We start from the raw sequence: 115,343 nt of genomic DNA, 5'->3' as shown, positions 1-115,343 counted from the left end.
CGGTACCTTTGCTACGGCTCAAACCAAAACTGCCACTGCCGTAAATAATACCAAAGTTAACAAAGCCACTACCTACCAGGTAGATGCCGCTAAAAGCCAGTTAACCTGGAATGGTAAAAAAGTAACCGGCGAACACTCCGGTACTATTAATGTAGCCAACGGTCAGTTAGCTGTAAACGGCAACAAACTAACCGGCGGTGCTTTCGATATCGACATGACCAGCATTAAGAACACCGACCTAACCGATCCGGAGTACAACGGCAAATTAGTAGGGCACTTAAAGTCGGATGATTTCTTTTCGGTAGAAAAACACCCGAAAGCAACTTTTAAGATCACGAGTGTAACTCCTATTAAAGGCGCCAAATCTGGTCAGGCCAACTACACCGTTAAAGGTAACTTAACCATTAAAGGTATTACCAACGCTGTTTCTTTTCCGGCTACTGTGGCGGTTAACAACGGCACAGCTACTGCCAAAGGCGTAGCTACCCTAGACCGTACCAAGTGGGATGTTCGTTACGGCTCTAAATCTTTCTTCGCTAACATCGGCGACAAAGCCATTAACGATGATTTTACTTTGGATTTCAACATTGTAGCTAAACAAAACGATTTAGCTCGTTTATAATCTAAAATATTAAAGTAATAAAAAGCCCCGGTTCTGCTAGAGCCGGGGCTTTTTGTTGAGTAAAGAGCCAAGCATGGTTCTTGCTTTTATACTGGCAGCCCGCTAGTCCCGGTTCATCCAAGTTGTTTCAGTGTACATCCACCGGTATATTTTGCGTCTTTATTTAGGTTTAGCACCTAATTTTAATTTTGTCCCGGACACTTCAAGTGCGTATTCTATCTGAACAAACCGGCGAATATTGCCGGCCTATATTTTAAAGTACAAGCTCAAAGTATTCTGTAGTTAACTTTTAGTTAGCGATTTAAGTATTTTGTAGATCTGCACCAGCCACCTGCATAAATCATTCAAAAGCTATTATGGTGTAAGACCTTAAACTTTCCGGTGCAAAATATTGTGGGCCAGTTTTAAGTGGTTAGGCGCTGGCTTATATGAAAACCTTCACCTAAACTTCCAAATTGGGTCGTGAAAATTAATTTCTCAAGTGCAAAACGTATTCTGGTTTCTAGGAATGCACTTTAATTAAATTAAACAAATAAAATATTAGACTTTTCCGTAATTATTGTTACCTTCATTCTGCTTACTACTCTCTCTTTCACTATTTAAATTAAAAGGAAAGAATGGAAAAGGAACAATCAAACAATTCTGATGCATTTGAAACCCTGGCGCAACTTACCAGTGGCTACTGTGTAGCGCGTTGCCTGCATGTAATTACAGAGTTAGGCGTGGCCGATGTACTGGAGAGTTCGCCGCGCACGGCCCCGGATTTAGCAAATGCGGTAGGTGTAAGTCCGGATGCGTTGGGCCGCATGATGCGCCTGCTGGCAACCTTCGGGGTGTTTCAGCAGGAGGGTGAAGCGTTTAAACATTCACCGGTTTCCGAATTATTGCGCAGCAGCCACCCGCAGTCGATGCAGCCCTTTGTCCGGCTGTTCGGATTGCCGGTATACTGGAATATTTACGAAAAGCTGACATATAGTCTACAAACCGGTCGCCCCGCCGCCGAAAAAGTTGTTCCGGAGGGTTTATGGGATTATTTTGGTGCGCACCCGGAAGATAATAAAATTTTTAACGCTGCCATGGCTACCAAAGCAGTTGGTCAGGTAGCCGGGGTGATGGCAGCTTATGATTTTTCTGGTTTTAAAACAATTGCAGACATAGGCGGCGGCAGAGGTCATTTGCTAAAAGCCGTATTAGCGGCAACCCCTACAGCTAAAGGCCTATTATTCGATTTACCCCATGTAGTGGCAGAAGCGGCCGGTCTGGCTTCGGAGCGGCTGAGCCTGCAGGCAGGCGATTTCTTTAAAGATCCGCTTCCGGTTGCTGATGCCTACCTGGTAATGGAAATAATTCATGACTGGGCAGACGAAGAGGCCCTGATGATTTTACAGGCCATCCGGCAGGCGGCTCCGGCGCATGCAAAGTTGTTGCTGGTTGAGCAATTAATCCCCGACGCACCAGGGCCGCACTGGTCTAAAATGCTGGATATTCACATGTTAACCTTGTTGGGTGGCCGCCAGCGCAACCTCCAGGAATACCAAAATTTATTAGCCCAAGCGGGTTTTCAGCTGGAACGCGAAATTCAGACTTTTGCGGGGGTGTCAATATTAGAAGCTGTTTGTGTGTAAAATATGGAAACGACAACCCCTCCATTCGACCCGGTAAAATATAAAAATACTACCCGCGACCAATGGCAGGTGGCCGCAGCAGCCTGGTACCGCTGGAGCCCTACGTTAAACTAATGGTTGGGTAAAGCCACCGGCAAAATGTTAGCAATGGCCAATATTGCGGAGGGGCAGCGGGTGCTCGATGTAGCAGCCGCTGCCAGGGAGCAATCTGAAGTAATATTCAGGTAAATTCTCTTCGCTTATATTTCCTCCTATTTTAATCAGGCGTTCTTATGTAGGTTTTACTTTTCTGTACCCCAAACAACCGCTTCCATGCCAGATACCAGAACAAGTTTACCGCACCAATCCAATAACTTATTTTTAACCGATGGCGGGCTGGAAACTACTTTGGTTTTTCTGCAAGGTTTTGAGCTGCCTTATTTTGCGGCTTGCCATTTATTAAACGACGAAGCTGGCTACCGAGCCATGCAGGATTATTACCGGCGGTATTTAAATATTGCCCAGCAGCAGAACACCGGATTTATACTGGAAAGCCCGACGTGGCGCGCCAACCCCGATTGGCTTAAACTAATGAATTTACCCGAATCGGCTTTAATGGATATTAATACCAAAGCCGTTCAATTATTAACCGACCTGAAAGCAGAATTTGCCGGTAGAATAAATAATTTGCTTATCAGCGGCTGCATAGGACCACGGGGCGATGGCTACAAACCCGGAAAACTGATGTCCGCCGAAGAAGCCCAGCACTACCACTCGGCCCAAATAGAAGTCTTCAGCCAATTACCGGTAGACCTGATTTCGGCCATGACCATAAATTATGCTGCAGAAGCGATTGGCATTGTGCGGGCGGCCAATACGGTAAACCTACCGGTAGCTATTTCTTTTACCCTGGAAACCGACGGAAAACTGCCAACGGGCATGACCTTACAAGAAGCAATTACTTTGGTAGATAGCAGGGTAGCCGAACGGCCTGTTTATTACATGATTAATTGTGCCCACCCTTCGCATTTTATACCGGAACTGCAGAAGAGTGCCGGGGAACCCTGGCTTAACCGGATTAAAGGGATACGGGCCAATGCCTCCTGTAAAAGCCACGCCGAACTGGACGAAGCAACCGAACTGGATAGCGGTAACCCCGAAGAACTAGCGCGGGAAAACAAGCGATTAAAGGACTTGTTGCCGGCCTTAACAGTTTTTGGCGGCTGTTGCGGTACCGATGAACGGCATGTACAGGCCATTGCCGAACAGGTAGCAACAGCAGCAAATTGTTGAAAAACAAGATTCCTTATTTGGTATTTCACGCATAACCCAACTATTATGGAAACCTTACAAATATCAACCGACACCATTCTGGACCATCATTTAAAGGCTTTTAGAAACAATGATTTAGCGGAATTAATGAAAGATTATTCCGCAGAATCGGAAGTATGGACACCTGATGGTGCCGTAGTTGGCTTGGAAGCCATAGCTGCTTTCTATACGTATATTTTTTCTCTTCTACCCAAAGAACAGTTTAACCTGGATATAAAGCAACGAATTGTAAAAGAGCATAAAGCCTACTTGGTTTGGTCTACTGAAAGTCCATTTATTAATATTCCGGTTGGGACAGATAGTTTCCAAATCAGCGGCGATAAAATTATATGGCAAAGTTTGGCTGCTCATATCATTCCAAAATAATCCACTATAACCCACTATAACCAATACAGCTTATCTGCTACTGTTGGTGATTTCGGTTACCGCCCCCATGTAAGCCACTGGAATAGTTGCCGTATTATTTGGTTACTGCTGTCCTTTTACCACCTTAAATAAATTTATTATAAATCTTTAACTTCCTTAGCCATGAAAGTATTAAAATGCCGCGAGGTCGGTTTCGATTGCAATGCCGTTATCCGGGCCGAAAATGAAAATGAAATATTACAGCAGGCTGCTCAACATGCCCGTAACGTACACGGCGTAGAGGTAACACCAGAAATGGCCCAGCAAGTGAAAACACTTATCCGGGAAGAGAAGGGATGATCTGAAGGTTATTTGATTAAAGGTTTGCTGTTTTAAACCCGCCGGATAAGGCTGGTGATTACTGCCGGTTTTGGCCGCTATAATAAGCTTAAATAATATTCACTGACAATAGCCGCCGGCGGCCGGTAAAAGAGGCAGTGCTTACTTAACATGCAATAGCAGAAAATGGGGCTTGTTGCTTTTTGGTAAAGATTAAGCTATTGGCAGTGATGGTGTTTTAAGCGTGTAAGGCTGAACAGAATAGTAATAGGAATAACCTTTTAGCCTGTTATTGGTTTATGATAGAACTAATAATTCTACGAACATGGACAGCATTAATCAGCAGCAACCCGAGAAAAACCACGAAGACTTGCAAGGGCAATCGGCCGGTCAGAAAATAAAAGCGTTGGCCGAAAAGGCTGATACCTGCTTTTTCTGTACCAGAATAACCACCGGATTGCCCCTGAAAGTGCGACCCATGGCCGTACGGGAAGTAGATGAGCAGGGTAATTTTTGGTTTTTAAGTGCCGCCGACAGCCACAAAAATGCCGATATCGCCACCGACCGGCTGGTACATCTTTTATTTCAGGGCTCTACCCACAGCGATTTTCTCAGCGTAGCCGGTATTGCTACCATTAGCAAAGACCCGGAAAAAATAAAAGCGCTCTGGAACCCGATCTTAAAAACCTGGTTTACCGAAGGCATCGATGATCCGCGCATAACCGTCATTCAGGTAGCCACCAAAGAAGGCTATTACTGGGACAACAAGCACGGCAATGCCATTGCGTTTGTCAAAACCCTGGCCGGAGCTGCAACCGGCATTACCCTCGACGACTCCATTGAAGGTAAACTGCGGGTATAAACGCGGGTTAAATAGTACCATTAATATGCCCAAAACTAGTTGCAGTACTAAGAGCAGGGTGAGTCTAAAATATTAACAATTCTAAACAGTTATTGGCTGCGAAATCAGGAAGGAACTGCAAGCAAGTATATATTAGTTTGAGTATTAATAATGTTCAGGTCATAAATATAAGGCGGCAAGAAGAACCAATTTCGCTTAAAACCGGCTACAGTTTATTTTTTAGTAACTTACACCGGAAGCATTTTAATGTAGAATGAGAAATTACCTCCTGGTTTTTTTACTGCTTTGTACTTTTCGGGTTTACAGCCAAACCACCACCGGGCTGACCGGCAAAAGGGATACTTCTTACACCAGTTACTCCGATTACCAGAAAACCAGGAAACAGCACCCCGACATTAAATTAGTCCGGGAATTTAAACGGCCCGATGTCCGGGAAAAGCGTAACCTGGTATATTGCCAACGCAGCGACCGGAAATTAATGCTGGATGCTTTCTATCCGCAGCCCAAAAACAACCAAAAAACACCGGCTGTATTAATTATTCATGGCGGCGGCTGGCGCAGCGGCGACCGGTCGCAGCATTACCCGCTGGCGCAACGGTTGGCCGCGCTGGGTTACGCTTGCTTTACTGCCGAATACCGCCTTTCTACCGAAGCCCTTTACCCGGCTGCCGTTTACGACCTGAAAGCGGCTCTGCGCTGGCTGCGCGCCAACGCCAAAATATTTAATATTGATACTACCAAAATAGCGGCCTTGGGCTTTTCGGCAGGCGGCGAACTGGCGGCCTTTATGGGCACTACCAACAACAACCCCAAGTACGAAGGCGAAAACTGTTCTCTTAAGTATTCGAGCCAGGTACAAGCCATTGTGGATATGGATGGTACCCTTTCTTTTGTGCACCCGGAATCCGGCGAAGGCGACGACAGCCGCTCCACCTCGGCCGCAACGCATTGGTTTGGTTACCCGAAAAAAGATAATCCGGCACTGTGGGCCGAAGCCTCGCCGCTGGCGCACGTGGGCAAAAATACCCCGCCTACACTGTTCCTGAACAGCTCGGTAGCCAGAATGCACGCCGGCCGCGACGATTTTCGGAAAGAATTAGCTAAATATAATATTTATTCGGAAGTGCATGATTTCCCGAATGCACCGCATTCCTTCTGCCTGTACGAACCTTGGTTTGAGCCAACCGTTAATTATATCGCTTCTTTTTTAGAAAAAGTATTCCGGTAATAAAACCTGGTATTCATTTAATTGTTTGGTAGGTAAGCGGCTTAAAACTAATTACCAATTGATTACCGGGACCGATAACCCGGATCGTTACGTGGTTTTTACTTAACTTCATGCCCCGGAAACAGACAGCAGCTTTATACTATTTCCAGTTCTTTTATTTTTTTGCAGATTTATCCGGATTTACCGAAGCTCTTAAATTTTAGACCAGATGACGCCTTACGAAGAAATATTCCAAAACAACCGCCAGTGGATTGAACAAAAAACAGGGACGGATAAAGACTTTTTCGCCCGGTTAGCCAAAGAGCAAAACCCCGATTATTTATACATTGGTTGCAGCGATAGCCGGGTAACGGCCGAAGAAATAATGGGCGTAGGGCCGGGCGAAGTGTTTGTGCACCGCAACGTAGCTAACCTGGTAAATAATGTAGACCTGAACGTAATGGCTGTTATTAACTACGCCATCCGGTACCTGAAAGTAAAACATATAATTGTGTGCGGGCATTATAACTGCGGCGGGGTAAAGGCGGCTATGATTCCGGAAGATATGGGCCTGCTGAACCCCTGGCTGCGGAATATCCGGGATGTGTATCGTCTGCATAAAGCCGAACTGAACGCCATCACCGACGAACCCAAGCGCTATGACCGCCTGGTAGAGCTGAATGTGCAGGAACAATGCGTAAATATTATTAAAACGGCCGCGCTGCAGCTAAGTTATTTAAAAGAAGGCTTCCCCGAAGTACACGGCTGGGTTTTTGATATTCATACCGGCCGGATTATAGACCTGCACATTGATTTCGATCATATCCTGGCCGACATAAAAGCTATCTACGACCTAACCAACCAATAATAATTTAAAGCTGATCAAGCGGGGCTGGAGCAGGTGCCGGTAAGTTATTTTTACCGGTTTGTAACAGGATTGCCACTATTAAAGTAAGCAATATTCAGTTTTACGCCAATATTTTAATGCCGCAGGATAAAAATGCAGTTGTGCCGGAAAATGCTTTAAACCTATTTCGAGGTGGGGGTGAAATGGGAGCTTTAATGGCTGCTTATAACTGGGAGAATCATCCGCTGGGCCACCCCGATACCTGGCCGCAAAGCTTACAGCAAAATATCCGGCTAATGCTTAATTCCGGATTTCCCATGTTTATCTGGTGGTCCCAGGATTTATATATGTTTCATAACGATGCTTATTTGCCGGCTCTGGGCAATAAGCATCCGGCAGCTTTGGGCGCGCGGGCGCGGGTTATGTGGTCCGAAATCTGGGATGATTTAGGGGTAGTAGTAGATAATATTATGCAGGGCGGCGCGCCGTTTTTTGCCGATGCTTTGCTGCTCTTGCTCGAACGTAAGGGCTTTGCCGAAGAAACGTACTGGACTTTTTCTTACAGCCCGGCTTTCAACGACCAGGGCGAGGTGAATGGTATATTTTGCGCCTGTCAGGAGGTTACCAATACCGTGCTGAGCCAGCGGCGCCTGAAGTCTCTAAAAGATGTTTCTGAGCGGATGACGCAAATTCAGACCTTGGAACAAGCCAGTCAGCTTACCTGCGATATTCTTTACCAGAATAAAGAAGATATTCCGTTTTGTATGACTTACCTGCTGGACGACACGGGCACCGCTACTACCCTGATTGGCCATACCGGTAATATACCCAATAAAGCCCTATTGCCCACGATAGACTTAACAGAAAACAACTCGGAGTGGGGGTTTGCCGCGGTAATGGCTTCTCAGCAAATGATACTGTGCGACTGCTCGGGCCTTGACCTGGAGAGTAGTCAGGAAAAAGGATCGCCGGATACAGTAAAGCAAGCGGCAGTGCTGCCCATCATGCGGCCCGGGCAAAATCAGATAATTGGGTTTTTTATAGCCGGTATTAGTCCGCGGTTGGTTTACAATGCCGATTACAGTGGGTACCATACTTTGCTGGCCGCCCAGATTGCTACATCTATTACCAGTGTGCAGGCCCGGGAAGAGCTGGCCCGGCAACAACTATATTTGCAGGAAATTTTTCAGCAGGCACCCGTTGGTATTACTATTTTAAGAAGTCCTCATCACATCATAGACCTGGCTAACCCGGGAGTATGCGAAATATGGGGCCGAAAACCGGAAGAAGTGCTGGGCAAGCCGGTAATAGAAGCTTTGCCCGAAGTAGCCGACCAAGGTATTATTCAGTTGCTGGATAACGTAGTAAATACCGGCGAGTCTTTTATTGCCAACGAATTACCGTTGCAACTGGAGCGTAACGGCCAACTAGAAGAGGTTTTTCTTAACTTTATTTATCAACCGTTGCGCGATTCATTGGGCTTTATCCGGGGCGTTATTGCCATTGCCATTGACATTAGCGAGCAGGTAAAATTCAGACGGTCGGTAGAAGCCCTGAACGAAGAGTTGCTGGCTACTAATGCCGATTTAGATAATTTTGTTTACGCCGCCTCGCACGACCTGAAAACCCCTATTCTGAATATTGATGGTCTGATTCAAGCCCTGGTAGAAGACTTGCCTCCGGAAGTTCTAAAAGTAGAGGACATTAGCCGGGTAATTAGCTTAATTAAAGCTTCGGTAAGCCGGTTTAAGAACACCGTAACCGATTTATCGGAAGTAGCCAAAACCCAACGGCAAGCCGGCGAAGATGTAAGCCCGATTAATGTAGCAGAGGTGTTAGAAGAAGTGCGCCTGGATTTTGAAGCCCAGATTACGGAATCGGGCGCGCAGATTGAAACGGATTTGTCAACGGCGGCGGTCATTCAATTCTCGGCCAAAAATATCCGTAGTATTATCTACAATTTGTTGAGCAACGCTTTAAAGTACCGTTCGCCGGACCGGCAGCCCTATATCCGAATTACCACCGAAAATACCCCGGAACACGTACTGCTAACCGTGCAGGATAACGGTTTGGGAATCGATATGACTCAGGAAAGTAAAATATTCTCGATGTTTACCCGCCTGCACGACCATGTAGAGGGCTCCGGTATTGGGTTGTACATTGTAAAAAGGATTGTAGAAAATGCCGGTGGTTTAATTCAGGTAGAAAGTGAAGTAGGTACCGGTTCCACTTTCCGGATATTTTTTAAGCGTTAATTTCTAAACGGCTAAGAGCAAATTTTTAACCGAAGCAACCTCCTAATTCTTTATTATACCAAATCTCATGAACGCTCTTTCTTCCCTAACAGAACAATGGTTATACCGGTTGTACAACATGAATCATCCCGAACTTTAAAAAGCTGCAATTGGGAGCTGGAGGGGGCATTTTTGTTGTAAAAAGGTGCTTCTTTGCTCTATTTTCTTAGGCTTTATAAGCCTACTGTGTGGGAAATAACGATTCAGATGATTCATTTACTGGGAAGAATAAGCCCAATAGCCTCCATTTAGAAGACCTTACGGGTAAGTGTTAGCATGAGAAAAGCGCTCTGGAAGTAACTCAGGGCGCTTTTCTGTTTTTTCTTCCCTTTACAAAAATTCGGGATGATTCAGGTTTAATCTATCGCAGCTGGTTTATACGATTTGGTGTTAAACGCCAGATGCAACCCTTCTGAATTTCCGCGCGGAAAAACTTCACCTTGTTATCGGTTGCCGTTTTTTTCAAGCCACCCATACGGTAAGCCAGGTAGCCCGGGTTTATTCAGAATCAGCGAAATTAACTTCTGATTTGAACCATAATAAACATCTTATCAAATCACAAAGTCCTGCTATTGTTTGGTAACGTTACCGGTAACGTTATCGATAAAAATATTCTTATTTCTTATTGTTATTTACTTAGTTTTCAGTTAAGTTAGTAGGTAATACTTGGAAATATTCTAATTCAGAAGATATCATTCACCAATGTTTTATGGAATCACTCAAGGTTAAGTTTTAGACTGGCTGTCTGCACCTAAACCGACTTGTTTCGAACGAGTACCGCAATCATAATAAATATCCACCACAAATAATTTTAATCAACCTGTATGAAAAATTCTACCCGAACAAGGCCAGGCAAGGTTTATATCTTGCTATTGGCATGTTGTTTTTCCGGAGGAGCCTTTGCCGGCTCAGTCGGTAAAAGCAATTTAATTACTGTTAAAACTTCTGCTACCAAGCATCTCCTCAGTAAGCCGGTTAACTGGCCGATTACTGGTAAAGTGAGTTCAGCCAAAGGCGAGGCCTTGCCAGGCGTTACGGTTTTACTAAAAGGCACTACTATTGGCGCTACCACCGGAGTGGATGGCACTTACGCCATTAGTGTACCCGAGCAGGGCGGCACGCTGGTATTTTCCTTTATTGGTTTTGCCACCACCGAGAAAACCTTCTCTGGCCCCGGGGCAGTTAATATAACCATGTCCGAAGATGCCAAAGCCCTGCAGGAAGTGGTGGTAGTAGGTTACGGTACCCAGAAAAAAGCGGATTTAACCGGGGCAGTAGCTACCGTGTCGGCCGAAAAATTCAAGAACAAGGCGGCCGTATCTTACGGCGAGGCTTTGGTGGGGCAAATGGCCGGGGTGCAGGTGCAGCAAACCAGCGGTGCGCCGGGCGGCGAAGGCTTAAGCATCCGGGTACGGGGTACGGGCTCTATTACCGCGGGTATGTCGCCGCTGTATGTAATCGACGGTTACCCCATGGAAAGCAGCGCCTTTTCCCTGATTAACCCCTCGGATATTGAAAGCATTCAGGTATTAAAAGATGCCTCTTCTACGGCTATTTACGGTTCGCGGGGCTCTAACGGGGTAGTAATTATTACCACCAAGAAAGGCCAGAAAGGTGCGCCTACCATTGCTTTCAATACCTATTTTGGCATGCAGCAGGCAGCTAAAAAAATCGACATGATGAACCGGGAGGAATATCTCCAGTTCTTCAAAGACGGCCACAACCAGGCTTGGCTCGACCGTGCGCCGATGGCCGGCGACCCTGCCCATACCATCAACGATCCCAACTCGATGCGGCAGAAATATTCTAACTCCAGCTTCTATGTTATTCCGGAAAGTTTTAACGACCCCAATAACTTTGTAGACACCGACTGGCAGGATGTAATGTTGCGCAACGCCATGATGCAGCGGCACGAATTATCGATTATGGGCGGTAGCGAAAACACCCGCTATTCGGTTTCGGGCGGTTACACCGACCAGGACGGTATTGAGATTCACAGCGATTACAAACGCTATAACTTAAGAACCAGCGTAACTTCTAATATTGGCAAAAAGCTGGAAATAGGGTTAAATATTGCCGGCTACTTCTCTGAGAGCAATAACCTGGACAACGGTAAAGACAGCCCACTTTCTTATGCCATTTACCTGCCGCCGATTTACCCGGTGCGGAATGCCGATGGCACCTACGGCTCGCAGGTGCGTAACCCCGAAATCTGGGCCGGCGACGTAGCTAACCCGCTGGGCATCGCCGAAAATGTGACCAACTTCACCAACAAGAACGGCATTATTGCTTCTACTTACGCGCAGTACCAAATTATAGAAGGACTGAACTATAAAATCAGCCTGAACGGTACGCTGGATAACCGCCGTTTAAAATATTACCGGCCTTCTTTTGTGGATACCGACGGCTCCCGCGCGCCCAAAACGGCTGATGCCCGTAACGAAACCTGGCTCGACCGTGACTGGCTAATTGAGCAAACCCTGACGTACAACAAGAACTTCGGCGAGAAACACAGTTTTAATGCCTTGGTTGGTTACACCACCCAAAAAGTTTACGGCGAGTACGCCCGCGTAAATGCGCAAAATTTCCCGAACGATGTGGTGCGCACCATCAACGCCGGGCAGATTGTAGGCGGTAGCAATACCGAGTACCAGAATTCCATGATTTCTTACCTCGGACGGATTAATTATGCTTACGACAGCAAATATTTATTAACGGCTAATTTCCGGACGGATGGTTCTTCTAGGTTTGGCGCCAATAACAAATGGGGTACTTTTCCTTCCGTGTCGGTAGGCTGGCGCGTTAACAGCGAAAGCTTCCTGAGCGACGTTAGCCAAATCAGCGACCTGAAACTGCGGGCCAGCTGGGGTTTGGTAGGTAACAACCGCATTGGTAATTACGATGCCATTGCCCGTACCGGCACCGGTTATTATGTTTTAAATAATGCGCTCGTTAATACGGTTAACCCGATTAATTACCCGAACCCCGATTTAGGTTGGGAAAAAACCCGGCAGTGGAACTTAGGCTTTGACTTTGGCCTCCTGAACGACCGCATCCGATTAGAAGCCGATTTTTATAACAGTACTTCGGTAGATTTATTACTGAATGTGCCGGTGCCAACGCTTACCGGTTATGCTTCGCAGCTGCAAAATATTGGTCAGGTGGAGAACAAGGGCATGGAATATTTGCTGCGTACCCGCAACTTAACCGGCGACTTTAAATGGTCTACCGATTTCAATATTTCCTTCAACCGCAACAAAGTATTGGCTTTAGGTCCGGATGCACGGCCCATCTACGCCGGTGCCGCTAACGCTGCCAATACTTTCATAACCACCATTGGCCAACCGGTAGCTACCTTTTACGGCTACAAATATGATGGCGTATTTAAAAACCAGGCTGAGTTAGATGCCGCACCGCATTTGCCCAACGATCGCCCGGGTGACCCCAGATATATAGATGTAAACGGAGACGGCTCCATTACGGCTGCCGATAAAACCTTCCTCGGCAATAATCAGCCTAAATTTATCTATGGCTTTAACAACGATTTTTCCTTTAAGAACTTCGATTTTAATGTACAGTTAACCGGTTCGCAGGGCGCTAAAATATTCAGCTTCTTTAACCGGATGGTGGGCATTTACCACGGCGACCGTAACGGCCGGGATAAATTAAACGACCGCTGGCGTTCCGAAACCGAAGTGGGCAGTGGCGATATTTTGCGGGCCAACCGCGACCCCAAAGGTTTACAAAAAGAGCCTTCGAGCTACTGGGTGGAGAATGGTTCTTACCTGCGTATCCGCAACGTTACCTTGGGTTATAACTTCGATAATGCTTTGCTGCAGCGCATCCGCATGAAAGGTTTACGCCTGTACGTAACCGGCCAGAACCTGTACACCTTCACCAAATATCCCGGCTACGATCCCGAAACCAGCAGCGAAGGCTCCGGCTTATCGCGGGGCGGCGATTACCTGGGATACCCGGCTGCCCGCTCCTTCATCGCGGGTCTTAATGTAAGTTTTTAATTTTTTAGCATCAGGTTTAAGAAAATGAAGAAAATATATTTATTAGGTTTAATAAGTCTTTTTACTTTTTCTTGTAAAGAAGATTTTATTGATCTGCAGCCCATTTCGGATATGAATGCGGGCATTTTTTACAAGACCGAAAAAGACATGAACCAGGCGGTTTTGTCGCCTTACGCCTCCTTACGTTCGCTGTACAACCAGAATTTTATCTATGTCAGCGAGATTCGGTCCGATAATACCACTTTTTCGTGGGTGCCCGGCAACTCCAAAGACATGACCTCCATCGATAATTTCGGTGACCCGCTGCTGTCGGATAATACCTTCATCACCAACGTCTGGAACGATAGCTACAATACCATTCTGCGGAGCAATATTGTGCTGGATAAGATAGATGCTGTTACGTTTACCGATAATAAACTGAAGGAGCAATACAAAGCCGAAGCCAGGTTTATCCGGGCACTGGTATATTTCTGGCTGGTGCGGGTGTACGGCGATGTGCCCAAAGTAGACCACCAACTGAGTGTGCAGGAAGCTTATACCATTGGGCGGTCCTCAACCGAAGAAATCTATAATTTTATTGTAGAAGACCTGAAGTTTGCCGAAGCCAATTTGCCGACCAGTTATGCCGCCGTAGATAAAGGCCGCGTTACCGTGGGTGGAGCCAAAGGTTTACTGGCCAAAGTTTACATGACCATGGCTGGTTACCCGCTTAAAAAAGGTGCACCCTATTACGCCCTGGCCGAAGCAAAAGCTTTGGAAGTAATTAACATGCCGCAATATTCGCTGGTACCCGATTATAAAGCCTTGTTTGATGTTACAAAGAAAAACAGTTCCGAATCGCTGTTCGAAATTCAATACAAAAAAGGTGGCACCAGTACCGGCAGCCCCTGGAACAACGATTTTGCCCCGCGTTTTTCGAACAAAGAAGTAGTGCAGGTAGGTGATAAGAGCGGCTTTAATGCCCCAACGCCCGATATGTCGAAGGCTTACGAGCCCGGTGACCCGCGTAAATCGATCTCGATGAGCGATGGTTACGTGGCAGTACCCGGCGGCCAAACCGTAAACGAGAAATATGTGAAAAAATATTACGACGTATCTTTTAGTGGTTCGGATAACGACAATAACTGGATAGAACTGCGTTTGGCCGATATTTACTTAATATACGCCGAGGCTTTGGTACGTCAGGGTAAACAACAAGCCGTAGCACTTACTTACCTGAACAAAATCCGGCAGCGGGCCCGCAACAGCACCGGCGGCAGTGCCAATATTTTGCCGGATTATGCCCCCTTTAGTTCTGATGCGGAATTTTTACTGGCCATTGAAAAAGAGCGCCGCGTAGAACTGGCCTTCGAGAACCACCGCTGGTTTGATTTAGTCCGGACCGAAAGGGCCAAAGCCGTGATGACGGCCGAGCAAAAAGAACAGAATGGTTTTAACCCGACGGCCTGGAAAGACAACATGCTGTTGTTCCCGATTCCTTTGCAGGTAATTCAGTCTAACCCCGAAAAAATAAATCAGAATCCTGGTTATTAATCAGCAGGGTGGCCTTCCGGTCACGGCTAAAATATCCGCAGGAAGGCCACCAGCTTTTTTAGTTACAAAACAACATATATGAACAATAGAAAAATAATTTTTAACCAGCCCGGTTCGGGATATTCTTTAGGGGTATTATTGCTGCTTTTAGCGGTAATGTTGAGCAGTTCCGTTACCGCATTTGGCCAGAAAACCAGCGCGGCAAAAGGAGCCAGTGGAACCAACAACTTAACGGCAAAAGAAAAAAGTGACGGCTGGAAATTACTCTTCGATGGCAAATCGACCGAAGCCTGGACGGGTACCAAGGGCAACGGTTTCCCGGCGCAAGGCTGGCAAGTAGAAAACGGTATTTTGACGGTGTTAGGCGCTACCGGCGATAGCCATGCCAGCGGCGGCGATATTATCACGAAAGAACAATACGGCAATTTTGAATTAGCCCTGGAATTCAAAATCCCGAAGGGCGCCAACAGCGGCATTAAATATTTTGTGGTTAATAATTTTCCGAACCAGAAAGGTAATTACCTGGGCCTGGAGTACCAGATAATAGACGACGCCAACCACGCCGATGCCAAATTAGGCGTGAACGGCAATCGTACTTTAGCGTCGTTATACGACTTAATTCCGGCTAAAAACAAAAAAGCGAACCCCGTGGGCCAATGGAACCAGGTTAAGATTGTGGTTAAGGGTAACCACGTGGAACACTGGTTAAACGGCAGCAAAGTTTTGGCGTTTGAGCGGAGTAGCGACGAATTCCGCAAATTGGTAGCCGCCAGTAAATACAAAGATTTGCAAGGCTTCGGCGAAATGCCTAAAGGCCATATTTTATTGCAGGGCCACGGCGATACCGTACATTACCGCAATATCAAAATCCGGAACCTGGAGAATATTTAGCACCAGGTACAAAAATATTCCACCATCAAAAAATTAGAGCATCCGAAATTTAATTAACAGTAGCATGAATAACGAACAGAATAATTCTCGCCGGGAGTTTATGAAAAAAGCCGGTTTAGGAACGGTTGGCTTAGCCCTGAGTAGCACCTTTGGCTTTAGTGCCAAGAGTTATAACCGCATTATTGGCGCCAATGAATTGGTGCGCATTGCCACTATTGGGGTGAATAGCCGGGGCAATAGTATGGGGCGCACCATTGCGCAGCAGAAAAATGCGGAGGTTGCCACCGTATGCGATGTGGATGAAAGAGCCATTCCCAAGGCCATTAAAAGCATTATGGATGCGAAGGCGAAGAGCACCCCTAAATCTGAAAAAGATTGCCGCAAAGTATTGGCCGATAAATCTATTGATGCTATTTATATTGCTACGCCCGATCACTGGCATTCGCCTTTAACTATTATGGGTTGCCAGGCTGGCAAACACGTGTACGTGGAGAAACCACTGAGCCACAACCCCCGGGAAGGTGAATTGGCCATTGCTGCTGCCCGCAAGTATAATAAGGTGGTGCAGATGGGAGCCCAGCGCCGCTCAGCCCCTATCCTGACGCAAGGAATTAAGAAATTGCACGAAGGTATTATTGGCCGGGTGTATATGGCTAAAACCTGGTACACCAATAATCGCAAAGCTACTAATCTGAAGCCGGGCACAGTACCTTCCTGGCTGGATTATGAGTTATGGCAAGGACCCGCCCCCCGAAGAGCTTATAAAGAAGGGTTAATTCATTACGACTGGCATTGGTTTTGGCATTATGGTACCGGCGAAGCGCTCAACAATGGAACGCATGAGGTAGACGTGGCCCGCTGGGGCTTAGGGGTAGATTATCCCATTCGGGTGAGCTCCGTGGGAGGGCGCTACCAGTTCCAGGATGATTGGGAGACGCCTGACACGCAAGTAGTGATAATGGATTATCCGGGTCGCATATCGCTGATGTGGGAAAGCCGCAGTTCCAACGGCAGGAAGATAGAAGGCCAGGACCGGGGCATTATTTTTTATGGCGATAAAGGCAGCCTGGATACCGGTCATGACGGTTACCGGATTTACGATCAGGAAGGAAAACTTTTACAGGATGTTAAAGCGAATGAAACAGCCAGTCTGGAAGGCCGTAATACCGCCAGCCCGAGCCTGGGCATGGACAGCCTGCACGTAGCCGATTTCCTCGATGCCATTAAAAATAACCGGCGGCCGAACTGCGATGTGGAACTGGGCCATAAGAGTACCGTGGCCATGCAGCTCGGGAATATCTCCTGGCGGGTAGGTCGCGACTTGAAAATCGATCCTAAGAATGGCCACATCATCGGCGATAAAGAAGCCGAGAAATTATGGAGCCGGGAGTATGAAAAAGGCTGGGAGCCCAAGATTGCTTAATTTCTGATATTGTAAGGCTTGTCCCGTTTTAGTTTGCCAAACTGGTAAGCTAATTTGGGGCAAGCCAATATTTATACCTGCATATTTCAAAAACTCTAAATATTTAGTGATGATAACCCGGAGAGATATTGGCATAGCTTTATTTACCATGAGCGCTACTTTAGCAACCGTGGCGGTTACGTATTCGCAGGGCAATGTCATGCAATCCTCTATCTTCGACTGGCAACAAATAGAAGCAAAAGAAACACCCACTGGTTTTTCGCGGCGGTTTTTCCGGGGAGCAACCGCTACCCTGGATGAGCTCGAATGCCATGTAACCACCCTCAAACCTGGCGAGGCATCTCATCCACCACATAAACATCCGGAAGAAGAAATATTGATTATAAAAGAAGGAATGGTGGAATCGCTGGTTAATGGACAAATGAAACGGGTAGGGCCGGGCTCGGTTATTTTTCAAGCCTCCAATCAAATGCACAATATTAAAAATGTAGGCAATGTGCCGGCTACCTATCATGTTTTTAGCTGGCATTCGCCGGGGATGTTAAAAAATAAAGCCAAGAATTAAATAGTCTAATTATCTAAAGTTTGCTTAATTACCATTTTGCTAAACTAAGAAGCTGGTTAGCATTTTAATATTTAGCTAGTCAGTAGCCCTTACCGTAGAGGCACCGGCAAGTAGCCGGGTAAAAGCTTTAAAATTGGCGGTGATAACACCACCAATGGCGACCATTATTTGGTTTTAGTTTTAAATACCAAACAGCTTCTAAATATTACGAGTCTTCGCTCAAGTCGGAGTTGTTTTTATAATCTTCAAAATAATTATGTCTAAAATTTATCACCTACTAAGTTTTGTTACCCTGCTGTTTTTGGGCCTGGATAATAGTTTCGCCCAATCGGGCAAACCCCTGTTTCCGCAAAAGCCTGGTTTGGTATCGTATACCCACCGTCAGAGTTTTGCCAAAGATGTGGCAGCTACCCTGGATACCATTAAGGCACTTGGCATTACCGATATGGAGTTTTCCAACTTGTTTGGCAAAACACCGGAAGAGATGCGGAAATTACTGGACGAGCGCAATATTAAATGTTCTTCTTTTGGCGTGGGCTACGAAGAACTGGTGAATAAAACCGAGGAAGTAGCCCGTAAAGCCAAAGTATTGGGTGCCTCTTTCGTACGGGTTGCCTGGATTCCGCACAAAGCACCTTTTAAACTCGAAGATGCCCAGAAAGCCGTAGCCGATTTTAATAAGGCCGGCAAAATATTGAAAGAACAACACGGCTTAACCTTTTGCTACCATAACCACGGCTATGAATTTCAGCCTTACCAAAAAGGTACTTTCTTCGATTACATTGTGCAGAATACCGACCCCAAATACGTATCGTTTGAACTGGATATATTGTGGGCCTTTCATCCGGGCCAGAACCCGGCCAAATTGCTGAATAAATACCCCAAGCGCTTTAAATTAATGCACCTGAAAGATTTACGCAAAGGCGTGAAAGGCGACTTTACGGGCCAGACTTCTACCGAAAATGATGTGGCCTTGGGTACCGGCCAGCTAAATATTCCGGCAATATTAAAAGCCGCTAAAAAAGCCGGTGTGCAGCATTATTATATTGAGGATGAGAGTAAAGCAAAAAGTGTGCAGGTGCCCCAGACCATGGCTTACCTGAAATCGCTGAAAGAATAAATTTTTGCCGGATAGCTTACTCTTTGCCAGAGAAGTTATCCGGCTGATTTCTTTTGTGCGCTCATCTGGATTATTTCTTTTTAATTTTCGAAGCGGCTCTTCTGGTTAAAATGATAAAAAAACGGTGCTGGTTGTTTTTTGGAATTTTTGCCTTGTGGCTGGGGTCTAGTATGGGAGCATGGGTTTGGGCACAACCTACCCCAAGGCCGGCTATTCTGGGGATTAGCCATGTTGCCTTTCAGGTAAAAGATTTATCTAAGGCCATTAACTTCTACCACGGCTTGCTGGGCTACAAACCTACCCGGATGCGCCAAAAAAATACTGCTCCGGAGCAGGTTACTTTTAAAGTAAACGGCCGTCAGCACCTTAAAATATTTTCGGGTTTGCCAGATGGGCAGGATGAACGAATGCTGGAAATTGCACTGGAGGTAACCAATGCCGAGGCAATGCGGCAATATCTGCTTAGTAAAGGATTGAAAGTTCCCCCTAAATTAGATCAGGAGCCGACTGGTATCTTATCGTTTACAGTAGAAGACCCGGAAAAGCATCTGATAAAATTTATTCAATTAAAGCAAAAAAATACTTCTAAAAGCTTCCGGGAAGAGCAGTTATCAGATGCTGTTTCGGATAGAATTTTGCACGTGGGCATAACCGTAGCGGATGTAAAAAAGATGGATGCTTTTTACCTGAATTTACTGGACTTCTCGGAAATTTGGCGCGGGGGCCGGCCCGATACCGTTATTAATTGGATTAACATGCGGGTGCCGGATGGTACTGATTATTTTGAATATATGTTGGTTTCGGGCCCGGTAAGCCGGCAGCAATTAGGCGTTTTGCACCATGTAGCGCTACAGGTACCCAGTATGCAAAAAGCGTTGGATGTACTTCGCACCCGTTTAAATGACCCTCAACCGTATAAATTAGAATCTCCCCGGATTGGCCGCAATAACCGTTGGCAACTTAACTTATACGACCCGGACGGAACCCGGATTGAACTGATGGAGCCTTTTCCTATGCGCTGAGTACAGGCAGGTTCACACTGGTTTTATCTAATAATGTAACTCTTTTCTTCTGTCCGCAAGAATTTTAATAAGTTACCTTCTATAGTACTCTATAAAGGTTTATTCGTGGGTAGCCTGCCCGTCACAGAGCCATTTGGCAAGCGTTTTAATATAGGTAAAGTCTGTTACCTATGTCTGGTATTTTTAGATAAAAGCGGAAGAGCACTGTTCCTATTACGGCAGTACGCCATTTTAATTATTGGTTTATCATCTGTAAAGAATAATTTCGGAAATGCTCGTAAGCTCAAAAAGTAAAGAGCCCGCCAATTACTTTTAAATAATTAGCGGGCTCTTACCAAAATAAAGTGGCAAGAAATGCCTTAACTTACAGGCAAAAAATACTGACCAGGGTTAAAGCTTAATATTTAAACTTGAGGCCGGTAGTGTTTACCGTTTATCCCACCAAACTTTAGAAGTATACGAATCGCCGTTAGGCATTCTGGCAACGGCGGCTTTGTAGTTTTCTTCGTTCAGCAGGGCTTCCTGCGATGAATAAATGGTTCGGCGCGGAATGGTGCCATTGGTGGAGCCGGCATTAGGGCCTGGTTGCAGTTTGGGGTAACCCATGCGGCGCCATTCAATATAGGCTTCGTAAGACCGGCCAAATAACTGTATCCATTTCTGAGTTCCTATTCTTTCCAGCTTTTGTTCTTTGGTTAAGCCGGTAAAGGAAAGCTGACTGGCAAAATTGGTGGGCACGGTAGTAATATTATACGGTTCCTGCGCCAGGGCTGCTCTTACACCCGCCTGGTAAAAACCTTCGGCCTGTTCCGGCGTAGCGCCCCAGCCTTCCAGGGCGGCTTCGGCTTTATAAAACGACACATCCGAAAACGAATAAACGATACACGGAATGGCTGGGCTATAAGATCGGTTAAAGAATGTTTGCGTAGAAGCCGTTGAATAATCGTCCCGGACAATTGTTTTTAACAGTGCATCGGTAAGGGCTACGCCAATACCGCGGTATGCCGGGGTACCAGCCTTAACCGAATTAACCGTAGGCTGGGCAATGCGGGGCAAACGCGGATCGTTGGTGGTAACCAGCTGCGCCACAAAAGGTGCGGCCAAATATTTCAGGTCGGGGCTGCCGGCCAAAAAATGGTTTAAAATGGGGTGCACGTTGGCATTGGTGGCGTTGTTGTACGTCGGAATAGCGGCATTGTCGCTGTTGCTTTCGAGTAAAGGCTGCCCCATGGCCTCGGTTACAGTTTTTTGCGCCAAAGCCGGGTCGGCGTAACGAATACGCATACCCAACCTTAGTTTAAGCGAATTGGCGTATTTTTTCCACTTGTTTACATCGCCTTTGTAATAAAAATCGGCGTTGCCGTAGCTGGCATCGGTTGGGGTGAGTTGGGCCATGGCCGCATCAATATCCGCAATTAATGATTTGTAAATTGATTCCTGGGTATCGAAAGCCGGTTTGGTTTTTATATCGGCAATGCCCAAAGCTGATTCGGAATAAGGAACATCGCCGAACAAATCGGTAAGGCGTTGCCAAAGTGAAATTTCCACAATTCTGGCAATGGCCAGTTTGGTCCGGCCGGTTGGGCTATCTTCCTGGCCTTTCAATATCTCGTTCCGGATTTGGGCCAGGTTACGAATTAAAGTATAGTGGCTACTCCAGGCGGCGTTATCGCTTTGTTCGATGTAACGCGAACTGGATATTAAAACCCCGCCGCCCCAGTGCTGAATCCAGGAGCCGTATTGATTATTCGGGTATTCTACGCCTTCGGCAAAGGCCGCGTCTTTCTGTACTTTACTTAAAACCAAACCCGGATCGATGGTGGTTACAGAAGTGGGTGGGGTGTTTATTTTCTCAAAGTCTTTGGTACAGGCCTGCGTAAAAAGAACCACGCCGGTTAATAATATTGATTTAAATATATTTTTCATGGAGGTAAATAAAAGCGGATGATAAAATTATAATTCTACATTCAGGCTCACCCCAAAATAACGTAACAAAGGCAGGGCCGTAGATTCTAAGCCCAGAGAAGAGTTATTTACGTTAAATGAAGAAGCCTCCGGGGCAAAACCTTCGGTTTTGCGTTGTAAGTAAAACAAGTTACGGCCATAAATACCGGCCCGTATACCTTTAAACGGCGTGCGGTTTACCAGTACCGAAGGCAAAGCGTAATTGAGGGTTAACTCCCGGAACATCACGTAGCTGGCATCGTTCAGCATTTCTTCGGGTACCACATTGTCTTTATCCGGTGCTACCACGTTCCAGTAATCCTGCGCCCGCACTTGCTTGGTATTAACCTGCCCGGTACTGGTCCAGGTGCCATCGGCCGATTTGTTGGCTACTACCCCCTCGGCTACATACGTTCCATCGCGGCCGGGTAAGGTTTTTTTAATGGTACCGTAAACCAGCTCTTCGCGCAAACTTTGGGAATAAATTTTACCGCCCTGGCTAATATCAATTAATGCCGACAGCGCTATGCCTTTGTACCGGAAACTGTTGTTAAAACCGCCTAACCAATTAGGCAACGCATTGCCAATTTCGTATAATATTTTGCCGTTGGTTTTTAAAGGCAAGCCGGTATCCGGATCAATCAGGCGGTTGCCGTTCTCGTCGCGCAGCCACTGAAAACCGTTGCCGATAATGGTGCCGAAAGGTTTACCGGGTTCGGCTACTACGTTAACGCCGCGGTCCGAGCCTAAAATATAGGTATCTACGCCTTCTGCCAGCGAAACAACCTGGTTGCGGTTACGGGAAAAATTAAAGGTAGCGTCCCAGGTAAAGCCTGACGCGGTTTTTACCGGTGTTCCGTTTAAAGTTAATTCAATACCGCGGTTACGAATTTCGCCGGCATTAATGCGGCGCGAACCAAAAGTGCTGGAAGGCGGCAAAGGCACATCTAATATTTGGTTTTCGGTACGGGCATTGTAATAGGCAAACGCCAAACCAGCCCGGTTCTGGAAAACACGTGTTTCCAAACCTACTTCAACGGAGGTAGTAAGCTCGTTCTTTAGATTAGGATCTGGTATGGTAGACGAAAAAGAAGCCAAAGGCACACCGCCGTGGGCATTCTGATCCAAAGAGTAAGTGCCGGTTAACTGGTACGGCGAACCGGAACTACCCGCCTGCGCAACGGAGCCTCTTAATTTGAGAAAGCTTAACGTATTGCTCTGGATATTTAAAGCATCGGACAGGACCAAACTGGTGCTGATAGCCGGGTAGAAAAAGGAATTGTTTTCCGGCGAAAGGGTAGAAGACCAGTCGTTGCGGGCCGAAAAATCGAGGAATAAATATTCTCTAAAACCTACCTGGCCGGATAAATAAACCGAATTGATAGAGCTCTCGGTTAGCCGGTAAATATAGGAGTTGATGAGCGTGTTGTTAATGGCATATAATCTAGGCACAATAAATTCGGTACCGGTATTGCCGGTGGTGCGGGAATAAAATTTCTGGTGGCTGGCCCCCAGGTTTAAGCCCACCGAAAAATTATCGGAAAATTCGGGCGTTAACGATAAAAGCACATCGCTGTTGTCTTCGCGGTTACGGGTTACTTGCTCCGAAATATCGCCGTTGCGGTTAGTACTCTGGTAAGTGCCTATTTCGCGGTGCCGGTAACGCTGGTCGGTATAAAGGTCAGTACCGGTTTTGGCCGTTAGTCTGGTCCAGTCGTTAAACTGGTAGCTCAGCCGGATTAAACCAATCAAACGTTGCCGGTCATCAGAGTTGAAAGTATGGTCGCGGGTCCAGTAAGGATTGGCCGTAGAAGAGTTGGTGGCGTAGGTTTTTTCCATACCCACAAACGGCACGGTACCATAACCCAATTGCCTGCTCACATCTTCGGCGGTCCAGGCCGAGTTAGCCAGAATATCCATGCCCATGCTGCGCGGCTGACTGATGAAAATATAGGCTGGATTATCGCTGGCATCAGAAACAGTGGGCCGGTTGGCACCTCTTTGGTCGATGTAGTTGGCTTTGGCGTCTAGCTCCAGTTTAGAAGTTATTTTGGCTATTGTTCGCAGGTTAATATTGTGGCGGTCTAACGTATTGCCGGGGGTATAGCCGTTAATATGGGTATTGCCATATGACAGCCGGTAATTTATTTTATCGGTACCGCCCTCTAAGCTTACATTATTTACCATTTGCGTTTCGGTGTTAAAAAATTTCTGAAACGTATTGGGCTGCGGCGTAAAGTTTAACACGTTACCCCACTGGTCTTCGTATTGTTGTCCTTCCATTCTGGGGCCCCAGCTGCTGCGGGTAAACCGGTCGCGGCCGCCGCTGGTCTTGGGCATGCCTGGTATATTGCCGGCTTGCGCCGTGGCCCAGGTGTAAATTTTGCCATCGTTGCCTCTAAAATGGGTAAAATTGCCGTCCAGTCCCTGGCCGTACTCGTCCTGGAAATCCGGCAAAACCAAGGCATCGCCTACTGAATAATCGATACCATATTTTACGCCAATACCTTTTTGCGCTTTACCCGATTTGGTGGTAATTAAAACCACCCCGTTACTGCCACGCTGCCCGTAAAGGGCGGCCGCATTGGGTCCTTTTAAAACCGAAATAGATTCAACGTCTTCGGGGTTGATGTTGGAAATACCATCGCCGTAATCGATACCGCCGCTGCTGCCCGGTGAATTAGGGTTGCTGTTATCCATAGGTATACCGTCGATTACATACAGGGGCTGGCTGTTACCTACCAATGAATTATTACCCCGGATTACTACTTTTGACGAGCCGCCTGCCCCATTGGCCGAGCGGGTTACCTGCACCCCGGCCATTTTACCAGCCAGGGTAGTGGCCAGGTTTGCTTCTTTGGCGGTAGAAATGGCTTCGCCACCAATTTCCTGCACCGAGTAGCCCAAAGCTTTTTTCTCCCGCTTAATACCCAGGGCCGTAACCACTACTTCCGATAAAACCTGGGTATCGTTTTCTAAGGTTACCGTTATATCGGTTTGATTACCCACTTCTATTTCTTTGCGCACATAGCCCACGTACGAAAATATCAGGGTAGCACCCACATCTTCTACCGCAATTTCAAATCGGCCGGATACATCGGTAGCAGTACCGCGGGAGGTACCCTTTACCAGTACGCTCACGCCAATCAGGGATTCGCCTTTTTGGTCTACCACTCTGCCTTTCACCATTTTATCAATGTTAGTCGGCAAAGCCCGGGAACTGGCCATTAAGGTTTGCACAACTGGCTTCCTGACTAATGGATTATTGAGACTAATAACAGGTAATGCCTGCGCAAATGCCAGGCTGGGCAAAGCAGTGAGCATTAAATTAATGCCAATTGCCCTTACAGAAGGTAATTTTAAATTCATAGATTATTCTGATAAAAAATATTATGGGTAAAATGGTGAAATTTGCAGGTAAACGTAATCTGCCGGTAACTTCAATTTCTTTGATTCTTGTTTAATACCCTTAGGAATCATTTACTAAAAATTATTCCGTATGAACTGGTTTTTACTATAGCAGTATGTTTTGTGCTTTGTATTCTAAACCAAAATTCAGCAGAGGTGAAATGGCCTTTTAACCACAATTTTAATGGCTTGCCATATTAGGTATATATAAAGTCTGAATATACATTATGGTTAATAAATAAACTAATCTTCAAAATTTTAAAGCTTCTTTAACTTGGTGCTCATTAAAATATTAAAGTGTAAAGAGATAATTACTAAAGTGGTAAGCCGCTGGGGTTATTTAGCAGGTGTACAGTAAGTGGTTTAGGGCTGTAACGTTGGATGTATCAGGTCTTTAATGGCAGGGTTTAGTTATATAGAATCATCTAAAAGTTAGTATTTTTTTAGTGATTTTCAAATAGGAAAATCAGATTTCTACATTACCTTCGGTGAGTTTTGGTTGTTTCTTGTGACAAAGCATTTAGTTATTTATTACCGCTTAACCCAATTTACACTCAAAGCTCGAAACTCCTGTTTGTTTGGCAAAATAGTAGTGGTTTATCTGCCAAAATCCTTTTTATATATTCGACGCACATTTTAGAGCTTTCATGGCGTAGGATGCATTTTGTCTATTATAGACTGTTAAGAATAAAGATGTTTAGCTCCTAATCCTGGCATATCCTTCCTGCCAGTTAATGGCGTATCCTTCTTGTTTGCAATTATAGCCTTTCTGATAAAGAAATTAAGAGTAATATTTCGATCTTCAAGGTTCGTGTATTTAAGCTGTAATAAAGCATTAAACGACTGGATTTTTTCGCAAACGTTCCCGGCATCGATTGCGGGAATTAATTTGTATTTATGGGTATAAATACCTATGCTTGTTAAATTTAAATAACAAATATTTCAAAAATTTGTATTTTGTTTTTCCGTAAATTAGAACTTATATAATGAAAAATTTAAAAGTTGATTATATTGCTTTATTGTTGAACAAAATAAGTAAACACTATCGACCACAGCTAAGAAGAATTTGCTTTAAATAAAGCGCCCCTGATACTAGTACCTCCGCTCTTCTAATCTTACTCCGGGTTTTTCCGGACCACCAGACCCAATTTAATATCCACTCAAATAATTTTAATTAACCTGTATGAGAAACTTTACCCGTTTAAAGCCTGGCAAGGTTTGTGTCTTGCTATTGGCATGTTGTTTATCCGATGGGGCTTTTGCCAGCCCTTCTGCCCGCAGCAGTTTAACTACTGCAAATTTTACTTCGGCTAAGCTTTATCTCAGCAAACCCGTTAACTGGCCCATTACCGGTAAAGTAAGTTCGGCCAAAGGCGAGCCACTGCCGGGCGTTACGGTGCTTTTGAAAGGCACCACTATTGGCGCTACCACCGGATTAGATGGGACTTATGCAATTAGTGTACCCGAACAAGGCGGTACGCTGGTGTTTTCCTTTATTGGTTTTACTACCACCGAAAAAACCTTCTCTGGTCCTGGGGCGGTTAATATTACCATGTCCGAAGATGCCAAAGCGCTGCAGGAAGTTGTAGTGGTGGGTTATGGTACCCAAAAGAAAAGTCAGGTAACAGGTGCCATTTCCTCGGTATCTTCCAAAGAAATCTCTGAACTACCGGTTACCAATGCCCAACAGGCCTTACAGGGTAGAGCAGCCGGGGTTGAAGTTTTAAGCCAGGGCAACAGCCCGGGTGGCGGGGTAAATGTTCGGATACGGGGCCGGCGGTCCTTTAACGCCGGGAATGATCCACTTTTCGTAGTAGACGGCATTCCGCTTTCGGGTGATATCAGTGATATCAACCCACAGGACATTGAATCTATGGAAGTGCTGAAAGATGCCTCTTCTACCGCTATCTACGGATCCAGGGGTGCCAATGGGGTAGTTATTATTACCACCAAACGGGGTACCCCTGGTAAGGTAAGTGTTACTTACGACGGGTATTACGGAGTTAATAAAATAATTAATCAGTACGATGTAATGAACGGGCCCGAGTTTGCCGAATACAAACGCGAGTCGCGCCGGGCCATTGGTAAATACAATGATGCCGACCCGGTTGCGGCGGATAAAGCCATCTTTGATGCCGTTGAATTAGAGGGCATAGCCTCCGGCCGGTCGACTAATTACCAGGATTATATAACCCGGACGGGTTCCCAGCAAAGCCACCAGCTAGGTATTTCGGGAGGTGGTGAGAAAACCCGCTATTCGGTTTCTTTTAATCATTTCTACGAAAAAGGGGTAACTATTGGGCAGGACTTTACCCGCGACAATATTCGTATATCGCTGGACCAGCAGATAACCGATCGCTTAAAATTTGGGGTAACCATGCTGGGTAGTTTAGGAAAGCTGAATATTGGTCCCAACCCTTATGGCGTTACGTTGCGTGAAAATCCTTTGGGCTCGCCGTACGATAAAGATGGTAAGCTTCTTTTCCGGAATACAACGGATGGGGCGCAGACTAACCCCTTATTAGAGGTAGTGCCCAATGCGGTTGTAAATGAAAACCGCCGGGCCCGGATTTTTACCAGTTTATTTGCCGAATACCAGATTGCACAAGGGTTAACTTACCGCTTAAATTTTGGTCCGGATTATTCTGCCCGTCGTAGTGGTCAGTTTCAGGCCAGCCTGACCAATGCCCGGTCGGGTGGTACCCCTTTTGCCCGGAACGATAACAATTATTTGTTCTCCTACACCGTGGAAAACATCCTGAACTATAGTAAAACGTTCAAGGAAATGCATGATATTAATATAACCGGCCTCTTTTCAATCCAAAAGGAACAGCGGGAATTCTATAGTATACGGGCCAGCGGTTTAACTTCTGAAAGACAATTATTTTATAAATTATCACATGCGCCAAATATTGAAGGCATAGACAGTGATTTGAACGAAAGTGGCCTACTTTCTTACATGGGCCGGATAAACTATGGCTTTAAAGATAAATATTTATTGACGCTGACCACCCGGATAGATGGATCTTCTAAATTTGCCGGTGAAACAGGTTTATTCGGGGATACTAAAAAATATGGTTTCTTCCCTTCTGCGGCCATTGGCTGGCGCCTGAGTGAAGAATCTTTCATAAAAGATATTGCCTTTATTGATAATCTGAAACTCCGGGCCAGTTACGGCTTAACCGGTAATCAGGGTATTAATGCCTATGCTACGCAAGGTTCTTTAAACCGCACTACCTATGCATTTGGCAATTCAGGTGCTTTTGGTTATTCACCTAATACCTTGGTTAATCCGAATTTACGCTGGGAAACCACAGCCACTACCAACGTAGGGTTAGATTATGGATTCCTGGATAACCGTATTTCAGGATCCTTAGAAGTGTACCAGCAAGATACCTACGACTTGCTAATGCCCAGAAACCTGCCTTTCACCAGCGGCTACGGCAGTGTCTTGCAAAACGTAGGTAAAAGCAAGAACACCGGTGTCGAATTTGCTATTTCAACAGTTAACGTAGACATGGGCGGCGATGGCTTTAAATGGACCACCGATTTAAACTTTAACTCGAACAAAGAACAAATTGTAGAAATTTATAACGGTAAAAACAACGATGTCGGTAGTCTGTACTTTATAGGCCAGCCCCTAACCGTATATTATGATTACGACAAGCTAGGCATCTGGCAAACCAGCGAAGCCGATGAAGCCAAGAAATACAAGCAGAACCCAGGCGAAATTAAAGTAAAAGACCAGAACAACGATGGCGCTATTAATGCGCTGGACCGGGTAATATTAGGCTCTGATATTCCGGATTGGTCGGGTGGTATTACCAATAGGTTTAGCTACAAAGGAATAGATTTCTCGTTCTTTATTTTTACCCGCCAGGGAAGCCTTATCCAAAGCGACTTGTATAATAATCTAAACTTCCTGGCTGGCCGGTACAACAATATGGATGTTGACTACTGGACACCGAATAACCCAACCAACGCCTTCCCACGGCCTAATCAAAACCAGGAGCGCCCGCTGTATAATACCACCATGTCTTATTTCGATGGTTCATTTACCAAAGTGAGAAATATTAGCCTGGGGTATAATATTCCGGCTGCCATTAGCAGTAAAGTAAAAATGTCGTCGCTGCGGGTTTATGCCAGTGCACAGAATCCGTTCATTTTTTCTAATTACGGCAAAAACCTGGATCCGGAACAAGCCCGGGGCCGGAACAACGACCGCGAACAATCAAACCTAATCTCGATTGGCACCCCATCTGCGCGGCTGATTATGTTTGGTATTAACGCAAAATTTTAATTAAAGAAAGCATCAATTTTATGAAGAAGATATTAATACTTACCTGCTGCCTGGCCTTTTTCAGCCAAGCGTGTAAGGATACCCTCGAAGAAGAAGTTGTATCGGTGGTTACGCCGGAATATTTTAAAACACCAACTGGTTTCGAAGATGCTGTAAAGGCCTCGTACGAGCCATTGCGTTCGTGGTACGGCACCCAGCGCGGCTTTACCCTTACCGTATTTGGTACCGATACCTATACCAAAGGTGCCGATGGTGATTATAAGTTTGTGAACGATTATACGCCTAATCTAAATGCCCAGGTAGATTATATCCGGGATCTGTGGAATGATTTTTACCGCGCTATTAACACTACAAATACCGTTATCGATCGCGCCCCCACGGTTGAAGTAGATGAGGCCCGAAAAGCCATTCGGGTAGGGGAAGCTAAGTTTTTGCGGGCACATTACTACTTTGTATTGGTTCAAACTTTTGGGCCTATACACCTGGCCTTACACGAAACCACCGAAGTCCAGACTACCGCCAGCCGTTCATCGGTTAAAGATGTTTACGACGTAATTGTTCAGGATTTGGAAGAGGCTATTAAAGTATTGCCGACAAAGCAAACCGAATATGGCCGGGCCACCAAACCGGCTGCCGAACACATGCTGGCCAAAGTGCTTTTAACCCGGGCGAGTAATGCAGGTGCCGCCAAACCAGATGATTATCAGCGGGCAGCAGAACTGGCCAAAGGTGTAATAAACAACCCTAGTTATGGTTTTAGGCTGTTGCCTAATTTTGCTGATGTTTTTGATCAGTCTAACCAGGAACATGCCGAAGTAGTCTGGTCGGTACAGTACACCAATAGCTTATTAACGAATGGTAACGGCAACAGTGGCCATCTTTATTTTATTATGGAGTACGATGCGGGCCATAAAGGAACCATGCGTGATGTAGCTAATGGCCGGCCCTTTAAACGTTTTAAGCCTACCATGTATACACTCGATTTGTTCGACCGTACGAAAGATTCCCGGTACAACGGTTCTTTTAAACAGGTATTTTATGCAAATAATCCGGCTACGTTGGCTCCCGGCATGAAAATTGGCGATACCGCTATCTGGGTAGCGCCTACCAATATTTCGGCCGAGTTTAAAGCCAAAAAGAACTACCGGATTATAGACCGGGCAGAAGTTTTATCAGCCGGGAATTATCGTTATTTTCCTAGTTTAAGTAAATTTTTAGACCCACAGCGGCTTTCGGTGCAGGAAGAAAGAGGTTCCCGTGATTTTATGGTGGCTCGTTTAGCCGAAACTTACTTAATTGCGGCCGAAGCTTTACTTAAATCCGGTAAACCCGAAGAAGCAGTTACTTATATTAACACCCTGCGGCGGCGTGCGGCGCTGCCGGGCAAAGAAAAGGAAATGGAAATAACCGCAGGTCAGTTAAACCTGGACTTTATTCTGGACGAAAGAGCCCGTGAATTATTGGGTGAAATGGAACGCTGGTTTGATTTGGTAAGAACCGGTACTTTGGTAGAGCGGGTTAAAAAGTATAATCCCGATGGCGGGCCCAATATTCAACCATTTCATACGCTGCGTCCGATACCTAACGACCAGATTGACCGGACTACCGGTGGGAAAGAAGCTTTCCCGCAAAACCAAGGTTATTAATGGTTTAACTCGAAAAATTATTCCCTGGTGGTAAACAAATTTTTATCACTGGGGAATATTTTATATCTTATTCGCTTAATCAACTAAAAACTTACTATGTCTACAGAAATATCGCGTAGAACGTTTCTTGCGCAATTAGGCCTCACGGCACTTTCTTTACCGGTGTTAACTGGTTTTCAGGCCGGTGGAACGGGGCGCATTTCGGTTCCCGGTTTAAAATTAGGCTATTCGGCCATAACCTGGGGCGGTAATGATGTGCAGGCCATTAAAGATATTGCGGCGCTGGGCTTTAAAGGTGTGCAGTTGCGCTCCAATGTTTTAAAAGAATATAGTGCCAAACCCGCCGAATTAAAGGCTGTGCTCACCCAGTATAAACTGGAATTGCCCATGTTTTCGAGCGGCAATGCCAATATTAACACTGGCGACGACGAAAAAGTAATTCAGACGCACTTAGATAATGCTAAATTTGTAAAAGCTCTGGGTGGCCGGAATATTCAGATAACCAACTCTTCCCGTCCTAAAGACGGCGCCGCCCCTACCACCGAGGATTTGCAAAAATACGGCCGCTTGCTAAACGAAATAGGCCGTCGCAGCCGCGACATGGGCGTAATAACCAATTACCACAACCACATGCACCAGTTAGGCGAAACTCCGGAAGAAGTAGATATTATTCTGAGCAGTTGCGATCCGCAAAATGTAAAACTGGAACTCGATACTGCCCATTATCACCAGGGTGGCGGCGATCCGGTGGCGGCTATAAAAAAATACCAAAGCCGTTTAAATGCCTTGCATTTAAAAGATGTGCGGCCCAAAACCGGCGATTCAAATCCAAAGGCTTATACTTTTGTGGAACTGGGTCAGGGGAATGTAAACCTGCCGGGCGTGTTTAAAGCTCTGGCCGATGTGAAGTTTAAAGGCTGGGGAATTGTGGAACTGGACTCGGTGCCGGATAAAGCTAAAACCCCGGCACAATGCGCCGAGATAACCCGTAGTTATCTTAATACGCTGGGTTTTAAGGTTCAATCTTAATGCATTTGCGGAAGCAGATTGCTTGCTGCTGAATAATATTTGGCGATGGAGGTAGCTAATTTAAATATTTATATGTAAATTGTTAATTTATAAATATAAAATAATTTAAATAGAACATTGTACAATATCTTTTAGCCAAATTAAGAAAATAACATGCACCTGATTAAAGGCTACTTGTTTATTTATGCCTTTGTTTTAGCTGGTTTAGCAGGCGCTTGTCGGCCTGCGGAACAGGTTTCGGATACTCATCTGGGTGGAGGCGCGGCTTTGCAGCTAAACGCCGATTCGGAGAACCAGAACCAGCTTACACCGGCGGAAGAAAGCGCCGGCTGGAAATTATTGTTTGATGGTAAAACAGCCACGGGGTGGCGCGGTGTGGGCAAAGATGCTTTTCCGGCTGGGGGCTGGAAAATAGAAAACGGCGAACTAATAATTTTAAAAACCAATAGCGGCGACTCGCGGAAGGGCGGTGACATTGTTACAACCAGCCAGTTTGATAATTTTGAACTGACCCTGGAAGCAAAGTTAACTCCCGGTGCCAATAGCGGATTGAAATATTTTGTAACCGAACGGAAAGGATCCGGTTCGGCCATCGGGCTGGAATTCCAAATTTTGGACGACGACCGGCACCCGGATGCTAAAATGGGCAAAAACGGCAACCGCACCATTGGCTCACTTTATGACCTGATACCAGCCCAAAGCAAGCAAGCCAAACCTATTGGCGAGTGGAACCAGATACGGGTAATATCTAAAAACAGACACGTGGAACATTGGCTGAACGGTACCAAAGTAGTGGAATACGAAAGAGGCGGTCCGGAATTCCGGAAACTGGTGGCCGAAAGCAAATACCAGAAATTCGAAAACTTTGGCGAAGCCGCCCAGGGGCCATTATTATTACAAGACCACAGCGATGAAGTGCATTTCCGGAATATTAAAATCCGGACGCTTTAATTAAACTTAACTGCAGAATTATTCACCAATTAAATTAAAATCATACAGTACACATGGAAAACAATAATAATAACCCGCGTCGCGCATTTTTGAAGAAAGCTGCGATGGGAACGGTAGGCTTAGCCGCCATGAACATGGGCTTTAGTGCAAAAAGCTATGGCCGTATTTTAGGAGCCAACGATCGGGTACAAGTAGGTATAGTAGGCTTCTCCAATCGTTTCAGAAGTTCGCTGGTGCCTTCTTTTATGAACCATGCCAAAGATTTAAATTTTGAATTTGCCGCCGTGTCGGACATCTGGAACCGCCGCCGCGATGCCGCCGAGGCTTATATAAAATCCAAAGCAGGCGTTAAAATTAAAAAGCACCGGAACAACGATGAGTTGTACGACAATAAAGATATTGATGCGGTAATTATTTCTACTGCCGATTTTCAGCACGCTTTAATGGGCGTGGAAGCCGTTCGGGCCGGCCGCGATGCCTATATTGAAAAACCAATGGCCGAAACCATGGAAGATGCGCGGGCCCTGCTGAAAGCCGTGGAAGAAACGAAGAAAATTGTACAGATTGGTTCGCAGCGCCGCAGTGCCCCTAACTATATTGCCGCTAACGACTACATCCGCTCGGGTAAATTCGGCGATATTACCATGGTAGAAATGTGCTGGAACGTAAACCAGCCCGGCCGCTGGCGGGTACCGGAAGTAAAAGATCTCCGTCAGGAAGATACCGATTGGGACCGTTACTTAATGAACCGCCCGAAAGTAGCCTGGGATCCGCGTAAATATTTAGAATTCCGTTTATTCTGGCCTTATTCTTCGGGTATACCTGGTCAGTGGATGGCACACCAGATTGATACCGTACACTGGTTTACCGGCCTGGATCATCCGCGTAGTGTAGCCGCCAACGGTGGTATTTACGTGTGGAAAGACGGCCGCACCAACGCCGATACGTTAACTGCCGTGATGGATTACGGTCCGCAAAACGACATGACCAAAGGTTTTCAGGTAATATTCACGTCTCGGTTCCACAACTCGGCCGGCGGTACCAAAGAGCTGTATTTCTCCAATGGCGGTATGATAAACCTGGATACAAATAAAATTTCGTCCGAAGGCGGTTTAACCAAAAAAATGGCCGACGAAATGGGCATGAAACCAAACTTGCTGGAATCTGCTACCTTGCCAAACGCGGCTAAAATGGAAACTGGTGCCAACACCGGCGGCGACCCGATGACTTCGCTGCACATGCGTAACTGGATGGAATGCGTGCGGAGCCGCAAAACGCCTAATGCTTCGGTAAAAGCTGGTTATAACCATTCTATTGCAAATATTATGACCCGCACCGCCATGGAAACCGGTAAGAAGGTAACCTTCGACGATACCAAACAGGATGTTGTAGTTAGCTAAGGAGAAGAAATCAAGAGAATGCTGAGAAATATGAAACGGGTAAGCCTGGGAATGCTTACCCTGGCTGTAGTTTGCCTGGCCATGAGCTTTGTACCAAAAGAGCCGCGGCAAGGTAAACCTGCCAAAACCCAACGCTTTGCTATAACCGAAAATAAAGCCGCCAAGCGCGTAGATATTACGGTAGACGGCAAACCTTTTACCTCTTATATTTACCCCAACGAGCTGATGAAGCCGGTTTTATACCCGCTGCGTACTGCCAAAGGTACCCTCGTAACCCGGGGCTGGCCCATGGACCCGCGGCCGGGCGAGCGGGTAGACCATCCGCACCACGTAGGTATGTGGTTTAACTACGGCGACGTAAACGGTCTCGATTTCTGGAATAACTCTACCGCTATTCCGGCCGAAAAGAAAAAGGATTTCGGTACCATTAAGCACCGGGCTGTTACCAAAATGACCGGCGGCAACGATAAAGCCGAACTGGTAGTAACCGCCGATTGGCAAAAACCAGATGGCACGAACCTGCTGCTGGAAGAAACCCGGTTTATTTTTAACGGCCAGGGCAATGACCGCACCATCGAGCGTATTACTAAACTAACCGCTTTAAAAGAAGAGGTATTGTTTAAAGATAACAAAGAAGGTATGCTGGGGATCCGCTTGTCCCGCGAACTGGAACACCCCTCTAACAAGCCCGAAGTTTTCACCGATGCGAGCGGTGTGGCTACTGCGGTACCTAAGCTTAACAACGAAGGCGTAACCGGCAAATACATCAGCAGCGAAGGTAAAACCGGCGACGATGTTTGGGGAACCCGGGGTAAATGGGTAAACCTGGTAGGTACTATTGGGCAAGAGCCCGTTTCGTTGGTAATACTGGATAATCCGCAGAATGTTGGTTACCCTACTTACTGGCACGCCCGTGGTTACGGCTTATACGCCGCTAATCCGCTAGGCCAGAAAGCCATGAGCAACGGCAAAGAAGAGCTTAACTATAAGCTGGCACCCGGCAAATCGGTTACTTTCCGGCATAAAGTAATTATTCATTCGGGCAGCAACTTAACCAACGACCAGGTAAACGCTGAGTTTCAGAAATTTTCGGCGGTTAAGTAATAAGAGTTTACGCTTATTTTAGAAAGGTCGCCACGTAAGTGGCGGCCTTTTTGCTTTAAAAAAGAATTTCTACCTAAGCCGGTAAATCCCTTTCATATTACCGCTTTCAGTTTTTATCGCGCCTCATTTTCCGGTAGGTTGTTGCGCTTGCCCAAATGGCTCAATCAGATTTTATACCGCTGATGAAGTAAGCGGAGGATGGCCCGTCGGGCACGTTCAAACTTCAGGCCTGTTATATAAAAATATAATATTTATTCACTAATAATACAGCTAACCGGCTTCAGTGTCAGTGTTACCACTTACTTAGGTAATTGACTGTTTAAAAGGATTTTAAAAAGAATATTAGCCGGAATATTTAATATTTATTCTTATATTTCTTTTCCATTTTGATTTTATATTTATCATTCCCGGATACCCAAAATTACTTTTAAATTTATGATAAACACCCAAGTTGCTGATGCCAGCATATTGCTATTGACAGTAGTCTCAGCCTGGCTAATCGGTAATTATTTTTACCGCACCCGGAAATCAGAAATTAAAAAAATACCACTGTTGCTGCTGGTTTTTATGGCTATGTGGTGTGCGTTAAACATGGTGGGGCATCTGGTAGCGGTAATATGGGTTAATATCCAAAGAATGCAGGCGGGCACGTTTTCTTATAACCTGCACTTTTATAATTTGCTGCTAATGGGCGTTGTGTTTCTGAGCTTAAGCTTATTGCAGTTAAGGTGTATTAAGTTTTTGAGCCGGGGCAAATATTATATGCGCAAACCGCTTGCCATTTTTTGCCTGAGTTTGGCCCTGCTGAGTTTTCCGCTTTTCCCTTTTAACCCAATTGGTTTGCTGCCGGTTATATCTTCGCTTATAATACTAGGTACCGTTGCTGCCACCAAAAAACAATGGCAGAGAACCACGCACAAGAAAAGCCGCCGGGCCGTTTCCGCTTAATCTTTACAGCGCCACACAACCTTACCAGATTTTACAGCCGGATGAACAAAATAAAACCAGCTTGCTAAATAAATACGAGAGTATTTACGACTTAGTAGGTATGCTGCTGGTCCGGAAATAAAGATGCTGTTGCCGCTGCCAGAATATTTGAATACGCTTTTTATAGAGTAACTTTGAGATTCTCAAAAATAAATGAGAATATCAGGCGTTTATTTGCGAAACAGCACAATTTTGCTTAAATCTGTACCCGAAATTTCAAAGAAGGCATAGTTATTGAATTAAACCAGCCGGTTGTTGTTGTACAGCCAGGGAATCAGTTATAAATATTTAATTTTAGTAAAAGTAAAAATCAATGAAAAGGAGTTTAACAAACTGTTTTAAGGCGGCCGGCGTACTGGCAATTGTTATGGGGTCGTTTGCATTTACCGGTAAAATGGTAAATCCTACAACCGAGGTGTATCAGGCCGGCGGTGCAGCTGCTTTAAAAGGCAAAGCCCTGATGGATAAAAGCGACTGTAATGCTTGCCACTCGGTAGATAATAAAATTGTTGGTCCGTCTTTTAAAGAAATTGCCCAAAAATACAAAAGCGATAAAACGGCCGTAGCCAAGTTATCCGAAAAAATTATTCAGGGTGGTGCAGGTAACTGGGGCCAAATTCCAATGAGCCCGCACCCGCAAATTTCGCAAGCCGATGCTGGCGAAATGGTAAAATATATTTTGTCGTTAGCCCCTGGCGCTACACCGGCAAAACCAGCTACTCCAGCCAAACCAGCCACTAAGGCTCCGGTTAAAAAAGGCTAATTAAATATTTTTATTAAACTGATTTAAAGGCCGGCACAAAAGTGTCGGCCTTTTTTTGACCGTCTTAGTCTGTTTTTCCGTTTCAGGAACTTAAAATCTAACCTTATGAAAGCAATTATTCTGACCGAACCCGGCGAGCCTGACAATTTACAGTTGCAGGAAATAGAAAAGCCCACGCTAAAGCCAAATGAAGTATTAATAAAAACAAAAGCTTTAAGCATTAATCCGGTAGATATTAAAACCCGGAAGGGTAAAGCGCAATATGGCCAGCTACGAACCGAGCCGCCCGTTATTTTGGGTTGGGATGTTTCCGGCGAAGTAGTAGAAGTGGGAAAGGAGGTTAGTAAATTTAAGGTAGGCGATGCGGTATTTGGCATGGTAAATTTTCCGGGTCATGGCAAAGCTTACGCCGAATATGTGGCAGCCCCCGAAATACATCTGGCATTAAAACCCGAATCTATCTCGCACCAGGAAGCGGCAGCGGCTACTTTGGCGGCCTTAACGGCCTGGCAGGTTTTGGTACACCAGGCCAAAATAAAACCGGGGCAACGGGTATTTATTCAGGCCGCCGCCGGTGGGGTGGGCCATTTTGCGGTCCAAATTGCCAAACATATCGGGGCTTATGTAATTGGAGTAGCCTCCGGCGCCAATGCCGATTTCTTAAAAGATTTGGGAGTAAACCAGCACATTGATTATACCCAAGAGCAGTTTGAAGAATTACCCGTTGTTGATTTTGTACTGGACAGCTTGGGAGCCGATATGGTGCCGCGTTATTTTAAAATTCTGAAAAACGATGCACAACTGATTAGCATTGTGGGCGGCGTAAACGAGGAAATGAAAAAAAGAGCCGATGCCTTACATATTAAAGGCGCTAATTACCTGGTGCACTCCAGCGGCGACGATATGCAAAAGCTAGCTGAGCTACTCCAGGCCGGCATTCTGAAAGCTCATGTGTCGCAGGAATTTTCGTTTGATAAAATTGCCGATGCCCACCGGCAAATTGAAACCGGCAAAACCCGTGGCAAGGTGGTTATTAATATGGATTGATTCTCCACCTATATTTATATTATTTATAACTGATGTTACGCAGCAACCACCTCATCCCCCAACCCCTTCTCCTCTGGGCGAAGGGGAGTTCCGTTAACGCTATTTTCAAGTTAAACGCTTTTAGCAGCAGGAGAAATATTGTAGTGTAATGTATTACAAAGAGCATATAGAAGATATAGTAAATTCCTTTAAAACTACTTTGTCATTTATGATTGCCATCGGAGTACCATGATTAGTTATTCAATGCCGTTTATAAACTTATTTTACTAATCATTAAACAGCATTACCATACGGTTATAAAACTAATCAAAGTCCCTCTCCTTTTTCAGGAGAGGGATTTAGGGTGAGGTCCTCGCGTGCCATCAGGAAATTAATTACCTGTAATCTTTTCTAAACAGAAGATTGCCTCCACGAATGACGTGATAAACAGTTTTTTGCTGAACAGGAATATATTATTTTAGTATCATTCTGCCAGCCATTCCTCCCCAGCAAGAATTAGCGCTACAATTTGTCTTATTTAAAATAAGCCGGTACTTTATTGGTGAAGTTGATTATAAATTAATAGTCCGTTTTTCTGCGTTACTCCGGATTGCTGCTTCAATGATCTGAATACCCAGCATGGCCTCTTCGGGCTTCACGGCCAGCTCTTTCCCTTCGCGGATGGCCGCGTACATGCTGTTGTAAAATTGCAGATAGTTGCCTGGTGAAGTTTCAATGGTACCCTGGAAATGGAGGCCGTTTAGCTGCGTATTGAGGAGACCCCAGGTACTTTTATCTTCCAGGCCCCAGCTGGGTTCGGAGGGAAGTTTACCGGCTTTCAGGGCGTCCTCCTGCGGGTCGAGGCCGTATTTTAAAAACGAGCCTTCGGTGCCGTGTAAAATATACCGTGGTCCCGGTTCCCGTACCAGGTAACTCGATTTTAAAGTAACCCGCAGGTTTAGAGCAGGGTAGAAGAGCGTAATGTGGTAGTAATCGTTTACCTGCCCGCCCGGCCGCTGAATGCCTAACTCGGCCGTAACGGTAGCGGGTTTACCAAAAAGCGCCAGTGCCTGGTCTATCATATGCGAACCCAAATTATACAATAATCCGGAACCCGGACCCGCTTCTTCTTTCCAGGTATTCGCCTCAATGTAATTCCGGTAACGGTCGTAATGCGCTTCGTAATCTACGAGTTGGCCCAGTAAATTTTGCCTGACAACCTGCTGTACCGTCAGAAAATCGCCGTCCCAGCGCCGGTTCTGAAACACGCTTAACACCCGGTTATTGGCCTTGGCAATATTTATCAGGGTTTGGGCATCCTGGCTGGTAACAGTAAACGGTTTTTCCAGAATTACGTGTTTGCCGGCTTCCAAAGCCTGTTGCGCCATGCTTAAATGCAGCGCATTAGGCGTGTTTATTACCAAAAGTTCCAGCGAGTTATCTTGTAAGAGTTCCTCAAACGTTTTAACCACTTTAACTGCCGGGTAGCGCTCCTGCGATTTATTAGCCGAGCGTTCGAGTACCGTCTGCAGTTTAAAACCGGGGTGGCTCGAAACCAGCGGGGCGTGAAAAACTAAGCCGGACATGCCATAGGAGGCCAGGCCAACGGTAATAGGAGCAGCAATTTCGTTCACAGCGGAAAGGTTTTTGATTGAACGGTTAAAAATAAAGAAGTCTTTTCTATTTTTACAGAATAAAATGATTTGCTGTTTATTCTTTAAAGTTTTAGGTAAAAGCATCTGGTTTTAAACCGGAAGTTTTGCTTATCTTTAATTAGATTAACCTCTCTTAATCCTCATGTTCAGATTTACTTTATTACTGGTGCTGGCGGTGAGTCAGGCTTTTTTAGGGGTAGCCCAGTCGTTGCCCAAGCCCACACCGCGCCAGCTGGCCTGGCAGCAACTCGAAACCACGGCTTTTCTGCATTTTACCGTTAATACCTACACCGATAAAGAATGGGGCGATGGTACCGAAAGTCCCCAAATATTTAATCCGGTAAATTTTGACGCAAATAAACTGGTGGGTACCTTAAAAGAAACCGGTTTTAAAATGGTTATCATCACGGCGAAGCACCACGATGGCTTTTGTTTATGGCCCTCCAAAGTAACCAAACATACCGTAGCCAGCAGCCCCTGGAAAAATGGTAAAGGTGATGTGGTAAAAGAAATCGCCGATGCCTGTAAACAACAAGGGGTAAAGTTTGGGTTTTATTTATCGCCCTGGGATCAGCACGAACCCACTTACGGTACCGCCAAGTACAACGACTTTTACAAAACGCAACTCCGGGAACTCCTGACGAATTATGGCGAAGTATCGGAAGTTTGGTTCGATGGCGCTAAAGGCAAAAATGCCAAAGATATGGAGTACGATTTTAATGGTTACTGGGCTTTGGTGCGCCAGCTACAGCCAAATGCAGTGCTGTTTTCGGATGTGGGGCCGGATGTACGCTGGGTTGGGAACGAGGCGGGCAATGCCGGCGAAACCTGCTGGTCTACGATAAATATTACCGGCATGGCACCCGGCAAAGCCGATCCTAAATATTTAAACACCGGCGATCCTAACGGCAAGCTATGGATTCCGGCCGAAACCGATGTTTCTATCCGGCCGGGTTGGTTTTACCATGCCGCCGAAGACAGCAAAGTTAAAACCGGTAAGCAACTTGTTAACCTGTATTACCAATCGGTAGGCCGCAACAGTTTACTCTTACTAAATATTCCGCCAAACCGCGAAGGGCTTTTTGCCGATGCCGATGTAGCCAGTTTACGCGAGTTCCGGGCAGCCCTGAACGAGACGTTTAAAACCAACTTGCTGGCTACCCAGAAAAGCAATAAAAGCCTGACTGATACTAAACTAAATACGTTTGTATCCCTGCCCCAGGGCCAATCAATTGTTTTTAATTTAGGCAAAGCCACCTCTTTTGATCGGGCCATGTTCCAGGAAAATATTGCCGATGGGCAGCACAACGAAACTGCTTTACTCGAATACTGGGATGGCAGCAAATGGCAGAAAATAAATCAGTTTACTACCATTGGCTACAAACGCTTACTCCGCTTTCCGGCCGTGCACACCGATAAAATCCGGTTAACCGTACTTAAAGCCAAAGGCCCGGTGCAGCTGGCCGAGGTTGGTTTATTCAAAGCTTCAGCCAAAGAATAATTTAGATTATTTATTGCTGATTAAACAAAAACGCCGGGCTTTCACTTGGCGTTTTTTATTAAAAAAGCTGTTTAGCATTATAATAACTCGCTAGTCAGTAGCCATTGACGTGTTTTTACCATAGGCATCAGGTTAAGCGCAGCCTTGCATTGCCCTGCTGCTTTAGCCCCGGTTTTTGGCACCCCTGACTGAAGTCAGGGGCAATTCAAAGTTAAGCGATTGGAAAAAGGTGTTTGTAGTGAATCTTTTCTCTTCGCTATCAGGCTAAGGAATATTTTAGAACAATGTTTGCTCGCGCCAGCTTGTAGTTGGTGTGTACCAAGAGCGGAAGTTTTTAAATTCCGGCCAGTTGAAAACTAACCTTTATCAATAGGCACCAATTACGCTTCGCTAAAAAACTTCTAAGTATATACCAAGATTAACCTTTCTGTGGCAGCGACCACTCGGCCAGCCAATCCACCAATAAGGTCGTCCAGCTTTTTAGGGCGGGGTTATCCAGCGCCATGCCTACGCCGTGCCGGCCGTGCGGATAAACGTGCAGGGCAAACGGTACTTTGTGTTTAGAGCAGGCGGCTGCAAAACGCAAACTATTTTCTACGGGTACCCCGGCGTCGTCGGCGGTATGAAACAGAAACGCCGGCGGATTTTGCGCGGTTACCTGCTGATCGTTGGAGAATTGTTGCAATAATTTTTCGTCGGCATTTTTTCCTAATAAAGCTTCGGCGGAGCCTTTGTGGGCAAATTCCTGGAAAGAAATTACAGGATAGCCCAGTATCACCCTATCGGGCCGGGCCGAGACCTTTCCAGCTAAATTATCCTGCGGGTCTTTAAATAATTCGGGTTGGGTGGCAACGGTGGCTGCCAAATGGCCGCCGGCGCTAAAGCCCATAATGCCCACGCGGGTAGCATCAATATTTAACTCAGCGGCCTGGTTGCGCAGCAGCCGAATGGCCCTACAGGCATCGGCGTAAGGCAACGTGTGTTTTTCCGGCGAAATATGATACGTTAATACCGCCCCTACTATGCCCTGCGCAGCAAATAATTCGGCTAGCGGTTGCCCTTCGTGTGGAGCCAGGTTGCGGTAGCCGCCGCCGGGACACACCACAATGGCCGCCCGCTTTTGTGTAGCTGTTCCTTCAGGTATATACAATTCCAGGCGGGGGCGGCCAAATTTTTCGTGTACCTGGTTGTTCGGCGATTTATCGGCCCACAGGTTAATGGTTTTGCGCACAATTTTAGGTTTAGGGTTTTGCGTTCTGGAGGCAGCAACAGCGGCAGGCACCGAAGCCAGTCCTAATGCGCCCACCAAAAGTGTACTGTCTTTCAAAAATTGCCGGCGGTTTTTAGAAGCCATATATCTGTATTATTTAGCGTGAAGTTTCTTCCGGGGCTTAATTTAATTTTTTTTGTTTATTACACCTACAATTAAAATTTATTACTTACGCTGGAGTAAACTGGGTATATCAACTATTAGGGTTGGGTTTTTAAAGATATTATTTTTAAGTTAAAGCAATATTATATGCTGGTGCTGGTAGTATTGGCATTTGCAAGTTTGTTCAGTCGAATGAAAACCCCGGTTGAAGAAGTAATATTTCAAATCGGCTTGATTTATAGCTTTCGCTAATTCCGAAAATGTTGTTAATTAGTTTACCAGGTAATATTTATAAAAACTAAATCTTAATTCTTCACTACCACAAATACCCTTCGTTAAAATAATGGATAATTCTACTTATACCCGTCGTCACTTCCTCACTACTTTAGCTGCTGCCAGTGCAGCTTTGCCTTTTAGCAGTTTGGCCGCCAATATACCAGCTCAAAGCACTGCGGCTAATAACCTTACTTTATGTGTATTTTCGAAGCACTTGCATTGGCTGCCTTATGCCGAAATGGCTAAAGCCGTTAAAAAAATGGGATTCGATGGCGTGGATTTATCGGTGAGGCCGGATGGCCACGTAGTGCCGGAAAGGGTAGCCGAAGATTTGCCCCGGGCGGTAGATATTATCCGGAAAGCCGGCCTGGAGGTGCCCATGATTACCACGGCTATTACTGACCCTACTGATAAATATACCGAACCCATTGTAAAAGCAGCCAGCAAAGCCGGTATAAAATATTACCGTACCGGTTGGTTGAAATATGATGAACGCCTGGGCGTTGCCAAAAGCCTCGAAAAATATAAGCAACAGCTAGCCGCACTGGCTGCTTTAAACCAGAAATACAACATCCACGGAGCTTACCAAAACCATACTGGTACAGGAGTAGGCGGCCCGGTGTGGGATATCTGGCATCTAATAAAAGATCTGGACCCAAAATATTTTGGCTGCCAGTACGATTTAAAACATGCTACCGTAGAAGGCGCCAACTCCTGGATTCACGGGTATGATTTACTTAAAAATTATATAAAAACAGTAGATATTAAAGACGTAGCCTGGCAGAAGAAAGGCGAAAAGTGGGTACCTGTAATTGTACCGTTGGGCGAGGGTATGGCCGATTACAAAACTTTTCTGGGTTTGCTCCGCCGCGATAATTATGCCGGTCCGATGTCTATTCATTACGAATACCCGTTGGGCGGGGCCGAATCGGGTAAAAAGCAGATAACTGTTGCGCCCGAGGTGGTATTTACGGCTATGAAACGCGATTTGGAAACCCTGCGGGGCATGCTAAAACAAGCCAATTTATAATTCTTTTATTAATTGCCTGTTAGATAATCTTCTGCAATAATTCAATTGTGAAAATACTTTCCCGATTATTTAAATCAGCCTGTTACGGTAGAATAGGCACTGCTGCTTTGGCTTTGCTGGTGCCGCTGCTGGAAGCCTGTACGGTAAGCCCCAAGGGCAGTACCCAATATGCCGGTCCGGATTGGACGAGTTACGCCGGCGACGATAGCAAAAGCCGTTATTCTACTTTAAGTCAGATTAACCGACAGAATGTTAAGCAACTTAAATTAGCCTGGACTTATCGTTCCGGCGATATTTCTGAAAAGCCAGTTTCTACGCTAGAGTGTAACCCGCTGGCTGTAGGGGGTGTTTTGTACGCTACTACCCCCACGTTGCATTTAGTAGCCTTAGATGCCGTTTCCGGTAAAGAATTATGGCGTTTTAATCCCTTGCCTGCTGCTTTGTTAAAAGAACTGCGCGAAAAAGAAAAGATAAATATTCAACCGGGCTTTAATTATTGGGTAAACCGGGGGGTAACGTACTGGGCTAAGGGAAAAGATAAACGAATTTACTACAGCGCCGGCATCTATTTATTTTGTGTTGATGCCCAAACCGGTCAATTAGTAACCCGCTTCGGCAACCAGGGTCGCATTGACTTACGGCAAGGCCTGGACCGGGATATTACCGGTATGCATTACAACAGCACCACCCCGGGCGTTATTTACCAAAACCACCTGATTATGGGCTCCACGGTTGGCGAAGGCCCGGATGCAGCCGCTCCCGGTTTCGTACGGGCTTTCGATATTCATACGGGTAAACTGAACTGGGTTTTCCGGACCATTCCGCGGGCCGGCGAGTTTGGGGCAGAAACTTGGGAGAATAATTCCTGGAAAACCGCGGGCGGGGTAAATGCCTGGGGCGGCATGAGCCTGGACCAGAAGCGGGGTATGGTATTTTTAGCGACCGGTTCGCCCGCCTGGGATTTTTACGGTGCCGATCGCCCCGGCCAGAATTTGTTTGGTAATTGTGTAATCGCTTTAAATGCGGCTACCGGTGCGCGAATCTGGCATTACCAGGTTATTCACCACGACATCTGGGATAAAGATTTGCCCTGTCCGCCCAACCTGGTTACGGTAACGCACAACGGCCACCAAATAGATGCGGTGGCCCAGGTGGCCAAAACCGGCTATGTGTATGTGTTTAACCGCGACACCGGTGAGCCCTTATTCCCGATTGAAGAAAAACCGGTACCGGCTTCGGACGTTCCCGGCGAAAAAGCCTGGCCAACGCAACCCATACCTACCAAACCGGCGCCCTTTGCCCGGCAAGGATTAACCGAAAAGGATATAACCAATTTGAACCCCGAAGCGCGGCAATATGCCTTAGAGGTATTCCGAAAGTCTACCAGTGGCGGACAGTTTACGCCCATCAGTCCGCAGGGTACTTTAATCATGCCGGGGCTTTTAGGCGGGGCTAACTGGAGCGGCGCGTCCTTCGACCCGGAAACCAGTTTGTTGTACATAAATGCGAATGAACTGCCAAGCCTTATTACTTTGGCCCCGAACGAGCGAGGCAAGCCTTACCCGTACCGGCATATGGGTTATAACCGTTTCTGGGATCCGGCAGGCTACCCGGCTGTTACGCCACCCTGGGGTACGCTTACAGCCATTAACCTCAACACCGGCGATTTTGCCTGGCAGGTACCTCTGGGCGAATTTGACGAACTGACGAAAAAGGGCATACCACCAACCGGTGCCCCTAATCTGGGCGGTACCCTGGTAACCAAGGGTGGGCTGGTATTTATTGCCTCTACCAAAGACGAAAAATTCCGGGCATTTGATAAAACTACCGGTAAAGTTTTGTGGGAGGTAACCCTACCAGCCGGCGGTTACGCTTCGCCGAGTACCTATGCGGTAAACGGTAAACAATACGTGGTAATAGCGGCCGGCGGCGGTGGTAAAATGGCTACCAAGCCCGGCGATTATTACCTGGCGTTTGCCTTGCCGTAAGTGACTTTCTCTTGCCTATTTTTGGTTAAAGTTCGTTTGCTTACTTTATAAAGTCCTTCCAGGGGTATAATATTAACCGGGCTTCGGTTTTACTTCAACTTTAACCCCTTAGAAAGTAGGAGAGACGCTTTCCAGAAAATTGGGATTGCAAAAGAAATCTATTATGCTTTAAACAAAAAAGCCGGCAGGTGTGATTAACCGCCGACTTTTTTGTTTAAATAGTTCTGTACCAGTTTAGGCTGATTCAGATTTTCCGGTACTTGCTAATCGCAGTGGCCTGGGCCAGTTACGCCATTGTTATAAGCATCCAGAATTCCTGCTAATTGAGTAGCCGTTGCTTGTAAAGTTTTGCTGGCTGCCACTGCTGCTGGTGTATTGTTCGTAAAGAAAGTAGTAGCACTGTTATAAGCAGTCATTACAGATGTTGGGGCGGTAGCGCCAGTAGCCAGGTTTAGTTTAGTGGCAATGTACTGATGCGCTAAACTGTAATAGGAATTACCTCTTGGTTGCACGCCAAATATTGAGTAATAGGTTTCGCCGCTAGTGAAGAAAGGCGTATCTTCTCCCACCTTTTTCCAAGTATCATCATATTTTTTAGCACCATCATATTTGGAGTGCGTTTTCCAGTAACCTTGGGTTTTGGTGCAGCCGGTTTCCGGAATTTCCCGGTCAAAAGTTATATTATCGATAGCACCGGAGCCGGTTACGGAAGTGGTGCCCAAATGAACTTCCATTCTGGCTACTCCGGGCGTATTTCCTAAATTAACAACCTGGGAGCTGGCATTACCTAGGTTGGCTACCGGAATGTTAGCGCCTATTTGCATATTGCTGGCATTAAATAACTTAATATAGGTGCCATTTTCTTCATTATCTAAAAATACCAGGTTTTTCAAGGTAACCGTTCCCAGCGCAGAAAAATCTACGTACATGGCACCGCCCCAAGCCCAATCGTCGGGCACATCATATCTGCTGTTGTGGTTTATAATGAAAGCATTGCCTGTATTAGAAGCAGCATCCAAATCGCCGTCATCGCTTATTCTACTGCCCCCCGGAATAGTGGCATCCGGTACAGAAACCGGAGTATTATTGGTGTTGAAAAGGTTGGCCCGGTTTTCAGCTGAATATTCACCAGGGTTTGCCGGAGACCAGTTGGGAACAAACGATCGCTGAATTCCCCGGATACCAATAATAGCTCCTCCGTCGGTGGTGGCAGTTGTTACAAAATTGCTTGTTCGGGTTACACCATTGTCAAAACTAAGCATGTCGGTGGTCATGGCTTTTTCCGAAGACGAAATTTTATCAAGTTCTTTTACGCTCTGTTCTTCGGGGCTACAAGCATAAAACAAGGAAACAGCGGCTGCTAAATAGCAGGATTTTAAGAGTGTTGCTTTCATAAAATAGATGTATGGTTAAGATTGAAAAAATACAAAGCTTAAAGCCCTTAATAGAGCGCCTAAATAGCAGTTGCCTAAAATATTAAGTTTCTTTGCCCGTCATTGCTAAATGGCAGATTTATACCCATTTGAAGTGACAAAAATCGATATTTAAATATATAGATTTCCTTACGCTTGCATGCGAAAATGGTTATATAAAAACTTAGTAAAATTTTGTTTATGACTTTGGTATTAGGATTATGATAAATTAATTTATCATTATTTTTAAGAATATGCCCTGCTATACTCCGCTAGCGTATGGAGTGGTATAAATTATTTTATACGGTAAAATAGTTAAGCCTTGGAATAAAAATTTTAGTTAAGATGGGGATTGGACAAGGCAATGGTTTTTGGCAGCTTAACTTTATTTTTTATAATTCGGGAGCAGTTGGCTAAATGACCTTCAGGTTATCTTTTAAACCCTGATGTAAAAAAAAATAAAATAAAAAACGGCGGATATCAAACCCGCCGTTTTTTATTTTAAAAATAAATTTTGCTTTAATCCAGATCAGTCCGCGCAATGGCCAGGGCCGGTAACTCCATTGTTATAAGCATCCAGAATACCGGCTAACTGAGTAGCCTGAGTTTCCAGTGCTTTGTTGGCAGCCACTTGGGCAGGGGTATAGGCATTAAAGAAAGTAGTAGCCTGGGTATAAGCTGCAAGTACTGCTGCCGGAGCAGAAGCGACTTTCAGGTTCAGGGTAGTGGCTACATACTGATGGGCTAAAATGTAATAGGCATTGCCTCTTGGCTGAATATCTAATATAGAGCGGTAAGTTGCGCCACTTTTGAAGAAAGCGGTAGATTCACCTACTTTGGCCCAGGTAGCATCATAATGCTTAGAATCAGAGGCATGATTTTTCCAATAGCCTTGTGTTCTGGTACAGCCGGTTTTAGGTGGTTCAGGGCAGAACACGATATTATCGATGGCGCCGGAGCCAGTAGCGCCGCTTCCCAAAACAACTTCCATTCTAACCACACCGGCAGTATTGCCCAGGTTCACTGTTTGTACGCTGCCGTCGCCAGCTGCCGGAACCGAGATGGTATTTAATAATACCCCACCAACGCCGTACAGGTAAATTTTAGTACCTGCTTCTTCATTGTCCAGGTAGGTGAGCGAGCTTAGCCTTACCGTGCCCAAAGATGAAAAATCAACCACTAATTTAGAGCCACGCGCGAAATCATCTGGTATAGACGCATTATCTGGGTTCTTTACTTCATTTACAATCAGAACATTACCGGTCTCGGCCATCATCAGGTCTGTATCATCGCTGCCGCCGGGGTTCGTGCCGGTAGTGTTAAAGAGGTTAGCGTAGCTGGTAGTGGTGTAAGTGCTGCCACCGTTAATTCTTCTAAAACCTTGTATGCCAATATTGGCATTGTAAAGGCTTTTTACACTGGTAACAAAACCGGAAGCATTGCGTGAAACGGCTTGCTCAAAGGTAATTATATCGCAGGGAGGCTGCACTTGTGGGCAGAATTGAATATTATCGATGGCACCGGAACCGGTATTGCCGCTGCCTAAGATAACTTCCATTCTTACCACACCTGCAGTATTGCCTAAGTTTACCGTCTGAACACTGCCATCGCCCATTGCTGGTACAGGTATGGTGTTCACCACCATATTAGCGGCGTTGTATAACCTGATAGTTGTACCTGTTTCTTCATTATCCAGGTAAGTAAGCGAGTTTAAGGTTACTGAACCCATAGAAGAGAAATCCAGCATCAGTTTAGAACCATTCGCAAAATCATCCGGTGTACCAGAATTATCTGTTCCGTTTACAATCAGTACTTTGCCGGTTTCAGCCATCATCAGGTCAGTATCATCGCTGCCGCCGGGGTTCGTGCCGGTAGTATTAAACAGGTTAGCGTAGTTGGTAGTACCATAGCTAGGGCCACCAGAAGTCCTTCTAAATCCTTGCACCCCAATGGTTTGACCGCCGGTACTTGCTACGTTGGTTATAAATCCGGAGGCGTTACGTGTGGTAGCATTCTCAAAGGTTATCATATCACACGCCACAACATCCTCCGATTTATTAATCGAGTCAATTTTAGGGGCAACCTGTTCATCCGGACTACAAGCATAAATAACCGATAAGGCAGCTGCCATTAAGCTGGTTTTAAATAATTTTTTGTACATAATAGTTAAAAGTTAAAGAGTGGAAAATAAATGACTGTTCACCATAAAAATGGTGTTGATTTTTCTGTAAGTTGTACTCTTACAGGAGTAAAGTTTAGGATTGATGATATACAATAATAAATTAATATTATTATAAAAGCAATAGTTTAGTCAACTTTTTTCGTAATAATTTTATAATATAAGTTGAAATTATTATATGTATAGATTCATTTGAAGTGTCTAATCTTTTTTAATAAATTATAAACAGGAATACCAACTTTAATTGTAAATTTTTCGTGTACTATATCCTTTTTAAGTAAAATATTAAGTTTTGAATTACATTATTTGCTGAAATAGCAAAATATAAGGACGAAACAGCATGAATCACAACTATCTTGTTTAACTTCTTCCTAAATAATACCTCACACCTTATTCTGTAAAAAGCCCGCAGCGTAGGTAAATAGATATATTTAAGCGTTTAACACCCGTTTATCAGAGATGAAAAAGCAGGAACGGCAGTTTAAATCGGGGTAAAATCTGACTAATAACAACCTGTTAATTCCTAAATTAACCTATTTGCATCTTCAGCCTTTAGGGCCTGTAAAAAGACGCCTACCAACTCAGGAAACTTTGGGCAGTTTTAATTAAACTTTGTCCGTTTTAATAAAACCTATATCTTACCGGGCAGAATATCCTGACTTTAAAAAAATATAGCAGGATTCATTTTTCTTTAAAATATTCTGATTTAAAAAGTCAGGATATTGAAGGCATGTAAATTCAGGTATGATATTAAAAATGGCTCATTCCTTATCACGCGTAAAAGACTTAGCAGCTTATATATTTTTAATTTTTATTTTGGGTAATCTTTTCTCCTGCGTAATTGCTAAAAAAGTTGCCTGTTTTGCCGGGAAATTGGTCCGGATGCGGAAACCGCGGTGTTTGCAGGGCCTAAACATACGATGAGAAAAATCTGGCTAAACAACCCGGCAACTGCCGATGGCCTTATTTTGTGGCTGATAATACAGGTTATTCCAAATACGATTGCATTACCGAAGCCATTAGTACCCTGAATAACCCAGCTGGAGCCGGTAAATAATTAAGAGTAGCCTATTAAGGAGGATGTTAAAGAGGTTTTTCCAGAATGACAGTTATGGGTTACTGAACTTTTTTATTTTAAATTTTATGCGACTTGAGTACATAACCAATAGCAGACTAAATATTAATTAGCATTAAACAGAAAATAAAACTAAGAAAACATATAAATCGCTTCTATCACCACAGATGATTTCAATCAACACCACGCTACAACCCACCGATTTACAAAGTTCCCTGCAAAATTTCTGGGAGTTATCGGGTCAGAAAGTAAAACTGATTCAACAACAATACGATGTGAGCAAAGGCTCGCCGGTTTTTACGGTACAGGGCCGCTACACCACCCGCGGCTGGACCGAATGGACCCAAGGTTTCCAGTTTGGGTCGGCTATTTTGCAGTTTGATGCTACCGGCGAGGAAGAGTTCCTGAATTACGGCCGCCAGAATACCTTAAACCTGATGGCCCCGCACGTCAGCCACATTGGGGTACACGACCACGGTTTTAACAACGTAAGCACTTACGGTAACCTGCTCCGGTTGATGCACGAAGGCAAAACGCCCTTTAACGAGTGGGAGAAAAATTTTTACGAACTAGCCCTGAAAATATCCGGCGCCGTACAGGCCAGCCGCTGGACGACCACCAAAAACGGCGGCTTTATTCATTCCTTTAACGGGCCACATTCTTTGTTTGTCGATACTATTCGTTCCTGCCGGGCCCTGATGGTTAGTTACCGCCTGGGGCACCAGTTTCAGGGGGAAAACGATGTAAAGATTAACCTGCTCGAACGGGCTTTGCAGCATTGCCACGCTACAGTGCAATATTCGGTTTTCTACGGTGAGGGCCGCGACCGCTACGATATTTGGGGCCGTACCGCCCACGAAAGCATCTTCAATACCAAAGACGGTAATTTCCGCTGCCCCGGTACCCAGCAGGGTTATTCCGGCTTCAGTACCTGGACCCGCGGTTTGGCCTGGGCCATGTGCGGCTTCGCCGAAGAACTGGAATTTTTGCAAACCATACCCGACCAGGATTTAACCCATTTAGGAGATAGGCAAGTAATAGAAGAATTTATGCTGAAAGCTGCCCAGGCTACTTGCGATTTTTATATAGAGCAAACCCCCACCAATGGCGTGCCTTACTGGGATACCGGTGCCCCTAACCTACATAAATTGGGCGATTATTTAAACCGGCCGGCCAACCCTTATAATAACCAGGAGCCCGTAGATAGCTCGGCGGCGGCAATTGCAGCGCAGGGCTTGTTAAGATTGGGGCGCTATCTGCAGCAAACGGGCCAGACAGAGGCCGGTAATAAATATTGGCAGGCCGGCCTTACCGTTTTGCAAACGCTTTTGCAGGAGCCATACCTCAGTATCGACCCCGCCCATCAGGGTTTGTTGTTGCATTCGGTATACCATTGGCCCAACGGCTGGGATTACGTGCCCGATGGCAGTACCATTCCGTATGGCGAATCGAGTATGTGGGGTGATTATCATATCCGTGAAGTGGCGCTTTACCTGCAAAAGCTAATCAACCAGGAGCCTTATTATACATTCTTTAACTGCGTAAAATAATGGCCCAGGCGTTAACTGATTTTTCGCGGTTATGTGTGCACACCATTACCACCAAGCCCTGGCCCCTGGAGAAAGCGGCTAAAGAATTTTCGGCAGCCGGTGTAAGCGGTATTACCGTTTGGCGCGATACTTTAGCCGGTAAAAATATTAACCACGCCCGGCAGATGCTTCTGGATTTAAACCTGGAAGTAGTATCGTTGTGCCGGGGCGGTTTCTTACCGGCTTTGGAACCCGCCAAAAGACAAGCCGCCATCGACGATAATTTAAAAGCCATCGACGAAGCAGCAGCTTTGGGCGCACCCCACGTGGTTTTGGTTTGCGGAGCCGTGCCGGGGCAACCCTTAACCGAATCGCGGAAACAGATTCAGGAGGGTATTGCCGCTTGCCTGGACCATGCTGCTGCCGCTGGCGTAAAACTGGCCATCGAACCCTTGCACCCCATGTACGCCGACGACCGCTCGGCTGTAAACACCCTGGCCCAGGCCAACGATATGGCCGAAGCGCTAAATTCCCCGTGGGTAGGCATAGCGGTAGATGTTTACCATTTGTGGTGGGACCCGGACCTGGAAAATCAGATAAAGCGTTGCGGCCAGAATGGTAACTTAATGGCTTTTCATATCTGCGACTGGAATACCCCTACCACCGATTTGTTGAACGACCGGGGCCTGATGGGCGAAGGCTGTATCAACCTGAAAGAAATTCGCGGCTGGGTAGAAGCTACCGGCTTTACCGGTTACAACGAAGTAGAAATATTCTCGCATAAATTCTGGGCCCAAGACCAACACGAGTTTCTGAATAAAATAAAAGAAGCTTATATAAAATACTCATAGGGGAAAGAACCTCTGTAGTTGCTGGCGCGAGCGTCTCGCTCGTGACGATTTTCAACCGGCATCTAGCGGCAGAAGAAGTAAGCAAATAATGGAATGCCGGCCAGAGTCCGGAGAATAAAAGGACACGAGGCAGAGCCTCGCTCCAGCTAAAGTGTATTTAAAGACAAACTATTATATGTCATTCAGAAGGAAACTTGCTGGTAGAATGAGTAAAGGCTATTATTACAGATGAAAGGAAATTACTTCGTGTATATTACTACAATCCAGGAAGGACAGTTTTGTACACTAGAGTAACCAACAACTTGGTAACGCGCATGCAACAGCATTATGAAAATCGTGGTAACTCTAATTCTTTTGCTGGAAAGTATTACTGCTACAGGCTTTTATTCTTTGAAAGATATACTGATATAAATCACGCTATTGAAAGAGAAAAGGAATTAAAACAGATGAGCAGAAAGGCGAAGGAAGAAATTATTAGCCAATTCAACCCAAACTGGAATTTTCTTGTAGCAATTCTTAATTGCCGGATTTTAACAAGTTTCCTTCTGAATGACATCTTTATATAGGCCAATTTAAATTATAAGTAAAATTCAATGAATATACCTTAGACCTGAATTCATACAGGTTTTGAGCATTAACTTTTAACACTAAACTCTTAACTATTTACATGACCCCAACCATCCACCACGTAGGCATTATCATGAATGGCGTAACGGGCCGCATGGGCACCAACCAGCACCTGCTGCGCTCCATCGTAGAAATTATTAAACAAGGCGGCGTAAAAGTCAGCCCTTCCGAATTTATTATGCCCGACCCGGTGCTGGTCGGCCGCGATGCTATTAAGCTGCAAAAGCTGGCTGATATTTCGGGTGTGAAGAAATTTACCACCGACTTGGACAGCGTGATGAACGACCCCAACTACCAGATTTATTTCGATGCCCAAACCACCGGCCGCCGGGCTGAAGGTGTGCGGCAGGCGGTTAAGGCCGGCAAGCACGTTTACTGCGAAAAACCAACTGCCGTCAGTACCGAAACTGCTATGGAACTGTACCAGTTATGTAAAGAAGCCGGTATTAAAAATGGCGTGGTGCAGGATAAATTGTGGCTACCAGGTATGTTAAAGCTGAAGCGCTTAATTCAGAACGGCTTTTTTGGTGAGATTTTATCAGTGCGGGGCGAGTTTGGGTACTGGGTGTTCGAAGGGCATACCATACCGGCCCAGCGGCCCTCGTGGAATTACCGCCAGGAAGATGATGGCGGAATTATCGTGGATATGCTTTGCCACTGGCGCTACGTGCTCGATCATATTTTTGGTAAGGTAAAAGCCGTTTCGTGCCTCGGCGCTACCCATATTCCGGAGCGGATTGATGAGCAGGGCAAACCTTACAAAGCCACCGCCGATGATGCTGCCTATGCCACTTTTGAATTAGAGAACGGCGTAATTGCGCAGTTTAACTCTTCCTGGACCGTGCGCGTACGCCGCGATGATTTACTGACGTTACAAGTGGATGGCACCAAAGGTTCGGCCGTAGCCGGGTTGCGCGAGTGTTACATTCAGCATTACGGCAATACGCCCAAACCAACCTGGAACCCCGATATTCCGCAGCCGATAAATTTCTTTGAGGGCTGGGCCAAAGTACCGGAGCAGGAAACTTTTGAAAATGCTTTTAAAGTACAGTGGGAATTATTCCTGAAGCACGTGGTAAAAGACGAACCGTTTCCGTGGGATTTACGCGAAGGCGCCAAAGGCGTGCAACTCGCCGAAAAAGGCCTGGAAAGCTGGGCGAAACGCTGCTGGGTAGATATTCCAGAGTTGTAAGCCATTTCTCTTACCTTAAAAATTATTCTGTTCTATTTATATTTTCTCCAGCTTCTGGTAACCTTACCAGAAGCTGGAGAAAAATATTCAGCTTAAAAATATTACATGAAGCGAGTAGCATTTATTACCGGTGGCAGCCGGGGTATTGGTTATGGCATTGCCGTGCAACTGGCCCTGGCCGGGTTTGATTTAGCCATTAATGGGGTGCGGCCACTTGAGGCCGTTACGGAAGCTATTGAAGGATTGAAATCCAGAGGGAGTGATGTGATTTATGTGCAGGGCGATGTAGCTTCGCCGGAAGCCCGAACCCGGATGTTGAACGAGATAAAGGAATATTACGGCCGTTTGCACGTGCTGGTAAATAATGCCGGCATTGCCCCGCGGGAGCGAAAAGATATTCTGGAAGCCACCGAAGAAAGTTTTACCCATTTGATTACGACTAACCTGCAAGGGCCTTACTTTTTAACCCAGGCCGTGGCCAACTGGATGCTGCAGCAACAAGGCCAGTACGCCAACTTTTCCGGCTGTATTGTAAATGTATCGTCTATTTCGGCTACGGTGGCTTCGGTAAATCGTGGCGAATATTGCATAGCTAAAGCCGGCCTGAGCATGGCTACTCAATTGTGGGCTACCCGCCTGGGCGAGTTTAATATTCCGGTGTACGAAGTGCGCCCCGGTATTATCCGCACCGACATGACCGCCGGCGTAACCGATAAATACGACAAACTTATTGCCGAAGGCTTAACGGTACAAAAACGGTGGGGCACCCCCGAAGATGTGGGCAAAGCCGTGGCTGCTTTGGCCAAAGGCGATTTTCCTTATTCCACCGGTCAGGTAATTATGGTAGATGGCGGCCTTACCTTATCGCGCTTGTAAAATATTAGTGCCCGAAACCCGAATCTGACAGCAATAGCTTGCGCCTGGCAAATATTAATTAATAGATCAGAAGTAAAGAAAACAGCCGAAATAGTTAACCCAATATTCCTTTTTACCCGAAATCCGGCTAAAGTTACCCTAATCCTTTTGCCAGGCTTAGAAATTTACTTAAATTATTGGGGCTTAATTGCGCCAACCGAAAACGTAACCACCACCACTTAAATTAAAATTTGTATGACAGCCAACGCTCCCCTCCGGCACCTTCTGAAAATACCCGTAATTGTAGCGGCGCTCGGGTATATGGTAGATATGTACGACTTATTTCTGTTTAATATTGTGCGGGTGCCCAGCCTGCGAGATTTAGGTTTAACCCAGGAGGAATTGTTTACCAAAGGCGCTTTTATCTTAAATGTGCAGATGGCCGGCATGTTGCTGGGCGGTATTTTATGGGGCGTGTTGGGCGATAAAAGAGGCCGCCTCTCGGTGCTGTTTGGTTCTATCTTGCTGTACTCGCTGGCTAATATTGCCAACGGCTTTGTAGCCACTTTCGACCAATATTTATTTCTGCGTTTTATTGCCGGAATTGGTTTGGCCGGTGAGCTCGGAGCCGGAATAACCCTGGTTGCCGAAATATTGCCCAAAGAAATCCGGGGTTACGGTACCACACTGGTAGCTACCGTGGGCGTATTGGGTGCTATTCTGGCTTATTTTGTGGCCGATATTTTTAGCTGGCGAACTTCTTACTTTGTGGGTGGTGGTTTAGGATTGGTATTGCTTTTAATGCGGGTAAGCGTATTTGAGTCGGGCATATTTCTGCATTTGAAAAACAAACACGTTAAGCGCGGTAATTTCCTGATGCTGTTTTCGAGTTGGGCGCGGTTCTCTAAATATATGAGTTCTATTCTGGTGGGTATGCCCATCTGGTTTGTGTCGGGAGTATTAATATTTTTCTCGCCGGAATTTGGACAGGCGCTGGGCGTAACCGAACCCGTAGTGGCCGGTAAGGCCGTGATGCTGGCTTTTGCGGGGCAGGTACTCGGCGATATAATCAGCGGTTACTTGAGCCAGGTGTTCCAAAGCCGTAAAAAAGGGATGCTGGTATTTATGCTGGGCTCTTACGCCATGATGCTTGTATATTTACTCACCACCACCCAAAGCCTGACCACTTTTTATATTATTTGTGCCTGCCTCGGTTTCTTCAACGGATTCTGGACTTTGTTTGTAACCATTGCCGCCGAATTATTCGGCACCAACCTGCGGGCTACGGTAGCTACCACCGTTCCTAATTTTGTCCGGGCTTCGGTTATTCCTATTTCAACTTTGTTTTTATTGGCCAAAGGCGAGTGGGGCATTACCAACGGCGCTATTGCGGTCGGCACACTGGTAATGGCTATCTCCTTGCTGGCCCTGTGGCGCCTGGAAGAAACCTTTACCAAAGACCTAAATTACGCCGAAGAAGATGCCCCAGCGTTGGAATTGGCCGTGCCGGAAGTAAGCAGCCCGAAGGCCTTATCGGAGAAATAATATATTGACGGAAAAGCAGCAATATTTCTATCAGATAAATTTGCCTGGTTTATTTATTCTGTTTGTTAGCTAAGAACCTGTTTCGTATATCTGTTTCGAACAGAATCAATAGCCATTGGTGTTGTCACCGCCAATTCTAATACTTTTGCCCAACTATTTGCCGGTGATAACACCATACCCGTCAGGCTAAGCTACTAGCGCTGGCGCAAGTTTAGCAAAGCGTAACTTGTGCCTACTTATAAGGGCCAGTTTTCAACTGGCCGGAAGTTGAAAACTTCCTTTCATCCATACACACCAGCTACAAGCTGGCGCGAGCAGATGTAAAATATTCTAAAATATTTCTTTGCCTGACGGCTGTGGTGATAACACCCGGAAGGGTAGTGATTTCATTTAACTTATAAAATGCTAAACAGCTTCTGCGAATAAAGACTGGTGGTTAGTATAGCTTCCTTGGCATAAACAGGGTAATTGAATGCAGCCGATGGTAGCGGGCATTTCCAGGTTTCTTCTTGAACAGGCTTGTGAAGTTAAACCTGATCAGCCTATCAGTTCATAACTTTTAAGTAGATTTTGGGGTATTATTATGCAAAGAAATATTTAAATGTTATGAATACACAAGGAAATGATACCGGAAGACTAATACTTCGCCTGGCGGTAGGCGGCCTTCTATTGCTGCATGGTATTAGTAAACTCATAAACGGCATAGGTTGGCTGGTGGGCATGCTGGACGGTAAAGGCTTGCCGGGCGTATTGGCCTACGGTGTTTATGTAGGCGAAGTAATAGCACCCATTCTGCTGCTTATTGGTTTCCGAACCCGCATTGCGGCTATAATAATAGTCATTAACATGCTGGTCGCCATTTTTACTGCTCACGCAGCCGAGATCACAACGATGGGCCAAAGTGGCGGTTGGGCCATCGAACTACCCATGATGTTTCTGTTAGGCGCTTTAGCGTTATTCTTCCTGGGCGGTGGCCGTTATGCAGCTTCTACCCGCGATCGCTGGGACTAAGCCGTTTAAAATTCCTGTAAACGTTGCGGAATATTCCAGCGGAAAGATACCGAGGTAAAAGAAGCATTGTTGTTTAGGGTGGCCAGTTCGCTTTCTCGTTTCCGGATAATTTGTTTTACATCAATAAACATGTTGTGCCGGAGTTGCCAGGAGGCGGTTAAATCCAGGTGCAGCAGGTTTGTTGCATTCCGGCCGGCCACAGTATGACCGTACTCTTGCAGGTTTGGCGATGGATAGGGGTGCTGGTTATAAGATTTAAGAACGTTAGAACCCCAGTTGGCGCTGTCGGCATCTACGCCTTGCTTGGTGTAAAAAGCCTTGCCCGTCAGGAAGAGGCGGCCGGTAGGCTGGTACCGCAAAATGCCGATAAACTCGTAAAGGTTAGCGCCCATGGGGTGAGCCAGCGGCTGCCGGTAGTGCTGGTAGTTCGTAAACTGGTCTTCGTGCTGGTACGTATACGGCCGGATAAAATTAAACTCGCCCTGGGCATCGAGGTTCGGAATGCCGGCCACATCAAAATATTTCGCACCTAATTGGAAGGATTGTTTATTGGCCCACCAGCCATTGCCCGCCCGTACTTCGCTCAGCAAAAATTCATCCAGCATAAACTGGCCGTACACCTGGGCAGTGCGGAGAATATTGGCCTTAAAATCAAAACCCAGTAAAGAGTTATCGTTGGAGCCCAGTTGTTGCTCTACCGAGCGGTAAAAAATAATGGGGTTGAGGTATTGCAACTCAAAGCGGCCTTTGCCCCGCGCAAATATCACTGACTCAAATAAACCTACATTAATATTGGGGGTAATATTCAGGCTCAGGTGATGGTAAGCAAAATACTTTTTCGGAAATAACTGGTCGCGAAATTCAAAATCCGAACTCATTTCGGAAAACAAATTCATGTAATGCAGCCGCCAGATTTTGGTGTTCAGCTTCAGGAAAAAATAAGGTGCGGAGTAATCTGACAGCACCAGCGAACGGTAACCGTTGCCGATAAAGTTTTTGTCGTGGCCAAACTGCACGTTAATATTTTTGCTGAGGCCGTAATTAATGTAGCCGCGGGCGGTAATAAAATCATAGCCAGTTGTTTTAAAAGGCTTGAAATAGCCTTCGTTGGGTACAATGGTATCGCGGGCAACCCGCTCTTCTACGTAACCCGGAAAACGGGCCTGGTTGTCGGCCAGGAAAGTGTAAAAGCCTAAGCGGTTGTTAATATTACCTTCTACCTGCACGCCCCGCGTGTTGATGTAGCGAGAACCCTCCGTGTCGGAGTCTTTGCCTACCTGGAATTGCAGGACCGGGTTAACCCGCAGGCTATAATCCTGGTCATCTACATGAAAAAGGTCGGCTTTGTTCCGGAAGAAATAATTGAGCAGCGGTTTACCGGTATGGCGGGCTTCGCGGGTGGTATAATCCCAATTATCGTTGAGTAAATATTCTTTATTAAACTTATCAGCCTCAGATAAATCGTTCTGGTTCCAGTGTGCTTCTTCGGCCAGTTTGGCTACATCCAGGCGGCGGTAAGGCCGGATGCCGGTATGCAACTCGGGTACTTTGTTGCCATATTTTACCTGAAAACGCTCTATGATGTGGTAAATCTCGCGGTCGAGGGGTACGTATGTTCCCTGCGCCAGGGAGCAAAACGGTAAAAGCAGCAAGATAAAAATGAAGTAGTTTTCTTTCTGGTTCATAGGCGGTAGTAGTCCGTAAAATCGGCTAAAGTAACGAGATATATCTCTAAATCACAATTTGTACTCGAACGGGCAAAATTTGTTTAGGGTAGCATGTATAACTGGGCTGGAGCTAATTACCAGACTGTAGCGGAATGTTAGCGGAATGAGTTATTTACAGGATCCTTTTTCTCCTTTTTAAACGCTGTATTAACCGCAGTTTTTTTAGAATAGCAAAATTTTAAGCGAACGTTGGGGCAAAGCCGACGGGTTATGTATCTTTAGCCCGCCAATACATTTGCCGGTATTATAAATGGCGCTGCCCATGATCTATATTTTAAACCAGGAACCTTCTGTTGCCAATCATTTTATTGCCGAGTTACGCGATATTCACATTCAGAAAGACAGTCTGCGTTTCCGGCGCAACATGGAGCGCATCGGCGAAATTCTGGCTTACAAAATATCAACCCAGCTCAACTACGTGCCCCGGCAAATCCGGACGTCGCTGGCGCTAACGGAGGAGCAAACCTTAACGGATTTTCCAGTGCTGGCTACGGTTTTGCGGGCAGGCTTGCCTTTTCACCAAGGTTTTTTAAATTATTTCGACCAGGCCGGCAGCGCCTTTGTGGCAGCTTACCGCCTGGAGGACTCTACCGAAATAAACGTGAATGTAGATTACCTGGTGGCACCATCGCTCTCCGGAAAAGTACTAATTCTGGTAGATCCCATGCTGGCTACGGGCAAATCGCTGGTGCTTACTTATAAAGCCATGTTGCGCTTCGGTGAGCCGCGCCAGGTGCACATTGCTTCGGTTATTGCCAGTCCGGAGGGCGTTGAGTATGTACAAAATGAGTTGCCCAATGTAAATTTGTGGCTGGGCGCCCTGGATGAGAAGCTAAATGAGCGCGCTTACATTGTTCCGGGCTTGGGCGATGCTGGCGATCTGGCTTTTGGTAATAAGTTGTAAATCCGGCAATATTACAATTTCTTTATCCGGTATATTCTTTTCAAGAACTTTCGGTTTAGCGTAAAAATTCTTAGCCTCCTGTATAATAATTGTCGTATGTTTAACGATTATTATAAACAAGTGTTAGATTAAGAAGGTGGTAGCAGCCGAAATTTTAAAATACGTTTCTGTTTTTTTACTGAGCATGGTTAAGTTCTTCGGCGGGCCTTTGGCCGGGGTATCCATGGGTTTGCCTTTTGGCGCCACCTTGGCCCTAACCGTAGCCGGCATGATGACCAGCGTATTTATTTTTTCGGGCATTGGTACCCTTTTCTCTAAATGGTACGCCCAGCAGCAACGCCAGAAGCAGAAACCAATCTTCACAAAGAAAAACCGCCGGATTGTGCGGGTTTGGCAACGCTTTGGTATGGGCGGCATTGCTTTCTTAACGCCTATTCTTTTAACGCCTATTATTGGTACGGTAGTGGCCACGGTATTAGGTGCACCCCAGCGTCATATACTGGTGCACATGCTTTGGAGCGCAGTTTTCTGGGGGATAGCTTTAACCTTATTGGTATCGCAGGTAGGTAATTTAAATCTGCCCTTTTTGCACCGGTAGTGTTTTGCTATAAAAGGTAGCCGATAGTTATGCCAGTATTCCTGTTGTCTCGCCAGAACCTGGTTGTGGGGGTATGGGAGTAGTTATTTAATTTATTTGGGTAGCCGAAATATATTAGCCTTATTTCTTGAAAATAAAAAGTGGTTGGCCGGCTACTCCACCACAGATAGCCACCAACCACAGAGAAAATAAGTAAAACTTATTTATTTCTTACCAACCGCAGCGGAATGTGCGGCGGGTTATACCCAATTACCGATGGACCAAACGAAGCAAAGGTATCGCTCGGGAGCTGAATAATTTTAAAGACTACCGGATTGTCTTCGTTGTCTTTATCGGAAGTCCAGAGCAGGCAGTTAGAGCCTTCGCCATGCGGATTGCCGTTGGTTACCTGCAGATTGCCCGGCACCGCATTAAACCCGGATTTATTATTAGCGTAACCATCTTGTTTCAGCCAGCCTGATATTGCCATTAACTGACCTAACAGTCTTTTCGATTGCACATCAGAGCCGTTGGTGGTTTCCCAAACTTCGTCAAATGCGATGCCTTGCGACCTTAATAATTTGAGATAATATTGTTTGGTTGGAATCCGCCAGCCGGCCGGCACCGGAATATCTTTTAAATCCATGTATTTAATAAAAGTACCGTACTCTGGTTTTGAGTTTAATTTAATGCCGCCATTACCAGCGTAATTCACCGACATCCATTCCAAATCGCCGATGGTTACGGTAGGGTAATATTGTTCCCGGATTTTTACGTAAGAGCCCGTAGCGGGCGGGGTGCCGTAAGGGTCAGAAGGATTTGGATTGCCGCCGGGATTAGAGGTGCCTTCTACTTTCTTATATTTTACGGAGATCTGCATGCTGCCGTCCAAACGTTTGGCTGTAAGATAGTTGGTAGATGAAGTAAACGTAGTAGCTTCGGGATTCAATAATACCGTAGCATACGATTCCAGATCTTTCCGGAGGATGTTAGATTCCTGGTAACCCGAATATTTGTTGCTAAAAATTCGCATTTTACCAGATTGGGCATGAAAAGTTATGGAGGCTGGATTGGTTTTGTACTCCAGTGTGCCGGTTATTTTGTAGAGCCGTTGCCGTACTTCGTCGTTTACATTAAAAACTTCCGAAGTATATTCAACTGCGTTTTTGCCATCTTTGGTAAAAACCAAAGTTCTGAATTCGCGGAATCCGGACTCACCCTGAAAGGTGCCTTGTTCCCAGTTTGCGGTTAACGGCCCGGTGTTATGGTCGGCAAACCAGGTGCCCACCATTTCATCCGGAATGGCGGTAAATGGTCGTTCTATTGGTGTTTCGCCCGACGGCTCGGGGTCGGGTGCAGGGGCCGGATTGGGTGTTTCTTCGCAGCTCGAAATAAATAGCATTAAAATGGCGTTCAGCATTAATTTAGTGAGCGAACTCGAAATTATTTTCATAGTTATCAGCAGATGGTCGGGTTGAGGATAAAGGAATCAGGTAAAATAAATTTATTTCTTAGCAAACATTCTAACCATCTGTGGTTTGGTCTGGGTTAGTTCAGAAGTAAGCATATAACCCACCTGGCCGTTGCTAGTCACAATAGCCCAGTTGTTGTTATACTTGCGCACCACTACGACTTCGTCGGTGCGGGTTAATGCTTTTAATACCTCGGTAGAAGTGCCGGGCTGGCGATACATTTTAACATTTTCATAACGGGCAGCCACCAATAGCCCGGTTTTATCAGCGCTAAATACAAATGCAGTTTGTAGGGAAAGCGCCAAAACAAAGAGTAACTTTTTCATAGTGTTTTTTAGGTTTAGTGATCGGGGTATTATTTATATCAGGTTTTTTTGTTCCCTGATGATCAAAGGTGCAACGCCACGCAGGCGAATAAAAATAATACTAAGCGAAGGGCAGAAGTAGCGGGTTGAATGCCGAAAATACAGGGTTTACTGTTTTCAGTTGACAGTAAATAGTAAAATATGGAATGATTAGAGACTCAAATCTAGTGCGGGTAAGGAAAGAAGAAATATATGGCTGCGGAAGTAAATATTTATTTCCGCAGTTTTTTTTATTTCTATTCTGTTTGCCAGTTATTTAATTAGTAAGCCGATTACCAAAGGGCATTTGCCCCAATCTGCTAACTAATAACTGTTAACTGCTGACTGTAGTTAAGATTTATTCCGGCGGAAGCTGCGAATTTTGGTTGGCTTCTTTTCCTGAAAGGGGCGGCCGGTACGCTTGTCAATTGCGCCTTCATGAAATCTTTCTTTTTTCTCATGGAAAGCGCCTTTAAAATCCGGATCAGTTTTGCGTTTTTGCTTATCCAGGTCGCGGGCTATTTCCTGTTGCTCTTCAAATCCCGTATCCGTTACTTCTATGTCGGGCGGTAAAGGCGCTTCCGGAATCTGCATTTTAATCAGCTTCTCAATTTCGTGGATGTGGTGCATTTCGGCCTCATTGGCAAACGTAATAGAACTGCCGGTTTGCAGAGCCCGGCCCGTGCGGCCAATGCGGTGCACGTAATCTTCGTATATAACGGGCACATCAAAATTAATAACATGGCTCACATCGCTGATATCTATGCCTCGCGAGGCCACATCGGTAGCCACTAAAAACCGCACCCCGCCGTTTCTAAAAGCCTCCATGGCGTTAATGCGCGCATTCTGACCTTTGTTGCCGTGAATCACGCGGGTTGCACCCGCAATTTTCCGGTCCAGAAATTTCGAAACATTTTCCGCATTTTTCTTGCTTCGGGTAAAAATCATCACACGCGTAAATTCTTCTTCGTTCCGGAATAAATATTCGAGCATATTTATTTTGGTAGGCAGATTGGGCACCTGGTACAATACCTGCGATACGGTTTCGACGGGTGTGGCCGATGGCGTTACTTCCACCTTCATCGGGAATTCCAGAAACTCTTCCGAAAGTTTTTCGACGCGTTCGTGCATGGTAGCCGAAAAAAGCAGGTTCTGGCGTTTGCGCGGAATTATTTCCAGTAGCCGCCTGATTTGGGGCATAAAGCCCATATCCATCATTTTATCGGCTTCGTCCAGCACCAAAGTTTTTAGTTCTTTCAGGATTAAATCGCCTTTCAGGTAAATTTCCATCAGGCGGCCCGGCGTAGCAATTAAAATATCGAGGCCGGCTTTTATTTTTTCAATCTGGGTTTTAGGGCCAACACCGCCATAAATAGCCAGGTAGCGGAGGTCGGTGTATTTACCTAATATTTTTATGTGGTCTTCTATCTGCATGGCCAGTTCGCGGGTAGGCGCCACAATTAAAGCCCGGGGGTGGGTACCCTGCGCATACTTTACCTTCATGAGCAACGGCAACACAAAAGCCGCCGTTTTGCCGGTGCCGGTTTGGGCAATTCCCATTACATCGTGGCCGGCCAAAACTAACGGAATAGTTTTTTCCTGCACCGGAGTGGGAATAGTGTAACCGGCCTCGGTAATTGCCGTCAGCAGTTGTTTGTTTAATTTAAAATCTTCGAAAGTAGTAGCCATAGCAAAAGTATTTATACAAAGGTACGGTAAAATAGCCGTTAGTGATTAGTTATTAAGGGTTAGCTTATTGTTGGAAGTTTCTCAAGGCTACAAAAAAATTGAGTAACTAAAATTTAAGTACTTCCTGCAATATTATTTCTGGTTACCCGCCGGTAAAATTAATTACTTTAGCATTAATCAGAAACCCGCTGATAAGGGGGCTACTACCCTACAATCGAACCTTTAAGCTAATAAAACGTTTTACAAATTATCTTTATCTAAGATAGGTAAAATGGTTGAGTGGTGTTAATTAAGTGCTGAACTGTTGATTATAAGTATTTTGTGTTATTTTGGATTTTTAGATAAAATATTAATAAATATTAAAGGTTGCTTCTATGAATGGCGAAAGATTTAAGCAGAAGATAGCAGCGCTGGAAAAGGAACGGGAAGATTTTATCGCTCGCTTAACGCCTGAAGAACAACAGGCGTTTAAACAAAAATTGAAGGAATTCGACCAGCGTGAAGATATAGGTAAATTAAGTTCTACCTTAACCTGGGGCAAAAACAATACTTCTAAAAATAAATAGAATTTCATTTTTACGGGCATTGTAAAATCATATTTGCTTACCCAGAATAAACCGGAAATAGCCAAGGCTATTTCCGGTTTTGTTTTTTCGGAGCCAGGTGTTTTTGTTTGATTTTAAAGAAGTTGCAGGTAGTAAAAATGGTTGGCAGCTAAAAGGCTTATTTGAAACTCTTACCTCTTATTTTTTGTACCTTTGTAGTATGATTGCGACAGAGATTAAAAAAGATATAAGAAAGCTTTCGTTCGACGAACTGAAGAACTGGTTTGTAGAAAACGGCGAGAAGCCTTTCCGGGCCAAACAGGTGTACGAGTGGCTTTGGAAACATGCGGCTAAGTCTTTTGCTGAAATGAACAACGTTTCGTTGCCGCTGCGCGAAAAGCTGCACGCGCATTTTGCTATTAATCTGGTAACAGTTGCCAACCAGCAAATCAGCAAAGACGGCACCATTAAATCGGCTTTCCGGTTGTATGACGGCAATATTGTAGAAGGAGTTTTAATTCCGCACGAAGAACGGATGACGGCCTGTGTGTCGAGCCAGGTGGGTTGCTCGCTTACCTGTAAGTTTTGCGCTACCGGTTACATGGAGCGCAAACGTAACCTCGATGCCGCCGAAATATACGACCAGGTGGTGCTGATAAACGAGCAGTGTATGGCCCAGTACGGTACGCCGCTGACCAATATTGTGTATATGGGTATGGGCGAGCCGCTGCTGAATTATGCCAACGTGGTAAAAAGCGTAGAGCGCATTACCGCCCCCGACGGCCTGAATATGGCCGCCCGGCGCATTACCATTAGTACCGCCGGCATTGCCAAAATGATTAAAAAATTGGCTGATGATGGCGTTAAAGCCAATCTGGCGTTGTCGTTGCACGCCGCTAACGATACCAAGCGGAACGAAATAATGCCGATTAACGAAACCAACTCGCAGGAAACATTAACCGAAGCTTTAAAATATTACCACGAGGTTACCGGGCGCAAGGTTACTTACGAGTACATTGTGTTCGAAAACTTTAATGATACCCTGCAGGATGCCGAAGAACTGTTAAGATTTACGAAGCTGATTCCGTGTAAGGTAAACCTGATTGAGTATAACCCGATAGCTGCCGCGCTTTTCCGGAATACCGATGAAGACCACTTATCTAAGTTTGTGTATTACCTCGCCGACAGAGGGGTGCAGGTAAATGTGCGGCGGAGCCGCGGTAAGGATATTGATGCCGCTTGCGGACAGTTAGCTACGAAAGAAAAAAAACAGCTTGCCTAAGGCAAGCTGTTTTCTAAGTTTTTAATTATCCACCACAAATAATTAAAATCACCCAAACTTAATCAGGAGCTCTTTATATATTGCTGGTTGGTTGGCATTTTCAGGCGCCGAACGCTAAACCAGCATTTATTTCTTATAACCTTTTTCTATCCGGTCGGTTTACAAGATGCGCACTTTCTGCATCATCCCATTTCAGTAACCAAACTCCTAACGCGAATCGTTTAATAATATTGCTGAGGCAATAGAGATTATCAACTGATTCGATACAAATATACGGATATTTTCAATAAAGTTGCAAATTCGTTGTAAAAATCATAAAATATTTTTTCAATCCCTATTCGCCGGGACTAAAAACTAATGCCCATCCGGAACAGAATGCGCTGAAAATGATTGCGTTGCGTGGTGAGCATATTGCCTTGGCGGGTTTCGGCGGTGGCTCGCTGGTTGCGGTAGCCCAGGTTTAAAATAAAGGCGTGGGTCTTATGAGAATTAAATTTTAAGCCGAAGGTAGGGCTCCATACAAAACCACCATCCTGGTTGGCTGCTAAATTGGGGTTACTAAGCCAATCCAGGGCGTAGCCGGCATCGAAACCATAATAAGGGCGCACCTTGGTTTTGGTAATATCACCGCGGATGCCCAACGCGACTGGCAATAAAGTAATACTGCCGTAGGTATCAATAGCGGTAGTCAGGCCCACCGCCAGGGCCGGTAAAAACTGATAACCGTTAAAGGTTTGTAAAGTAAAGTTTACGCTGCGGCCAGGGTCAGAAAATGCGTTTACGGTTGGCCGGTAACCCACACTCATACCAGCCTCCGTTATATTCTGGTAGCCCTGCGTATAAGGGTATTTAAAATCAGTTCTGGTATATTCCTTGGCTACCCGCTCCACTTCTTCCGGTTTAAAAACAAATAAATTCTGGCCTACTGTTTCTATCCGGATTATTGCCGGCGAGGAGTCTTCCTGCAAATGCCCCCGGATAATGCTGCCATTTTTTAAATACACTACATCCTGCCAGCCCCTTTTCTGGGCCAGCAAAGATGCAGGTAAAAACAAAAACAGGAAAACAGGTAAAAAAAAGGAACGGATAAGCGGCATCAAAAAAAATTTAAGCTATGGAGTGGATTTACGCACTAATATTACTGGGCTTTCGTAACCGGTATTTTGCTCAGGAACTTCATGTTTTTCGGGTCGGAATAGTCGTACTGGTATAAGCCGTCGTTGCCAACCGCCAGTAAAGTATTTCCTAACGGAATTACATCAAAAGCATGAATATCTTTAAAGTGGGCTAACTTATGCTGATCGATGGTAAGCACATTTTGCGCATCAAAAACCTTTAAACCGTAATCGCCTTCGCACAAAAACAAAGTCTCTCTATCAATGCCTAAGCCGTGTGGATTTTGCATGGTATAAGTTTTAATTCTTCTGGGGTTCTGAATAGTAGAAATATCGATTACTTCCAGTTGGTTAATGTTGTTGCCCGTGCGGCATTCGGTACCGTTCCGGACGGTTACATAGGCAAAATTGCCATCTACTACCACCGGGTCGCACCCAAAGAAATGACTGATAGCCGAAATAAATTTGGGTTGCTGGGGTTGGCTGTTGTCGTAAATGAGCATGCCGGAGCTGGTGCCCAGAAATAACTTATCCTGGTAAGGGAAAATGGTTTCGGTATTCCAACTGGTAGGAATATTGCTGCCGCGCACCGGACTGGCCGGCTGGGTAATATTTACTACCTGTATGCTGGAGGTGTTTACCGCGTATAAATAATCGCCGGTAATGGTAAAACGCGCCATGGAGCCACCTGTGCCGGTAGAGCCGGCGCTTTTATTAAGACTGGCCGCACTAGCAAAATTTCTGGTATCGTTTTGTACAAAGTCGATGAACCCGCCGGAGCCCGAACTGCCACAATCTGCCGGACGGCTTTCGGTAACAATGCGGGTAGTGTAGCCAACTGTTAGCAAATCGGAGGCCTGCGGGTTACCAGCTGTGCCGGTAAAGGTAAAAGTCGGGAACAGGTTGAGCGTATGATTTTTTACGGTTACCCGGGCTGGGTCCGAAATATCCAGTGCTAATAAATCAGGTCCCGCATCGGCGTACAAAATATTATCCCGGATGGCCATATCTACGTTGCCCGGAATATTAATGAAAGCAATATTTTTAGGAGCGGCCGGGTTGCTGTTATTTATTACGTGAATGCCTTTGTATAACTCATTTACAAAAACGTACTGGTCTTTCGCGTAAATTTTTCCGGTAGTGGCCAAAGCCTTCCCCGGCTCCGATTTGACGGCTGCTACCAAATCGCTCCGTTTTAATAAAACAGGCTCCTGGGTGGTATAGGTAACGGTGGTTTCACATTCGTCGGTGCAGGAGGACAGGCTCAGCATGCCCAGTAAGTAAAGCACAAGGGTAATTACATGCAGGTGCCCGGTTTTAAAATCAGGGGCGTTAGTGGGTAGAAGTTTCTTTTCCATTATTTATTATTTGTAAAATTTTTCAGAATCAGCACCAGTCCCAATGGTTAGGCTTACCTGACTTGGAGACTTCTACTACCGGATATCGAATTAAAACGCAACTAATTGGGTAGCCCGGATATTTACGCGTTAAAAATTTAATTATTCCCGCCAGGAACCGTCACGGTTTCGAGGCAGGTAATTTCGGCAATGGACCCGGCCATGCAAATAGAACCTACATCTTGCCGTACCTGGTAAGTAATAGATACTCGTTGCCCGTCGGCCAGCGGAAAATTCTTTAAAGGCGATTGCTGTCCGTCGGTGGTGTTCTGGGCCGGAATATAAGGTTCCAGTTTGGTACCATTATCTAATTCAAAAACAAAGCCGCAACCATCTAATCCGGTTAAATTCCTGACGGTGGCTAAAGTGCCGCAATTAGCCTCGGGTACATCTTCGGCCTGGGTACAGGAGTTAAGGGTTAAAAGTAAAATAACAAAAATAGCCAGGTGAAAAATCAGGTTCGATACGGAATAAACTTCGCGTTTTTGCCTGGCAGATAATTTTAACATAAGCGTAAAAAATTTAATGGTATAGGTTTATCAGGGTTTTCAATCAGTAGACCCAGTCCCTAATAGGATGGTTGCATAGGCCAAAATATTTTCCCGAAAAATAAGCCAGAACTTAAAAGAAAAGCCTAGTCAGTTTTAAGCCCAATATTAGCTGGAAAAGAAAGTAAAAGTGTGGAAATGGACTAGATGCTGCTCTCCGGATAAGATATATCGCCAAATTATCTGGCAGCCCCGAAGGGGCGTTATAAGTCAGCGATGGGTGAAGCCCATCGTTAATGGCCAATATTGTTTATTAGCCCAGAAAAGGCTTTTTTAGCAGGATTATTCCAGAGTTCAATAAAATATTGCGCCCTTTGGGTTATAAGGCTACAGTTGTGGATCCTGGATTTTACCGGTTTTAAAGTTGTAGTCCAACGCCTGGTAGGAAGTGGTTGCGCCGGCTTTTACCTGCACATTACCGCTGAAATGGCCAATCTCTTTCCTCTCGTTATAGGTGAATTTATCAGCCGAAATAACCTGACCCGGTCCGGTTTTGAGTACCACAAATTCTTCGGCCAGCAAAGTTTTGTTTTTAATGTAAAAGGCAATGTGACTGCTAAGCTCTTTGCCTTTTACATTAAAGGTAACGCCTTCGCTGAATTTAATGGCCTTTTGGCCCTGCAGTTCGGTATCTTCCTGCAAGCCGGCACTCGTGAGTTTTATAGCAGAAGATAAATCGGTAAAAGCACTGCACCAAACAAACACCAGCACCGCCAATAATATTTTTTTCATGGAACCCTTCGGGATTGAATTATTGCCAAAATATAATAAAAAATAAGGGCTTTGGCAATTAAGCCGGTCGGAAACGGCCTTGGGCAGGTGGACGGCCGGATTTCTGATCGTCGGAGCTTTCGAAAGGTACCTCCCGGATTTCTATTTCCACGGCATGGCTTTTCGGCCGGATGCGTTCGCCGAATTGGTTGGCGTACTGCTGGGTAAACTCCGACCCGAAGAAAATAATAAGTGAGGAATAATATATCCAGACCAGGATAATAATAATGGAGCCCGCCGCGCCGTAAGCCGAGCCAATATCGCCCTGGCCCAGATACCAGCTAATGAGGGAGCGACCCAATACAAACAGCAAAGCAGTTAAAAAAGAACCAACCCACACATCTTTCCAGCGAATAATAGCATCGGGTAAATATTTATAAATCAGGGCAAATAGTAAAGTAATAAATGCCAGCGAAACAGATATATTAAGAATATGAATAAACACCACGGCACCGGCGGGAAAAATACTCTCCAGATAACCGGTAAAAAAAGAAAGTACCGCGCTAATTACAAAAGAAATAAGCATCAGAAAGGCAATACTTAATATCAGGCCAAAGGAAAGAAAGCGGTCTTTGGCTACTTTTATAATATTATTCTTGGGCTTGGCTTTTACGTTCCAAATGCTGTTGAGGGAATCCTGCAGGGTCACAAAAAAAGTAGTGGCTGCAAAAACCAAGGTAGCAATACCAATGGCCGAAGCTATGCCGCCGGCCTGCGTTTTATTAACATTTTTGATCATCTCCTGAATAGACAAGGCGGCCTCTTTGCCCACCATACCTTCCATTTCGTGGGCTAAACTATTGGTGGCCGCTTCTTCGCCCCAGATAGCGCCGGCCGCTGCAATAACAATAAGCAGGAGCGGCGGCAGGGAAAATATAGTATTATAAGCCAGGGCAGCCGCTAGCCGGAAAGAATTATTCTCCATAAATTGCCCAAAGGTGTTCTTGGAAAGCGTAAGTACGTCTTTGAATGAAACTTTTATCTTCATGATGTTCTCTCAGCCTGTTTGCTATTATTTTCAGAAGCTGACTTAGTTACGGCTAATTTTTGGGTTTGGTTAAAAATATATGCGGCTGTAGTGCCAGGCAATATTTTTTTGCTCCTGGAAATTATTATAAACTAACTTTAAGCAAGAACAATTTAGTACATTTATAGGACTGGCTTTGGCCGGTAAACCGGACGATAATCTTCTTTAAAATCATGCAAACGATCAATATTAATTTTAACCGTTTTCCGCTGATAATAATATTGGCGCTGTGCCTGCTGCCTTTGTTTAGCCAGGCGCAGAAGAAAAATAAAATGGCAGCCGACGGGTTTAATGCGGCCGGCTCCGATGCCAAAGCCATTGCTTTGGTCGATAAGGTTATAAAAAATATGGGCGGCTACGATGCCTGGAACAAAACCCACTACATTGCCTGGACCTGGCGCAACCAATACCACATCTGGGATAAATTTCAGAACCGCTACCGCCTGGAGCGCGGCGACTCTCTGGTGGTAATAGCCGATTTAAATACCAAAGAAGGCGTAGCTTACCGCAATGGAGAAGAAATAAAAGACCCCGCCCGCCGGCAGAAGTTGGTTAGCGGTATGTACCCTTCCTGGGCCAACGATTCTTACTGGCTGGCCATGCCCTTTAAACTGAAGGACAGCGGTGTTACGCTTAAATATAAAGGCGAAGGCAAAACCCAGACCGGAGCCGACGCCGATTTAATAGAAGTTACTTTTAAAGGTGTAGGCGTAACGCCCGATAACCGGTATGTGCTGGCCATTGATAAAGCTTCGGGCTTAATTACGGAGTGGTCATTCTTTCGGAACTACGCCGATGAAAAACCTTCTTTTACCCGCACCTGGACCGATTATCAGCCATACGGTAAAATTAAGCTGGCCGCCAGCCGGGGCGATGCAGCCGTGAACATGAGCAATATTGCCGTAACGCAAAATATTCCGGCCGAGGTGTTTAACAGTCCTACACCGGTTAATAAAGCTTTAATCAAATAATTTTACTTACCGGTAGCAATACTTTTGCTTTTTAGAGGGTATTTGAATTTTATTCAGGAATTATTTTTTTGAAATCCATGCGTGTCATTTACTAGCGACCTATTTAGCTGGTAACGAAATAAGTACCTCCTGGATAATACGAGTAAGTTATCAAAAGGAAATAATTAAAACCCAACAATCTGGGCGCTGAGGTTGCCTTTGGCATTTACCACGGCTTTTATCGAAGTAGGCGTCAGGTAAATGGCATCCGGTACCAGTTCGGTAATCTGGCCGGTAAGCTTTATAGATTCGTTCAGGCCAGCGGCATGATCCAGGTTTTGCTGCAACAACTTGTGGCCTTCTGCCAACTGCGATTTAAAAGGCAGGCTTAACTGGCTTTCAATGGTTTGGGTAAAACGATTTTTAGCCAGCCAATTGGCGGCTTTTAGTAACTGGTCTTTGGTGTCGAGGTCATAATCTACGTCGCGCACCCGGATACTATTGGTTTCGGCATCGAGGTAAGGCACGGCTTTCAGGAATATTTTGCCAGCCATATTTTTCGTGAAAAAGCCTTTTTTTGTCTGGCCGGTTACATTCAGCATTACTACTAATTTATCGCCGCTACCCGAAAGCGCCACATCGTGCACCGTTAACTGGTCTCGACCGTCTGAAAAAGAAAATTGTTTGCCGGTGAGCTGTTGTTTCAGAATTTTAGTAGCGTGGTCGTAGGAAATTTCGCCCATCAAGCCAATCTGAACATTATTAACCAAATGATTATCGGTTACCAAAGGCGGTAAAATGGGATTTAGTTGTACTTTAGGCTTGCCGTTGGTTATGGTTTGCAGGTAAGAACTCAAGCCAATTTGCAAATTAAAATTCCCATTATTAGCCATTAATGGCGATACTTTAATAGCCTGGGGCATAATGGTTAACCAGGCATCCAGGTCTTTGTTTAAAGGTATAGGTTGCTGCACCTGCGCCCAGGCCTGCTGCACATAATCTTTTATTTTAAGGCGGTTTTGTACTTCCCGGTCGAGCTGGCCGGCCAAAGTTTGCATCTGGGAGCGGAGCGAAGGCTCAATAAACCGGGCTAAACCAATTTTTAGCGGCCCCAGGGTTAGCACCGGTTTGGTACTGCCCCACTCGAAATCGCTGATGCTGGTAGATTTTACCTGGTAATCTTCCGTTAGGCTGAGCTGACTCTCGCTTTTAACAACTAAGTCGAAGTTGGTACTTTCTGTCTTTTCCAGTCGCGGACAACTTTTGCACGCTTCCCACCGCCAGCGACCGGTAGCCGATACGTGCAGGGGTATCGTTATATAAATTTTATCTCCGTTGGCCTGTAGTGCCAAGTTGCCGGCCTTTACTACGGTTACCTTCAGGTTATCATCTTCCAGGTTATCGTCTTTATACAAAATGCCGGTTATCTGCTGGTTTAGTTTTTCTTCCAGGGTGCTGATGCGGAAAGATACCGGAATGGTAATGGTAGAAAGCTTGGGCGCAAAAACCGCGGGTGCCGGCGCAGTTACTTCCTGGGTAGGTGCTTGCGGATTTAACTGGCTGGATTGCGTACAACTGACTAAAAATAGAATTAGCCAGCAGTAAAAAACGCGTATAATATTTCTTTTCAAAATATTCATCTCTTGTTAGTCCGGTCGCCTTACAGCTTAATATGAGTTACTTGCTGAACAGGGGTTCAAAAGTTATAGTTCGGACTGGCTTAGTAGAAAATTAATTATCCGGGCCAGCGTGGCGCTATTAGCGGCAAATTTCCCAACTTTTAGTACGAATAGGGGCTTTTATTAAGGCACTGGTTAGCTCAGCCTCATCGGTAAACTGCAACTGCGTTAAGTACGAAACCTCCACCGAAACAATAAAACGCTTGGGTTCGAACGGCCAGGGATTTACCCGGATTAAACCGTCTTTTTGCTGAATAACGTGGTACTGCACACCGTCGGGGCCTTTGCTTACCTCCAGGGTACGTTCGGCTTCGGGTAACTGGCTGCGGCATAATATCAGCGAAAAGCGGTCGCACCATTGCATGAGATCGTAAGCCTGCTGCGCTTTCTTTTTATTAACTTTTAGTTCCTGGCGCCAGTGTTTCTGATTTTCCAATTGTTCATCTAAGAAGGCATCGGTAGTGGCGTTCTGGCCCCGTAGTTCTTCGTATAGAAAAGAAAGGTGCATGGAGGTGAGCATGGCCCGCCAGCGGCCCTGGTAACGGGCTTCGGTCATTACCTGGGTGGCCTGTTCCAGCGAAAAAGGCAGCATGGTAAAGTTAGCCGGTGCTCCGGCTGGTGTCAGGCCGATGTTGCCGGCCCAGAATCTCTGGCCATCATCGTGCTGAGCAATCGCCGCCAACGTATCAACCCAGCGTTCAGGTCGGTCGGCGGTGCGCCAGGCAAAAGCTACCTGCATGGCCAGCAAAGCGTGCGCCTGCTGGTAAATTACTTCCCAGCCTTCGGGTATCATATTCACAATCATACACTACAAACCTTTCAGCCGGCGTAAATTCTCCAGCATATCTGCGGTCATACTGTCGAGGTCGTATTGGGGTTGCCATTGCCAGTCCTGGCGGGCCGGTGTATCGTCTATGCTCTGGGGCCATGAGTCGGCAATTTGCTGCCGAAAATCCGGAACGTAAGTAACCTGGAAATCTGGCAAGTGCTTTTGAATGGAAGCGGTTATTTCGGCGGGAGAAAAGCTCATAGCGGCCAGGTTATACGACGACCGGATGGTAATATTTTCGGCGGGAGCGTGCATTAAATCCAGCGTCGCTTTCAGGGCATCGGGCATATACATCATAGGCATGTAAGCGTCTTCCTGTAAGTAGCAGGTGAAGGGCTGGCCTTCTACAGCTTTGTGGTAGATATCCACGGCATAATCGGTGGTGCCGCCGCCCGGCATGGCTTTGTAGCCAATGAGGCCCGGGTAACGCAAACTGCGTACATCCAGTTTATACCGCCGGGCATAATATTCGCAAAAACGTTCGCCGGTTTGCTTGCTGATGCCATATACTGTATTGGGATCCATAATGGTATGCTGCGGTGTATTGTGACAGGGCGTATTAGGGCCAAACACGGCTATAGAACTGGGCCAGTAAACTTTACTAATACCTTTATCCAGCGCTAAGTCCAGAATATTCTCCAGCCCTTTCATGTTTACTTTCCAGGTAAATTTAGGACGGCTTTCGCCGGTAGCCGAAAGAACTGCTGCCAAGTGGTATATTTGGGTAATATGATGCCGGTAAGCTTTTTCGGCGAGATTATGGCGGGTTAGAACATCCAAAATCTCGAACGGACCTGATTCGGTTAATTCGCCTTTGGGCGGCATAGCAATATCGGAGGCAATGACGTTAGCCTCGCCGTAAATCTTACGCAATTCCAGAGTAAGTTCTGAGCCTAATTGGCCGCAGGCACCAGTAACGAGTATTTTTTCTTGAAAGAAGGTCATAGGAGCAGGATTTCCCGAAAAATAAAGCTAAAAACGTCACTTTACTAAATATCGGATTAAAGAAGTCGTGGTTTTGTATATTTGCCCGCGATTCAGCCAGATAAGCTGATACAAAATAATGTTCCGGCAACGTCCGGGGCAATTACCCGTTCATATTTCGAGTAGCCTCTCGCCAAATGACCTTTGAGGAAGACCTGACCAAACGAAGAATTGATGTAGCGGCTTTTGCAGCCGGCGACCCGGAACGCTTTGCGGAGTGGCAGCGCATGTACGCCCAAATGCATCCCAACAGCTTTTACATGGCCGTAAAAATGGTACTGAACGATGTACGTCGCCGTTTCTGGCTGGCCGAAGCCGTAAAATCAGTTGCGGCTCCGGTTACCGAAGCACCCGCTAAACCGGCTGTGCGCCGGGCAGCCATACCAGGTGCTGCAAAACCTGTTGTTACTCCAACTACCGAGCCTGCTCCAAAGGAATCTGCTGCGGAAACACCAACTGCTCCGGCTCCGCCAAAAGCCCGACCCGTTATTCGCCGGCCGGCCATTACCACCAGCACCGAAACGCCACCGCCGGTAGTACCGGAAAATATTGTTCCGGCAGCAGCACCGGCTACTACTCCGGAGACGGATGCGGAAGCACCCAAAGCACCGCGGCCTCGTCCGGTTTTCCGGAAGCCGGCGACGCCAGCAAATAATACTGTGGAGCCTGCTGCCGATACAACTAAAATAGCACAAGAGGGCACTAATTCTGAATTGCCTTTTCATACCAATCCTGATCCGGAAGCCACGGCACCGAAACCGCCGCGCCCGCGTCCGGTAATTAAAAGGCCAACGGCACTGCAAAATCCAACGGAACAACCAGATATTCAAACGCCGGCGGAGCCTGTAACTGGAGGAGATATTAGTGCTACTCCGGTTCAGTCGGAAACTACTGGTACAGATGCAGCACCAACCGCACCAAAGCCCTCACGGCCCAGACCAATATTTAAGCGGCCGGCGGCACCAGTACCAACTGGTACAGAAGAAAACAACTCCGGCGTACCCAGCAGCGAGGTGGTGAGTGCCCCTGCAACACCGCCACCTTCCGAAACTGCCCCGACTTTAGAATCATCTGGCGAGGCACCTCCTCCAGGAGAACAGGAAGCAGAGCCAGTTGCGGTTAAGCCACCACGGCCACGACCAATCATACGCCGGCCCATGCCACCTGTTGCGCAATCATCTGAAATGGCCGAAACAATTTCGGAAAATCCGGTATCGCCAGCACCCGAAACACCTCCGGCAATAGAACCAACAACTTTGGAACCAACCGAAGAGCCCCGGAAGCCGCCGCGTCCCAGGCCTATTTTCAAACGTCCGACCAAGCCGGAAGAGCCAGGTGAATCGGCGTAGATTTAAAAACATTAGAGTAATACTAATATTATTATAAGTAGGAAGCGTTGGCTTAAAAATTAGCTTTAAAATTCGAACAATGTACGATACTTTAAAACCAGACCTGGAAAAACAACTGGCCGAAATACAGGAAGCCGGTCTTTTTAAGCGTGAACGTGTGATAACCACCCCGCAAGGAGCCGCAATAAGAACCACCGAAGGCAAAGAAGTACTCAACTTTTGCGCAAATAATTATTTGGGTTTATCGTCGCACCCGCGGGTAATTGAAGCTGCCAAACGCACCATCGATAGCCACGGCTTTGGCATGTCGTCGGTGCGCTTTATTTGCGGCACGCAAGATATTCACAAAGAACTGGAGCGAAAATTAGCCGAATTTCTGGGTACCGAAGATACCATTCTGTATGCAGCGGCTTTCGATGCGAACGGCGGCGTGTTTGAACCTTTGCTGGGCGAAGATTCCGGTATTATTTCTGACGCGCTGAATCATGCTTCAATTATTGATGGGGTGCGGTTGAGCAAGGCCAAACGCTTCCGCTACAACCACAACGACATGGCTGACCTGGAAGCGAAACTACAGGAAGCCCAGGATTTAAAGCACCGCATTATAGTTACCGACGGTTCTTTCTCAATGGACGGCACCATTGCCCAACTCGATAAAATCTGTGACTTGGCTGATAAATACCGGGCGCTGGTGATGGTAGACGAAAGCCATTCCTCGGGCTTTATTGGCAAAACCGGCCGGGGTACCCACGAATACCGCAACGTAATGGGCCGCATCGATATCATTACGGGTACGCTGGGCAAAGCTTTGGGTGGGGCCATGGGTGGCTTTACTTCGGGTCGGAAAGAAATAATCGAAATGCTGCGCCAGCGTTCGCGCCCGTATTTGTTCTCCAACTCGCTGGCCCCGGTTATTGTGGGCGCTTCTATCGCGGTGCTAGAAATGCTTTCCGAAACGACTGAGTTACGCGACCAACTGGAGTGGAATACGGAATATTTCCGGGAACACATGACGGCGGCCGGCTTTCAGATTACGCCCGGCGAACACCCGATTGTGCCCATCATGCTCTACGAGGCCAAACTTTCGCAGGATTTTGCCGCTAGGCTGCTGGAAAAAGGTATTTACGTCATTGGCTTTTACTACCCGGTAGTACCGCAGGGCAAAGCCCGTATCCGGGTGCAGCTTTCGGCCTCGCACACCCAGGAGCACCTGGATAAAGCCATCCGGGCTTTTACCGAAGTAGGGCAGGAGTTAGGCGTCTTGAAGTAATAATTTTGCCTTTTATTAAATCAGGATTTACAAACAAGGTTTTGGTAACGTTCTGACCGTGTATTATGACCGACTAACTGCTTTAAATAGCCTCTAAAGGAAATCCTAACTCAATATTTATTGTTTAATATCCGTCCTTCGTTTATTAAGGAAGCTGTTCCGGTAACGGAATGGCTTTTTCTTTTTGGCGGGTATCGTATCAAAATTTTCACCAATCCAGACTTTTGTGGAAGGGAATAGCACCCGGAGTATTAATATCTTGATGGTTATTGGTGGCTTTGTCCTGTATTGATAACGGTGCGATGGGCGGGTATAATTAAATTTTAAGATTTATATTTTACTGGTGATCATGTGATTCAAAAATATAGGCGGCGCCCTAACCAAATCCGATAAAATAAGTAAGCTAGAGATGAGCAACCGGAATGGCTGAGGTTTAGCAAAATATTCCCTTAAACTCCAAACGAATAGATATTTGGCTATGACCCAAACCGACCCCTTTTATAAGAAAAGCACCGTTATTTTATTTGGATTTATCCTGCTGGTATATGTGCTTTTCACGCTGGCCGATATTTTAGTGCCCATCGCATTTTCGGTGCTGATAGCCATTTTGCTTAACCCCCTGAACAGTCGGTTTCAACGGGTCCGGATTCCGAAGGTATTATCTATTCTGCTAACCTTGCTAGTTGCTTTAACGGCATTGGGCTTGCTCTTGTATTTCCTTTCTTCCCAGATTGCCCAATTCGGCGAAATGGTGCCCATTCTGAAACAAAAGTTTACCCAAATATTAACAGATTTGCAGCATTGGGCTGAGCGTACTTTTGGCATTGGTATTCAGAAACAAACCCAAATATTAAAAGACGCGGCCAACAGTAGCAAAGCGGTGGTCGGCAGAACCGTTAGCAGCGCTTTGGGTATTTTCAGCCTGTTGTTTTTAATTCCGGTCTATATTTTTTTACTTCTTTATTACAAGCCTTTAATTCTGAATTTTCTTTTCGAGGTTTTCTCTCATAAAAATACCCAATCGGTAGCCGATATCCTGCACGAAACCAAATCGGCCATTCAGAGTTATATTGTAGGTTTGCTCATCGAAGCCTCTATTGTTGCGGTGCTGAATTCGGTGGCTTTAACGTTACTAGGCGTAAAATACGGTATTTTATTAGGCGTCATCGGGGCCATCCTCAATATGATTCCGTATATCGGCGGCCTGATTGCTATTATATTGCCTGTGTTAATGGCAACGGTTACCAAAGAAGGCTACACTACCCAACTGGCTATTATCGGAGCTTACGCCGTTATTCAGTTTATTGATAATAATATATTGGTGCCGCGTATTGTTTCTTCTAAAGTACAGCTCAACGCACTGGTTTCTATTCTGGCCGTATTACTGGGTGGGGCCTTGTGGGGGTTTGCAGGTATGTTCTTATCCATTCCGTTTGTTGCGGTAATAAAAATAATCTGCGACCGGATTGAGGAACTGCAACCCTGGGGCAAGTTACTCGGCGACCAGGTACCAGCCAATTATCCCGGCCAGATTTCTCCCAGCCAGAATAGTCCGTCTAAAACTGATAAAACCGAAATTAATATTGTCCGGCAGGAATAGGCTACTTCTGGTAAATCCGATTTGTCTTAAAAAACAGATTTCCCTAGCTCTTTTGGGCCTTAAGTCCCAGCATGATTATTGGCTTGCCAGAAAAAGGAATTTATCCCAAAGCACCCCATTCCTGCCTAACCAAATGAAACCCGCCTGATTTTGGCTGTATGTGCTGAACTATCCATCAGCACTTAGCCCCGGTAATGGATATTGCTTAAACCATTCGGCTAGTCTTGCTCTGAAAGATTCTGGTTTTACTATATTAATTTCCACCATAACAAAATAGCTACATCTTTGTTTCTAATAAAGGGGATTTTGTTATGTGATTATTCTAATAATATTTTGAATATTTATTTAGATTAATCCGGATGATTTACGTTATACATATTATTTCTATACGTATATTGTATTTACATAAAGTCGAAAAAGAATGCAGACGAATTACGTAGATCGGCAGCTGGGCGCTTTGGTGGCGATCTTCGACGACTTTATGAAGCCGGAGGAGTTTAAGCGACGCTGTAACAAAACCCTGGAATTAGTAAAAGAAACCGGCATAACCAAAGCCCTGATAGATACCCGCGATTTGAAAGTAATGGTACAGGAAAATCAACGCTGGATTGATGATGTTTGGTACCCGGAAGCCAAGCGGGTTGGACTCCGGCACATGGCCTTTATTATACCCGAAGATTTCTTTGGTAAGTTAAGCGTAGAAACCGCTAATCGCCGGGTAGTGCGCGAGGGTGTTATCCAGGTGCATTATTTCGACGAAGAAGAAGCGGCCCGCAACTGGCTAAAATTAATTCGGCCGGACTAAAGCTAGGCCGCCGAAACGGATTTTTCGGTGTGTACCTTCGGTTCGATATCGAAAAGAAAATGGTTTAACCGCGAACGCAAATCGGCGGCTGCCAGATTGCGGAAAACCTGCCCGTTCCGCACCAGCGATATTTGCCCGGTTTCTTCCGAAACTACCAATACCACACTATCGGTTACTTCCGTCAGGCCAATAGCGGCGCGGTGCCGCAGACCCATCGAGGCTGGCACGTCTTTGCTGTCGGTAACGGGTAAAATACAGCGGGCGGCTTTAATCCGGCCATCCGCAATAATAACGGCGCCATCGTGCAGCGGGCTGTTCTTGTTAAAAATTGAAAGCAGCAAGCGCTTAGAAATAACTGCATCAATTAAATCGCCCGATTCGGCGTACATTTTTAATTCGGAGCTAAGCGCAAATACAATAAGCGCCCCCGTGTTTTTACCGGCCAGCGATTTAGCCGCTTCGATAAAAGGCGTTAAGTTAAGCCGATTGCCATTGTCGTTTTTGCGCCACGGAAAACCTTTAAAAAACTTGTCGTTGTCGAAAGCCGTGGTTTTACCAATCATCAGCAAAAAGCGCCTGATTTCCTGCTGAAACAAAATAATGGCGGCCAGCACACCCACGCCCATAAACTGCCCCAGAATAATGGTGAGCAGTTCCATGCCCAAGGCTTTTACTACCAGGTAGAGCAGGTAAATAGAAAGGAAGCCGACAAATATTTTTAACGCAACACTGCCGGTTAATACTTTGTACAATTGATACAATAGGATGGTAACCAGCAAAACGTCTACTACGTCCAGCCAGTCTATATCCAAAAAACCTATGGTAAACAACAGCGTCAAAGGGTCACACTTTTTTTAATTAACTTAATGGTCTGCACAGCTTCCTTAACGTCGTGCACCCGCAGAATATTGGCGCCATGCATTAAAGCAATAGTATTTAAGGCAATGGTGCCGGCCAAAGCTTCCGAGGCGGGTATGTTCAACGTTTTATAGGTCATCGACTTACGCGACAAACCTGCCAGAATGGGCAAGCCCATTATTTTCAGATCATCCAGGCGGCGCAGTACTTCAAAATTCTGATCGATGGTTTTGGCAAAACCAAAGCCTGGGTCTAATATTATATTGGTCAGGCCCAATGCATACAGGGCGGCTGTTTTCTGTTCAAAGTAATGGACCAACTCCTGTATTATATCTTCATACTGGGTAAGTTGGTTCATGGTTTGCGGATTTCCGCGCATGTGCATTAAAATATACGGAACCCGCAGCCGGCCGGCTGTTTCGAACATGGCCGCATCCAATTCACCCCCCGAAATATCGTTTATAATATCGGCCCCGGCATTTACGGCCGCTTCGGCTACCTGCGCCCGGAACGTATCAATCGAAATCAGACAATCCGGAAAAGCCTGCTTAATGGCTTTTATGGCCGGTACTACCCGCGCTTGTTCTTCGTCCGGCGCAATATCAACTGCCCCCGGCCGGCTCGAATACCCCCCAATATCGAGAATGGTAGCCCCTTCTTCCAGCATTTTTTCGGCCCGCGCCAGATAGTTTTCGAAGGTGGTATATTGGCCTCCGTCAAAAAAAGAATCCGGCGTAATATTTAAGATTCCCATTACTACCGGGCTGGCCAGCGAAACTATTTTTCCGCCGGCATTAAGCGTACTCTTTTTATAAAAAACTGTATCTTTCGCTTTCAAAACAGGGTACAATTCGCATTTTCCTTTAAAATAACGCCAAAAAATTGATTAATCAAACTCTCCAGGAATATAATCGGGTTATAAAAGCGTGTAAAGAAATTTTTATCAAAAAAACCCGTGACTACGGAACGGCCTGGCGTATTTTGCGCCTGCCCTCCATCACTGACCAGATTTTTATCAAAGCCCAGCGCATCCGATCCATCCAGGAAAAGGGCGTACAGAAAGTAGACGAAGACATTACTTCGGAGTTTGTGGGTATTGTAAACTACTGCGTAATTGCTTTGATGCAACTTAAATTGCAGGGCCGGGAAGAGCTGGAAATTCCGGCTTCGGAAGTGGAAAATATGTACGACCGGGAAATTGCGGAGAATATTGAACTGCTACTGAATAAAAATCACGATTACGGCGAAGCCTGGCGCGACATGCGCATTAGCTCTATTACCGATATTATTTTAATGAAACTGTACCGGACCAAACAGATAGAAGATAACCAGGGACAAACCCTGATCTCGGAAGGGGTGGAAGCCAATTACCGCGATATGATTAACTACGCTGTTTTTGTTCTGATAAAATTAAATTTCGCAACAAATGAAACTCATTAGCAGAATTTGCTGGCTGTTGGTAGGAGGTCTGTTTATTTTTTCGGGCCTGATAAAAATAAATGACCCGGTGGGTACGGCCATTAAGCTCGAAGAATATTTTGAAGTTTTTGCTACCGATTTCTCGCCAATATTCTTAGCGCTGGAGCCGTATGCGTTATATTTATCTATTTTTCTGAGCGCGCTCGAAATAATATTGGGCGTAGCTTTGCTGCTCCGGTGGCGCTTGCGGCAGGTGTTGGTAAGTCTGCTCGTGATTATTGTGTTCTTTACTTTCCTTACGTTCTACTCCGCTTACTTTAACAAAGTAACCGATTGCGGTTGCTTTGGCGATGCCATTAAGCTTACCCCGTGGCAGTCGTTTACGAAAGACGTGGTGCTGCTGGTCATGATCCTGATTTTACTGGTTACGCAGCGTTACCTGCCCAAACCCGGCCGCGAAGCTACGGCTGGCTGGGCCGTAGCCATAACAGCTATTATTGCGTTTGGCATTGGTATTTACGCTTACCTGCACGAGCCTTTTATCGATTTCCGGGCGTATAAAGTAGGCAATAATATTCCGGCACTGATGAAGCCTTCGGCGCAACTGAAGTACAAATACATTATGGAAAAAAATGGGGAAACCCAGGAGTTTACCACCTACCCAACCGATACTACCTTTAAGTTTAAACAAATGGTAGCCCTGAATCCTGAGGCCGGACCCAAAATAACCGATTTTAACGTCTGGAACGACAGTGGCGATTTTACCCAGCAGGTATTCCAGGGGAATAAATTACTCATTATTGTGCAGGATGTACGAAAGTCGCACCCCGAAAGCTTTAACGAAATTAGTAACCTGATTAACGGAGCTGAAAAAGTTACGGCCAAGAAAATAGAACCCATGGTACTAACCTCCAGCAGCGGTCACGATTTTGATGTGTTCCGGCACGAAGTAAACCTGGCCGCGCCGTACTATTTTGCCGATGGTACTGTGCTTAAAACCATGATTCGGGCTAATCCGGGCATTATGCTCCTGAAAAACGGCGTAGTAGTAGGCAAGTGGCACCACAACGACGTGCCCGATCTGCAAACCGTACAGGCATTGTTATGAGAATAATTGGCTTTCTGCTCAACCGCTTGGGGCACGGTGTGCTCATTTTGCTGGGGGTAGTAGTAGCCATTTTCTTTCTGTTTAACGTATTGCCCGGCGACCCAGTAGCCTTGCTCGCCGGGCAGCGCAGCGATTTAGCTACCCGCGAAGCCATCTCGGCTGAACTGGGCCTGGATAAACCCTTACCCGAACAATTATCTTTTTACCTGAATGATATTTCGCCGGTTTCGGTGCACGAAGCCACACCTGCCAACCAAGAGAAATACAACTACACGCCGCTGCTGCAGGTAGGAGAGAATGTGCTGGTGCTCAAAACGCCTTATTTGCGTCGGTCCTTCCAGAGCAATAAAAAAGTAACCGCTATTCTGCTCGATCACCTGACCGGTACTTTGTGGCTGGCCGGGGCGGCTATGCTTATAGCTACCGGGTTAGGCATTTCGTTTGGCGTAATCGCGGCGCTAAAGCCCCATGGCTTCCTCGACCATCTGCTTATTTCTACTTCAGTACTGGGTATTTCGGTGCCTTCGTTTGTGGCCGCTATAATAATTGCCATCACCTTTGGTTTTTACTGGAGCCACTTAACCGGCCTGAGTTTAACCGGTCAGTTGTACGAAATAGATGCTTTTACGGGCAAGCACCTGGTGTTGCGTAATTTAATTTTGCCGGCGGTGGCCTTGGGTATCCGGCCCCTGGCGGTAATTACCCAGCTTACCCGGAGCTCTATGATCGAGGTGCTTTCACAGGATTATATACGTACGGCTAGGGCCAAGGGCTTGCCGGGTTATCGGGTGGTAATGGGGCACGGCCTCAAAAATGCGTTAAACCCGGTAATAACGGCCGTTTCGGGTTGGCTGGCTTCGCTCATGGCCGGGGCTTTTTTTATTGAGTATATTTTTAATTGGAAGGGCATTGGTGCGGTTACCATTCACGCCGTCGAGAACCTGGATTTTCCGGTAGTAATGGGCGCAACTTTATTTATTGCATTTTTATTTGTGCTGATTAATATCCTGGTAGATGTATTATATGCCCTGATAGACCCACGGGTAAAATTGTAAAACCGGCTTGGGCTTTTAGCCCGTTAAATATTACCTCTTCCGGCAAACCTGCTGATAATTCTTCCGCATAAATACCTAGTAATCAGTGTTTCTTACTTAAATTATAATTTTTAAAATCTAAATACTACAAATATTCGTTTAACTGTACATAAAATGAGCCGACCCATATTTTTAGTAGGTATGCCGGGTGCCGGTAAGTCAACTATTGGCCGAAAATTGGCTGCTACTTTAGAGGTGCCTTTTCATGATCTGGACGATTACCTGGAAGAAAAAGAAGGTGTACCCATACGCGAAATATTCGCTACACGAGGCGAAGTATATTTCCGACAGGCCGAGGCAAGCGCTCTGCGGGCATTAACCGAAGAAGCTCCGGGTAGTGTAATAGCCACCGGGGGCGGTGCGCCCTGTTTCCATGGCAGCATGGATTTTATGAACCGGCAGGGCACAACCGTTTACCTAAAGGTGCCCGTGGATGTGTTGCTGGAGCGCCTTACAGGGCACGGCCGGGAGCACCGGCCTTTGGTAGCCGGTAAAAGCAACGAAGAGGTAAAAGAATTTTTAACTGTAACCCTGGCTAACCGAATTCAGTTTTATGGAGCGGCTCACATAACCTATCAGAACCTGACCCGGGAGCGTGATGTAACCGACCTTTGCCGCCTGATTGCGCGGTTAGAGACCATGTGTTGAAACCAGAGAAGGCGGGCAGAACGGGTTATAGCAGCATAGCGGCAGGCTATTTATGAATAATGTGTTAAGTTTGCCGAAAATTTAATGACCTAAAAAAAACAACTATGAAACCTAATCACAAAGGCACCGCCCAACTTTTCCAGAACCCGCTTTTGGAAAAACTAACGCGTACGCACATTGCAGTACCTATTTCCATCTTTATTATTATTGCCATCGGTCTTATTACTTATGGCTACATTCACGGCTTTATCACTGTTTTATCAGCTATCGGGTTATTCTTTCTGGGCTGGTTTATTTTTACATTTATAGAGTACATCGCCCACCGGTACCTGTTTCACATGGATACGAATACGGACCTGAAGAAAAATATTCAGTATACCTTTCATGGCAATCACCACGAGTACCCCAAAGACAAAGAGCGTTTGGCCATGCCACCTATCATGAGCCTGTTTATTGCCTCTATGTTTTTCTTTGTTTTTAAGCTGATATTCGGGCAGTTTGTGTTTGGTATTGTATCGGGGCTTTTATTTGGTTATGCCGTTTACCTGTTTGTGCATTACGCGGTACATGCGTTCGCGCCACCTAAAAACTTCCTGAAAATTCTATGGGTTCACCATAGCATCCATCATTACAAAGACGATGAACGCGCCTTTGGCGTATCTTCGCCTCTGTGGGATTGGCTGCTGGGCACCATGCCGGAACGGAACAAGTAATAACAGATAAGTTAGTGATAATAGAAAAGGGTAGCTCTGTATAAGCTACCCTTTTTTATTTAATTATTTGGCTATTAATAATCTTGCCTGGCTTAATACCGATTGCGCGGTCCGCGTATTTTCCGCACTATCCACATAATTAGCAATATTACTATACCCACCACAATTAGGGTAGTCCACATGGTAAACTCCATTACATCGCCAAGCAGTTCGCAACTGCTCATGGTAAAGGAAATTAATACGATTAGAAGCGATAAAATTGGCTTTAGATTTTTCATAATTTTATAATAATAGCTATACATGTTTTTTCCAGCGGCCGGCCTTTATCCTTAAAGCTGAATATATAATTTTTAATACTGCTTTCAACAGAAAAGGTTAGCTTTTAATAATTTAAGCCTCTTTACTTCCCCACCCAAAGGCCCAAGATATTGGTAAGTATATGGGTTATAACAATTTGTAAATTTTAGCCGTCACATCCAGAAATTTGGTTCTTCCTAAATCATGATGCAAGGGCCAATCAGAAATAAAATAAGCCTATTTAACCATTTCGGAGGATTATGGCTGCTGTTACAACCCGGAAAGCTAATATTTGTAATTAAGATTACTGCGAAGAAACCAGGCAAAAGCGCGGGACAACACCAATCCGGAATAAACTAATCTGCTTGCCGGATATTTGCAAAATATCTATATATTAGCTATCCTATAAAAAGTTAAGAAGAAATCTGAAATGTGCCCGTTTTTGCCGGAAATATAGCAGAACTTATGCCAGCCATATTGCAAATAAACCTAATATTTCTGTTTAGCTATTAGTTGGCAGTAAGATAAAATGAAAGAAGAATCCGCTCAGTCATATAATTTCATCTGTTTTACAGACTTAGCTTACGAATTTGACTTTTCTGATAAGAAAGAAGCTGAGAAGAAAATTAAAAGACGACTCAAATATTATGAATTGGGTGAATATAACCAGGAAAGAGTTAAATACATTAGAGAATTAAAGAATGACTTATATTCTGAAATATCTAAAACTACAAAATCAAAATATTTCAACAAGAGTAAATCAAACTATGCTGACTTAGCTGATTTCGATATTAATGGAATGACTGAAAATTATTTCCTTAAATATAATAAGCTAGATAAGGATGAATTAAGAGGTATGATAAATTTTGCTATTTACTTGTACCATTTGAGGTAAAAAAGGATAAAAACCCATCTGCAAACAAAACCTAAAGCACATTAAAGCGTGCCATAGCCCAGCCGCTGGAGGTAATCTTCAGTTCATCTTAACAGCATTAAAAAATTGGTTTTCCTTCATGTATTAAATTATATCTATTATGAAGCCGTACATACTCACATTTTTAATGCTGTTGTTTTCTTATCCCGTGGCTTTTGGACAGGGAAATAATGCACTCAAACAGAAAATTGAAAAGCTTGATCTCGCTCACGCAGAAGCTATTTATAAAGGTGATGCGATAGCATTAGACAAATTAATGGACCAAGAGGTAACTGTTAATCATCCCACCAATAAAATAGTGAATGAAAAGGCGGAACTGCTTCGTCTTATAAAAAGCGGGGTTATTCGATACACCTCCTTTAAAAGGTATCCAGAAAAATTTTTATTCTTTAAGGACATGGTGATAGTAATGGGAAGCGAAGAAGTTACGCCGGCCAAAGGAGCCCCAAATGCCGGGAAAAAGCTGAAACGGAGATATACAAATGTGTGGATGAATAAAAATGACTCGTGGAAGTTAACGGTTCGACACGCTAATAATGTATGTTCAGATTAATAGTAATAATCTGTAAAATAATTAAGCCTGCTGCCAACAAAGCCTGTACGGCAGCTGTTCGGCTGCCTGGCCCAATAAGTTAGTGGTTATGGTAACGCGGCACCGCAAGTAATTTAAAGGATTGAAAAATAAAAAAATGAGAAAGATAATTGCAGCAATCAATATGACCCTTGACGGATTCTGCGACCATACAGCAGGAATTCCCGACGATGAAATACATCAACATTACGCTGACCTGTTAGATAACGCAGACGTGATTCTATATGGAAGGATAACCTATCAATTGATGCAATTCTGGCAAAAGCTGTTAAAAAATCCTTCTGGTGAAAAGTCAATGGACGACTTTGCTATGGCCATAGACAGAGTCCCTAAAATTGTTTTTTCCCACACCCTTACTAATACAGAATGGGACAGTGCAAAACTGGCTAACCGAGATATTGAAGAAGAAGTTTTAGAACTGAAACAACAATCGGGTAAAGATATTTTAGTTGGCAGTCGGAGCTTAATTATACAGCTAATGAAACTTAATTTAATTGATGAATACCAACTTTGTGTTCACCCTGTTGTTGCTGGAAGCGGTTTGCCATTATTTGAAAAAATAACCGACAGGACTATTCTTAAATTCATAAAGACTAAAACTTTTAGTGGTGGTGCAGTAACGCTGTACTATGAACCAACCAACGGAAAAACAACCAACCGCTAACAAGGTATTGCCAAAAAGGGGCTTACCCAATACTATGGAGCAGATGAAAGTAGTTCAACGTTTGTAAATTGCATCAGAGGCAGGGCTGAAAAGCCCCGCCTTTGGCAATAACCGCACCGCCAGGCTGCCAACGCTTCTGAATATTAAATGAAAATAAAATCCAATAACTATGCTACAAATATTTTCAATTTTCCTATTTACCTTCTGGCATTTTGCTTTAGAAACTGACCGCGAACCAAAATTATCAGAAACTGAGAAATGGAAGCTTGGCTGGCGAATGGTTATTTCTTCTATGGAGAAGGATTATGATTTAGGAGAACTTCAGTTAGATTCTTTGTTGGCTACAAAATCTAAAATAGATAAGCGGTTTGTTCTGACGGGTTTAGAAATATTGAAGCATAAAAATAAAGATGAAAAGTTCAAACAAGTGCTTCAGAACCTGGATAATGAAACATTAGAATTCTTGTGTAACAAGCCTGTTCTCAGCAGCGCGGCAACTAAACTTGAACGTTGTAAGTCTTTTAATTATGAAGCAGATAATCCTGCGTTGCAATTACAATTAATAAAAATGTACATAAACGACCAAATTTCCAGAAGCGGGAACATGGATGCCATAATTACGACGTACAAATTAACAAAGGAAGAGGTTGTGTATGGCAAAGATAACATGAGCACCGATGCCGAGAATAGGAAGCAGTTAAAAGAGATTTTTGCAAAGTATGGCTTTCCGACCAGGAAGATGGTTGGGGAGGATGCCATGCAGGGAATATTTTTTATAATTCAGCATGCCGATGCGGATAAAGAATGGCAGCAAGCGCAATTGCCGAAGGTTGAGAATGCGGTAAAGAAAGGAGATATGGATGGCCAACGCTATGCCTACCTGTACGACCGCATTAAGATTAATAGCGGGGAAAAGCAGTTATATGGTACCCAATTTGCCAAAGTAGATCCGGTAAACAAAGTTGCTGAATTAGCTTTAACAGAAGATTTGGAGAACTTGGATAAGAGAAGAATGGGAATGGGCATGATGCCCATTGAAACTTATAAAGTTATTATGCTAAAATCAGTAAGTAAATAATGTAAACCCTCCGAGCCGTAAAGAATTTATACTAATATGCCGCGCGATTAATTATTTAACTACTCGCTTAACCTAATTCACATTCTGTTTATGCCTGTCCGAACTTGTTTAAGAAATATTCATTAAATATTCCCGGCTGACTTATTAGAATACTTCTATGCCTACCCTGGTGCACCTGGCCGACGAAAAGAATAGTCTGAAGATTATTAAAAACGGAATTAAAACTGGCAAATACGGGAATGGTGTTTATTGTATGCCCGTTTTACAAAACTTTTATGTCAGCCATCAGTGGTTGCGGGAGTTAAAAAGGAGCGGCGCGAAATCTTATGTAGGCGTATATTTTAAGGTGCCTTCGGCTGAAATGGTGTTTGCCGGTAAATATGGGCAAAAGCACCGGCACATTACGCTGGGCGAAGCTATAAAGGAAATATTAAGCTTAGCAGACCCGCTGGGTTATGAACTCATCCTGGACCGGAAAATAGCTCCGGAAGAAATCACCAAAATAAGGCATTTGCCGCAAACTCTGGGTTGGCGTTATTTTCCGGGCAGTCATAATAAAAAGCCTTGTAATTGCGAATATTGTCTGCGCGGCACCATAAAAGGCAAAAAGACCCAGAAAAGACTTAACCAGGAAACAGAAGATGAATAAGGCAACAAGAGCAACCAGCTCAGGCTATCTAAAATAGCTGCTGCCCGCCGGTTACCGCAAATACCCGAAAGTTCGTATAGGTATAAAGAAAAAGGTAAACTTTAACTACTTTATACGATGGGCTTTTACTACCGATTAGGAGAAATTCCAGCAAAACGGCACACCCAGTTCAGGCAGCCGGACGGCACGCTTTACGCCGAACAACTGGTGGGTACGCTAGGCTTCCACGGAGTTTCTTCGCTGTTGTACCACCTGCATCCGCCTACCCGCATTGCCCGCCTGGGCGAGCCGGTACCCTACGGAGCCAAACCGCTAAAGGACTGGCCGCTGGCACCTACGCACCTGAAAACGCTGGCGCAAAAAACTACCGGTCCCGATTACCTGGCCGCTCGCCAAACCCTGCTTTTGAACAATGATGTAAGTATCAGCATCTGTAACCCTTCGGCGCAAAACACGGATTATTATTACAAAAATGCTCAGGCCGATGAGGTAGTTTTTGTGCACGAAGGTAGCGGGGAACTGCGTTCCCAAATGGGCAGCCTTGCTTTTGGGCCCGGCGATTACCTCGTTATTCCCCGCACAATTATTCACCAGTTCCGGTTCAGAGAAGCGCCCGTACGTTTGCTGATAATCGAATCTTTTAGCCCCGTAGAAACCCCGCGCCGTTACCGCAACCAATACGGACAATTATTAGAGCACGCCCCGTACTGCGAGCGCGATCTCCGCCCACCGGCCACTTTAATTACCGAGCGCGAAACCGGTGAGTACCGCGTGCAAATTAAAAAAGAAGGCTTTTTGCATCAGTTTTTTTATAACCATAGTCCTTTTGATGTGGCGGGCTGGGATGGCTATTTTTATCCCTACGCTTTCTCTATTCATGATTTTGAACCCATCACCGGCCGCATTCACCAACCGCCGCCGGTACACCAAACTTTTGAAGGCCACAATTTTGTCATCTGCTCGTTCGTGCCGCGTTTATTCGATTACCACCCGCTGGCTATTCCGGCACCCTACAACCATTCTAACGTAGACTCCGACGAGGTACTGTACTACGTGGCGGGTAATTTTATGAGCCGGAAAGGCGTAGACCTGGCTTCGTTTACCGTGCACCCGGGTGGTATTCCGCACGGCCCGCACCCTGGTACGGTAGAGGCCAGCATTGGTAAAAAAGAAACCCACGAACTGGCCGTAATGGTTGATACTTTCCGGCCTTTGTACCTCACCGAGGACGCATTGCCGTATATAGACGAAAATTATCCGATGAGCTGGCAGTAACCGGCAGGTCTGGCAGCATATTTGACCGATATTGACAATTGCTGTCGGGATAGTTTTTATTTAAATATAATTTTTTTAAGTTTGCTTCAGGGTTATAGATTATGAATAGAACTGTTTTTGTATTTTTTATCGGGGTTTTTCTGGCTTTTTCGGGTTGTAAGCAAATAGATAAGCTTTTGACTTTTAACATTAACCGGTCGCAGACCATTACGGTACCCAAAGAAGCAGTTATTCCTAATTTGGGTGTTCTGGGGCCGCCGGTAGTTATTTCGGCCGATACCAAAGAGGAATTCAGAAGGCAAAATACGGCTGCCGAGTTGGTAAAAGATGTAGTTGTTACCAAAATTGTGATGAACGTGGAAAGCCCGGCAAACGAGGATTTTGGTTTTTTAAAAGAAGTTGAGCTTTTATTGGCGGCTGATAATTTGCCGGAAGTAAGTATCGCGTATCTGAAGAATATTCCGGCCGATGCCGGCAAAACACTGGAGTTAACCTCGAACAATGTAAAGCTGGATAAATATATTAAAGCACCGAGTATTACGCTGCGCACCCGCGGCACCGCCGATGAAGTAGTGCTGAACGATGTAACCGTTAAAGTAGATATTACCTTTAGAGTAACCGCCGATCCGCTGTAAATTGCCTGTACTTTGGTTACTTCTGCTAGCGTGGAAGCTACTTCTATGCTAGAGGCGCTACTTAGGGAAGACACGGAAGTTACTTCCGAGGCATAGAGCGGGTACAAATAGGTTTATAGCCGATAATTAAGCTGAAGCACCTTATACTTTTGCCTTTAAAATTTTTAATATTTCCGGTCTGGTTTTAGTCTTGGCTGCTTGTTATTGTTTTGCCAGCCCACCCGATAAAGTTTGCGCGGATAATCTACAAACCTAAGTTTATATGTATATTTGCGCCCTGTTTAAAATAATGCATGCGAGTTTTGGAAACGAATAAACTGGAAAGCGTAATAATAGTTGGCGACCGGGTATTAATTAAGCCGAAAACGGCGAAAGAACAAACCAAAAGCGGGTTGTTTTTGCCGCCGGGGGTGCAGGAAAAAGAAAAAGTACAGGAAGGTTACATCATGAAGGTTGGTCCGGGTTACCCCATTCCGGCCGATTATGGTTTAGACGACGAAATCTGGAACCAGGAAGACCAGGAGCCGGTACGGTATATTCCGTTACAGGCCAAAGAAGGCGATTTAGCCATTTACCTGCAGCGTGACGCCGTTGAAATTATTTACCACGGTGAAAAATATTTTATTGTACCGCAATCGGCCATTCTGATGCTGGTACGCGAAGAAGACTTAGTTTAGCCTTATACCTAAGCCTGGATATTGTAAATCCCATTGCCGTTAATGGCAATGGGATTTTTGCATTTAAGATAGAAGCCGGCCATATTTAAGCGCAAATTATTAGGGGCTTAACTAATTACTCAACCAGGCGTTTAATATTACAATTATTTTTAACGAGTGGTTTCCAGCGAAAAGTATTTGTGTTTAATCTGTAGCAGCCTGCTGGTACTGGCGGCTTGCGGCAGTAAGAATCCGCCTGCTGCTACCCAAGCCGCACCCGAAACTACCAGGCAAAAACCGGTTATGGCGCCCAAAAAATCATCCCCGAAACAGGCTGTTTCGTTGCCTGCCCAGGCAAGTGCTCCGGAGCGCCTGGCACCCGGCAGCTGCCGGGTGGTAGGTAGAGTAATTTCGGTTTTACCCGACCTGGAGCCGGCTAAAAATACTCCCTGCGGTCAGGTACCTTGCCGGGCAGTGGTAAAGGTAGAACGTATACTGGGTTACGGTTCGGCTTTTGGGAAACCTTTAGCCCAAGATCAGGAAATAAAAGTTTATTTTGTTTTTACCTTAAGCCCTAGTCAGCGCTACTTTCCCGAGCTTACTACACCGCTTCCCGGCCTGCAGGCGGGTGATGTTTTTCAGGCTGATGTTACCCGGGCAGTTGATGGTGCGGAAGAGAAAGAAGGGGCCTTGCAAGTTTATAGCTATACGCTTAAAAAATAAAATCTAATTTTAATTTTGCCTTAACCATACCGGCCCGAACGGGTTATCATAAATATTAATAATTTAGCACAATAGCCTGAGTAGATTACAGTTTAAGTTTTGAAAATAGCGCTTTGCGGATAATCTAAAAATTCACCCTTTTGATGAACCAACCTTTAATAAATAATAGAATAGCGGCCGTGGTATTATGCTTGTTGCTGCTATTTTGTAGTACTTTTTATTTTTATGCGCTTTTGCCCGGCCGCTCTACCGCAAGCAAAAAAGATTTGCAGGCCGCCGTGATGGCCATGAAAAAAATCCGGAAAAAATTAAAGTCCAGCATCCGCACACCCGAAGATCCGCAGGCCCGCTACGAATTCCAGGTAAAGCGGCTCCGCGACCCCAAAACCGGCAGGATTCCCGACAATATCCGGCAGAAAGAATTAATATTTTCGGCCAGCATCCCTACGGCCCAAGTAATCAACCTGAATAAATACGGCCGTAATGCCCGTGGTATGGTGCAGGACTGGGATAGCCGGGGCCCTTACAACTTAGGTGGCCGTACCCGGGCCCTGGCGATAGATGTAGCTAATGAAAATATTATTCTGGCCGGGGGCGTTTCGGGTGGCATGTGGCGCTCTGCTAATAACGGCAGTACTTGGACCAAAACCACCGATCCGGCCATTATCCAAAGTGTAACTACCGTTGATCAGGACCGCCGCGCCGGCAAAACCAATATCTGGTATTATGGTACCGGTGAACTGGAAGGTAATTCGGCTTCGGTGACCGGGGCGCCTTACCGGGGCAACGGTATCTACAAATCTACGAACAACGGCTTAACCTGGACCGCTCTGCCAGCCACTGTAACCAGCGATGTCAGCACTTTTAATAATATATTTCAGTGGGTTTGGCGGGTAAGAACCAATCCGGCCAATACAACCCATGACGAAGTATTAGCCGCTACCATTGGGGGTATTCAGCGCTCGGTAAACGGCGGCAATACCTGGGCCAATGTGCTGGGTACCGGCAATGTGGCTCAGGCCAATAACCAAACCCGTTATACCGATATCGAAATAGCACCTAATGGCGTAATGTATGCCACTTTGAGCCAAGCCACTAATACGGGTACCGGCTCTGCCTCCCGGCGCGGCATTTACCGCTCCACCGATGGCGTTAACTGGGCCGATATAACCCCGGATAACTGGCCCCAGGTGTACCGGCGCGTAGTGCTGGATATTGCGCCGAGTAACCCCAATGTGGTTTACTTTCTGGCAGATACGCCGGGCTCCGGACGGTTTGATACGAACTTGTGGAAATATACCTATGTGTCGGGAAATGGCAGCGGTGCGGGCGGCGTTTGGGAAAACCGTTCGGCCAACGTGCCGGCTTTTGGCGGGTTAGTGGGTAATTACGATCACCAGGACAGTTACAACATGATGGTGGAGGTTCGGCCCGATAACCCCAATATCGTTTTCATCGGCGGCACTAATTTGTACCGGTCTACCGATGGTTTTGCTACCCGCAATAATATTAAATGGGTTGGCGGTTATACCTTACAAAATACGGCTGCCATGTATCCGGCGCATCACCCGGACCAGCATGCCCTGGCTTTTTATCCTTCTAATCCGGCACGGGTGGTGTCGGCGCACGACGGCGGATTGAGCCGCACCCAAAACAGCATGGCTACCGATACCGTGCGTTGGGAAAGCCTGAACCGGGGCTACTTAACCACCCAGTTTACTTCGGTGGCCATGGATTTAGATAATCGCGACGAATTTGTGATGGGAGGGATGCAGGATAACGGCACCTTTGCGGCGGATGAAGCGGATCCCAAGAGCGAGTGGTATTCTTTATTAACGGGCGATGGTGCTTATGGCGCGGCCGTGGCTAACTCTTTAATTGTATCGGCGCAGAATGGCTTTATTTACCGGTATGCTTTTACCAATACAGGACAATTCCAGGGTTATGCCCGCATCGACCCAAGAGGTGGCACCGGATATATTTTTGTTAACCCCTACGTAATAGATCCCAATAACCAGTATGTGATGTACTTGCCCGCCGGCGATTCTTTGTGGCGCAACAACAATATTGAGGCTATTCCGGTAGGTACCGGCGACAATTTTGAAGAACAGCAAACCACCAACTGGAAAATAATTTCCAACACCAACACCGACGAAGATATCAGTGCCATTGCGGTAAGCAAAACCCCGGCTAATATTGTTTATTTTGGTACCAGCGGAGGTAAGCTTTATAAACTAACCAATGCTCTGGCCAGCGATAACCCGCCCCGCACCGAAATAACCGGCACCAATTTCCCGGCCGACGGTTATATTAATTGCATTGCAGTGGACCCCACGAATGCCAATCACGCCGTTGTCGTTTTCTCTAATTACAACGTGATGAGCCTGTTCGCAACCACGGATGGCGGTACTTCCTGGACAGCTGTGGGCGGCAACCTGGAACAAAATACCGATGGTACAGGCAACGGGCCTTCGGTGCGGTGGGCAACCATTTTACCCTCTATCCGCGGCGATACTAAATATTTTGTAGGTACCAGCACCGGTTTATATGCCAGTCCGGCCTTAAGCGACAATAATACTATTTGGGTAAAAGAAGGCGGCGCTACCATTGGCAACGCACCCGTAGAAATGGTAATCAGCCGCGCTACAGATAATACAGTACTGGTAGGAACGCACGGCAACGGGGTATATAGTCTCAAATACACAGCAGCCATTACGTTGCCGGACCCTGAAGAAAATGGGAACTTTACGGTAAAACAAAATAAGCCAAATCCATTCGGAAGAGATAGACCAGGCTCCAGCACTATAACCACAATCCTTTATACTTTAATAAAATCCGGACAGGTATCGGTTAAAGTTTATGATTTGGCCGGGCGTGTGGTTGCTAATCTGGTAGATGCGAACCAGCCGGCCGGCGATTATCGGGTAACCTGGAACGGAATAAGCCAGCGTGGCGATTATTTAGCTAATGGCATTTATATCTACAGCGTTCAGGTAGATAAAGAACAAATATCGAAACAGATGCTGCTGCTGCGATAAGCCTTATAATAAATTAATAGAGATAAAAAATCCCGGTCATAAAAGTAGCCGGGATTTTAATTTATATACGCAGCAAAATCCTTTATACCAGTTCGTCTAAAGGATACTTCAAAAATGGTCAGTTATATCGGTCTTCTTTTGAAAGATTACATCTTTCAATGGCAGGTGCTAACTGTTATTCTCTGCCTAAGTTGCCTCGCGGCCGGCGGGGCCCGTTTGGTCATTCGGGCTGCTCATCTTTCCTTTGCTCGTACCTCGCAATGCTGCGCACCGGAAACCCAGAAGAGCATCTTCCAAAAGGCCCTCATCGCCCAAACTGATGTAGTTTGCTGCGTAGCTGATGCCTTGCCAGGTTCAATTACAATATAAACAAAGCCTCTTTCAACAAAGCTAATCCATAATGTTCCGGTTCGGCCGAACTCCTTCCCTAATTTAGGGAAGGTGCCCGGAGGGCGGAAGGGTTAATATGTCCAGGAGATAGCAAGTGCCCGCCGCACTAGTATAAACAAATGAACAGGATAGCTAAGCTAATGTTTAAACAGATTCCTTCGGAATAATTATTGGAGTTGATATTAGGTTTAATCACCTCAGAAAAATCCTTTGGGTTAGCTATTCCAATTTGGGTAGTCAATATTTTTCTAAACCAATGGCTACTAATTGCCGGACAAAACTTAATCGGGTTGGTTTGGCTTCCGTAAAAAGCAGCTATGAATAACGCAGATGTGATTATTATTGGGGCCGGAGCTTGCGGCTTAATGGCGGCGCGGGAATTAAGCCGGGCCGGGAGAAAAGTATTGGTGCTGGAAGCCCGGAACCGCTTGGGAGGACGCATTTTTACCTCCCCGCTAAGCCAATTTACCGGGCCGGTAGAGGCCGGAGCCGAGTTTGTGCACGGCGATTTACCACTTACCCAAGCCGTGCTGGCCGAAGCTGGCGTGGCGTGCCAGCTCATGACCGGTATCTCGTACGAAGTAAAAAACGGTTACTTACACGAATCCGGCGAGTTTATAGAGGATTTTCCGTTGCTGCTGGAGAAACTGGAACTATTGGCAGACGACCTTCCATTGGCAGACTTTCTGGATGAATATTTAGGTGAGGAAAAATACCAGGAATTGCGCCGTACCGTAATTAGGTTTGCCGAAGGTTACGATGCCGCCGATACGCGGAAAGTAAGTACTTTGGCTTTGCGGGAAGAGTGGAGTGCCGGCGGGGCGGCTACATCTTATCATCCGCAGGGCGGCTACAGCCAACTGATAGATTACTTGGCTGCTACTGCGAAAGCCAGTGATGTAAACATTATGCTTCAAACACCGGTGCGGGAAGTCCGGTGGGAGCCGGGCCAGGCAAACGTTATCGCCCAAGGAGGCCAGACCTACGTAAGTCCGCAAGTATTAATAACCGTGCCTATTGGTGTACTGCAATCAAAACCGGATAACCCCGGGTATATTCATTTAACGCCGGCGCTGCCCGAAAAACAACAGGCCTTGGCACAATTGGGTTTTGGAGCCGTTATCAAGGTTTGCTTTGAGTTTAATTTCGCTTTCTGGGAAGAGTCCGCTTTTGCCAAGCAAAACGGAAATCTAGCGCCCGAACTGGCTTTTCTGTTTTCCGATTCGCACCTTTTTACCGCCTGGTGGACCCAATTACCCAGTAAAACGCCCTTGCTTACCGCCTGGCTGGCCGGCCCACCCGCCGAAAAATATAAAGATTTACCCGATAATGCTCTGATTACCGAAGCCCTGACCAACCTGGCCGATATTTTTAACACTTCGGTAGCTTATTTGCGGGAAATATTAAAAGCCAGCGTGGTTTTTAACTGGGCCGCCGACCCCTTTGCCCGTGGCGCCTACGCCTATGCCACTGTTTCGGCTGCCGAAGCCCAGGCCATCGTAGCCAAACCTGTAAATAATACCTTGTTTTTTGCCGGCGAAGGTTTGTACCGGGGGCACGCCATGGGAACTGTAGAGGCTGCCCTCGCGAGCGGCCTCGAAGCGGCTCAGGAAATGCTGCGCTAGAGAAGAATGAGAACTTTGGAGAAGATTCCACTCCTCGGTTGGTGCCCTCACCAACCGAAAGAAAGTCAGTTGTCAGCGGTATTCCTAAGGGCTGTGTGGGCGCAGACCTTGGTAGAGAACACTATTCTTCTCAATTTCTTGGATATTCAACAATAAATACCCTGTTGTAAGAGTCGGACTGGTGAAACTGACTTGTAGTTATACTTCCCGTTATTGCTTTCCATTGTATGCCAATATCGTATTTGCCTGCTGCTACATTCTCAATTAAAAATTCGGCGTGTGGTTTCTCAAGGGCATTATAAGTTACCCACTTCACCAGAGAAGGATTGGAATATTGAGTTCCTACTTTGGCTCTAAAAGCAATTTCCGGCGTTCCTTCTACCCCAGTAGCAGACATATCAAGACTTATGTGTACTGATTTATTACCTTTAACAATCTGGATTTCCTTAGTTAAATAATCTGTCCAATTATTATCCATTTTAGTTATTTGTTCATTGCTTTCAATTAAATAGGTTTTAATCGGATAAACTTTGTCGTCCTTCTTGCAGGCGACAAGTAGATACATAAAAGAAATTAATAGGAAAACTTGTTTCATATTGGATGGTTTGGTTTTTTTAATGTTTTCTGGTTATAAATGGGTTACCCTGATTCTAATTGAACAAGCTAAACCTACTAGGAGCATTTTGCCAGTATAGGCAGATAAATATATTAGCCGACAATGTTTAATCCTAAAAAGTAATCATGCTAAAACAAAAAAGCCACAGCTAATTGCCGTGGCTCTTTTGTTTTAACTGATTAATACCTTACACCAAATTGTGTTTAATTAAATATTCGGCAATTTGTACAGCGTTGGTGGCAGCACCTTTGCGGAGGTTGTCGGCCACAATCCACATGTTAATGGTGCGGGGTTGGGTTTCGTCCCAGCGTACGCGGCCAACGAGTACTTCGTCTTTCTGGTGCGCATCCATCGGCATGGGATATTTCAGGTTTTTAACGTCGTCCACTACCAGTACACCTTCGGTTTGCTCCAGTATTCGGTATACTTCATCCAAAGAAAAATCTTTTTCGAACTCCACGTTTACCGATTCGGAGTGGCCACCCATAACCGGAATCCGAACAGTAGTAGCGGTTACTTTTACGCTATCGTCGCTGAGGATTTTTTTGGTTTCATTCACCATTTTCATTTCCTCTTTGGTGTAGCCATTTTCGGTAAACACATCAATGTGTGGCAGCACGTTCAGGTCGATGCGGTACGGGTAAGCCATTTCGCCTTCTTTGCCGGCACGTTCGTTCATGAGCTGGTCCACGGCTTTTTTACCGGTACCGGTTACCGATTGATACGTCGAAACCACCACCCGCTTCATTTTAAAAGCATCGTGCAGCTTGTGCAAAGCCACCACCATCTGAATGGTAGAACAGTTGGGGTTGGCAATAATTTTATCTTCTTTGGTTAATTCTTTCGCGTTAATTTCCGGTACTACCAGTTTCTTGGTCGGGTCCATGCGCCAGGCCGAAGAATTATCGATTACGGTGATACCAGCTTCGGCAAAACGAGGGGCTTCTTTTGTAGAAGTGCTGCCACCCGCCGAAAAAATAGCAATCTGGGGTTTGGCCGCAATGGCCTCGTCTACACCAATAACAGTAATTTCCTGGCCCTTAAAAGTTTTCTTGGTACCCTTAGATTTCTCGGAGGCAACCAATAATAATTCATCTACGGGGAAGTTTCTCTCCTCCAGTACTTTTAAGATTTCACCGCCTACCAGGCCGGTGGCTCCTACTACTGCTACTTTCATTTTTTTAGTGGATAAAAATTTAAAAAATTATATATTACCTGCTGACCCGGTCCGATACCAATTACACGATTTTTGTATGGCGTAACCCGTACGCAGTTCGGGTTCAGCAATTTGGGCCGCAAATTAAAGACTTTTTCAACAGCTATAACTATGTATGGGAAAAATTTTGCTCCTGTGGTTCTTTTTATGTCATTTTTACACTTATGCGCAACTGCAGGAAAGTTTTTCGGACGGCGACTTTACCCGGAACCCTACCTGGCTGGGCGATACTGATTTTTTTACCGTAAATGCTGCCGGGCAATTACAAAGCAACGGCCCGGCCATAACCGGTACCGAGTTGCAACTGGCTGCCAATTGCCAGGCCGTAACCGGTACCACCTGGGAATTTTATGCCCGGTTAAACCTGGCCACTTCTTTGGGAAATTACGCCGATGTTTACCTGGTTTCGGATTCGGCTAATTTTAAAGGGCGTAACAGCGGGTATTTTGTGCGGATTGGCGGTACCCCCGACGAAGTAAGCCTGTTCCGGAAGGATGCCGGTGCCAGCCCGGTGTATTTAATTAACGGCCGCGATGGTACCATTGGTGCAAGTACGAACAACGTGGTTCGGGTAAAAATTAGCCGCGATATTAATTCCCGCTGGATTTTGGCGCTCGATTTTTCCGGCACCGGTCAGGATTACTGGGAAGAAGGCCAAGCCCTGGATGCCACCTACCAGCAGTCGAACTTCTTTGGGGTGCAGGTAAAATATTCCGCGGCCAATGGCCAGCGTTTTTTATTCGATGATTTCACGGTAACCGATAATGCGCCACCGTTGCTCCGGCAGGTGCAGGTAATAAATAACCGAACTATTTCTGTTTTATTCAACGAGCCGGTAGCTTTGCCGCAAGCCCAGGAAACCGGTAATTACCACCTGCAACAGGTGGGCTCGCCGGTAGCCGCCGTGCGGGATTTATCTAATCCGGCTCTGGTACACCTTACTTTTAACCAAACTTTTTCGGCCGGCACGCATACGCTTTCCCTTTCGGGCTTAACTGATTTATACGGGAACCGGATGGTAACTTCGTCCGCCAGTTCGTTCTCTTACACGCCGCCCGTAGAAGTAAATTATCGCGAAGTCCGGATTAACGAAGTACTGGCCGATGTTAGTCCTGGAGTTGGTTTGCCCGCCGCGGAGTTTATCGAATTATACAACAGTAGCCAGAAAACCATAAACCTCCAGGGCTGGCAATTCACCGATGCTTCCAACGCGCGGGGTACTTTGCCGGCTTTTGTCTTAACGCCCGGCAGTTATGTGTTGCTTTGCCGGGCCGCTGATACGGCCGTTTTCCGGCCCTACGGTAAGGTGCTGGGCTTAACTGTTTTCCCGGCGCTGAACGACAGCGGAGACGAGGTAAAGCTATTTGATAATACCGGTAAATTAATCGATAAAATCAGCTATACCACCGCCTGGTACCGGGACACCCGCAAAGCCGAAGGCGGCTGGAGCCTGGAACTTATTAACCCAATACTTACCTGTGCCGAAGCATCTAACTGGACTGTCTCCACCGACCCCAGCGGCGGTACCCCCGGCAAGCAAAATGCTGTATTCAACAACACGCCCGATACGCAGCCGCCCGCATTGCTTAAAGCCGATTTAATTTCTTCTGGCCGTATAAAGCTCACCTTCTCTGAAAGCCTGGATAGTTTAAGTGCCCGGAATATTTCCAGTTATACTGTTTCTCCGGGCCTGAACGTAACGGCGGCAACTTTTACAGGTACGGCTTACCAGGAGGTGGTACTTTCCTTAGCGGGTAATCTGCAGCCCCGTCATGTTTATGAAATTACCGTGCGCCAGGTGCGCGATTGTGCCGGCAATATTTTAAACGAGGCCAAAGCTACGGTTGTGTTGCCCGAACCGGCTGTTACCGGCGACGTGATTATTAACGAAGTACTCTTTAATCCGCGCAGTGGCGGTGTTGATTTTCTTGAGATTGTAAACCGCTCAATAAAATATATCGATTTAAATGGCTGGCAGTTAGGCAATATCAGGCCCGACTCCGTTGCGGATGTTAGTGCCATAACGGGCGAACCCCTGGTAATAGCGCCGCAACAGTACCTGGTGCTGACTACCCGCCCCGACCTGGTGCAAGCCCACTATCCGGCAGCTAACCAATTGGCTTTTGTAAAAATGAACCGGCTGCCCGGTTTTTCCGACGACCAGGGCACCGTACTTTTGTTTGACAACAGCCGGAAACTTATAGACCGCTTCGCCTACCACGAGGAAATGCATTATAAATTGCTGCGCGACCGCAATGGCGTGTCGCTGGAGCGTATCCGGTTGCATGGCGATAGCAGCGCCGTTAACTGGCATTCGGCGGCCAGCACAGTGGGTTATGCTACACCGGGTTACAAAAACTCGCAGTACCACGAGCAAACGCCCGCCAGCCAATTTTTTACCATCGACCCCGAAATATTTACCCCGGACGAGGATGGGGACAAAGATTTTACCACCATTAATTACCGCACCGAAGCCGCCGGTTATATTACAAATATTACCATTTTTGATGCCGCCGGCCGGGAAGTAAGGCGCCTGGTTAAAAACGAACTACTGGGCCAGAATGGCTTCTTCCGGTGGGATGGCCTCGACGAACGCGGCCGCAAAGTGCCGGTGGGTTATTACGTTTTGTATATTGAACTGTTTAGCTTGCAGGGCCAGGTAAGAACTTATAAGGAAACGGTAGTAGTAGGCGCTAAATTCTGATATATTATTCTATTCTCTACAGGTTATTTACTGAATTAGAGGCTTCAAGCTGCCGCCTAAACCTATTAAAATAGTAAAATAAATCTGCTTTTATTTCAAAATTGCTTTAATCCTGGCTGAAGTGATTAAGCCTCGGGTGGTACATAGCGTGGGCGTCTTCGTCCGTGTCTTCTTTTTCCGGCCGCTGGACGCTGTTGTAGTTATTAATAATTAACTCGCTCATTATAGCGGCCAGAGGTCGGCAGAAATCATCATCAGCGGGACGCTGGCGATAACAATAGAGAAAGCGCACCAGTAATTTTATTTTGGTATTAATTATCCCGCATTCCCGAAATCGCTAAGAAATATACCGGCCAGGGCTTAAAAAAATTTTTATGAGGCAACGGTTCCGCCTTACCGCTTGTCTACTCCTCAGAACCCCGATCCTAAACACCATGATGTGAGCTATGATGAATAAGATTTGTTGTATTAAGCTGTTCTGGCTGTTAGCCGGAAGCTTATTAATTTTTTTGCCTGGGTGCGACACCTACGAAGCCGATGTGGTACCTATCTCTTTTCAGCAGTTTGAACTGAAGCGCGATTCTGCGTTCACCTACGTCCGGAAACAATCCACCGACTGGCCACTCTTGATAAATCCGCTGGTAAATGATAGCCTAAAAGTACATGCTACGGTAACTTACGGCGAGCCCCGCCACGGCCGCGTATTTCAGGAAGGTAATTATTTGTACTACGAACACGAACTGAATTATGTAGGGCTGGATAGCATGACCTACGAGGTATGCACCGAAAATATTTGTAAAACAGAAAAAATGATTTTTGTAATAGAAAACCGGCTCGACCCCAATAACTGCACTACCCGTTTAACCTCTTTCACCGTTGAAACCCTAAAAAACAGCCCGATAGATATCCGGATTCACCGGAAGGATATTATTTGTCCGACAGCTGGTAACCGGTCTTACTTTAAGCCTCAACTGGGTAATTACAGCGATTACCGTTATTCAGGTAGTCCCAAAGCCACCGTAATGGTGTATTATCCGCCCAAAGATTTTGTAGGCGACGATTTTCTGAGATACCGCATTTATACCGACAATACCAATTACCTCGAAAATATGATTACCATCCGGGTGAAGGCCACGCCTTAATTTACCTTCATAAGAATTTACCTTAAAATGGCTGTTCAGGTATGAAATTAATAATTGACAGTACAGGGTAAAATCATAAAACGAATTTTGCTATATTATTAAAGAGCAGGAAGAATTTAAATTACATACCTAATCGTACCTACGCTACGTGCACGCAGAAGACGAAATAATTGCCGGGTGCAAACAAGGGAAACCGCATTTCCAGGAAAAGCTTTACCAGCTTTATTCCCGGCGAATGATGGCGATTTGCGTGCGTTATACCAACAGTCGTTTTGAGGCGGAAGATATTTTTCATGAGGCTTTTGTAAAGGTATTTAAATACATTAGTACGCACGAGGGCGGCTCTTTTGAAGGCTGGATGAAGCGCATTTTTGTAAATACGGCTATTAACCATTATCACAAAAACCGCAAATACCAAGCGCAACTCGATTATAGTGCCATGGAAGAAAGCGTACCGGCCGCTGACGATGTTTTAAGTACTATCTCGGCCCAGGAGTTGCTGGTGCTGATTAACCAGCTACCCGAAGGTTACCGGCTGGTTTTTAACCTGTACGTGATAGAAGGATACAACCACCGCGAGATTGGCGAAATTTTAAATATTGCCGAAGGCACTTCCAAATCGCAGTTAGCCAAAGGCAAGAGCCTGTTAAAGAAATTGCTGCAACAATATTCAATTTCCGACCATGTTACCAGATAAAGAATTTGAAGACTTAATCCGCCAAAAAATGGCGGCGCTCGACGAAGCGCCGCCGGCTGATGGCTGGAAAAAAATTGCTGCCGACATTAAGCCGCCTAAAAAGCCCCGTGCTATTTGGTGGTGGATTGGGCCTTTGCTGCTGCTCCTTACCGGTGCCGGCATTTATTACTATACAAACAAATCTTCAGTTAAAAAACCTGATGAAACTTTAACGATTACTGAAAACAAAAAGAATACGCCGGTAGCTGCTAGTGTTAACCCAGATGTTCAAAAAGAGAACAGCACCATTGCTAAAAGAAATAATAAAATAGCTCCAAAATCATCCAAGCTAAGCCAACCACCTGCATTATCTATCAAAACAAATAAGTCTGCGATCACTTCTTTAAAGGATAAAACTATTCAGGTAAAGGTAAGCCCAGGCGATAAGTTAAATGCTGGAAGAACTGCGGGAGAAGGAGGTACCCGGCGAACTGTGCCGGTAAAAGCCGACAACAGCATTACTTTAATACTAGCAGATACGATGAACCAGCCGGAGAGGCAACCTGCACTGGCCCAACCGGGTGATATCGCTAAGAATAAGCCTGCCGAATCGGCGGGAGCCGATTCGGCAGGCAATCTGGTAAAGCCCATTCAACCGGACTCGGTGCTGGTAGCCGCCAAAAAAGATTCGGTGGTACCGGAGAACAAGGCCTTGGACCAGGAACAAAAAACCGAAGAAGCGGAAAAGAAGAACAAACCCAACGTTTGGGAAGCCGGATTCTCTTTTGCTTCCCGTTATGCTTTCCGGCAGTTTACGCCCAATGCTTCAGATAATATTTTTATTACGCAGGTTAATACCCGTAACAAGTCTAATCCGGAGCGGTTGGGTTATGAGTTTGGCTTTAATTTAGCCCGCGCTTTAACCCAAAACCTGTATGTAGAAACCGGACTTGCCTGGCTGCAGCTAAAAGAAAATTTAACTTATACCTACACCAACGGTACCATCGATACCATTGTGGTTACGGCAACTACCAACCAGACCCGCATTAACCCGGTTTACAAAATGGAAGAACGACGGCTCGCCAGTTCTTACGCCTACGGCGGCTGGCGTTTGGGTGCTAGTTATTATTTCTGGAATAACGGCCGGCGGCGCTTTAACTTTAGTGTGGCGGGCGGCATAAATCTGCTTATTAAAGGCGAAACCCAGGAGTACCAGAACGGGCAATATGTAAGAAAAGTAGTGTTCCCGTCGCGGGCCAATATATTGGAACAGGCAAACTATAACTTGTTGGTAGGTGCGGGCTATAATACCCGGTTGGGGCAGCACTTTGAACTGATGCTGATGCCTTCGCTCAATTATTTTATGGGTTCTACCTTTAAAGAGCGGGAGCCTTTGGGCTTACGGCCGTATTCGCTGGGTTTAAATATTGCCTTAAAGCGCCGTTTTAGCCGGCAGAACTAATATCTTTGCCGAAATTTTATTTCGGGTAATTGGACGCTGTTTTAACCACCGACCTGGTTTTTTTGTGCTTTTTTGCCTTCCTGGCCGGTTTTATCGATTCTATTGTGGGTGGCGGTGGCCTGATTCAGACGCCCGCTATGCTGGTGTTTTTACCCCACGTGCCTATTCCTACCTTATTTGGTACCGGTAAAGTGTCGGGCATTGCGGGTACTACCTCGGCGTTGCTGCAATACGGCCGGTCGGTAAAAATTAACTGGCGCTCTATTCTGCCGGCGGCCGTAGCGGCTTTTATTTTTTCTTTTATCGGGGCACGAGCCGTTAGCCATATTCCTTCGGAGGCGTTGCGGCCGGTGGTGTTGGTTTTGCTCGTAAGCGTAGCAATTTATACTTTCATTAAAAAAGATTTAGGTTCGCTGCACGCGCCCCGGCTAACGCCGGCCAAAGAAAAATTGTATGCGGTTTTACTGGGCGTAGGTATTGGTTTTTACGACGGCTTTTTTGGCCCGGGTACCGGTAGCTTTCTCATCTTTGCGTTTGTGGGTATTTTTGGATTTAGCTTTCTGGCGGCTTCGGCTTCGGCTAAATTGGTAAATGTGGCTACTAATTTATCGGCCCTGGCTTATTTCGCGTACACCGGGCAAATATTATATCACATCGGCATTCCTATGGCCGTTTGCAATATTCTGGGTTCGCAGGTAGGCGCCCGGTTGGCCATTGCCAAAGGCAGCGGTTTTGTACGCATCTTTTTCCTGATTATTGTCAGTGCCATTATTTTTAAATTTGCCTACGATTCTTTCCTGAAGTAATTCTCTACTTTCTTTCACCACCAATTAAGCTGCCGGTAAAGCAAAGCCGGCGTAATTCCGCCGGTGCCGGGCGGTCTGTTCTGGTTAAATCGGGCTATATAAAAGTTCGGTTAAGCAGCCGGGCAACCTCCTCGTCAAACTTTATTTTTAGTAACCCAATCCAAAGCAGCCGGTTACTTCGTAGGTCTGGCCTTAACAGATATTTTAAAACTCCAATAATTATGAAAAAACTAATTTTAACCGTGGCGTTAGCCGGAATTACCGGTTTCGGTTCTTTTACGGCTATTGCCCAAACAGCCGCCAAAACCAAAATGGCCAAAACCACTGGTATCGAAAAAAAGGAGGGTGTAATGGTAGGTGGCGCCATGATGGTGCCTTCTAAAAATATTGTCGAGAATGCGGTTGGTTCCAGCGAGCATACCACCCTGGTAGCGGCTGTTAAAGCGGCAGGCCTGGCCGAAACTTTAATGGGTAGCGGTCCTTTTACCGTTTTTGCCCCTACCAACGCAGCTTTCGAAAAATTACCGGCTGGCACAGTCGAAACTTTACTAAAACCCGAAAATAAAGCAAAGCTGGCATCCGTCCTGACTTATCACGTTGTACCTGGCCGTTTACAGGCCAAAGATTTAAAAAATGGTCAGAAACTGACTACGGTAAATGGTGCTGCCTTAACTGTTACCCGCCAAGGCAATATGGTAATGATAAATGGCGCTAACGTAACTACTGCCGATGTTATTTCCAGCAATGGCGTTACCCATGTACTTGATGGCGTCGTGCTGCCTCCTCAATAAACCCATAGTTATATTTATATTTGCCAAAAAGCCTGCTGCTAGCAGGTTTTTTTGTTTCTTATTATTTTAAAGAAAGTGTAGTAGTTTTATGATTTAAGCTGGTGCAGATTAATAAATCATTGAGGATGGCAAAGAGCTGTCTTTTAAGAACAGTTAAAATTTTCCTGGTAATACAATCGTTAAGTAACATATAGCTGGTAAACGCCGAATTTACCGGTTGCTGCCCCGGTTTAATATGAAAATAATCCTCGCTACGTTTTGTTTGTTTTTTGTCTGGACCTGGCTGGTTGGCCAGGCCGAGAAAATAACGGCTTTTTCCTATGAAACTTTTACGAGAGGGTATCGGAAAACCATTGTTATCCGGGCCGATAGTACTTTTATAAAAGAGCTGAATCAACCGGATAAATCAGTTAAAAGAAAAACCAAAGCAGAGGACTGGGCTAATTTGCTGCAAGCGGTTGCGGGCTATAAACTGGCCGCCTTAACTAATTTGCCGGCGCCTACGAATAACCGCGAACGCGATGCGGCCCGATATTCTTCTATTACGATTAAAACCACCAGTAATTCTTACAACAGCGGGTATTTTGATGGCCAGCAACCAAATTCCAAACTGGCAAAACTAATGGCGGAAATCAGCCAGGTAGAAGAAGCCAAACCTTAGCGGGTGGTTCAGCGAGAAAAAAAACTTGTTGTCCGTAAAAAAGTTATTCTGCCGGAAAACACCAGACAATTCTCGTTTGAATTAATTGAATTTTGGGCATCTTAGCGTGGTAGTAATTTAATTTACCGCCTTATTTTGTATAAAAAGAAGATATGCTGCAAAAAGAAGAACTTAAACGCTATAACCGGCACCTGATATTACCCGAAATAGGCTATGCCGGCCAGGAAAAACTGAAGGCTGCAAAAGTGCTGGTAATTGGAGCGGGTGGCCTGGGTTGCCCGGTGCTGCAATATTTAGCGGCGGCTGGGGTGGGTACCTTGGGCGTGGTAGATGATGATGTGGTGGATTACAGCAATTTGCAGCGCCAGATTTTATTCTCTACCGCCGATGCAGGCCGTAAAAAAGCCGAAGTAGCCGCCGAAAAACTAGCTGCGCTAAACCCTTTCGTCTCATTCCAGGTGCAGCCGGTGCGGCTTACCCCGGATAATGCTGCAGCGCTTTTCCAGCCGTACGATTTGATTGTAGATGGCTCTGATAATTTCCCGACGCGTTATTTGGTAAACGATACCTGCGTAGCCCTGAACAAACCGCTGGTGTTTGGATCGGTGTTTAAGTTCGACGGGCAGGTAGCAGTGTTTAATTACCAGGGCGGCCCCACGTACCGCTGTTTGTATCCCACGCCGCCCGCTGCCGACGAATCGCCGAACTGCGCCGACATTGGCGTAGTGGGTGTGCTGCCCGGCCTCATCGGTTTGTACATGGCCAACGAAGTAATTAAACTTATTTGTGGTATTGGAACTCCGCTCTCGGGTAAGTTATTGTTGCTGGATGCCCTGGAAGCCCGCACGAGTATTTTTACGGTCCGGCGGAGTGCGGCGGCCGACCAGCCATTGCCACAAACTGCCGCTCCGGAAAGCTGCCAGGTAACCAAACCCCCCGTAGCCCAGGTTTCTTTAATGGAGCTAACCGAGTGGCTGGAGCAGGAAGAAGATCAGCCTTACCTGGTAGATGTGCGGGAACCCCAGGAGTTTACCTCTTATAACCTGGGTGGCGTCAATATTCCGTTCGCTGATTTACCGGAGCAGTTAACGCAATTGCCCGCCGACAAAACCATTGTATTTTGTTGCGGCACGGGCCAGCGCAGTTTGGCCGCGGCCACTTTGGTGCAGGAAGCCGGTTTTACCGGCGAGGTGTACAACCTGCGGGGCGGCGTTTTGGGTAATTAGTTTATTAACTGTTGTTAATTAAGGTTAAGCGTAAGCTTGCTAACTCTTAGCTCTTGAAGCCGTACCAAGTCTGTTTTTTTTATACTTTATTGAGCGTTTGTTGTTTTTTCTTTGTCACCTTATAAACCTTTCCTGATGCGTCATAGGTGGTCCATTCACCAATCGGCTCTCCCTGGTTAAAATGCCCTGAGCGCTTTATCGTGCCGTCAATTCTATACCATTCCCAATAGCCGTCCGGTCGGCCATCTATAATCTTGCCCTTAGACCATATGGTTTCGCCGTTTGCGTGATATTTGATAGTATAACCCTCTATAACTTCTGATATCTTCGGTTTCATTTTTGGGTTGATTTACAGTGATTAAGAACTTACATATTTTTTAATACCAACTAACGTACCGCGTGTATGCGAAACCCGTAGCGAAGCAGGGGTTTAGTATACACGGTGTTGGGCGATGGCTTATTTTTCTTTATACTTTTTAAGTATATTTTCGATTATTCTGTCAAAATTATCTTCGTTTTCGAACCTGCTGGATATATCAATCATTTCGGCTAATGCTGAGCCTGCCTCTGCTCTCCAAGCTGAAAGTTCTTCTTCAAGAATAAATTCTTTACTTTCAATTTGTTTTATTGTTAAAGGATTTCCGAAATATGCCTTTGCCTCTCTTACAAAATCATTAATCAATACTTGATTAAAAGTTGGCCAATCTCTCATCGCTGAAATCAAAAGAACGGCCAACTCTTTTATTCTACTCGTTTCAGTATCTCTTTCGACAGCATCTTCTAGTTCACTAATAGTCAGCATTTTTTTTCTTTTACTACCGCCCAACTTGTGTATAAACACCATAATGGTGTTTAGATATCCATTTTCTACGGTATATATGCACTACTAGTGTTAATATAGACAATAAGATTGTATAAACGCACCTGAACCAACGAATATACCATATAAACTTTTATATATAGAAAATAAAGTATTTCCTTACTGGTGGCACTCACTTCTGGGCATCAATTAATAGTTTAGCATTAAGGCTCCTGTTGCGGGTAACCAGGCCGCAACAGGAGCCTGGCGAAACGTCCGCTAACAAAGCCATGCGGTACTACCCGCTTTAGAAAAATATTATCCTCTTTATTATTTCTATAAATTAAGTATCTTGAATCCGCTATAAACTTAAATTATGAAGTGGTTTCGGGCAGTTCTCTCCTTAATTGTTCTTTTGGCTTTAATATTTGTGCTCGATACCAAAATTGGCAGTGTTCCGCCGGTTGGTAAATTTTTGAGTCCGTTTACAGGTTTCTGGCAGCAGGCCGAAAGCAAGCAACTGATGGCCGAAACAGAATTAACACTGACTGGCGTACAAGGAAATATTACTATCCTGTTCGACCAGAGTCGTATTCCGCACGTTTTTGCCCAGAATGACCACGACCTATATTTTGCCCAGGGCTACATAACGGCCCGCGACCGCTTGTGGCAAATGGAATTCCAGACCCATGCGGCGGCCGGGCGCATCTCCGAAATTATTGGCAGCCAGGCCATCGACTTCGACCGGTTTCAGCGGCGGATGGGCATGGTATACGGCGCGCAGCAATCGCTGACCGGCATGATGGCCGACCCGACTACCCGAGCTATGCTGGAAAGTTATACGGCCGGGGTAAACGCCTACATCGCCCAGCTTACGCATAAAACGTACCCCCTGGAATATAAATTACTGGATTACGGCCCCGAACCCTGGACGCCGTTAAAATGCGCTTTGCTGCTAAAAGTTATGGCGTACGATTTGGCCGGCCGCTCCAACGATTTGCGCATGACCAATATTCTGCGAAAGTACGGTCCGGAAGTGGTGCACGATTTATTTCCGGATTATCCGTTCCGCGAAGAACCCATTGTGCCGGTAGGTACCCCATTAGATTTTACCCCGTTGCAGATACCGGCCGCCCCGGAGAATTTTACTGCGGCGTTCTCCAATAAGGTGCTGGAGCAGGAGCCACCCGCTGAGCTAGGTAGTAATAACTGGGCCGTAGCCGGAACCAGAACCACCACGGGTTATCCCATGCTGGCCAACGACCCCCATTTGCAATTAAATTTACCTTCTATCTGGTACCAGTTGCAACTGGTGGCACCGGGCGTAAACGTGTACGGCGTTTCTATTCCGGGCGCACCCGGCGTTATTATTGGGTTTAACAAAGAGGTAAGCTGGGGCGTAACCAACGTAGATGCCGACGTGATGGATTGGTACCAGATTAAGTTTAAAGATGCTGCCAAAAAACTTTACTGGCACGATAACCAGTGGAAACCGGTGCGACGGGTAATTGAAAAATTTAAAATAAGAGGCGGCGCTACCCGCTCCGATACGGTTTATTATACCCACCACGGCCCGGTAGTATACGACCGGCCGGAAAAAGCCTTTAATGAGCAAACCCCGGTAAGCCACGCCATGCGCTGGATAGCCCACGACAAATCGAACGAGCTCCGCACTTTTTACTTACTTAACCGCGCCCGCAATTACCAAGATTACCAGCAGGCCTTGCAATATTACGTAGCGCCAGCCCAGAATTTTGTTTACGCCGATGTGCACCAGGATATTGCTTTGTGGCCCAACGGCCGGTATCCGCTGAAATGGAAGAACCAGGGCAAGTTTACCTTGGATGGCACCGATACGAAACACGACTGGCAAGGCTGGGTACCGCCGGCCCACCATCCGCACGTGAAAAATCCGGCGCAGGGATTTGTTTCCTCGGCCAACCAGTTTTCGGCCGGTCCCGATTACCCGTATTACATTAACTGGGAGTTTGCTCCGGCTGACCGGGCAATCCGGATAAACCAGCGACTGAGCGCTATGCAGAAAATATCGCCGGATAGTATGCGCCAGTTGCAGAACGACAATTTTAATATTAATGCCCAAACCGTGCTGCCTGCGCTGCTCGCTCAGTTAGATAAAAATAAACTGAACAAAACCCAGCTAATGGCATTGCGGGAGCTTTCGGATTGGGAATATTATAACCACCCCCACCTGATTAGTCCGACCTTATTTGAAGTATGGTGGCAAGCGCTAAGCAAAGCCATCTGGGATGATGAATTTGGCAGCAAAACAGGCTTGCAAATGCGTTACCCCAACCGCGACCGCACCTGGCATTTGATTTTGCAGGATCCGCAGGCCAAATGGTACGATAATATTAACACCCCGGCCAAAGAAACGCTGCCGCTGTTGGCGCAACAAACCTTTATCTCTACCATCGATTCGTTAGCGGAACAGCACGGACCGATGGGTAAAAAATGGCAATGGGCCAACCACAAAGGCACTTCGGTGCAGCATTTGGCTAAGTTGCCCGGCTTTGGTCACGAAAACATATTTATAGGCGGAGGACGCAATATTGTTAATGCCACTTCGGAGCGGAATGGGCCATCGTGGCGCATGGTAGTGGCTTTGGGGCCGCAGGTAAAAGGTTACGGTATTTACCCCGGTGGCCAATCGGGCAACCCCGGTAGCTTTTATTACGATAACCTGCTGGAAACCTGGCGTCAGGGCAAACTGCGCGAACTGGTATATTTACAATCGCCGGCCGAAGCATCTGCCCAAATTATTTCTAAATTAAGTTTGCAGAAAAAATAGGGGATTTAATTTAATTATTGATCGCTTGTATTACATCGCTTACATTTCAAACCTTCAACCATTAACCTTTAATTTCTAACCTTTTACAGCCAAGTTCATGCGATTATTTCTGTTGCTTTTAGTTCTGGGTTTTGCTTTGCAGTGGGTATTACCCTGGTGGATACTGGCCATAGCAGCTTTTGTGCTGGCCTTTTGGCTGGCGCAACGGGCGGGCGACGCTTTCTGGGCAGGTTTTGGAGGAATAGGTTTAGGGTGGCTCGGTTTAAGCTTGTTTTTTCATCTGCGTAACGATGGCCTCCTCACAAGCCGGGTAGCAACGCTGTTTACTTTGCCTCAGTCCTGGCTGCTCCTGGTAGTTACTGCTCTACTAGGTGGGCTGGTAGGCGGCTTGGCTGCCTTATCCGGTTATTTTTGCCGGCGCGCTCTAACCTAAAACCATGTCCCGATCTCAGATGTTTTCATAAACGCCACCCACTTAAACCGATAAAGCAACT

Annotated in this window: 95 protein-coding genes (1 of these 95 running past the window's edge); 70 read left to right on the top strand and 25 right to left on the bottom strand. The window is 45.8% G+C overall.

Annotated features, from left to right (window positions below; all coding sequences use genetic code 11):
- From AAE02nite_RS14195 to AAE02nite_RS14120, 16 genes are all read left to right on the top strand, one after another.
- Positions 1-622 carry the 3' portion of a YceI family protein gene (locus AAE02nite_RS14195; RefSeq protein ID WP_146898510.1) on the top strand. The gene continues 53 nt to the left of window position 1, outside the view, so 622 of the gene's 675 nt are visible here — the last part of the coding sequence; its start codon lies off the left edge, out of view; the stop codon is at positions 620-622.
- A gap of 617 nt (positions 623-1,239) precedes the next feature.
- A complete protein-coding gene (locus AAE02nite_RS14190) occupies positions 1,240-2,247 on the top strand; it encodes a methyltransferase (RefSeq protein WP_146898508.1) in 1,008 nt (335 codons plus the stop codon).
- Positions 2,248-2,559: 312 nt separating this feature from the next.
- On the top strand, positions 2,560-3,519 hold the full coding sequence (locus tag AAE02nite_RS14185) for a homocysteine S-methyltransferase family protein (protein WP_146898506.1): 960 nt from the start codon (positions 2,560-2,562) through the stop codon (positions 3,517-3,519).
- A 45-nt stretch (positions 3,520-3,564) separates the two neighbouring features.
- Entirely contained in the window at positions 3,565-3,924 is a 360-nt protein-coding gene (locus AAE02nite_RS14180) for a nuclear transport factor 2 family protein (protein ID WP_146898503.1), read from the top strand.
- A 162-nt stretch (positions 3,925-4,086) separates the two neighbouring features.
- Positions 4,087-4,263 (top strand): DUF1059 domain-containing protein, encoded by a 177-nt coding sequence (locus AAE02nite_RS14175; protein WP_146898501.1) that lies wholly within the window; start codon positions 4,087-4,089, stop codon positions 4,261-4,263.
- 304 nt (positions 4,264-4,567) lie between these two features.
- Positions 4,568-5,104: a pyridoxamine 5'-phosphate oxidase family protein gene (locus AAE02nite_RS14170; RefSeq protein WP_146898498.1), complete on the top strand. Its 537-nt coding sequence runs from the start codon at positions 4,568-4,570 to the stop codon at positions 5,102-5,104.
- A gap of 253 nt (positions 5,105-5,357) precedes the next feature.
- The gene (locus tag AAE02nite_RS14165) at positions 5,358-6,332 is read left to right on the top strand and encodes an alpha/beta hydrolase (protein WP_146898496.1); all 975 of its coding nucleotides are present in this window, start codon (positions 5,358-5,360) and stop codon (positions 6,330-6,332) included.
- 208 nt (positions 6,333-6,540) lie between these two features.
- Entirely contained in the window at positions 6,541-7,179 is a 639-nt protein-coding gene (locus AAE02nite_RS14160) for a carbonic anhydrase (RefSeq protein ID WP_146898494.1), read from the top strand.
- Positions 7,180-7,295: 116 nt separating this feature from the next.
- On the top strand, positions 7,296-9,413 hold the full coding sequence (locus AAE02nite_RS14155) for a sensor histidine kinase (RefSeq protein WP_246151036.1): 2,118 nt from the start codon (positions 7,296-7,298) through the stop codon (positions 9,411-9,413).
- A gap of 1,037 nt (positions 9,414-10,450) precedes the next feature.
- Positions 10,451-13,471: a SusC/RagA family TonB-linked outer membrane protein gene (locus AAE02nite_RS14150; RefSeq protein WP_246151035.1), complete on the top strand. Its 3,021-nt coding sequence runs from the start codon at positions 10,451-10,453 to the stop codon at positions 13,469-13,471.
- Positions 13,472-13,495: 24 nt separating this feature from the next.
- Complete coding sequence (locus AAE02nite_RS14145; protein WP_146898489.1) at positions 13,496-15,004, top strand: RagB/SusD family nutrient uptake outer membrane protein; 1,509 nt, start codon at positions 13,496-13,498, stop codon at positions 15,002-15,004.
- Between the two features lie 78 nt (positions 15,005-15,082).
- On the top strand, positions 15,083-15,895 hold the full coding sequence (locus AAE02nite_RS14140) for a 3-keto-disaccharide hydrolase (protein WP_170252606.1): 813 nt from the start codon (positions 15,083-15,085) through the stop codon (positions 15,893-15,895).
- Positions 15,896-15,959: 64 nt separating this feature from the next.
- Positions 15,960-17,318 carry a Gfo/Idh/MocA family protein gene (locus AAE02nite_RS14135; RefSeq protein WP_146898487.1) on the top strand — a complete coding sequence of 453 codons (1,359 nt, stop codon included), beginning with the start codon at positions 15,960-15,962 and terminating at the stop codon, positions 17,316-17,318.
- 109 nt (positions 17,319-17,427) lie between these two features.
- On the top strand, positions 17,428-17,883 hold the full coding sequence (locus AAE02nite_RS14130) for a cupin domain-containing protein (protein WP_146898485.1): 456 nt from the start codon (positions 17,428-17,430) through the stop codon (positions 17,881-17,883).
- A 256-nt stretch (positions 17,884-18,139) separates the two neighbouring features.
- On the top strand, positions 18,140-19,003 hold the full coding sequence (locus AAE02nite_RS14125; protein ID WP_146898482.1) for a sugar phosphate isomerase/epimerase family protein: 864 nt from the start codon (positions 18,140-18,142) through the stop codon (positions 19,001-19,003).
- Between the two features lie 110 nt (positions 19,004-19,113).
- Complete coding sequence (locus AAE02nite_RS14120) at positions 19,114-20,025, top strand: VOC family protein (RefSeq protein ID WP_146898480.1); 912 nt, start codon at positions 19,114-19,116, stop codon at positions 20,023-20,025.
- Positions 20,026-20,451: 426 nt separating this feature from the next.
- Here the strand turns inward: AAE02nite_RS14120 and AAE02nite_RS14115 are convergent, their stop codons facing one another.
- Both AAE02nite_RS14115 and AAE02nite_RS14110 read right to left on the bottom strand, forming a co-directional pair.
- Positions 20,452-21,951 (bottom strand): SusD/RagB family nutrient-binding outer membrane lipoprotein, encoded by a 1,500-nt coding sequence (locus tag AAE02nite_RS14115; protein WP_146898478.1) that lies wholly within the window; start codon positions 21,949-21,951, stop codon positions 20,452-20,454.
- 27 nt (positions 21,952-21,978) lie between these two features.
- Complete coding sequence (locus AAE02nite_RS14110) at positions 21,979-25,338, bottom strand: SusC/RagA family TonB-linked outer membrane protein (RefSeq protein WP_246151034.1); 3,360 nt, start codon at positions 25,336-25,338, stop codon at positions 21,979-21,981.
- A gap of 1,222 nt (positions 25,339-26,560) precedes the next feature.
- Here AAE02nite_RS14110 and AAE02nite_RS14105 point away from each other — a divergent pair.
- The 9 genes from AAE02nite_RS14105 (at position 26,561) to AAE02nite_RS14065 (ending at position 38,604) form a co-directional block, all read left to right on the top strand.
- Positions 26,561-29,677, top strand: a complete 3,117-nt coding sequence (locus AAE02nite_RS14105; RefSeq protein ID WP_146898475.1) for a SusC/RagA family TonB-linked outer membrane protein — start codon at positions 26,561-26,563, stop codon at positions 29,675-29,677.
- A gap of 20 nt (positions 29,678-29,697) precedes the next feature.
- Complete coding sequence (locus tag AAE02nite_RS14100; protein ID WP_146898473.1) at positions 29,698-31,323, top strand: RagB/SusD family nutrient uptake outer membrane protein; 1,626 nt, start codon at positions 29,698-29,700, stop codon at positions 31,321-31,323.
- 96 nt (positions 31,324-31,419) lie between these two features.
- Positions 31,420-32,352 (top strand): sugar phosphate isomerase/epimerase family protein, encoded by a 933-nt coding sequence (locus AAE02nite_RS14095; RefSeq protein WP_146898471.1) that lies wholly within the window; start codon positions 31,420-31,422, stop codon positions 32,350-32,352.
- 153 nt (positions 32,353-32,505) lie between these two features.
- Complete coding sequence (locus AAE02nite_RS14090) at positions 32,506-33,303, top strand: 3-keto-disaccharide hydrolase (RefSeq protein WP_146898469.1); 798 nt, start codon at positions 32,506-32,508, stop codon at positions 33,301-33,303.
- Positions 33,304-33,356: 53 nt separating this feature from the next.
- Complete coding sequence (locus AAE02nite_RS14085) at positions 33,357-34,703, top strand: Gfo/Idh/MocA family protein (RefSeq protein ID WP_146898466.1); 1,347 nt, start codon at positions 33,357-33,359, stop codon at positions 34,701-34,703.
- An 18-nt stretch (positions 34,704-34,721) separates the two neighbouring features.
- Positions 34,722-35,807 (top strand): DUF6807 domain-containing protein, encoded by a 1,086-nt coding sequence (locus AAE02nite_RS14080; RefSeq protein ID WP_307725546.1) that lies wholly within the window; start codon positions 34,722-34,724, stop codon positions 35,805-35,807.
- Positions 35,808-36,242: 435 nt separating this feature from the next.
- Positions 36,243-36,755 carry a hypothetical protein gene (locus AAE02nite_RS14075; protein ID WP_146898464.1) on the top strand — a complete coding sequence of 171 codons (513 nt, stop codon included), beginning with the start codon at positions 36,243-36,245 and terminating at the stop codon, positions 36,753-36,755.
- Positions 36,756-37,107: 352 nt separating this feature from the next.
- Positions 37,108-37,557 (top strand): c-type cytochrome, encoded by a 450-nt coding sequence (locus AAE02nite_RS14070; protein ID WP_146898462.1) that lies wholly within the window; start codon positions 37,108-37,110, stop codon positions 37,555-37,557.
- Between the two features lie 105 nt (positions 37,558-37,662).
- Complete coding sequence (locus AAE02nite_RS14065) at positions 37,663-38,604, top strand: NADP-dependent oxidoreductase (protein WP_146898460.1); 942 nt, start codon at positions 37,663-37,665, stop codon at positions 38,602-38,604.
- Positions 38,605-39,155: 551 nt separating this feature from the next.
- Here AAE02nite_RS14065 and AAE02nite_RS14060 read toward each other — a convergent pair.
- Positions 39,156-40,217: an oxidoreductase gene (locus AAE02nite_RS14060; protein ID WP_246151033.1), complete on the bottom strand. Its 1,062-nt coding sequence runs from the start codon at positions 40,215-40,217 to the stop codon at positions 39,156-39,158.
- A 163-nt stretch (positions 40,218-40,380) separates the two neighbouring features.
- Here AAE02nite_RS14060 and AAE02nite_RS14055 point away from each other — a divergent pair, with 163 nt between their 5' ends.
- Positions 40,381-41,739: an alpha-L-fucosidase gene (locus AAE02nite_RS14055; RefSeq protein WP_146898456.1), complete on the top strand. Its 1,359-nt coding sequence runs from the start codon at positions 40,381-40,383 to the stop codon at positions 41,737-41,739.
- A gap of 418 nt (positions 41,740-42,157) precedes the next feature.
- Here the strand turns inward: AAE02nite_RS14055 and AAE02nite_RS14050 are convergent, their stop codons facing one another.
- Entirely contained in the window at positions 42,158-43,093 is a 936-nt protein-coding gene (locus AAE02nite_RS14050; RefSeq protein WP_146898534.1) for an alpha/beta hydrolase, read from the bottom strand.
- 361 nt (positions 43,094-43,454) lie between these two features.
- Here AAE02nite_RS14050 and AAE02nite_RS14045 point away from each other — a divergent pair, with 361 nt between their 5' ends.
- Together AAE02nite_RS14045 and AAE02nite_RS14040 are read left to right on the top strand one after the other, a co-directional pair.
- Positions 43,455-44,417 (top strand): sugar phosphate isomerase/epimerase family protein, encoded by a 963-nt coding sequence (locus tag AAE02nite_RS14045; RefSeq protein ID WP_146898454.1) that lies wholly within the window; start codon positions 43,455-43,457, stop codon positions 44,415-44,417.
- A gap of 47 nt (positions 44,418-44,464) precedes the next feature.
- Positions 44,465-46,405, top strand: a complete 1,941-nt coding sequence (locus AAE02nite_RS14040) for a pyrroloquinoline quinone-dependent dehydrogenase (protein ID WP_218033500.1) — start codon at positions 44,465-44,467, stop codon at positions 46,403-46,405.
- 263 nt (positions 46,406-46,668) lie between these two features.
- On the opposite strand, the gene AAE02nite_RS14035 is transcribed toward AAE02nite_RS14040, so the two are convergent.
- Positions 46,669-47,799, bottom strand: a complete 1,131-nt coding sequence (locus tag AAE02nite_RS14035; protein ID WP_146898450.1) for a hypothetical protein — start codon at positions 47,797-47,799, stop codon at positions 46,669-46,671.
- Between the two features lie 547 nt (positions 47,800-48,346).
- Complete coding sequence (locus AAE02nite_RS14030) at positions 48,347-49,978, bottom strand: hypothetical protein (protein WP_146898448.1); 1,632 nt, start codon at positions 49,976-49,978, stop codon at positions 48,347-48,349.
- Between the two features lie 1,260 nt (positions 49,979-51,238).
- On the opposite strand from AAE02nite_RS14030, the gene AAE02nite_RS14025 reads away from it, so the two are divergent.
- The 7 genes from AAE02nite_RS14025 to AAE02nite_RS13995 all read left to right on the top strand — a co-directional run bounded on the left by AAE02nite_RS14025 (position 51,239) and on the right by AAE02nite_RS13995 (position 58,681).
- Positions 51,239-52,621: a glycoside hydrolase family 88 protein gene (locus AAE02nite_RS14025; protein WP_146898446.1), complete on the top strand. Its 1,383-nt coding sequence runs from the start codon at positions 51,239-51,241 to the stop codon at positions 52,619-52,621.
- Positions 52,621-53,451 carry a sugar phosphate isomerase/epimerase family protein gene (locus tag AAE02nite_RS14020; RefSeq protein ID WP_146898444.1) on the top strand — a complete coding sequence of 277 codons (831 nt, stop codon included), beginning with the start codon at positions 52,621-52,623 and terminating at the stop codon, positions 53,449-53,451. Before AAE02nite_RS14025 ends, AAE02nite_RS14020 begins: the two co-directional genes overlap by 1 nt.
- 314 nt (positions 53,452-53,765) lie before the next feature.
- Positions 53,766-54,017: a GIY-YIG nuclease family protein gene (locus AAE02nite_RS14015; RefSeq protein ID WP_307725545.1), complete on the top strand. Its 252-nt coding sequence runs from the start codon at positions 53,766-53,768 to the stop codon at positions 54,015-54,017.
- Positions 54,018-54,118: 101 nt separating this feature from the next.
- Complete coding sequence (locus tag AAE02nite_RS14010; protein WP_146898442.1) at positions 54,119-55,270, top strand: Gfo/Idh/MocA family protein; 1,152 nt, start codon at positions 54,119-54,121, stop codon at positions 55,268-55,270.
- 105 nt (positions 55,271-55,375) lie between these two features.
- The gene (locus AAE02nite_RS14005; RefSeq protein ID WP_146898439.1) at positions 55,376-56,146 is read left to right on the top strand and encodes a 3-ketoacyl-ACP reductase; all 771 of its coding nucleotides are present in this window, start codon (positions 55,376-55,378) and stop codon (positions 56,144-56,146) included.
- Between the two features lie 234 nt (positions 56,147-56,380).
- The gene (locus tag AAE02nite_RS14000) at positions 56,381-57,670 is read left to right on the top strand and encodes an MFS transporter (RefSeq protein WP_146898437.1); all 1,290 of its coding nucleotides are present in this window, start codon (positions 56,381-56,383) and stop codon (positions 57,668-57,670) included.
- A 606-nt stretch (positions 57,671-58,276) separates the two neighbouring features.
- Positions 58,277-58,681 carry a DoxX family protein gene (locus tag AAE02nite_RS13995; protein WP_146898435.1) on the top strand — a complete coding sequence of 135 codons (405 nt, stop codon included), beginning with the start codon at positions 58,277-58,279 and terminating at the stop codon, positions 58,679-58,681.
- 5 nt (positions 58,682-58,686) lie between these two features.
- On the opposite strand, the gene AAE02nite_RS13990 is transcribed toward AAE02nite_RS13995, so the two are convergent.
- Positions 58,687-60,366 (bottom strand): capsule assembly Wzi family protein, encoded by a 1,680-nt coding sequence (locus tag AAE02nite_RS13990; RefSeq protein WP_146898433.1) that lies wholly within the window; start codon positions 60,364-60,366, stop codon positions 58,687-58,689.
- A 304-nt stretch (positions 60,367-60,670) separates the two neighbouring features.
- On the opposite strand from AAE02nite_RS13990, the gene upp reads away from it, so the two are divergent.
- Both upp and AAE02nite_RS13980 read left to right on the top strand, forming a co-directional pair.
- The gene (gene upp, locus AAE02nite_RS13985) at positions 60,671-61,312 is read left to right on the top strand and encodes a uracil phosphoribosyltransferase (RefSeq protein WP_307725544.1); all 642 of its coding nucleotides are present in this window, start codon (positions 60,671-60,673) and stop codon (positions 61,310-61,312) included.
- Positions 61,313-61,496: 184 nt separating this feature from the next.
- The gene (locus tag AAE02nite_RS13980; protein WP_146898428.1) at positions 61,497-61,910 is read left to right on the top strand and encodes a hypothetical protein; all 414 of its coding nucleotides are present in this window, start codon (positions 61,497-61,499) and stop codon (positions 61,908-61,910) included.
- A 199-nt stretch (positions 61,911-62,109) separates the two neighbouring features.
- Here AAE02nite_RS13980 and AAE02nite_RS13975 read toward each other — a convergent pair whose 3' ends face one another.
- The 3 genes from AAE02nite_RS13975 to AAE02nite_RS13965 all read right to left on the bottom strand — a co-directional run bounded on the left by AAE02nite_RS13975 (position 62,110) and on the right by AAE02nite_RS13965 (position 65,394).
- Complete coding sequence (locus tag AAE02nite_RS13975) at positions 62,110-63,342, bottom strand: FISUMP domain-containing protein (protein WP_146898426.1); 1,233 nt, start codon at positions 63,340-63,342, stop codon at positions 62,110-62,112.
- Positions 63,343-63,393: 51 nt separating this feature from the next.
- The gene (locus tag AAE02nite_RS13970; protein WP_146898424.1) at positions 63,394-63,687 is read right to left on the bottom strand and encodes an SH3 domain-containing protein; all 294 of its coding nucleotides are present in this window, start codon (positions 63,685-63,687) and stop codon (positions 63,394-63,396) included.
- A gap of 369 nt (positions 63,688-64,056) precedes the next feature.
- Positions 64,057-65,394 (bottom strand): DEAD/DEAH box helicase, encoded by a 1,338-nt coding sequence (locus AAE02nite_RS13965; protein WP_146898422.1) that lies wholly within the window; start codon positions 65,392-65,394, stop codon positions 64,057-64,059.
- A 374-nt stretch (positions 65,395-65,768) separates the two neighbouring features.
- Here AAE02nite_RS13965 and AAE02nite_RS13960 point away from each other — a divergent pair, with 374 nt between their 5' ends.
- Positions 65,769-65,960: a hypothetical protein gene (locus tag AAE02nite_RS13960; protein ID WP_146898420.1), complete on the top strand. Its 192-nt coding sequence runs from the start codon at positions 65,769-65,771 to the stop codon at positions 65,958-65,960.
- Positions 65,961-66,159: 199 nt separating this feature from the next.
- Positions 66,160-67,221, top strand: a complete 1,062-nt coding sequence (rlmN, locus tag AAE02nite_RS13955) for a dual-specificity RNA methyltransferase RlmN (RefSeq protein ID WP_146898418.1) — start codon at positions 66,160-66,162, stop codon at positions 67,219-67,221.
- Between the two features lie 347 nt (positions 67,222-67,568).
- Here the strand turns inward: rlmN and AAE02nite_RS13950 are convergent, their stop codons facing one another.
- The 5 genes from AAE02nite_RS13950 to AAE02nite_RS13930 all read right to left on the bottom strand — a co-directional run bounded on the left by AAE02nite_RS13950 (position 67,569) and on the right by AAE02nite_RS13930 (position 72,040).
- Entirely contained in the window at positions 67,569-68,318 is a 750-nt protein-coding gene (locus tag AAE02nite_RS13950) for a hypothetical protein (protein WP_146898415.1), read from the bottom strand.
- Positions 68,319-68,359: 41 nt separating this feature from the next.
- Entirely contained in the window at positions 68,360-69,694 is a 1,335-nt protein-coding gene (locus AAE02nite_RS13945; protein WP_146898413.1) for an LVIVD repeat-containing protein, read from the bottom strand.
- A gap of 137 nt (positions 69,695-69,831) precedes the next feature.
- Positions 69,832-70,242 (bottom strand): hypothetical protein, encoded by a 411-nt coding sequence (locus tag AAE02nite_RS13940; RefSeq protein WP_146898411.1) that lies wholly within the window; start codon positions 70,240-70,242, stop codon positions 69,832-69,834.
- Positions 70,243-70,608: 366 nt separating this feature from the next.
- Entirely contained in the window at positions 70,609-71,013 is a 405-nt protein-coding gene (locus AAE02nite_RS13935; protein ID WP_146898409.1) for a hypothetical protein, read from the bottom strand.
- A gap of 58 nt (positions 71,014-71,071) precedes the next feature.
- Complete coding sequence (locus AAE02nite_RS13930; protein ID WP_146898407.1) at positions 71,072-72,040, bottom strand: YihY/virulence factor BrkB family protein; 969 nt, start codon at positions 72,038-72,040, stop codon at positions 71,072-71,074.
- A gap of 212 nt (positions 72,041-72,252) precedes the next feature.
- Here AAE02nite_RS13930 and AAE02nite_RS13925 point away from each other — a divergent pair, with 212 nt between their 5' ends.
- Positions 72,253-73,050, top strand: coding sequence for a hypothetical protein (locus AAE02nite_RS13925; protein ID WP_146898405.1), 798 nt, complete (start codon positions 72,253-72,255; stop codon positions 73,048-73,050).
- Positions 73,051-73,214: 164 nt separating this feature from the next.
- On the opposite strand, the gene AAE02nite_RS13920 is transcribed toward AAE02nite_RS13925, so the two are convergent.
- The 3 genes from AAE02nite_RS13920 to AAE02nite_RS13910 all read right to left on the bottom strand — a co-directional run bounded on the left by AAE02nite_RS13920 (position 73,215) and on the right by AAE02nite_RS13910 (position 76,482).
- The gene (locus AAE02nite_RS13920) at positions 73,215-74,669 is read right to left on the bottom strand and encodes a DUF4403 family protein (protein WP_146898403.1); all 1,455 of its coding nucleotides are present in this window, start codon (positions 74,667-74,669) and stop codon (positions 73,215-73,217) included.
- Between the two features lie 118 nt (positions 74,670-74,787).
- Positions 74,788-75,513: a DUF3891 family protein gene (locus AAE02nite_RS13915; protein WP_146898400.1), complete on the bottom strand. Its 726-nt coding sequence runs from the start codon at positions 75,511-75,513 to the stop codon at positions 74,788-74,790.
- Between the two features lie 3 nt (positions 75,514-75,516).
- The gene (locus AAE02nite_RS13910) at positions 75,517-76,482 is read right to left on the bottom strand and encodes an NAD-dependent epimerase/dehydratase family protein (RefSeq protein ID WP_146898398.1); all 966 of its coding nucleotides are present in this window, start codon (positions 76,480-76,482) and stop codon (positions 75,517-75,519) included.
- 176 nt (positions 76,483-76,658) lie between these two features.
- Between AAE02nite_RS13910 and AAE02nite_RS13905 the strand changes: the two genes are divergently transcribed.
- The 4 genes from AAE02nite_RS13905 to AAE02nite_RS13890 all read left to right on the top strand — a co-directional run bounded on the left by AAE02nite_RS13905 (position 76,659) and on the right by AAE02nite_RS13890 (position 81,545).
- Entirely contained in the window at positions 76,659-77,870 is a 1,212-nt protein-coding gene (locus AAE02nite_RS13905) for a hypothetical protein (RefSeq protein ID WP_146898396.1), read from the top strand.
- A gap of 79 nt (positions 77,871-77,949) precedes the next feature.
- Positions 77,950-79,140, top strand: a complete 1,191-nt coding sequence (gene kbl, locus AAE02nite_RS13900; RefSeq protein WP_146898394.1) for a glycine C-acetyltransferase — start codon at positions 77,950-77,952, stop codon at positions 79,138-79,140.
- Positions 79,141-79,618: 478 nt separating this feature from the next.
- Complete coding sequence (locus tag AAE02nite_RS13895; protein ID WP_146898392.1) at positions 79,619-80,740, top strand: AI-2E family transporter; 1,122 nt, start codon at positions 79,619-79,621, stop codon at positions 80,738-80,740.
- Positions 80,741-81,161: 421 nt separating this feature from the next.
- A complete protein-coding gene (locus AAE02nite_RS13890; protein ID WP_146898390.1) occupies positions 81,162-81,545 on the top strand; it encodes an STAS/SEC14 domain-containing protein in 384 nt (127 codons plus the stop codon).
- A 2-nt stretch (positions 81,546-81,547) separates the two neighbouring features.
- On the opposite strand, the gene cdaA is transcribed toward AAE02nite_RS13890, so the two are convergent.
- Both cdaA and folP read right to left on the bottom strand, forming a co-directional pair.
- Entirely contained in the window at positions 81,548-82,384 is an 837-nt protein-coding gene (cdaA, locus tag AAE02nite_RS13885) for a diadenylate cyclase CdaA (RefSeq protein ID WP_146898388.1), read from the bottom strand.
- Positions 82,381-83,241, bottom strand: a complete 861-nt coding sequence (gene folP / locus AAE02nite_RS13880; protein WP_146898386.1) for a dihydropteroate synthase — start codon at positions 83,239-83,241, stop codon at positions 82,381-82,383. Before folP ends, cdaA begins: the two co-directional genes overlap by 4 nt.
- A gap of 44 nt (positions 83,242-83,285) precedes the next feature.
- On the opposite strand from folP, the gene AAE02nite_RS13875 reads away from it, so the two are divergent.
- From AAE02nite_RS13875 to AAE02nite_RS13855, 5 genes are all read left to right on the top strand, one after another.
- Complete coding sequence (locus AAE02nite_RS13875) at positions 83,286-83,843, top strand: DUF1599 domain-containing protein (RefSeq protein WP_146898384.1); 558 nt, start codon at positions 83,286-83,288, stop codon at positions 83,841-83,843.
- Complete coding sequence (locus tag AAE02nite_RS13870; RefSeq protein WP_146898382.1) at positions 83,830-84,930, top strand: BT_3928 family protein; 1,101 nt, start codon at positions 83,830-83,832, stop codon at positions 84,928-84,930. The genes AAE02nite_RS13875 and AAE02nite_RS13870 overlap by 14 nt, the downstream gene beginning before the upstream one ends.
- On the top strand, positions 84,927-85,985 hold the full coding sequence (locus tag AAE02nite_RS13865) for an ABC transporter permease (protein ID WP_307725543.1): 1,059 nt from the start codon (positions 84,927-84,929) through the stop codon (positions 85,983-85,985). Before AAE02nite_RS13870 ends, AAE02nite_RS13865 begins: the two co-directional genes overlap by 4 nt.
- Positions 85,986-86,138: 153 nt before the next feature.
- The gene (locus AAE02nite_RS13860; protein WP_146898380.1) at positions 86,139-86,672 is read left to right on the top strand and encodes a shikimate kinase; all 534 of its coding nucleotides are present in this window, start codon (positions 86,139-86,141) and stop codon (positions 86,670-86,672) included.
- 104 nt (positions 86,673-86,776) lie between these two features.
- On the top strand, positions 86,777-87,385 hold the full coding sequence (locus tag AAE02nite_RS13855) for a sterol desaturase family protein (protein WP_146898378.1): 609 nt from the start codon (positions 86,777-86,779) through the stop codon (positions 87,383-87,385).
- A 92-nt stretch (positions 87,386-87,477) separates the two neighbouring features.
- On the opposite strand, the gene AAE02nite_RS13850 is transcribed toward AAE02nite_RS13855, so the two are convergent.
- Positions 87,478-87,663 (bottom strand): hypothetical protein, encoded by a 186-nt coding sequence (locus tag AAE02nite_RS13850; RefSeq protein WP_146898376.1) that lies wholly within the window; start codon positions 87,661-87,663, stop codon positions 87,478-87,480.
- A 548-nt stretch (positions 87,664-88,211) separates the two neighbouring features.
- On the opposite strand from AAE02nite_RS13850, the gene AAE02nite_RS13845 reads away from it, so the two are divergent.
- From AAE02nite_RS13845 to AAE02nite_RS13795, 11 genes are all read left to right on the top strand, one after another.
- The gene (locus AAE02nite_RS13845) at positions 88,212-88,577 is read left to right on the top strand and encodes a hypothetical protein (RefSeq protein WP_146898374.1); all 366 of its coding nucleotides are present in this window, start codon (positions 88,212-88,214) and stop codon (positions 88,575-88,577) included.
- Positions 88,578-88,716: 139 nt separating this feature from the next.
- The gene (locus AAE02nite_RS13840) at positions 88,717-89,169 is read left to right on the top strand and encodes a nuclear transport factor 2 family protein (protein WP_146898372.1); all 453 of its coding nucleotides are present in this window, start codon (positions 88,717-88,719) and stop codon (positions 89,167-89,169) included.
- Between the two features lie 136 nt (positions 89,170-89,305).
- Entirely contained in the window at positions 89,306-89,872 is a 567-nt protein-coding gene (locus AAE02nite_RS13835; RefSeq protein ID WP_146898370.1) for a dihydrofolate reductase family protein, read from the top strand.
- Between the two features lie 169 nt (positions 89,873-90,041).
- A complete protein-coding gene (locus AAE02nite_RS13830) occupies positions 90,042-90,950 on the top strand; it encodes a DUF6624 domain-containing protein (RefSeq protein WP_146898368.1) in 909 nt (302 codons plus the stop codon).
- A gap of 157 nt (positions 90,951-91,107) precedes the next feature.
- Entirely contained in the window at positions 91,108-91,599 is a 492-nt protein-coding gene (locus tag AAE02nite_RS13825; protein WP_146898366.1) for a hypothetical protein, read from the top strand.
- 117 nt (positions 91,600-91,716) lie between these two features.
- Entirely contained in the window at positions 91,717-92,874 is a 1,158-nt protein-coding gene (locus AAE02nite_RS13820) for a homogentisate 1,2-dioxygenase (protein WP_146898364.1), read from the top strand.
- A 101-nt stretch (positions 92,875-92,975) separates the two neighbouring features.
- On the top strand, positions 92,976-93,509 hold the full coding sequence (locus tag AAE02nite_RS13815; RefSeq protein WP_146898362.1) for a hypothetical protein: 534 nt from the start codon (positions 92,976-92,978) through the stop codon (positions 93,507-93,509).
- A 293-nt stretch (positions 93,510-93,802) separates the two neighbouring features.
- Positions 93,803-94,186, top strand: coding sequence for a co-chaperone GroES (locus AAE02nite_RS13810; RefSeq protein ID WP_146898359.1), 384 nt, complete (start codon positions 93,803-93,805; stop codon positions 94,184-94,186).
- A 177-nt stretch (positions 94,187-94,363) separates the two neighbouring features.
- Positions 94,364-94,888 carry a hypothetical protein gene (locus tag AAE02nite_RS13805; protein WP_170252605.1) on the top strand — a complete coding sequence of 175 codons (525 nt, stop codon included), beginning with the start codon at positions 94,364-94,366 and terminating at the stop codon, positions 94,886-94,888.
- A 143-nt stretch (positions 94,889-95,031) separates the two neighbouring features.
- Positions 95,032-97,926, top strand: a complete 2,895-nt coding sequence (locus tag AAE02nite_RS13800; RefSeq protein ID WP_170252604.1) for a FlgD immunoglobulin-like domain containing protein — start codon at positions 95,032-95,034, stop codon at positions 97,924-97,926.
- Positions 97,927-98,633: 707 nt separating this feature from the next.
- On the top strand, positions 98,634-99,941 hold the full coding sequence (locus AAE02nite_RS13795) for a flavin monoamine oxidase family protein (protein ID WP_146898352.1): 1,308 nt from the start codon (positions 98,634-98,636) through the stop codon (positions 99,939-99,941).
- 130 nt (positions 99,942-100,071) lie between these two features.
- On the opposite strand, the gene AAE02nite_RS13790 is transcribed toward AAE02nite_RS13795, so the two are convergent.
- Positions 100,072-100,536: a hypothetical protein gene (locus AAE02nite_RS13790; RefSeq protein WP_146898350.1), complete on the bottom strand. Its 465-nt coding sequence runs from the start codon at positions 100,534-100,536 to the stop codon at positions 100,072-100,074.
- Positions 100,537-100,744: 208 nt separating this feature from the next.
- Positions 100,745-101,734, bottom strand: a complete 990-nt coding sequence (locus tag AAE02nite_RS13785) for an aspartate-semialdehyde dehydrogenase (RefSeq protein ID WP_146898348.1) — start codon at positions 101,732-101,734, stop codon at positions 100,745-100,747.
- Between the two features lie 154 nt (positions 101,735-101,888).
- Between AAE02nite_RS13785 and AAE02nite_RS13780 the strand changes: the two genes are divergently transcribed.
- From AAE02nite_RS13780 to moeB, 8 genes are all read left to right on the top strand, one after another.
- Complete coding sequence (locus AAE02nite_RS13780) at positions 101,889-104,477, top strand: lamin tail domain-containing protein (protein ID WP_146898345.1); 2,589 nt, start codon at positions 101,889-101,891, stop codon at positions 104,475-104,477.
- 446 nt (positions 104,478-104,923) lie between these two features.
- Complete coding sequence (locus AAE02nite_RS13775) at positions 104,924-105,619, top strand: hypothetical protein (RefSeq protein WP_146898343.1); 696 nt, start codon at positions 104,924-104,926, stop codon at positions 105,617-105,619.
- 148 nt (positions 105,620-105,767) lie between these two features.
- Positions 105,768-106,316 (top strand): RNA polymerase sigma factor, encoded by a 549-nt coding sequence (locus AAE02nite_RS13770; protein ID WP_146898341.1) that lies wholly within the window; start codon positions 105,768-105,770, stop codon positions 106,314-106,316.
- Positions 106,303-107,757: a cytochrome c-type biogenesis protein gene (locus tag AAE02nite_RS13765; protein ID WP_146898339.1), complete on the top strand. Its 1,455-nt coding sequence runs from the start codon at positions 106,303-106,305 to the stop codon at positions 107,755-107,757. The genes AAE02nite_RS13770 and AAE02nite_RS13765 overlap by 14 nt, the downstream gene beginning before the upstream one ends.
- A 29-nt stretch (positions 107,758-107,786) precedes the next feature.
- A complete protein-coding gene (locus AAE02nite_RS13760; protein ID WP_146898338.1) occupies positions 107,787-108,563 on the top strand; it encodes a sulfite exporter TauE/SafE family protein in 777 nt (258 codons plus the stop codon).
- Between the two features lie 221 nt (positions 108,564-108,784).
- Complete coding sequence (locus AAE02nite_RS13755; RefSeq protein ID WP_146898336.1) at positions 108,785-109,354, top strand: fasciclin domain-containing protein; 570 nt, start codon at positions 108,785-108,787, stop codon at positions 109,352-109,354.
- A gap of 235 nt (positions 109,355-109,589) precedes the next feature.
- The gene (locus AAE02nite_RS13750) at positions 109,590-110,015 is read left to right on the top strand and encodes a hypothetical protein (RefSeq protein WP_146898333.1); all 426 of its coding nucleotides are present in this window, start codon (positions 109,590-109,592) and stop codon (positions 110,013-110,015) included.
- Between the two features lie 152 nt (positions 110,016-110,167).
- A complete protein-coding gene (moeB, locus tag AAE02nite_RS13745; RefSeq protein ID WP_146898331.1) occupies positions 110,168-111,241 on the top strand; it encodes a molybdopterin-synthase adenylyltransferase MoeB in 1,074 nt (357 codons plus the stop codon).
- 79 nt (positions 111,242-111,320) lie between these two features.
- On the opposite strand, the gene AAE02nite_RS13740 is transcribed toward moeB, so the two are convergent.
- Together AAE02nite_RS13740 and AAE02nite_RS13735 are read right to left on the bottom strand one after the other, a co-directional pair.
- Positions 111,321-111,578, bottom strand: coding sequence for a toxin-antitoxin system YwqK family antitoxin (locus tag AAE02nite_RS13740; RefSeq protein ID WP_146898329.1), 258 nt, complete (start codon positions 111,576-111,578; stop codon positions 111,321-111,323).
- A 120-nt stretch (positions 111,579-111,698) separates the two neighbouring features.
- Entirely contained in the window at positions 111,699-112,043 is a 345-nt protein-coding gene (locus AAE02nite_RS13735; RefSeq protein ID WP_146898327.1) for a hypothetical protein, read from the bottom strand.
- A gap of 373 nt (positions 112,044-112,416) precedes the next feature.
- Here AAE02nite_RS13735 and AAE02nite_RS13730 point away from each other — a divergent pair, with 373 nt between their 5' ends.
- Positions 112,417-114,849, top strand: coding sequence for a penicillin acylase family protein (locus AAE02nite_RS13730; protein WP_146898325.1), 2,433 nt, complete (start codon positions 112,417-112,419; stop codon positions 114,847-114,849).
- Between the two features lie 97 nt (positions 114,850-114,946).
- Positions 114,947-115,282 carry a hypothetical protein gene (locus AAE02nite_RS13725; protein WP_146898323.1) on the top strand — a complete coding sequence of 112 codons (336 nt, stop codon included), beginning with the start codon at positions 114,947-114,949 and terminating at the stop codon, positions 115,280-115,282.
- Positions 115,283-115,343: the final 61 nt, after the last annotated feature.

The sequence above is a fragment of the Adhaeribacter aerolatus genome (assembly GCF_007991635.1).
GTDB classification, from domain to species: Bacteria; Bacteroidota; Bacteroidia; order Cytophagales; family Hymenobacteraceae; genus Adhaeribacter; species Adhaeribacter aerolatus.
Note: the sequence above shows the minus strand (reverse complement) of the source record. Positions and strands in the feature narration are given on the sequence as shown.

What these genes read in the sequence shown, in the direction of transcription:
- AAE02nite_RS13925 (WP_146898405.1), top strand. Translation starts at nt 72,253, where the DNA reads ATGCAAACGATCAATATTAATTTTAACCGTTTTCCGCTGATAATAATA.
- AAE02nite_RS13945 (WP_146898413.1), bottom strand. Translation starts at nt 69,694, where the DNA reads ATGGAAAAGAAACTTCTACCCACTAACGCCCCTGATTTTAAAACCGGG.
- AAE02nite_RS13965 (WP_146898422.1), bottom strand. Translation starts at nt 65,394, where the DNA reads ATGGCTACTACTTTCGAAGATTTTAAATTAAACAAACAACTGCTGACG.
- AAE02nite_RS13990 (WP_146898433.1), bottom strand. Translation starts at nt 60,366, where the DNA reads ATGAACCAGAAAGAAAACTACTTCATTTTTATCTTGCTGCTTTTACCG.
- AAE02nite_RS13935 (WP_146898409.1), bottom strand. Translation starts at nt 71,013, where the DNA reads ATGAAAAAAATATTATTGGCGGTGCTGGTGTTTGTTTGGTGCAGTGCT.
- AAE02nite_RS14045 (WP_146898454.1), top strand. Translation starts at nt 43,455, where the DNA reads ATGGATAATTCTACTTATACCCGTCGTCACTTCCTCACTACTTTAGCT.
- AAE02nite_RS14055 (WP_146898456.1), top strand. Translation starts at nt 40,381, where the DNA reads ATGTTCAGATTTACTTTATTACTGGTGCTGGCGGTGAGTCAGGCTTTT.
- AAE02nite_RS13895 (WP_146898392.1), top strand. Translation starts at nt 79,619, where the DNA reads ATGACCCAAACCGACCCCTTTTATAAGAAAAGCACCGTTATTTTATTT.
- AAE02nite_RS13795 (WP_146898352.1), top strand. Translation starts at nt 98,634, where the DNA reads ATGAATAACGCAGATGTGATTATTATTGGGGCCGGAGCTTGCGGCTTA.
- AAE02nite_RS14050 (WP_146898534.1), bottom strand. Translation starts at nt 43,093, where the DNA reads ATGGCTTCTAAAAACCGCCGGCAATTTTTGAAAGACAGTACACTTTTG.
- upp (WP_307725544.1), top strand. Translation starts at nt 60,671, where the DNA reads ATGATCTATATTTTAAACCAGGAACCTTCTGTTGCCAATCATTTTATT.
- AAE02nite_RS14175 (WP_146898501.1), top strand. Translation starts at nt 4,087, where the DNA reads ATGAAAGTATTAAAATGCCGCGAGGTCGGTTTCGATTGCAATGCCGTT.
- AAE02nite_RS14035 (WP_146898450.1), bottom strand. Translation starts at nt 47,799, where the DNA reads ATGAAAGCAACACTCTTAAAATCCTGCTATTTAGCAGCCGCTGTTTCC.
- AAE02nite_RS13860 (WP_146898380.1), top strand. Translation starts at nt 86,139, where the DNA reads ATGAGCCGACCCATATTTTTAGTAGGTATGCCGGGTGCCGGTAAGTCA.
- AAE02nite_RS13995 (WP_146898435.1), top strand. Translation starts at nt 58,277, where the DNA reads ATGAATACACAAGGAAATGATACCGGAAGACTAATACTTCGCCTGGCG.
- AAE02nite_RS13870 (WP_146898382.1), top strand. Translation starts at nt 83,830, where the DNA reads ATGAAACTCATTAGCAGAATTTGCTGGCTGTTGGTAGGAGGTCTGTTT.
- AAE02nite_RS14115 (WP_146898478.1), bottom strand. Translation starts at nt 21,951, where the DNA reads ATGAAAAATATATTTAAATCAATATTATTAACCGGCGTGGTTCTTTTT.
- AAE02nite_RS14080 (WP_307725546.1), top strand. Translation starts at nt 34,722, where the DNA reads ATGCTGAGAAATATGAAACGGGTAAGCCTGGGAATGCTTACCCTGGCT.
- AAE02nite_RS13940 (WP_146898411.1), bottom strand. Translation starts at nt 70,242, where the DNA reads ATGTTAAAATTATCTGCCAGGCAAAAACGCGAAGTTTATTCCGTATCG.
- kbl (WP_146898394.1), top strand. Translation starts at nt 77,950, where the DNA reads ATGTACGATACTTTAAAACCAGACCTGGAAAAACAACTGGCCGAAATA.
- AAE02nite_RS14015 (WP_307725545.1), top strand. Translation starts at nt 53,766, where the DNA reads ATGCAACAGCATTATGAAAATCGTGGTAACTCTAATTCTTTTGCTGGA.
- AAE02nite_RS13775 (WP_146898343.1), top strand. Translation starts at nt 104,924, where the DNA reads ATGATGAATAAGATTTGTTGTATTAAGCTGTTCTGGCTGTTAGCCGGA.
- AAE02nite_RS14090 (WP_146898469.1), top strand. Translation starts at nt 32,506, where the DNA reads ATGCACCTGATTAAAGGCTACTTGTTTATTTATGCCTTTGTTTTAGCT.
- AAE02nite_RS14160 (WP_146898494.1), top strand. Translation starts at nt 6,541, where the DNA reads ATGACGCCTTACGAAGAAATATTCCAAAACAACCGCCAGTGGATTGAA.
- AAE02nite_RS13960 (WP_146898420.1), top strand. Translation starts at nt 65,769, where the DNA reads ATGAATGGCGAAAGATTTAAGCAGAAGATAGCAGCGCTGGAAAAGGAA.
- AAE02nite_RS14165 (WP_146898496.1), top strand. Translation starts at nt 5,358, where the DNA reads ATGAGAAATTACCTCCTGGTTTTTTTACTGCTTTGTACTTTTCGGGTT.
- AAE02nite_RS14130 (WP_146898485.1), top strand. Translation starts at nt 17,428, where the DNA reads ATGATAACCCGGAGAGATATTGGCATAGCTTTATTTACCATGAGCGCT.
- AAE02nite_RS14125 (WP_146898482.1), top strand. Translation starts at nt 18,140, where the DNA reads ATGTCTAAAATTTATCACCTACTAAGTTTTGTTACCCTGCTGTTTTTG.
- AAE02nite_RS13845 (WP_146898374.1), top strand. Translation starts at nt 88,212, where the DNA reads ATGAAAGAAGAATCCGCTCAGTCATATAATTTCATCTGTTTTACAGAC.
- AAE02nite_RS14110 (WP_246151034.1), bottom strand. Translation starts at nt 25,338, where the DNA reads ATGAATTTAAAATTACCTTCTGTAAGGGCAATTGGCATTAATTTAATG.
- AAE02nite_RS13970 (WP_146898424.1), bottom strand. Translation starts at nt 63,687, where the DNA reads ATGAAAAAGTTACTCTTTGTTTTGGCGCTTTCCCTACAAACTGCATTT.
- AAE02nite_RS14120 (WP_146898480.1), top strand. Translation starts at nt 19,114, where the DNA reads ATGATAAAAAAACGGTGCTGGTTGTTTTTTGGAATTTTTGCCTTGTGG.
- AAE02nite_RS14140 (WP_170252606.1), top strand. Translation starts at nt 15,083, where the DNA reads ATGAACAATAGAAAAATAATTTTTAACCAGCCCGGTTCGGGATATTCT.
- AAE02nite_RS14190 (WP_146898508.1), top strand. Translation starts at nt 1,240, where the DNA reads ATGGAAAAGGAACAATCAAACAATTCTGATGCATTTGAAACCCTGGCG.
- AAE02nite_RS14105 (WP_146898475.1), top strand. Translation starts at nt 26,561, where the DNA reads ATGAGAAACTTTACCCGTTTAAAGCCTGGCAAGGTTTGTGTCTTGCTA.
- AAE02nite_RS13915 (WP_146898400.1), bottom strand. Translation starts at nt 75,513, where the DNA reads ATGATTGTGAATATGATACCCGAAGGCTGGGAAGTAATTTACCAGCAG.
- AAE02nite_RS13830 (WP_146898368.1), top strand. Translation starts at nt 90,042, where the DNA reads ATGCTACAAATATTTTCAATTTTCCTATTTACCTTCTGGCATTTTGCT.
- AAE02nite_RS14155 (WP_246151036.1), top strand. Translation starts at nt 7,296, where the DNA reads ATGCCGCAGGATAAAAATGCAGTTGTGCCGGAAAATGCTTTAAACCTA.
- AAE02nite_RS13810 (WP_146898359.1), top strand. Translation starts at nt 93,803, where the DNA reads ATGCGAGTTTTGGAAACGAATAAACTGGAAAGCGTAATAATAGTTGGC.
- AAE02nite_RS13855 (WP_146898378.1), top strand. Translation starts at nt 86,777, where the DNA reads ATGAAACCTAATCACAAAGGCACCGCCCAACTTTTCCAGAACCCGCTT.
- AAE02nite_RS13735 (WP_146898327.1), bottom strand. Translation starts at nt 112,043, where the DNA reads ATGCTGACTATTAGTGAACTAGAAGATGCTGTCGAAAGAGATACTGAA.
- AAE02nite_RS13890 (WP_146898390.1), top strand. Translation starts at nt 81,162, where the DNA reads ATGCAGACGAATTACGTAGATCGGCAGCTGGGCGCTTTGGTGGCGATC.
- AAE02nite_RS14000 (WP_146898437.1), top strand. Translation starts at nt 56,381, where the DNA reads ATGACAGCCAACGCTCCCCTCCGGCACCTTCTGAAAATACCCGTAATT.
- AAE02nite_RS14005 (WP_146898439.1), top strand. Translation starts at nt 55,376, where the DNA reads ATGAAGCGAGTAGCATTTATTACCGGTGGCAGCCGGGGTATTGGTTAT.
- moeB (WP_146898331.1), top strand. Translation starts at nt 110,168, where the DNA reads ATGCTGCAAAAAGAAGAACTTAAACGCTATAACCGGCACCTGATATTA.
- AAE02nite_RS13750 (WP_146898333.1), top strand. Translation starts at nt 109,590, where the DNA reads ATGAAAATAATCCTCGCTACGTTTTGTTTGTTTTTTGTCTGGACCTGG.
- AAE02nite_RS14020 (WP_146898444.1), top strand. Translation starts at nt 52,621, where the DNA reads ATGGCCCAGGCGTTAACTGATTTTTCGCGGTTATGTGTGCACACCATT.
- AAE02nite_RS13930 (WP_146898407.1), bottom strand. Translation starts at nt 72,040, where the DNA reads ATGAAGATAAAAGTTTCATTCAAAGACGTACTTACGCTTTCCAAGAAC.
- AAE02nite_RS14085 (WP_146898466.1), top strand. Translation starts at nt 33,357, where the DNA reads ATGGAAAACAATAATAATAACCCGCGTCGCGCATTTTTGAAGAAAGCT.
- AAE02nite_RS13780 (WP_146898345.1), top strand. Translation starts at nt 101,889, where the DNA reads ATGGGAAAAATTTTGCTCCTGTGGTTCTTTTTATGTCATTTTTACACT.
- AAE02nite_RS13905 (WP_146898396.1), top strand. Translation starts at nt 76,659, where the DNA reads ATGACCTTTGAGGAAGACCTGACCAAACGAAGAATTGATGTAGCGGCT.
- AAE02nite_RS13910 (WP_146898398.1), bottom strand. Translation starts at nt 76,482, where the DNA reads ATGACCTTCTTTCAAGAAAAAATACTCGTTACTGGTGCCTGCGGCCAA.
- AAE02nite_RS13725 (WP_146898323.1), top strand. Translation starts at nt 114,947, where the DNA reads ATGCGATTATTTCTGTTGCTTTTAGTTCTGGGTTTTGCTTTGCAGTGG.
- AAE02nite_RS14145 (WP_146898489.1), top strand. Translation starts at nt 13,496, where the DNA reads ATGAAGAAAATATATTTATTAGGTTTAATAAGTCTTTTTACTTTTTCT.
- AAE02nite_RS14025 (WP_146898446.1), top strand. Translation starts at nt 51,239, where the DNA reads ATGATTTCAATCAACACCACGCTACAACCCACCGATTTACAAAGTTCC.
- AAE02nite_RS13785 (WP_146898348.1), bottom strand. Translation starts at nt 101,734, where the DNA reads ATGAAAGTAGCAGTAGTAGGAGCCACCGGCCTGGTAGGCGGTGAAATC.
- AAE02nite_RS14065 (WP_146898460.1), top strand. Translation starts at nt 37,663, where the DNA reads ATGAAAGCAATTATTCTGACCGAACCCGGCGAGCCTGACAATTTACAG.
- AAE02nite_RS13740 (WP_146898329.1), bottom strand. Translation starts at nt 111,578, where the DNA reads ATGAAACCGAAGATATCAGAAGTTATAGAGGGTTATACTATCAAATAT.
- AAE02nite_RS14180 (WP_146898503.1), top strand. Translation starts at nt 3,565, where the DNA reads ATGGAAACCTTACAAATATCAACCGACACCATTCTGGACCATCATTTA.
- AAE02nite_RS14095 (WP_146898471.1), top strand. Translation starts at nt 31,420, where the DNA reads ATGTCTACAGAAATATCGCGTAGAACGTTTCTTGCGCAATTAGGCCTC.
- AAE02nite_RS13815 (WP_146898362.1), top strand. Translation starts at nt 92,976, where the DNA reads ATGAATAGAACTGTTTTTGTATTTTTTATCGGGGTTTTTCTGGCTTTT.
- AAE02nite_RS13950 (WP_146898415.1), bottom strand. Translation starts at nt 68,318, where the DNA reads ATGCCGCTTATCCGTTCCTTTTTTTTACCTGTTTTCCTGTTTTTGTTT.
- rlmN (WP_146898418.1), top strand. Translation starts at nt 66,160, where the DNA reads ATGATTGCGACAGAGATTAAAAAAGATATAAGAAAGCTTTCGTTCGAC.
- AAE02nite_RS14010 (WP_146898442.1), top strand. Translation starts at nt 54,119, where the DNA reads ATGACCCCAACCATCCACCACGTAGGCATTATCATGAATGGCGTAACG.
- AAE02nite_RS14100 (WP_146898473.1), top strand. Translation starts at nt 29,698, where the DNA reads ATGAAGAAGATATTAATACTTACCTGCTGCCTGGCCTTTTTCAGCCAA.
- AAE02nite_RS13765 (WP_146898339.1), top strand. Translation starts at nt 106,303, where the DNA reads ATGTTACCAGATAAAGAATTTGAAGACTTAATCCGCCAAAAAATGGCG.
- AAE02nite_RS13800 (WP_170252604.1), top strand. Translation starts at nt 95,032, where the DNA reads ATGAACCAACCTTTAATAAATAATAGAATAGCGGCCGTGGTATTATGC.
- AAE02nite_RS13790 (WP_146898350.1), bottom strand. Translation starts at nt 100,536, where the DNA reads ATGAAACAAGTTTTCCTATTAATTTCTTTTATGTATCTACTTGTCGCC.
- AAE02nite_RS13755 (WP_146898336.1), top strand. Translation starts at nt 108,785, where the DNA reads ATGAAAAAACTAATTTTAACCGTGGCGTTAGCCGGAATTACCGGTTTC.
- AAE02nite_RS13730 (WP_146898325.1), top strand. Translation starts at nt 112,417, where the DNA reads ATGAAGTGGTTTCGGGCAGTTCTCTCCTTAATTGTTCTTTTGGCTTTA.
- AAE02nite_RS14030 (WP_146898448.1), bottom strand. Translation starts at nt 49,978, where the DNA reads ATGTACAAAAAATTATTTAAAACCAGCTTAATGGCAGCTGCCTTATCG.
- AAE02nite_RS13980 (WP_146898428.1), top strand. Translation starts at nt 61,497, where the DNA reads ATGGTTAAGTTCTTCGGCGGGCCTTTGGCCGGGGTATCCATGGGTTTG.
- AAE02nite_RS14075 (WP_146898464.1), top strand. Translation starts at nt 36,243, where the DNA reads ATGATAAACACCCAAGTTGCTGATGCCAGCATATTGCTATTGACAGTA.
- AAE02nite_RS13820 (WP_146898364.1), top strand. Translation starts at nt 91,717, where the DNA reads ATGGGCTTTTACTACCGATTAGGAGAAATTCCAGCAAAACGGCACACC.
- AAE02nite_RS14170 (WP_146898498.1), top strand. Translation starts at nt 4,568, where the DNA reads ATGGACAGCATTAATCAGCAGCAACCCGAGAAAAACCACGAAGACTTG.
- AAE02nite_RS13825 (WP_146898366.1), top strand. Translation starts at nt 91,108, where the DNA reads ATGCCTACCCTGGTGCACCTGGCCGACGAAAAGAATAGTCTGAAGATT.
- AAE02nite_RS13920 (WP_146898403.1), bottom strand. Translation starts at nt 74,669, where the DNA reads ATGAATATTTTGAAAAGAAATATTATACGCGTTTTTTACTGCTGGCTA.
- AAE02nite_RS13840 (WP_146898372.1), top strand. Translation starts at nt 88,717, where the DNA reads ATGAAGCCGTACATACTCACATTTTTAATGCTGTTGTTTTCTTATCCC.
- AAE02nite_RS13975 (WP_146898426.1), bottom strand. Translation starts at nt 63,342, where the DNA reads ATGAAAATAATTTCGAGTTCGCTCACTAAATTAATGCTGAACGCCATT.
- AAE02nite_RS14135 (WP_146898487.1), top strand. Translation starts at nt 15,960, where the DNA reads ATGAATAACGAACAGAATAATTCTCGCCGGGAGTTTATGAAAAAAGCC.
- AAE02nite_RS14185 (WP_146898506.1), top strand. Translation starts at nt 2,560, where the DNA reads ATGCCAGATACCAGAACAAGTTTACCGCACCAATCCAATAACTTATTT.
- AAE02nite_RS13865 (WP_307725543.1), top strand. Translation starts at nt 84,927, where the DNA reads ATGAGAATAATTGGCTTTCTGCTCAACCGCTTGGGGCACGGTGTGCTC.
- AAE02nite_RS14070 (WP_146898462.1), top strand. Translation starts at nt 37,108, where the DNA reads ATGAAAAGGAGTTTAACAAACTGTTTTAAGGCGGCCGGCGTACTGGCA.
- AAE02nite_RS13850 (WP_146898376.1), bottom strand. Translation starts at nt 87,663, where the DNA reads ATGAAAAATCTAAAGCCAATTTTATCGCTTCTAATCGTATTAATTTCC.
- AAE02nite_RS13835 (WP_146898370.1), top strand. Translation starts at nt 89,306, where the DNA reads ATGAGAAAGATAATTGCAGCAATCAATATGACCCTTGACGGATTCTGC.